Source organism: Halomonas sp. PAMB 3264, from assembly GCF_031954245.1.
In the GTDB taxonomy this organism is placed as follows: Bacteria; Pseudomonadota; Gammaproteobacteria; order Pseudomonadales; family Halomonadaceae; genus Vreelandella.
On the sequence record NZ_CP134866.1, the window covers coordinates 1,196,977 to 1,312,319 of the forward strand.

89 protein-coding genes and 3 tRNA genes (2 of these 92 only partly in view) are annotated in these 115,343 nt (G+C 60.8%); 62 read left to right on the forward strand and 30 right to left on the reverse strand.

From position 1 onward, the window contains the following. Positions 1 to 146, reverse strand: partial view of a hemerythrin domain-containing protein gene (locus RN347_RS05440; RefSeq protein ID WP_263584594.1) — the start only. It extends 295 nt beyond the left edge of the window; the window shows 146 of its 441 coding nt (coding positions 1-146); the start codon lies at positions 144 to 146; its stop codon lies beyond the left edge, outside the window. A 170-nt stretch (positions 147 to 316) separates the two neighbouring features. Here RN347_RS05440 and wrbA point away from each other — a divergent pair, with 170 nt between their 5' ends. Both wrbA and RN347_RS05450 read left to right on the forward strand, forming a co-directional pair. Beyond that, positions 317 to 916: an NAD(P)H:quinone oxidoreductase gene (gene wrbA / locus RN347_RS05445; RefSeq protein WP_311960461.1), complete on the forward strand. Its 600-nt coding sequence runs from the start codon at positions 317 to 319 to the stop codon at positions 914 to 916. Between the two features lie 135 nt (positions 917 to 1,051). Beyond that, positions 1,052 to 2,230, forward strand: coding sequence for an alpha-hydroxy acid oxidase (locus RN347_RS05450; RefSeq protein WP_311960462.1), 1,179 nt, complete (start codon positions 1,052 to 1,054; stop codon positions 2,228 to 2,230). Here RN347_RS05450 and RN347_RS05455 read toward each other — a convergent pair. Next, positions 2,227 to 3,300 carry a tartrate dehydrogenase gene (locus RN347_RS05455; protein WP_311960463.1) on the reverse strand — a complete coding sequence of 358 codons (1,074 nt, stop codon included), beginning with the start codon at positions 3,298 to 3,300 and terminating at the stop codon, positions 2,227 to 2,229. The genes RN347_RS05450 and RN347_RS05455 overlap by 4 nt on opposite strands. Positions 3,301 to 3,405: 105 nt before the next feature. Between RN347_RS05455 and RN347_RS05460 the strand changes: the two genes are divergently transcribed. Next, entirely contained in the window at positions 3,406 to 4,323 is a 918-nt protein-coding gene (locus RN347_RS05460; protein ID WP_311960464.1) for a LysR family transcriptional regulator, read from the forward strand. 11 nt (positions 4,324 to 4,334) lie between these two features. On the opposite strand, the gene RN347_RS05465 is transcribed toward RN347_RS05460, so the two are convergent. Beyond that, positions 4,335 to 5,114, reverse strand: a complete 780-nt coding sequence (locus tag RN347_RS05465) for a zinc-dependent peptidase (protein ID WP_311960465.1) — start codon at positions 5,112 to 5,114, stop codon at positions 4,335 to 4,337. A gap of 93 nt (positions 5,115 to 5,207) precedes the next feature. On the opposite strand from RN347_RS05465, the gene RN347_RS05470 reads away from it, so the two are divergent. Beyond that, positions 5,208 to 5,627 (forward strand): secondary thiamine-phosphate synthase enzyme YjbQ, encoded by a 420-nt coding sequence (locus RN347_RS05470; RefSeq protein WP_311960466.1) that lies wholly within the window; start codon positions 5,208 to 5,210, stop codon positions 5,625 to 5,627. 124 nt (positions 5,628 to 5,751) lie between these two features. Continuing rightward, positions 5,752 to 7,995: a glycosyltransferase gene (locus RN347_RS05475; protein WP_311960467.1), complete on the forward strand. Its 2,244-nt coding sequence runs from the start codon at positions 5,752 to 5,754 to the stop codon at positions 7,993 to 7,995. Here the strand turns inward: RN347_RS05475 and RN347_RS05480 are convergent. Both RN347_RS05480 and RN347_RS05485 read right to left on the reverse strand, forming a co-directional pair. Beyond that, positions 7,977 to 8,738, reverse strand: coding sequence for a TVP38/TMEM64 family protein (locus RN347_RS05480; RefSeq protein ID WP_263584586.1), 762 nt, complete (start codon positions 8,736 to 8,738; stop codon positions 7,977 to 7,979). The genes RN347_RS05475 and RN347_RS05480 overlap by 19 nt on opposite strands. A 68-nt stretch (positions 8,739 to 8,806) precedes the next feature. Continuing rightward, a complete protein-coding gene (locus RN347_RS05485) occupies positions 8,807 to 9,754 on the reverse strand; it encodes an ABC transporter substrate-binding protein (RefSeq protein ID WP_311960468.1) in 948 nt (315 codons plus the stop codon). A gap of 258 nt (positions 9,755 to 10,012) precedes the next feature. Between RN347_RS05485 and RN347_RS05490 the strand changes: the two genes are divergently transcribed. From RN347_RS05490 to RN347_RS05500, 3 genes are all read left to right on the forward strand, one after another. Beyond that, positions 10,013 to 11,464, forward strand: a complete 1,452-nt coding sequence (locus RN347_RS05490) for a sodium:alanine symporter family protein (RefSeq protein ID WP_311960469.1) — start codon at positions 10,013 to 10,015, stop codon at positions 11,462 to 11,464. A 157-nt stretch (positions 11,465 to 11,621) separates the two neighbouring features. Then, entirely contained in the window at positions 11,622 to 12,230 is a 609-nt protein-coding gene (locus RN347_RS05495) for an NAD(P)H-dependent oxidoreductase (RefSeq protein ID WP_311960470.1), read from the forward strand. A gap of 27 nt (positions 12,231 to 12,257) precedes the next feature. After that, the gene (locus RN347_RS05500; RefSeq protein WP_263584582.1) at positions 12,258 to 12,560 is read left to right on the forward strand and encodes an MGMT family protein; all 303 of its coding nucleotides are present in this window, start codon (positions 12,258 to 12,260) and stop codon (positions 12,558 to 12,560) included. Between the two features lie 88 nt (positions 12,561 to 12,648). Here the strand turns inward: RN347_RS05500 and RN347_RS05505 are convergent, their stop codons facing one another. Beyond that, entirely contained in the window at positions 12,649 to 14,217 is a 1,569-nt protein-coding gene (locus RN347_RS05505) for a bifunctional GNAT family N-acetyltransferase/carbon-nitrogen hydrolase family protein (protein WP_252107225.1), read from the reverse strand. 53 nt (positions 14,218 to 14,270) lie between these two features. After that, positions 14,271 to 15,185, reverse strand: a complete 915-nt coding sequence (locus tag RN347_RS05510; protein ID WP_263584581.1) for a DMT family transporter — start codon at positions 15,183 to 15,185, stop codon at positions 14,271 to 14,273. A gap of 236 nt (positions 15,186 to 15,421) precedes the next feature. On the opposite strand from RN347_RS05510, the gene RN347_RS05515 reads away from it, so the two are divergent. After that, the gene (locus RN347_RS05515; RefSeq protein ID WP_311960471.1) at positions 15,422 to 17,443 is read left to right on the forward strand and encodes an NADPH-dependent 2,4-dienoyl-CoA reductase; all 2,022 of its coding nucleotides are present in this window, start codon (positions 15,422 to 15,424) and stop codon (positions 17,441 to 17,443) included. 166 nt (positions 17,444 to 17,609) lie between these two features. Further along, entirely contained in the window at positions 17,610 to 18,659 is a 1,050-nt protein-coding gene (locus tag RN347_RS05520) for a low specificity L-threonine aldolase (protein ID WP_263584579.1), read from the forward strand. Positions 18,660 to 18,711: 52 nt separating this feature from the next. Here the strand turns inward: RN347_RS05520 and RN347_RS05525 are convergent, their stop codons facing one another. Then, entirely contained in the window at positions 18,712 to 19,230 is a 519-nt protein-coding gene (locus RN347_RS05525; protein WP_311960472.1) for an invasion associated locus B family protein, read from the reverse strand. Positions 19,231 to 19,587: 357 nt separating this feature from the next. Between RN347_RS05525 and RN347_RS05530 the strand changes: the two genes are divergently transcribed. The 3 genes from RN347_RS05530 to RN347_RS05540 are packed head-to-tail and all read left to right on the forward strand — an operon-like array spanning position 19,588 to position 24,459. Further along, positions 19,588 to 21,510: a PrkA family serine protein kinase gene (locus RN347_RS05530; protein WP_263584577.1), complete on the forward strand. Its 1,923-nt coding sequence runs from the start codon at positions 19,588 to 19,590 to the stop codon at positions 21,508 to 21,510. Positions 21,511 to 21,560: 50 nt separating this feature from the next. Beyond that, a complete protein-coding gene (locus RN347_RS05535; protein ID WP_311960473.1) occupies positions 21,561 to 22,850 on the forward strand; it encodes a YeaH/YhbH family protein in 1,290 nt (429 codons plus the stop codon). A 28-nt stretch (positions 22,851 to 22,878) separates the two neighbouring features. Then, positions 22,879 to 24,459 carry a SpoVR family protein gene (locus tag RN347_RS05540; protein WP_311960474.1) on the forward strand — a complete coding sequence of 527 codons (1,581 nt, stop codon included), beginning with the start codon at positions 22,879 to 22,881 and terminating at the stop codon, positions 24,457 to 24,459. A 25-nt stretch (positions 24,460 to 24,484) separates the two neighbouring features. Here RN347_RS05540 and RN347_RS05545 read toward each other — a convergent pair whose 3' ends face one another. Next, the gene (locus RN347_RS05545) at positions 24,485 to 24,799 is read right to left on the reverse strand and encodes a high-potential iron-sulfur protein (RefSeq protein WP_252107233.1); all 315 of its coding nucleotides are present in this window, start codon (positions 24,797 to 24,799) and stop codon (positions 24,485 to 24,487) included. Between the two features lie 273 nt (positions 24,800 to 25,072). On the opposite strand from RN347_RS05545, the gene RN347_RS05550 reads away from it, so the two are divergent. After that, positions 25,073 to 25,348: an Lrp/AsnC family transcriptional regulator gene (locus RN347_RS05550; protein WP_252107234.1), complete on the forward strand. Its 276-nt coding sequence runs from the start codon at positions 25,073 to 25,075 to the stop codon at positions 25,346 to 25,348. Between the two features lie 100 nt (positions 25,349 to 25,448). Continuing rightward, the gene (locus RN347_RS05555; protein WP_311960475.1) at positions 25,449 to 26,312 is read left to right on the forward strand and encodes a DNA/RNA non-specific endonuclease; all 864 of its coding nucleotides are present in this window, start codon (positions 25,449 to 25,451) and stop codon (positions 26,310 to 26,312) included. On the opposite strand, the gene RN347_RS05560 is transcribed toward RN347_RS05555, so the two are convergent. From RN347_RS05560 to RN347_RS05585, 6 genes are all read right to left on the reverse strand, one after another. Further along, on the reverse strand, positions 26,306 to 27,223 hold the full coding sequence (locus tag RN347_RS05560) for a LysR substrate-binding domain-containing protein (RefSeq protein ID WP_311960476.1): 918 nt from the start codon (positions 27,221 to 27,223) through the stop codon (positions 26,306 to 26,308). The genes RN347_RS05555 and RN347_RS05560 overlap by 7 nt on opposite strands. Positions 27,224 to 27,313: 90 nt before the next feature. Further along, the gene (locus tag RN347_RS05565) at positions 27,314 to 29,338 is read right to left on the reverse strand and encodes a CocE/NonD family hydrolase (protein WP_311960477.1); all 2,025 of its coding nucleotides are present in this window, start codon (positions 29,336 to 29,338) and stop codon (positions 27,314 to 27,316) included. Beyond that, a complete protein-coding gene (locus tag RN347_RS05570; RefSeq protein WP_311960478.1) occupies positions 29,335 to 30,885 on the reverse strand; it encodes a BCCT family transporter in 1,551 nt (516 codons plus the stop codon). The genes RN347_RS05565 and RN347_RS05570 overlap by 4 nt, the downstream gene beginning before the upstream one ends. Before the next feature lie 274 nt (positions 30,886 to 31,159). Then, positions 31,160 to 31,246 (reverse strand) — tRNA-Leu (locus tag RN347_RS05575). Positions 31,247 to 31,268: 22 nt separating this feature from the next. Continuing rightward, positions 31,269 to 31,355: transfer RNA gene (locus RN347_RS05580), tRNA-Leu, on the reverse strand. A gap of 62 nt (positions 31,356 to 31,417) precedes the next feature. Next, positions 31,418 to 31,504: transfer RNA gene (locus RN347_RS05585), tRNA-Leu, on the reverse strand. Positions 31,505 to 31,761: 257 nt separating this feature from the next. Here RN347_RS05585 and rnr point away from each other — a divergent pair. The 9 genes from rnr (at position 31,762) to RN347_RS05630 (ending at position 39,941) form a co-directional block, all read left to right on the forward strand. Beyond that, a complete protein-coding gene (gene rnr, locus RN347_RS05590) occupies positions 31,762 to 34,272 on the forward strand; it encodes a ribonuclease R (protein WP_311960479.1) in 2,511 nt (836 codons plus the stop codon). A gap of 2 nt (positions 34,273 to 34,274) precedes the next feature. Beyond that, on the forward strand, positions 34,275 to 35,087 hold the full coding sequence (rlmB, locus tag RN347_RS05595) for a 23S rRNA (guanosine(2251)-2'-O)-methyltransferase RlmB (protein WP_263584572.1): 813 nt from the start codon (positions 34,275 to 34,277) through the stop codon (positions 35,085 to 35,087). Between the two features lie 229 nt (positions 35,088 to 35,316). Next, on the forward strand, positions 35,317 to 35,724 hold the full coding sequence (gene rpsF / locus RN347_RS05600; protein WP_263584571.1) for a 30S ribosomal protein S6: 408 nt from the start codon (positions 35,317 to 35,319) through the stop codon (positions 35,722 to 35,724). A 34-nt stretch (positions 35,725 to 35,758) separates the two neighbouring features. Then, positions 35,759 to 35,986: a 30S ribosomal protein S18 gene (rpsR, locus tag RN347_RS05605; protein WP_009097135.1), complete on the forward strand. Its 228-nt coding sequence runs from the start codon at positions 35,759 to 35,761 to the stop codon at positions 35,984 to 35,986. A gap of 12 nt (positions 35,987 to 35,998) precedes the next feature. Continuing rightward, the gene (locus RN347_RS05610) at positions 35,999 to 36,850 is read left to right on the forward strand and encodes a hypothetical protein (protein WP_263584570.1); all 852 of its coding nucleotides are present in this window, start codon (positions 35,999 to 36,001) and stop codon (positions 36,848 to 36,850) included. 15 nt (positions 36,851 to 36,865) lie between these two features. Beyond that, positions 36,866 to 37,312, forward strand: a complete 447-nt coding sequence (gene rplI / locus RN347_RS05615) for a 50S ribosomal protein L9 (protein WP_263584569.1) — start codon at positions 36,866 to 36,868, stop codon at positions 37,310 to 37,312. Positions 37,313 to 37,622: 310 nt separating this feature from the next. Then, positions 37,623 to 39,008, forward strand: a complete 1,386-nt coding sequence (gene dnaB, locus RN347_RS05620; RefSeq protein WP_311960480.1) for a replicative DNA helicase — start codon at positions 37,623 to 37,625, stop codon at positions 39,006 to 39,008. A gap of 153 nt (positions 39,009 to 39,161) precedes the next feature. Then, positions 39,162 to 39,458, forward strand: coding sequence for a hypothetical protein (locus RN347_RS05625; RefSeq protein ID WP_252107667.1), 297 nt, complete (start codon positions 39,162 to 39,164; stop codon positions 39,456 to 39,458). Positions 39,459 to 39,638: 180 nt separating this feature from the next. Continuing rightward, positions 39,639 to 39,941, forward strand: coding sequence for a DUF6482 family protein (locus tag RN347_RS05630; protein WP_263584567.1), 303 nt, complete (start codon positions 39,639 to 39,641; stop codon positions 39,939 to 39,941). Between the two features lie 15 nt (positions 39,942 to 39,956). Here the strand turns inward: RN347_RS05630 and RN347_RS05635 are convergent, their stop codons facing one another. Together RN347_RS05635 and RN347_RS05640 are read right to left on the reverse strand one after the other, a co-directional pair. Continuing rightward, positions 39,957 to 40,364, reverse strand: a complete 408-nt coding sequence (locus RN347_RS05635) for a thiol-disulfide oxidoreductase DCC family protein (protein ID WP_263584566.1) — start codon at positions 40,362 to 40,364, stop codon at positions 39,957 to 39,959. Between the two features lies 1 nt (position 40,365). Then, positions 40,366 to 41,937, reverse strand: a complete 1,572-nt coding sequence (locus tag RN347_RS05640) for a cryptochrome/photolyase family protein (RefSeq protein ID WP_311960481.1) — start codon at positions 41,935 to 41,937, stop codon at positions 40,366 to 40,368. Positions 41,938 to 42,040: 103 nt separating this feature from the next. On the opposite strand from RN347_RS05640, the gene hemH reads away from it, so the two are divergent. The 11 genes from hemH to RN347_RS05695 all read left to right on the forward strand — a co-directional run bounded on the left by hemH (position 42,041) and on the right by RN347_RS05695 (position 53,100). Next, positions 42,041 to 43,123 (forward strand): ferrochelatase, encoded by a 1,083-nt coding sequence (gene hemH / locus RN347_RS05645; RefSeq protein ID WP_263584564.1) that lies wholly within the window; start codon positions 42,041 to 42,043, stop codon positions 43,121 to 43,123. Between the two features lie 206 nt (positions 43,124 to 43,329). Further along, positions 43,330 to 45,666 carry a putative monovalent cation/H+ antiporter subunit A gene (locus tag RN347_RS05650; RefSeq protein ID WP_311960482.1) on the forward strand — a complete coding sequence of 779 codons (2,337 nt, stop codon included), beginning with the start codon at positions 43,330 to 43,332 and terminating at the stop codon, positions 45,664 to 45,666. Then, positions 45,659 to 46,090 carry a Na+/H+ antiporter subunit B gene (locus RN347_RS05655; protein ID WP_263584562.1) on the forward strand — a complete coding sequence of 144 codons (432 nt, stop codon included), beginning with the start codon at positions 45,659 to 45,661 and terminating at the stop codon, positions 46,088 to 46,090. Before RN347_RS05650 ends, RN347_RS05655 begins: the two co-directional genes overlap by 8 nt. Positions 46,091 to 46,108: 18 nt before the next feature. Beyond that, positions 46,109 to 46,456, forward strand: coding sequence for a Na+/H+ antiporter subunit C (locus RN347_RS05660; RefSeq protein WP_263584561.1), 348 nt, complete (start codon positions 46,109 to 46,111; stop codon positions 46,454 to 46,456). Further along, entirely contained in the window at positions 46,453 to 48,054 is a 1,602-nt protein-coding gene (locus RN347_RS05665; protein ID WP_311960483.1) for a Na+/H+ antiporter subunit D, read from the forward strand. Before RN347_RS05660 ends, RN347_RS05665 begins: the two co-directional genes overlap by 4 nt. After that, complete coding sequence (locus RN347_RS05670) at positions 48,051 to 48,524, forward strand: Na+/H+ antiporter subunit E (protein ID WP_263584559.1); 474 nt, start codon at positions 48,051 to 48,053, stop codon at positions 48,522 to 48,524. The genes RN347_RS05665 and RN347_RS05670 overlap by 4 nt, the downstream gene beginning before the upstream one ends. Further along, positions 48,524 to 48,793, forward strand: coding sequence for a cation:proton antiporter (locus RN347_RS05675; RefSeq protein WP_263584558.1), 270 nt, complete (start codon positions 48,524 to 48,526; stop codon positions 48,791 to 48,793). The genes RN347_RS05670 and RN347_RS05675 overlap by 1 nt, the downstream gene beginning before the upstream one ends. Continuing rightward, positions 48,786 to 49,190: a monovalent cation/H(+) antiporter subunit G gene (gene mnhG, locus RN347_RS05680; RefSeq protein ID WP_263584557.1), complete on the forward strand. Its 405-nt coding sequence runs from the start codon at positions 48,786 to 48,788 to the stop codon at positions 49,188 to 49,190. The genes RN347_RS05675 and mnhG overlap by 8 nt, the downstream gene beginning before the upstream one ends. Positions 49,191 to 49,564: 374 nt before the next feature. Further along, positions 49,565 to 51,136 carry a DASH family cryptochrome gene (locus RN347_RS05685; RefSeq protein ID WP_311960484.1) on the forward strand — a complete coding sequence of 524 codons (1,572 nt, stop codon included), beginning with the start codon at positions 49,565 to 49,567 and terminating at the stop codon, positions 51,134 to 51,136. Positions 51,137 to 51,236: 100 nt separating this feature from the next. Beyond that, positions 51,237 to 52,490 (forward strand): lytic murein transglycosylase, encoded by a 1,254-nt coding sequence (locus RN347_RS05690; protein WP_263584555.1) that lies wholly within the window; start codon positions 51,237 to 51,239, stop codon positions 52,488 to 52,490. Positions 52,491 to 52,542: 52 nt separating this feature from the next. Continuing rightward, entirely contained in the window at positions 52,543 to 53,100 is a 558-nt protein-coding gene (locus tag RN347_RS05695) for an ATP-dependent zinc protease (protein WP_263584554.1), read from the forward strand. A gap of 57 nt (positions 53,101 to 53,157) precedes the next feature. On the opposite strand, the gene RN347_RS05700 is transcribed toward RN347_RS05695, so the two are convergent. Continuing rightward, positions 53,158 to 53,871 (reverse strand): 16S rRNA (uracil(1498)-N(3))-methyltransferase, encoded by a 714-nt coding sequence (locus RN347_RS05700; RefSeq protein ID WP_311960820.1) that lies wholly within the window; start codon positions 53,869 to 53,871, stop codon positions 53,158 to 53,160. A 131-nt stretch (positions 53,872 to 54,002) separates the two neighbouring features. Between RN347_RS05700 and phaR the strand changes: the two genes are divergently transcribed. From phaR to RN347_RS05730, 6 genes are all read left to right on the forward strand, one after another. Continuing rightward, a complete protein-coding gene (gene phaR, locus RN347_RS05705; protein ID WP_263584552.1) occupies positions 54,003 to 54,473 on the forward strand; it encodes a polyhydroxyalkanoate synthesis repressor PhaR in 471 nt (156 codons plus the stop codon). 85 nt (positions 54,474 to 54,558) lie between these two features. Next, on the forward strand, positions 54,559 to 55,851 hold the full coding sequence (gene purD / locus RN347_RS05710) for a phosphoribosylamine--glycine ligase (protein ID WP_311960485.1): 1,293 nt from the start codon (positions 54,559 to 54,561) through the stop codon (positions 55,849 to 55,851). Between the two features lie 56 nt (positions 55,852 to 55,907). Further along, positions 55,908 to 56,345: a thioesterase family protein gene (locus RN347_RS05715; RefSeq protein WP_311960486.1), complete on the forward strand. Its 438-nt coding sequence runs from the start codon at positions 55,908 to 55,910 to the stop codon at positions 56,343 to 56,345. Then, the gene (locus RN347_RS05720; RefSeq protein ID WP_263584549.1) at positions 56,345 to 57,217 is read left to right on the forward strand and encodes a phosphoribulokinase; all 873 of its coding nucleotides are present in this window, start codon (positions 56,345 to 56,347) and stop codon (positions 57,215 to 57,217) included. Before RN347_RS05715 ends, RN347_RS05720 begins: the two co-directional genes overlap by 1 nt. A 76-nt stretch (positions 57,218 to 57,293) precedes the next feature. Beyond that, positions 57,294 to 57,635, forward strand: a complete 342-nt coding sequence (locus tag RN347_RS05725) for a histidine triad nucleotide-binding protein (protein WP_263584548.1) — start codon at positions 57,294 to 57,296, stop codon at positions 57,633 to 57,635. A 31-nt stretch (positions 57,636 to 57,666) separates the two neighbouring features. Then, positions 57,667 to 58,311 (forward strand): demethoxyubiquinone hydroxylase family protein, encoded by a 645-nt coding sequence (locus RN347_RS05730; RefSeq protein WP_311960821.1) that lies wholly within the window; start codon positions 57,667 to 57,669, stop codon positions 58,309 to 58,311. Positions 58,312 to 58,439: 128 nt separating this feature from the next. On the opposite strand, the gene ettA is transcribed toward RN347_RS05730, so the two are convergent. The 4 genes from ettA to RN347_RS05750 form a co-directional block, all read right to left on the reverse strand. After that, on the reverse strand, positions 58,440 to 60,101 hold the full coding sequence (ettA, locus tag RN347_RS05735; RefSeq protein WP_263584546.1) for an energy-dependent translational throttle protein EttA: 1,662 nt from the start codon (positions 60,099 to 60,101) through the stop codon (positions 58,440 to 58,442). Between the two features lie 163 nt (positions 60,102 to 60,264). Then, positions 60,265 to 60,477, reverse strand: a complete 213-nt coding sequence (locus RN347_RS05740; protein ID WP_311960487.1) for a PA3496 family putative envelope integrity protein — start codon at positions 60,475 to 60,477, stop codon at positions 60,265 to 60,267. 148 nt (positions 60,478 to 60,625) lie between these two features. Continuing rightward, a complete protein-coding gene (locus tag RN347_RS05745; RefSeq protein ID WP_311960488.1) occupies positions 60,626 to 61,060 on the reverse strand; it encodes a PAS domain-containing protein in 435 nt (144 codons plus the stop codon). A gap of 156 nt (positions 61,061 to 61,216) precedes the next feature. Beyond that, the gene (locus RN347_RS05750; RefSeq protein ID WP_311960489.1) at positions 61,217 to 62,530 is read right to left on the reverse strand and encodes an MFS transporter; all 1,314 of its coding nucleotides are present in this window, start codon (positions 62,528 to 62,530) and stop codon (positions 61,217 to 61,219) included. Positions 62,531 to 62,611: 81 nt separating this feature from the next. Between RN347_RS05750 and RN347_RS05755 the strand changes: the two genes are divergently transcribed. The 8 genes from RN347_RS05755 to RN347_RS05795 all read left to right on the forward strand — a co-directional run bounded on the left by RN347_RS05755 (position 62,612) and on the right by RN347_RS05795 (position 81,774). Next, complete coding sequence (locus tag RN347_RS05755) at positions 62,612 to 62,881, forward strand: SelT/SelW/SelH family protein (protein ID WP_311960490.1); 270 nt, start codon at positions 62,612 to 62,614, stop codon at positions 62,879 to 62,881. Continuing rightward, positions 62,878 to 63,753: a DMT family transporter gene (locus tag RN347_RS05760; protein ID WP_311960491.1), complete on the forward strand. Its 876-nt coding sequence runs from the start codon at positions 62,878 to 62,880 to the stop codon at positions 63,751 to 63,753. Before RN347_RS05755 ends, RN347_RS05760 begins: the two co-directional genes overlap by 4 nt. Before the next feature lie 228 nt (positions 63,754 to 63,981). Then, positions 63,982 to 65,538, forward strand: a complete 1,557-nt coding sequence (locus RN347_RS05765; protein WP_263584540.1) for a TolC family outer membrane protein — start codon at positions 63,982 to 63,984, stop codon at positions 65,536 to 65,538. A 326-nt stretch (positions 65,539 to 65,864) separates the two neighbouring features. Beyond that, positions 65,865 to 68,033 carry a type I secretion system permease/ATPase gene (locus tag RN347_RS05770; RefSeq protein WP_311960492.1) on the forward strand — a complete coding sequence of 723 codons (2,169 nt, stop codon included), beginning with the start codon at positions 65,865 to 65,867 and terminating at the stop codon, positions 68,031 to 68,033. Further along, on the forward strand, positions 68,033 to 69,460 hold the full coding sequence (locus RN347_RS05775; RefSeq protein WP_263584538.1) for an HlyD family type I secretion periplasmic adaptor subunit: 1,428 nt from the start codon (positions 68,033 to 68,035) through the stop codon (positions 69,458 to 69,460). The genes RN347_RS05770 and RN347_RS05775 overlap by 1 nt, the downstream gene beginning before the upstream one ends. Beyond that, positions 69,460 to 70,089, forward strand: a complete 630-nt coding sequence (locus RN347_RS05780) for a LuxR C-terminal-related transcriptional regulator (protein ID WP_409365770.1) — start codon at positions 69,460 to 69,462, stop codon at positions 70,087 to 70,089. Before RN347_RS05775 ends, RN347_RS05780 begins: the two co-directional genes overlap by 1 nt. Positions 70,090 to 70,277: 188 nt before the next feature. Continuing rightward, positions 70,278 to 81,359 (forward strand): Ig-like domain-containing protein, encoded by an 11,082-nt coding sequence (locus tag RN347_RS17105; protein WP_409365771.1) that lies wholly within the window; start codon positions 70,278 to 70,280, stop codon positions 81,357 to 81,359. Positions 81,360 to 81,450: 91 nt separating this feature from the next. Further along, on the forward strand, positions 81,451 to 81,774 hold the full coding sequence (locus RN347_RS05795) for a tryptophan synthase subunit beta like protein (RefSeq protein ID WP_263584536.1): 324 nt from the start codon (positions 81,451 to 81,453) through the stop codon (positions 81,772 to 81,774). Between the two features lie 25 nt (positions 81,775 to 81,799). Here the strand turns inward: RN347_RS05795 and RN347_RS05800 are convergent, their stop codons facing one another. The 3 genes from RN347_RS05800 to RN347_RS05810 all read right to left on the reverse strand — a co-directional run bounded on the left by RN347_RS05800 (position 81,800) and on the right by RN347_RS05810 (position 85,284). Further along, positions 81,800 to 83,701, reverse strand: coding sequence for an EAL domain-containing protein (locus RN347_RS05800; protein WP_311960494.1), 1,902 nt, complete (start codon positions 83,699 to 83,701; stop codon positions 81,800 to 81,802). 80 nt (positions 83,702 to 83,781) lie between these two features. Beyond that, positions 83,782 to 84,486 carry a transglutaminase-like cysteine peptidase gene (locus RN347_RS05805; protein ID WP_263584534.1) on the reverse strand — a complete coding sequence of 235 codons (705 nt, stop codon included), beginning with the start codon at positions 84,484 to 84,486 and terminating at the stop codon, positions 83,782 to 83,784. 141 nt (positions 84,487 to 84,627) lie between these two features. Continuing rightward, the gene (locus RN347_RS05810) at positions 84,628 to 85,284 is read right to left on the reverse strand and encodes an arylesterase (RefSeq protein WP_311960495.1); all 657 of its coding nucleotides are present in this window, start codon (positions 85,282 to 85,284) and stop codon (positions 84,628 to 84,630) included. On the opposite strand from RN347_RS05810, the gene RN347_RS05815 reads away from it, so the two are divergent. The 3 genes from RN347_RS05815 to glyA all read left to right on the forward strand — a co-directional run bounded on the left by RN347_RS05815 (position 85,283) and on the right by glyA (position 90,066). Beyond that, entirely contained in the window at positions 85,283 to 86,098 is an 816-nt protein-coding gene (locus RN347_RS05815) for an ABC transporter ATP-binding protein (protein ID WP_311960496.1), read from the forward strand. The two genes, RN347_RS05810 and RN347_RS05815, sit on opposite strands and share 2 nt — an antisense overlap. Further along, positions 86,091 to 88,682 carry an FtsX-like permease family protein gene (locus RN347_RS05820; RefSeq protein ID WP_311960497.1) on the forward strand — a complete coding sequence of 864 codons (2,592 nt, stop codon included), beginning with the start codon at positions 86,091 to 86,093 and terminating at the stop codon, positions 88,680 to 88,682. The genes RN347_RS05815 and RN347_RS05820 overlap by 8 nt, the downstream gene beginning before the upstream one ends. A 118-nt stretch (positions 88,683 to 88,800) precedes the next feature. Next, a complete protein-coding gene (gene glyA, locus RN347_RS05825) occupies positions 88,801 to 90,066 on the forward strand; it encodes a serine hydroxymethyltransferase (RefSeq protein WP_311960498.1) in 1,266 nt (421 codons plus the stop codon). 89 nt (positions 90,067 to 90,155) lie between these two features. Here glyA and RN347_RS05830 read toward each other — a convergent pair whose 3' ends face one another. From RN347_RS05830 to RN347_RS05840, 3 genes are all read right to left on the reverse strand, one after another. Next, positions 90,156 to 91,325 carry a nucleotide sugar dehydrogenase gene (locus tag RN347_RS05830; protein ID WP_263584529.1) on the reverse strand — a complete coding sequence of 390 codons (1,170 nt, stop codon included), beginning with the start codon at positions 91,323 to 91,325 and terminating at the stop codon, positions 90,156 to 90,158. 74 nt (positions 91,326 to 91,399) lie between these two features. Then, complete coding sequence (locus RN347_RS05835) at positions 91,400 to 92,830, reverse strand: phosphomannomutase (protein WP_311960499.1); 1,431 nt, start codon at positions 92,828 to 92,830, stop codon at positions 91,400 to 91,402. Positions 92,831 to 92,969: 139 nt separating this feature from the next. Further along, positions 92,970 to 97,721, reverse strand: a complete 4,752-nt coding sequence (locus RN347_RS05840; RefSeq protein WP_311960500.1) for an ExeM/NucH family extracellular endonuclease — start codon at positions 97,719 to 97,721, stop codon at positions 92,970 to 92,972. A 320-nt stretch (positions 97,722 to 98,041) separates the two neighbouring features. On the opposite strand from RN347_RS05840, the gene RN347_RS05845 reads away from it, so the two are divergent. The 7 genes from RN347_RS05845 (at position 98,042) to RN347_RS05875 (ending at position 109,162) form a co-directional block, all read left to right on the forward strand. Then, entirely contained in the window at positions 98,042 to 100,378 is a 2,337-nt protein-coding gene (locus tag RN347_RS05845; RefSeq protein WP_311960501.1) for a DUF4214 domain-containing protein, read from the forward strand. Positions 100,379 to 100,498: 120 nt separating this feature from the next. Next, positions 100,499 to 102,253, forward strand: a complete 1,755-nt coding sequence (locus RN347_RS05850; RefSeq protein WP_311960502.1) for a type I secretion system permease/ATPase — start codon at positions 100,499 to 100,501, stop codon at positions 102,251 to 102,253. Then, the gene (locus tag RN347_RS05855; protein WP_311960503.1) at positions 102,254 to 103,633 is read left to right on the forward strand and encodes an HlyD family type I secretion periplasmic adaptor subunit; all 1,380 of its coding nucleotides are present in this window, start codon (positions 102,254 to 102,256) and stop codon (positions 103,631 to 103,633) included. After that, on the forward strand, positions 103,633 to 105,150 hold the full coding sequence (locus RN347_RS05860) for a TolC family outer membrane protein (protein ID WP_311960504.1): 1,518 nt from the start codon (positions 103,633 to 103,635) through the stop codon (positions 105,148 to 105,150). The genes RN347_RS05855 and RN347_RS05860 overlap by 1 nt, the downstream gene beginning before the upstream one ends. A gap of 57 nt (positions 105,151 to 105,207) precedes the next feature. Continuing rightward, positions 105,208 to 106,539 (forward strand): undecaprenyl-phosphate glucose phosphotransferase, encoded by a 1,332-nt coding sequence (locus tag RN347_RS05865; RefSeq protein WP_263584522.1) that lies wholly within the window; start codon positions 105,208 to 105,210, stop codon positions 106,537 to 106,539. A gap of 52 nt (positions 106,540 to 106,591) precedes the next feature. Beyond that, the gene (locus tag RN347_RS05870) at positions 106,592 to 108,040 is read left to right on the forward strand and encodes a mannose-1-phosphate guanylyltransferase/mannose-6-phosphate isomerase (RefSeq protein ID WP_409365772.1); all 1,449 of its coding nucleotides are present in this window, start codon (positions 106,592 to 106,594) and stop codon (positions 108,038 to 108,040) included. 6 nt (positions 108,041 to 108,046) lie between these two features. After that, on the forward strand, positions 108,047 to 109,162 hold the full coding sequence (locus tag RN347_RS05875; RefSeq protein ID WP_311960506.1) for a glycosyltransferase family 4 protein: 1,116 nt from the start codon (positions 108,047 to 108,049) through the stop codon (positions 109,160 to 109,162). A 6-nt stretch (positions 109,163 to 109,168) separates the two neighbouring features. On the opposite strand, the gene RN347_RS05880 is transcribed toward RN347_RS05875, so the two are convergent. Both RN347_RS05880 and RN347_RS05885 read right to left on the reverse strand, forming a co-directional pair. After that, positions 109,169 to 110,161: a hypothetical protein gene (locus RN347_RS05880; protein ID WP_311960507.1), complete on the reverse strand. Its 993-nt coding sequence runs from the start codon at positions 110,159 to 110,161 to the stop codon at positions 109,169 to 109,171. A gap of 78 nt (positions 110,162 to 110,239) precedes the next feature. Further along, positions 110,240 to 111,652 (reverse strand): MBOAT family protein, encoded by a 1,413-nt coding sequence (locus tag RN347_RS05885; protein WP_311960508.1) that lies wholly within the window; start codon positions 111,650 to 111,652, stop codon positions 110,240 to 110,242. 184 nt (positions 111,653 to 111,836) lie between these two features. Here RN347_RS05885 and RN347_RS05890 point away from each other — a divergent pair, with 184 nt between their 5' ends. The 3 genes in view from RN347_RS05890 to RN347_RS05900 are tightly spaced (each overlapping or abutting the next) and all read left to right on the forward strand, a layout consistent with a single transcriptional unit that may run on beyond the window. Then, positions 111,837 to 112,631 (forward strand): ABC transporter permease, encoded by a 795-nt coding sequence (locus tag RN347_RS05890; protein WP_311960509.1) that lies wholly within the window; start codon positions 111,837 to 111,839, stop codon positions 112,629 to 112,631. Then, positions 112,628 to 113,881 (forward strand): ABC transporter ATP-binding protein, encoded by a 1,254-nt coding sequence (locus RN347_RS05895; RefSeq protein WP_311960510.1) that lies wholly within the window; start codon positions 112,628 to 112,630, stop codon positions 113,879 to 113,881. Before RN347_RS05890 ends, RN347_RS05895 begins: the two co-directional genes overlap by 4 nt. Next, positions 113,881 to 115,343, forward strand: the 5' portion of a protein-coding gene (locus RN347_RS05900) for a glycosyltransferase (RefSeq protein ID WP_311960511.1). Its footprint extends 1,948 nt past the window's final position; 1,463 of the gene's 3,411 nt are visible here — the first part of the coding sequence; the start codon lies at positions 113,881 to 113,883; its stop codon lies off the right edge, out of view. The genes RN347_RS05895 and RN347_RS05900 overlap by 1 nt, the downstream gene beginning before the upstream one ends.

The following is a 115,343-nucleotide window of genomic DNA, read 5'->3' on the forward strand; positions in this document are numbered from 1 at the left end:
TCGGCGTTGGCGTGGTACTTGAGCTCGGCGCGGATCTGCTGATAGAGCGTATCGCGCTCGCTGCTATCACCGTGGGTTTCGACCAGTTTGGCCAGCAGGTCGCGCTGAATGTCGTGGTCCTTACGAAGCGCTTCGAAAATCGTCATGTAAAACTCCCTTTTTGCTGTGACGGTCGCATTGAAAACTAGTGCGGGATGGGCAAAAGCGCAAGATACAAACGCCGGCAATTCAAGCGACGCCACCGCGACCTTCACTTGGGTTAATTTTCCGCTAGGCTTAAAAGGCGGTTTATCTGTCGACTCAAACGGAGAGAGCAATGACCAAGGTACTGGTACTTTACTATTCCATGTACGGGCACGTGGATACCCTGGCCGCGGCCGTCGCCGAAGGTGCCAGGGAAGTGGACGGCGTCGAGGTCACGGTCAAGCGCGTGCCGGAAACCATGCCCGAGGAGGCCTACAAGAACGCCGGCGGCAAGCAGGACTTCGAAACGCCACAAGCCAAACCCGACGAACTCGCCGACTACGATGGCATCATCATCGGCACGCCCACCCGCTTTGGCAACATGGCCGGCCAAATGCGCACCTTCTTTGATCAAACCGGTGGCCTGTGGGCCAACGGCTCGCTGCGCGGCAAGGTGGCAAGCGTATTCACCTCCACCGGCACCGGCGGCGGCGAGGAGATGACCGTGACCTCCACCTGGACCACGCTTGCCCACCACGGCATGGTGATCGTGCCGATCGGTTACGGCATCGAAGAGCAGTTCGACATTTCCGAAGTCGCCGGCGGCAATCCCTACGGCGCGGCAACGCTGGCCGGCGGCGACGGCTCCCGCCAGCCAAGCGAGCGCGAACTGAAGCTTGCGCGCTTTCAGGGCAAACACGTGGCGGGCATTACCGCGAAGCTCGCCCGCTGAGACCATGGGCTAATTGTTTGGCAGCTGCCAAGCGCTACTATAGTGCCCGTTAGCCCCGCAAACCCCACGCCCGTGGGGTTTGCGCGTTTTAGGGCATCGACCTGAAATGGGGCGTCCACCTGAAAGGAATCTCGCGTGAGCCGACTCGACAAAGCCCGCAATCTGCACGACTTCGAAGCGCTGGGGCGCCGTTACCTTCCGCGCCCGCTATTTGGCTATATCGCCAACAGCGCCGAGGAGGGCCATACCCACGCGGCGAACCGCCGCTGCTTCGATCAATTCGGGCTGATGCCCCGGGCGCTGGTGGATGTCTCATACATTTCGCTGCAAACCGAGCTTTGGGGGGAGACCTACCGCGCGCCCTTTGGTATTGCGCCGATGGGCATTAGCGCGCTGTCCGCCTACCGCGGTGATATCGTTCAGGCCCGAGCGGCGGCCCGCGAAGGCGTGCCGATGATTCTCAGCGGAAGCTCGCTGATACCACTGGAGGAGGTGCTGCGGGTGGGGGAGACCGACTGGTTTCAAGCCTACCTGCCCGGCACGTTCGAGGAGATCGAGGCGCTGCTGGCGCGCGTCGAGCGTGCGGGGTACAAAAAGCTCGTGATCACCGTGGATTACCCGGTGCCGCCCAACAGCGACAACAACCGCAAGAGCGGATTTTCGTCGCCGCTGCGCCCGAGCCTACGCCTGGCGCTGGATGGCATCACGCGCCCGCGCTGGCTGTTCGGCACCTTTCTACGCACGATCTATCATCACGGCATGCCGCACTTCGAGAACAACTACGCCACGCGCGGCATCGCGGTGATGTCGAAAAACGTCAATCGCGACTTCTCCGGGCGCAGCCACCTGCAGTGGGAGTATCTCGAGCGGGTCAGGGCGCTGTGGCCGGGCAAGCTGATCGTCAAAGGCATTCTCAACCCGGCGGATGCAAAACGGGTCGAGGCGCTGGGCGGCGACGCGGTGATCGTCTCCAACCACGGTGGACGCCAGCTCGACTACAGCCCGGCCGCGCTCGAGGCGCTGCCGGGAGTGGTCGACGCGGTCGAGCACATCCCGGTCATGATCGACAGCGGCTTTCGCCGCGGCACCGACGTGATCAAGGCGCTCGCCCTGGGCGCCGCGTTCGTGTTCATCGGCCGGCCGATGAACTACGCCGCCGCCGTTGCGGGCGAGGCCGGGGTGCGCCACGCCCTGAACCTCGTCAAGGAGGAGCTCGCACGCGATTTGGCGCTCATGGGCGTGACCGATATCACTCACCTTGGCCGCGAGCACCTGATCGACCGGCGCACCGAGGCGTTTGCCAAGCCGTTCTAGCCCGCGATTTTCTCGGCGATCGCCCGGCCCAGGGTCTCGGTCGTGCCTTGCCCGCCGACGTCCCGCGTCAAGACCTGCGGATCCCCCGCTTCGAGCACCGCTTCGATGGCGTCGACCATCGCCTTGGCGGCGTCCAGGTGGCCCAGGTGTTCGAGCATCATCGCGCCGGACCAGATCTGTCCGATGGGGTTGGCGATGCCTTTACCCGCGATGTCCGGGGCGCTACCGTGGACCGGCTCGAACAGGCTCGGGAAGTGGCCTTCCGGGTTGATGTTGGCCGAGGGCGCGATGCCGATGGTCCCGGTACAGGCCGGGCCCAAATCCGAGAGGATATCGCCGAACAGGTTGCTGCCCACGACGACGTCGAACCAGTCCGGGTGGAGCACGAAGTTCGCGGTCAGGATGTCGATGTGGAACTTGTCGACGTCGATCTCCGGGTACTGTTTGGCCATTTCCAGCACGCGCTCGTCCCAGTAGGGCATGGTGATCGAGATACCGTTGGATTTGGTCGCCGAGGTGAGCTTTTTGCGCGGGCGTGTCTGGGCGAGATCGAAGGCGTATTTCAGCACGCGGTCGACGCCGGTGCGGCTCATCACGGTTTCCTGAATGACCACCTCGCGCTCGGTGCCTTCGAACATCCGCCCACCAATGCTCGAGTACTCGCCTTCGGTGTTTTCACGGACCACGTAGAAATCGATGTCGCCGGGCTCACGGCCGGCCAGCGGGCTCTTGATGCCCGGCATCAGCTTGCAGGGGCGCAGGTTGATGTACTGGTCGAACCGGCGGCGAAACTGCAGAAGCGAGCCCCACAGCGATATGTGGTCCGGCACTTTCGCCGGCCAGCCGACGGCACCATAAAACAGCGCATCGAAGCCCTTGAGCTGCTCGAACCAGTCGTCCGGCAGCATCTGGCCATGCTCAAGGTAGTAGTCGCAGCTGCCGAACTCGAAGGTGGTGAACGCCAGGTCGAGATTGAAGCGCTTCGCGGCGGCTTCAAGCGCGCGAATACCTTCGGGCATGACTTCGGTACCGATGCCGTCGCCGGCGATGACCGCAATGGTGTGGGCCATGAGTCGCTCCTTGAGTGGTGGAAGATCCAGCCGAGTGTAGCGGCTTTGGCGCGGGAAATAATCGGGCTATACTGCAAGGTATTGTTGCCTTTGAGTGGATAATGCGTGGCCGCCCTCGACGATCTTGCCTTTTTCCAGCACCTGGCCCGCGCCGGCAGCCTGACCGCCGCGGCGCGCGCGCTCGGGCTTTCGCTGTCGGCGGTGAGCAAGCGCCTAAAGCAGCTCGAAGCTCGCCTGGGCGTGAGCCTTGCCGCGCGCACCACGCGGCGGCTGACGCTGACGCCGGAAGGCGAGCGCTACCTTGCGCGCGGCGCGCTGATTCTCGAGGAGCTTGCCGAGCTCGAAGGCACGCTCAATGAGGAGAAGGGCCAGGCGCTCAGCGGCGCGCTGCGCATCAACGCCACTTTCGGCTTTGGCCGCGCCCACGTCGCACCACTGCTGTCGGCGTTCTGCCACGCTCACCCTGGCGTGAGCGGCTGGCTGGAGCTGACCAACTTTCCCCTGAGCCTGTTGGATCACGGCCTGGATATCGGCATTCGCGTTGGCGAGCCGCCGGATTCACGGCTGATTGCCCGACGGATTCTCGAAAGCCGTCGGGTGCTGTGCGCCGCACCGGGCTATATCGAGCGCATGCCGGCACTCGACACCCCGCAGGATTTGACCCGCCACGCGTGTCTGGTGGTGCAGGAGAATGATACGGACTTTCCGCTCTGGCGCTTCGAGCCCAGGGGCGGGCGCGGCCCGGCGCAGTCGGTGAAGGTGAGCGGGCGGCTTTCGAGCAATGATGCTGAGGTGATCACAAGACTCGCGCTGGATGGCCATGGGGTCATGCTGCGCTCCTGGTGGGACGTACATGCGCACCTGGAAAGCGGGGCGCTGGTCGCACTTTTACCCGAGTGGTTAGGGGTGCGCGCGGACTTCTACGCAGTGTACCAGGCCAGACGCCACGCGAGCGCCCGGGTGCACGCCTTCATCGATTTACTGGCCCGCGAAATGGCCGGGCGCGTGCCGCCGCTGCCATAAGCTAGCGTGAATCAGGCGGTTTTGATGCGCCCCAAAGGCGCCTGATTGAAGTAGTCGCACAGCAGCTCATAAAGTGCCGGGTAGGCGTTGACCAGATGATCCGGCGCGGTGAAGAAGTACTCGCAGCACACCGCGAAGCACTCGCCCGGGTGGCTGGCGGCGTAGTCGTCGATGGGCGGGGTGAGGCCCTTTTCGAGACAGGCGTTGAGATCTTCCCAAACGCTCGAGAATACCGCGTGCCAGCGCTTGGCCGAGAGCGAGCGGGGTAGCGGCGGAAAGCCGTCGATATCCATGGAGTTGCCCATGTCGAGCTTGTGGGCGAGCTCGTGGATGAGTACGTTGAAGCCGATGAAGTCGCCACTTTCGATCAGATCGGCATAGGCGATGACCACCGGGCCCTGGTAGGAGGTTTCGCCGACACGCTCGTCGACGCCCTCATGCACCACGCCGAACTCGTCCATCTCTTCCACCTCGCGGGTGAAACTCTCCGGCAGGATCACGATCTCGTGAACGTTGGCGAAAGCCTCGCGGTGCTCGGCGTCGCTCCAGCCAAGCGTGAGCAGGCACGCCTGGCCTGCGATGGCCAGCCGCTCGGCATCCTCAAACGGCGCGTTTGAAAGCTCGGCGTGACGGGTCAGGCGCTTGGTGCGAAGAAACTGCCAGGCACGCTCAGCCAGACGATCGGCCTCCGTCGGCGTAAGTGCGGCCAGAAGCGGCGTCTGCTGACGAGCCTTGCGCCAGATATCCGCCGGTGGCGAGGCGGGGTCGCGGGTGAACCAGCGTTTGAACATGGGTCTCTATCGTGGCGTGCAACTTGCGTATTGTGGCGGAATCGACCAGCTTTCACCAATTCGATGCCAGATACTTGACTCAGGAGGTTCGCCATGTGGCAACAGCGTGACATCACCCTGGCGGCGCACCCGCGCGGCTTCCATCTGATTACCGACGAGATCACCCGCGCGCTCGATGAAATGCCCCCGGTCGAGGCGGGGCTTTTGCACGTATTCATTCAGCACACCTCGGCCTCGCTCACGCTCAACGAAAATGCCGACCCCACGGTGCGTACGGATTTCGAAAGCCATTTCAACCGCGCGGTGCCGGAGAATGCGCCGTACTACCAGCACGTGTTCGAGGGCAGCGACGACATGCCCGCCCACCTCAAGGCGAGCCTTTTAGGGGCCAGCGTGCAGGTGCCGGTGACCCGCGGGCGATTGAACCTGGGCACCTGGCAGGGGATCTATCTGTGCGAACATCGCGACCACGGCGGGCGCCGCCGGCTGGTGCTGACGCTGCAGGGCGAGTGAGGCGCTGTTTTAGCGCGGTTTGAACCCGCGAGACGTCGGGGCTGTGCTACGCTTGGCCGTTTTCGCTTCGTTTCTCAAAGATCGCTTCTCAACGTCCACCTTCTTGTCGAACATCTCGAGCGCCATGGCCCCACGTTCTCTTCGTCTGTCTCGCAAGCGCTGGCTGCGCCTTGCCTTTACGCTCAACCTGGCGCTGGTGGCGGGGCTGGTGATCCACCAGGTATGGCTCTACGCCGGCGAGCCGGAGTTCGAATCGCTTCACACGCTGGAGGTGTCGAAGATCCGCACGGCGTTGACCGGGCGCGACAGCTACCGCTTTGCGGTGGTGGGCAACATCAATAATTCCGTGAACGTGTTTGGCAAGACGATCGTGCCGAGTCTCAACGAAAGCGGGCTCGATTTCATGGTCTCGGCGGGCAACGCCGTCGCGAGCGGTCAGCAGGAGAGCTACCGGGCGATTTACGAAAGCCTCTCTAAGCTTACGATGCCCTTCGTGCTCACCTACGGCGACAACGAAGACAGCGACTTCGGCAGCTACCTGTTCTACGAGTATTTCGGCCCGCACTTCTACGCCTTCGTGGCCGGTGACAGCCACTTCATCTTTCTCGACGGGACGGGCAAATCCTCGACCTCCTGGCAGCTCGATTGGCTCGAGCGCGAGCTCTCGGCCTCGACCGCCACGCACCGCTTCGTCTTCGTTGGGTTGCCGCTTCACAATGTGATCAGCGAAGCGCCACCGTTCGAGGCCGATAATTACCTGAACGATCCGCGTATGAGCGAAGGCATTCAAACGCTCGCCGAGCGCTATCAGGTGGACGCGGTATTCTCGGCCAACCTGTCGCTGTTCTCTCACCAGACCTTGAACGGCGTGGATTACGTCACTACCGGCGGCGCCGGCGGTATCCTGACGGACCTTCAGGACAGCTTTCACCACTACGTGGTGGTCGAGGTGGGCAAAGACGGCGTCAAGATCGCCCCGGTTCGCCTCAACGTCGATCAGCCCGGCTGGTGGCGTCTGATTGGCAGTATCGCCTCGACCATCTACGCGTTTTTCTACGTCAGCTACCCGCGCTTTCTCTTGATCGTCGGGCTGTTGACGCTGTTGGCGATGCGCCTTTACCGGCTGATTTTCGAAGAGCGCGACTACTACCCCAACTTCGATCTCGACCCGACCCCGTATCTTGGCAAGCCTCTGCGCGTGGCGATGGTGTCGAATAACTACTTTCCGTTCGTTTCCGGCGTGTCGATCTCCGTCGAGCGGCTGCGCAAAAGCCTGGCAGCGCTTGGCCACAGCGTCACTTTGCTGGTGCCGCGCTACGCCGAGCAGCGCCAGGACGATGACGGCGTGGAGCGCCTGCCCACGCTCATCGCCTTCGGTGAAAAGCGCGAGTTCCGCCTCACCAACCCGTTCAACCGCCGCTTTCGCCAGCGCCTTCGCGCCTATCAGCCGGATGTGATTCACGTGCACCACCCGTTCTGGCTGGGGTCGATGGGCCTCTGGATGGGGCGGCGTTTGAACGTGCCGGTGATCTACACCTATCACACTCGGCTCGAGCACTACGCCCACTTCGTGCCGCTGCCCGGGGCGCTGTTTCGCAACCTGATTTCGCACTACCTGATCAAGCGTTTCTCCAACCGCTGCGACGGCGTGATCGTGCCGACCTACTCGGCGGAGGAGTACCTGCGCATGATCGGGGTGAAAACGCCGACGCTGGTGCAGCCCACGGGAATCGATACCCGCCGCTACGCGAAAGCGAACGACGCGGAGGTCGAGGCGCTCAAAAAGCAGTGGAAGATCGATGAAAACGAACGGGTGTTGATCAGCGTCTCGCGGGTGAGCCGTGAGAAGAATATCGGCTTCATGCTCGACGCGCTGGCCCAGCTTCAAGGCCAGGGCGGCGAACGCCTACGGCTTTTGCTGATTGGCGACGGGCCGGACCGGGAGAGCCTGCAGGCACGCATCGACGAGCTTGCGCTGACGGATCGGGTGACGCTCACCGGCGCCGTCGCGCCGGAGGCGATGGCGAGCTACTACCACCTGGGTGATCTGTTCGTGTTCGCCTCGACCTCGGAGACCCAGGGCATGGTGATTCTGGAGGCGATGGCGGCGGGGCTACCGGTGGTGGCGGTGCGCTCGAGCGGCATCGACGACGTGGTGCGCGATGGCTATAACGGCTTCAAGACGCCGCAAAATCTGCGGGTGTGGGGCGAACGAGTGCTCGAGATCAGCGGGGACGCCGCGCTACGCCACACCCTGGGCGAGCAGGCCAGAACCTTTGCGAAAGACTACGACGTCGAGCGCTTCGCCGACGCCATCACCCACTTCTACGCGCAAACCCTGGCCCAGCATCACACGCCGTCGCGCTGATCCTTGCACGTTTGTTCACGCGCTTCTTCACCTTGGGCTTCGCGCTGCGCCTCACGCTGCGCCTTGCGTCGCGCCGAGCGCGCATCGGCGTAGCGCTTCAGGGCGTAAAGAAGCGCCGCACCCAGTGCCAGCCCACCGAGCGCAAAGGCGACTTCGCGGCGGCTGGCGGCGGTCAGGAGCGCCCCGAGCTGGCTGCCCAGCAGAATCACCGCCGCCAACCCCGGCACGATGCCGATCGTCGAGCCGATCATGTAGTCGCGAAAGCGCAGGTGAAAAGCGCCGGCCAGCATGTTGGTCAGCGGAAACGGTGCCAGCGGCAGCACGTTGATCACGATCATAGTGCGAATGCCGCGCTTGGAGAGATAGCCCGACAGCCCCCGCAGATGGCGCCCGCCATAGTCCATCAGCGCGTCGCGCCCCAGCCAGTGGCCGATCCAGTAGGAGAGCACCGAAAAACTCAGCGTGCCGATCGTGGCGTAGAAAAGCCCCCAAGCCGGGCCGAACAACAGCCCGGTGGCCACCACCAAAAGCGTCAGCGGAAACATCACCAGAAGCGTTCCGTTGTATACCACCAGCACCGCGGCGAACATCCAGGGGGCGTCGCGCCACCGGCTGACGTACTCGATGGCGTCGTTGAGTCCCTGGGCGCTCATGTACCCGGAGTGCTGCAGCCAGCGCCAACCGAAGGCGAGCGTAACAAGCAGGGCGACCAGGCCCAGGCCCTTTAAAAGCGTGCGTGACATTCCGTTCACCACCGGCCGTTTCAAAGGGCGCCAGCATACGCTAGCCGGCCGGTGGGTTGAAGATGGCGCTAACGATAAGCGGCCTCAATGACCGGCCAGGCCGGTTCGCCGTCTTTGGTGGTGACATCGGCCAGCATCGCCTCGACGCGTTCGGGATGCTCGGTGATCCACTGCCGCGCCACCTCGTCGAGTTCGCCTTCGTCGCGCCCGAAGGCCTGAATCATCCAGCTCTGCTCGTCGGCGCTGAAGGTGAACTGTTCGAAAAAGCCGACCAGGTTCGGATGAGCATTGGCGTAGTCGCCGCGCAGCACTGTGAGCACCTCGCTTTCACCGTTGTTCTCGCCGAAGAGGTCGTTCGGGTCGTCGAGATAGCGCATCGGAAGCTCGAGATTCATCCAGTGCGGCGTCCAGCCGACCCAGACCACGTCCTGCTCACGGGCGATCGCATCCTGCGCCGCGCTGAGCATGCCGACCTCGCTGGTATCACGCAGGCGCCAGTCGCCGAAGCCGCTCACGTCGTCATCGATCGCCGCCTGCAGTATTTCACTCGCCGCCGAGCCCGCGCCGAAGCCGAGAATTTCGCCGTTGAAGGCGTCGCGGTGCTCGGTCAGATCACTGAAGCTTTGAATGCCGCGCTCATACGTGTATTCGGGAACCGCCAGCGTCATCTGCGCGCCGTCGACGTTGTTGGCGACATCGACCAGCGTGCCGTCATCGCGCCGGGGGGTGAACATGGCGCGCTGGGCGGGCAGCCACACGCCCAAAAACGCGTCCACATCGCCGCTTTCGATACCCTGATACACCACCTGCAGGCCGAGCTCGTGCGCCTGGGTGTCGTAGCCGAGCCGGTTGAGAAGCTGCTCGGCGATCTCGGTTTTGACCGTGATACCGGGCCAGGCGGGCACGCCGAAATCGAGCGTATCGTCATCGGCCACTGCCTGGGGCGCCGTGCTCAAGGCGATGCCTGTCATCAGTAGCGGGGCGGCCAGGCGAGTGTTGGGCAACTTTTTTCTCATGGGGTCTCCTGTCGTTTTTTTAGGATTTAGCGCTTTTATTTTGGCGTAATTTCTGTGCCGCGCTTAAGGTGAGTGACGTTTCCAGGATAGACAGGGAAGCCGAATCGGTCGAGCCAGCCGTTTCACAACCGGCGCGATAAATAGTCAAAAGCGGCGCAGTATCGGCGAAAAGGCGCAAACTGCTTGCCATTTTGGTGCAGGCGTGAAGAATGAGCCGGCTAATTGCGTCATATCTCGTCATAACAAGGGTACAGGTTTATGGATTTTTCTCTTCCGTCACTTTTGACCGGCCTGGTCGATCGTGGCAACGGCCTACTGTGGGGCAGCGTGCTGATCTATCTGCTGATCGGTGCCGGTCTCTACTTCACCGTGCGCACCGGCGCGATCCAGGTGCGCTATTTTGGCCACATGTTCAAACTGCTGCGCGGCTCGCGTCAGGCCAACGGCGGCATTTCATCGTTTCAGGCGCTTTCGACCAGTCTGGCCGCCAGGGTCGGCACCGGTAATCTGGCCGGGGTGGCGGTGGCCATCTACTACGGCGGCCCCGGCGCGATCTTCTGGATGTGGATGACGGCGATCGTCGGCATGTCGACCAGCTTCATCGAGTCGACGCTAGCCCAGGCCTACAAGGTCGATCACGGCGACAACACCTTTCGCGGCGGCCCGGCGCGCTACATCGAGCGCGGCCTGGGGCTTCGCTGGCTGGCGGTGCTGTTCTCGATCTGTCTGATCATCGCCTTTGGCCTGGCCTTCAACAGCGTTCAGGCCAACTCCATCGCCCAGGCCATGGAGCAGGCCTTCGCCATCCCGACCTGGATCATGGGGCTGGTATTGATGGTGATCGTCGCGCCGATCATCTTTGGCGGTTTGAAGTCGATCGCGAAGGTGGCGGAGCTGGTCGTGCCGCTGATGGCGCTGCTCTACCTGATTCTGGCGCTGGTGGTGATCGCGCTGAACATTGCCGAGCTTCCGGCGGCGTTCATGACGATCATTCGCGGTGCTTTCGGCCTCGAGCAGGCCGCCGGGGGTGTCGCGGGCTATGCGATCTCCCAGGCGATCATGAACGGCATTCAGCGCGGGCTCTTCTCCAACGAAGCGGGCATGGGCTCGGCACCGAACGCCGCCGCCACCGCCAGCACCCGCCCGGATCACCCGGCAGCTCAGGGTTTCATTCAGATGCTCGGGGTGTTTTTGGATACGCTGGTGATCTGCACCGCGACCGCGGCGATCATCATCATGTCCGGCCCGGAGCTTCTCTCGGGTAGCGAAACCAACGGCATCCAGCTGACCCAGATGGCGCTTTCAAGCCATGTGGGTGACTGGGGCAGCATCTTCGTCGCCGTGGGCATTCTCCTGTTTGCGTTCACCTCGGTGATCGCCAACTACTCTTATGGCGAGTCGAACATCGAGTACCTGGCCGGCGGGCGCGCGCCGCTGGCGATCATGATTTACCGTTTGGCGGTGCTGGGCATGATCATGGTGGGCTCGGTCGCGAGTCTGGGGGCGATCTGGAACTTCGCCGATCTCTCCATGGGCACCATGGCGATCATCAACCTGATCGCGATTTTGATGCTTTCGCCCATCGCCTTTGCGCTGTTTCGCGATTACGAAACCCAGCTCAAGGCAGGGGTGGAGCCGGTGTTCAGACCCCGCGAGTTCCCCAAACTCGCGCATAAGGTCGACCCCAACGCTTGGCCGGACCGCGACTGATTCCCGGTCAAGCGCCATTAGCAAACCCCGCCCTTACCGGCGGGGTTTTTTGTTTCATTCGTTTTTATCGATTTAGTGCCGCGAAAGGATGCGCTTCACATTGCACAAATTCGATTTAAAATGGCGCGATTCATCATCCGCACAAGAGAGCTTTGTCATGAGCACCCGCGTTTTACTCGTTACCTCCTCCATTCTGGGCGAACATGGCCAGTCCAATGCGCTGGCCGAGCACTTCAAGACCCAGGCCGAGGCGCGCGAAGGCGTCGAGGTAAGCGTGCGCGACGTGGTGAAGTACCCGCTGCCGCACCTGGCGCTCGACGAGCTCAGTACCTGGCAGACCCCGGTGAATGAGCGCAGCGACGAGCAGATGCGCCTGGCGGCCATCTCCGACAAAATGCTTTTCGAGCTTCGTGAAAGCGATGTGATCGTGCTGGCGGTGCCGATGTACAATCTGGGTGTGCCAAGCCAGCTCAAGGCGTGGTTCGACCGCGTACTGCGTGCCGGAGAGACCTTCCGCTACACGGAAAACGGCCCGCAGGGGCTCATCGAAGGCAAGCGCGCGATCATTCTGGCCGCCCGCGGTGGTATGTACGCCGGCACCGAGATGGACAGTCAGACCCCGCACCTGAAAAGCATGCTGGGGCTGATGGGCCTCACGGATGTGAACGCGATCTACGCCGAAGGGCTCAACATGGGTGACGACCGGCGCGAAAGCGCGCTCAAGGAAGCGTGTCAGGCCATCGATCAGCAGGTGGCCGCGCTTTAAAACGATTTACCGACGACGGGGTGGCCCATGCGTGCAGCGCTTCTTGAGCAGATCTACACCATCGTGGCCCAGATTCCCGAAGGGCGAGTGACCACCTACGGGCGTATTGCGAAAATGACCGAAGGCGCCACGGCGCGCTCGGTCGGCTCCGCCATGCGCCATCTGCCTGAAGGCCACGAGCTGCCCTGGCACCGGGTGATCTCGGCAAGCCTTGCCTTGGCCGATCACGGCGGTGCGGCCCGCCAGCATGAAAAGCTGCGCGCCGAAGGGGTTGCCTTCGATGAAAAGGGGCGGGTGCCGCGTCATCTGGTGTGGCCGGACAATCCTTGAGCGCACCTCTTGAGCACACCATAAAAAACGCCGCCCAACCGGGCGGCGTTTTTTTATTCACCATTCACGAATCGCTATTGACCAATCCTCAGTCGTCCAGATTGGCGCCGGACTTCCAGGACCAGTCGCGCCAGCGCAGGTCGAACAGATCCTTGCGGCGGTCCTTGAGGTTGGTCACCGAGCCTTCGGCGCGCACCACCGTGAGCCGCGTCAAATCCAGATCCGAGAAGAAGATCATCTCGGTGTTGGGTGTGGTTTCCGCCAGCACCGCATCGTGAGGGAAGGCGAAGTCCGAGGGCGTGAACACCGCTGACTGGGCGTACTGAATGTCCAGATTCTCGATCGACGGCAGGTTGCCCACACTTCCGCACAGTACCACGTAGCACTCGTTCTCGATCGCCCGGGCTTGGCCGCAGTGGCGCACGCGCAGGTAGCCGTTCTTGGTATCGGTCCAGAATGGTACGAACAGAATGTCCATGTCCTGGTCGGCGAGTAGCCGGCCAAGCTCCGGAAACTCGACGTCGTAGCAGATCAGAATGCCCACGCGCCCGGCGTCGGTGTCGAACACCTGCAGGTCGTCGCCGCCTTCGATCACCCAGTCGCGGCGCTCTTGCGGGGTGATGTGCAGCTTCGCCTGCTTTTCGATCTCACCGTCGCGGTGGAAAAGGTAGGCGACGTTATAGAGACGGTCGTCCGCGCCCGCCTCGATCATCGACCCGCCAACGATATTGATGTTGTAAGACACCGCCATGCGGGAAAGCTCGCTTTTGAAGCGCTCGGTGAAGCCGGCCAGAAAACGCACCGCGGCCATCTGATCCTGCTGGGCGGCGCGGTCCTGTAGGCCCATCAGCGGCGCGTTGAAAAGCTCCGGAAAGACGGCAAAGTCGCTCTGATAATCCGACAGCGCGTCAACGAAGTACTCGATCTGCTGAAGGGCGGCTTCTACCGAGGAGAACTCACGCATCTGCCACTGCACCGCGCCGACGCGTACCTGGGTGGGGCGGGTATCGAGCACGCTGTCGGCGGGCTCGAACAGGATGTTGTTCCACTCCAAGAGCGTCGCGTAGCCGCGGGACTGGGCGTCCTCCGGCAGGTACTTGCGCAAAAGCCGCTTGACCTGAAAGTCGTTGGCCAGCTGGAACGACAGGATCGGGTCGTAGATCTCCTTGCGCGAGACCTTGTCGATGTACTGGGCCGGCGTCAGCTCGTCGGCGTACTGGTGATACTCCGGAATGCGCCCGCCGGCGAGAATCGCGCGCAGGTTGTGCGAGCGGCAGAGCTCCTTGCGCGCCTCGTAAAGGCGCCGGCCCAGCCGGTAGCCGCGATAATCCGGATGAATCAGCACGTCGAGGCCGTACATCGCGTCACCTTCCTCATCGTTGAGGATGACTTCGCGATGGCCGATCAAATCGTCGTAGCGGTGGGGGTTGGAGAATTCGTCGTAATCTACCTGAACGGTGAGCGCCACGCCCACCAGCACGCCGTCGTCCTCGATGGCGATCTGACCGTCGGGGAAGGCCTGGATCAGCTTGTCGATGGTGTGCTTGGGCCAGGCGCCGCCGATATCGTGATAAACCGCGTCCATCAGCGTTTTCAGCTGGTCGTAGTCGTCGCTCGTCAGGTTGCGAAGATTGAGATGCAGCTCTTCAAGGGACATAGTCGTGGGTACCCACCGTTGATAAAGACGTGGAAAAGAGTGTGACTAGTGTATCACTGCTGCGCGCTGCGGGCCTTTTTGCCGGCCATACCCACCAGCGGGCGGGTGAGCGTCTGCGCCATGATCACCCCGGCCAGAATCAGTAGACCGCCGTACAGGTGAAAGCCTGCAATCCGCTCGCCCAGAAACGCCATGGCGATCAGCGCGCTGAAAAGTGGCATCAGGTTGATGAAGATGCTCGCCTGGTTGGCGCCGATCTGGCGTACCGCGCGCATCCATAAAAAGGTGGTGATGATCGAGGCGGGAATGCCGGCGTAGAGAATCAGCCAGACGTTCTGACCGTCGATCGGCGTCATCGGCCCCAGAAGATAGGGCGGCAGCAAGAACAGCACCGCAAAGCAGACCTGAGCGTAAAGCATCACCCAGGGGGGCAGGTTCATCTGCCAGCGCTTGAGCATCACCCCGTAAAGGGCGTAGCAGATCGCGGCGATCACCATCAGCGCGTCGCCAAAGGCGACCTCGAGCTTCAAAAGCGACAGCGGGTTGCCCTGGCCGAGCAGAATGCTCACGCCGACAAACGCCAACAGCCCGCCGATCACCCCGCCAAGCGTGGGCGGCTCGCGCAGAATCAGCGCGCTCAAAAGCACCGTTAAAAGCGGCACCATGGCGGCGAGAATCCCCATGTTGGTGGCGGTGGTGGTTTCCGCCGCCACGTAGCCAAGGCCCTGCCAAAGCCCCATGCCGAGTAGCCCAAGCGTTGCCAGTTTCGGCCAGTGGCGACGAATTTCCGGCAGGTGCTTGAGCGTGGCCGGTAGCACCAGCGGCGTCATCACCAAAAGCGCCAGAAACCAGCGCAAAAAGGCGATGCTGCTCGGCGCGATGGTGCCAACGGTGAGCTGGTTGATGGTCATGTTGCCCGACCAGATCAACACCGTGGCCAGCGGGGCGAGGAAGTAAATCAACGGCATAGCGGGTTCCTTGTTCGTTAGCCGGTTAATGTGACGCGCTTTTAGCGTGTGGGCAAGGGGGTGTAAAACCAAACCCCTTGCGCCGCCACCGGGCGCTGGCGCTGTACGGCGGCCGGCCAATGTCATACGCTTGTTTGAATATCGCTTGAAAGGCGCAGCAAAATCCCTCGCTACGATTTCAACGACGATGTCAGCAACGATTCCAATAACGATTCCAGCAACGCCGAGAGACCGTGATGACAAAGCCGTCCGCCTATCCGCACCTGTTCACGCCCATAACGCTTGGCCCCTTGACGCTACCCAACCGCGTGCTGATGGGCTCGATGCACACCAATCTCGAGGAGACCCGCGGCGGCTTCGCCCGGTTGGCGGCGTTCTACGCCGAGCGGGCGAGGGCCGGGGTGAGCCTGATCGTGACCGGCGGCATCGCGCCCAACCCGGAAGGTGCGGTGTTCGAAGGCGCCAGTGCTCTGACCGACGAGGCGCAGCTTTCTGAGCATCGCCAGGTGGTAGAGGCCGTGCACGCCGAGGGCGGGCATCTGTGCATGCAGATTCTGCACGCCGGGCGCTACGCCTACTCGCCCGCGCTGGTCGCGCCCTCGGCGCTGCAGGCGCCGATCAACCCGCACGCTCCAAGAGCGCTGGAGACCCACGAGGTCGAGCAGCAGATCGACGACTACGTGCGCTGCGCACGGCTCGCGCAACAAGCGGGCTATGACGGCGTCGAGGTGATGGGCTCGGAAGGGTATCTGATCAATCAGTTCATCTGCCGGCGCACCAATCAGCGCGATGACGAGTGGGGCGGGGATTTTCAGGCGCGCATCCGCTTTCCGGTGGAGATCGTAACGCGCATTCGCGAGGCGGTGGGCGAGCGCTTTCTACTCATCTTCCGGCTTTCCATGATCGACCTGGTCGAAGAGGGCAGCAGCTGGGAGGAGGTCGTCGCACTTGGCCAGGCGATCGAGGCGGCCGGGGCCGATGTGATCAACACCGGCATCGGCTGGCATGAGGCGCGCGTACCCACTATCGTCACCAGCGTGCCGCGCGCCGCCTTCACCGAGGTGACCCGGCGGATCCGCTCGGCGGTTTCGATTCCGCTGATCACCACCAACCGCATCAACATGCCGGAAGTGGCCGAGCGCGTGCTGGCCGAGGGCCATGCCGACATGGTCTCGATGGCGCGCCCGTTTCTCGCCGACCCGGCCTGGGTGCAAAAGGCCGCCCGGGGCGCGAGCGATGAGATCAATACCTGCATCGCCTGCAACCAGGCGTGTCTGGATCACACCTTCGCCGGCAAGCTGACGTCGTGTCTGGTCAACCCGCGGGCGTGCCACGAAACAGAGTTCAGCCTCGCGCCCGCCGACACCTCCCGACGCGTGGCGGTGGTCGGCGGCGGCCCGGCGGGGCTTGCCACGGCGGTGGCGGCGGCCGGCCGTGGCCACGCGGTGACGCTGTTCGAGCGCCGGGGCGAGCTTGGCGGGCAGTTCAACTACGCGCGCAGGATTCCCGGCAAGGAGGAGTTCGATGAAACGCTGCGCTATTTCCACGTCATGCTGGATAAATACGCCGTGGAGGTGCGCCTGAACGTCGAGGCCACCGCCGAGGCGCTTACCGATTTCGACGTGGTGGTCATCGCCACCGGCGTGACGCCGCGCACGCTGGAGCTTCCCGGCGCAGATCATTCGAGCGTGCTGAGCTACGCCGATGCGATCGAGCACCCGGACCTGGTCGGGCCCGAGGTGGCGGTGATTGGCGCCGGCGGCATCGGCTTCGACGTCTCCGAGCTTCTGTCCCACGTCGGGCACCCGGCGCTCGATGTAGACGTTTGGTGCCAGGAGTGGGGTGTGGACCTGGCGGTCGGCGAGCGCGGCGGGCTCACGGCACCCAACCCGCCGGTGCCGGCCCGGCGTATCACCATGCTTCAGCGTAAACGCTCGAAGCCCGGCAAGGGCCTTGGCAAGACTACCGGCTGGGTGCACCGCGCCGCACTCAAGGCGCGTGGGGTGAAAACTCTCGTTGGCTGCGAGTATCTGCGTATCGACGATGAAGGGCTGCATATTCGCCAAAACGGCGAAGAACAGGTGCTGAAAGTGGACAGCATCGTGGTCTGCGCCGGGCAGGAGTCGGTGCGCGATCTCGTCACACCGCTTGAAAGCGCCGGGGGCGAGGTGTACGTGATCGGCGGCGCCGATGAGGCCTCCGAGCTCGATGCCAAGCGGGCGATCGACCAGGGCATGCGCCTGGCGGCGACGCTTTAGGCGGGCGTTTAGAGCCCGTATGACGCGTGTATCGAATTAGCGTTAGACTGAGACGCTCTTGCCCGCGGCGCATATCCCCCGCTGCGGGCGCTTTCGTAACGCATCCGGCGCGGGGCGAGTGGCACCCAGCTCGCCCCGCGTCCGTCAGCATAAGGACCCAACCGCCATGCCCTCGGAGTGCACCCCCCGGTTTCTCGCCAGCGACAACACCTCGGGTATCTGCCCGGAAGCGATGCAGTACCTGATGAAGGCCAACGATAGTGACGATCTGGCCTACGGCAACGACACCTGGACCGCGCGCGCGGCGGACCGCTTTCGCGAAATGTTCGATTTCGACTGCGACGTGTTCTTCGTGTTCAACGGAACCGCCGCCAATTCGCTGGCGCTTTCCGCCATGGGGCGCAGCTACCATAGCGTGATCTGTCACGAGCTCGCCCATATCGAAACCGACGAGTGCGGCGGCCCGGAGTTTTTCTCCAACGGCGCCAAGCTTTTGACCTCGCCCGGCGCCAACGGCAAGCTCACCCCGGAAGGCATCGAGGCGCTGGTCACCAAACGTTCCGATATTCATTACCCCAAGCCCAAGGTCGTCTCGCTCACCCAGGCCACCGAGGTAGGTACGGTGTATTCGCGCGAGGAGCTGTTGGCCATTCGCGCGGTAGCGGACAAGTATGATCTTCGCCTGCACATGGACGGTGCGCGCTTTGCCAACGCCTGTGCAAGCCTGGGTGCAAGCCCCGCGGAGCTGACCTGGCAGGTCGGCGTGGACGCGCTCTGCTTTTCCGGCACCAAAAACGGGCTGGCCTTCGGCGAGGCGATTTTGTTCTTCAACCGCGAACTCGCTGAAGACTTCTCCTATCGCTGCAAGCAGGCCGGCCAGCTCGCCTCCAAGATGCGCTACGTCTCCGCCCCCTGGCTTGGGCTCTTGGAAAGCGGCGCCTGGCTGACCAACGCCCAGCACGCCAACGCCATGGCGCGCTATCTCTCGGAGGGCTTGCAGCAGCTTCCCGACGTATCGTTGATGTTTCCCACCCAGGCCAACAGCGTGTTCGTCGAGCTTCCCGCCCACGTGGTCGAGACATTAAGAGCCCGCGGCTGGACGTTCTATACCTTCATCGGCGCCGGCGGGGCGCGCTTTGTGTGCGCCTGGAATACCACCGTCGAGCTTCTGGACCAGCTTCTGGCCGATGTCAGCGAGGCAATGGGCTCACGCTAGAAACGCGCGCGCCGCACGTGAGAGTGCGGCGCGCGGTGCAGGCAAGGCGGGATCAGGGCGAGATTTGCTGGCTCGCGCTGGTAAAGCCCATGAGCGACAGATTCAGATCCAGCCGCTGGCCGTCCGGTGCGATGGCGCTGACGGTCGCAGTGGAGCCGCTGCGAAGCTGCTGCAGAAGGCTTGCTTCCAGCGGCAGATCCGCCCGGCAACCCTGCTCCTGGCAGAACTGGTAGGGAAAGCCCACCGGCTCGTTGCTATCGACCTGAAGCTGCATGCCCGGCGCCAGGTTGACGCCCAGCGGCATGACGAAGGCCATGACCGCCATGCCCTGGGCCTGGGGCGGGTAGCCCACCATGGCGCGCATCAGCGGCTCGTTGCTGTCCGGATTGTTGACGATCTGGTTCATGGTGCAGCTTTGCTGGCCGGTGTTGCCGGCGGGGCAGCGCACTTCCCAATCCTGAAAGCGTTGGGTGTCGACGTTCGGGGCGCTCTGTTGCGCCTGAACCGTTGAAGCGGCGGTGACCGCCATCAGGGGGAGTAAAGCGGTAATCAGCGCGCGACGAATCGGCATACGTTCATATCTCCGGGTATTGGAAAAGTGAGTGTTGGAAAAGCAGATGTTGGGAAAGCCAGTGTTGTAAAAGCCTGGGTGGAAAGCAAGCGTGTCAACGCTCAAATAGCCGCCTGCCGCCAGATCCTTTGTTTGTGCTCCCCATTCGAACATGAGCCGCGCCCTGGGTTCCAGTACCGCGTTCGAGGGGCTTGCGAAACATCCTGTTTCCAACCCGAAATTCACGCTAGCGTTGAAGTTTTTATCACTCTTTTTCGATTAATGCTGTCTACGCTAATAGAGCGATACCTCGTTTGGTGCACCGCGTTGACAGGGTGGTTGAGCGGTATACCTGAGGCTGGGCCACAGGAGAGTTCAATGAGCATCTTTGATCACGTTCAAGACCGATTCGCCCGTATTCAGCAAGAAGAGTTGACCCTCGAGGAGTATCTCGCCCTTTGTAAACGTGACCCGAAGGTCTACGCCAGCGCCGCCGAGCGGATGCTCGAGGCGATCGGCGAGCCCGAGGTGATCGATACCGCCAAGGACCCGCGTCTTTCGCGCATTTTTTCCAACAAGGTGATTCGCCGCTACCCGGCATTTGCCGAATTTCACGGTATGGAAGATGCCATCGAGCAAATCGTGGCCTACTTCCGTCACGCCGCCCAGGGCCTTGAAGAGCGCAAACAGATTCTCTATTTGCTGGGCCCGGTCGGCGGCGGCAAGTCGTCGCTTGCCGAGCGTTTGAAGCTCTTGATGGAGCGCATTCCCTTTTACGCGATCAAGGATTCGCCGGTGCAGGAGTCGCCGCTGGGGCTTTTCTCGCCGGAAGAGGATGGCGAGCTTCTGGAGCAGGAGTACGGTATCCCAAGGCGCTATCTAAAAAGCGTGATGTCGCCCTGGGCGGCCAAACGGTTAAAGGAGAACGGCGGCGATATCTCGCAATTTCGCGTAGTGCGCCTGTATCCGTCGCGACTCAATCAGATCGCGATCTCCAAGACCGAACCGGGCGACGAGAATAACCAGGACATTTCATCGCTGGTGGGCAAGGTCGATATTCGTAAACTCGAGCTCTTCTCCCAGGACGACCCGGACGCCTACAGCTTCTCCGGCGGGCTTTGCCGCGCCAACCAGGGGCTGATGGAGTTCGTCGAGATGTTCAAGGCGCCGATCAAGGTGCTCCACCCGCTTTTGACCGCGACCCAGGAGGGCAACTACAACCCCACCGAAGGCATGGGCGCGATCCCTTTCGATGGCGTGATTCTTGCCCACTCGAACGAGTCCGAGTGGCAGGCATTTCGCAACAACCGTAACAACGAGGCGTTTCTCGACCGCGTCTACATCGTCAAGGTGCCGTACTGCCTACGCGTTTCCGAAGAGATCAGCATCTATCAAAAACTTCTCGAGGAGTCCTCGCTCAACCAGGCACCCTGCGCGCCGGATACGCTGCGCATGCTGGCGCAGTTCACCACGCTTTCACGGCTCAAGGTGCCGGAAAACTCCAGCGTCTACTCCAAGATGCGCGTCTACGACGGCGAAAACCTGAAGGATACCGACCCGAGGGCGAAGTCGATCCAGGAGTATCGCGATGCCGCCGGGGTGGACGAGGGCATGCAGGGGCTTTCGACCCGCTTCGCCTTCAAGATCCTGTCGAAAGTGTTCAACTTCGACAGCACCGAGGTCGCCGCCAACCCGGTGCACCTTCTGTACGTGCTGGAGCAGGCGCTGGAGCGTGAACAGCTTCCCGCCGAGGTGTTCGAGCGCTATATCGGGTTCATCAAGGAGTTTCTGGCGCCGCGCTACGTCGAGTTCATCGGCAAGGAGATCCAGACCGCTTATCTGGAGTCCTACAGCGAATACGGCCAGAACATTTTCGACCGCTACGTGACCTACGCCGACTTCTGGATTCAGGACCAGGAGTACCGCGACCCGGAAACCGGCGAGCTCTTGAATCGCCAGTCGCTCAACGAGGAGCTCGAAAAGATCGAGAAGCCTGCGGGTATCTCCAACCCGAAGGATTTTCGCCACGAGGTGGTCAACTTCGTGCTGCGCGCGCGCGCCCAGAACAACGGCATGAACCCAAGCTGGCAGTCCTACGAAAAGCTTCGAGGCGTGATCGAGCACAAGATGTTCGCCAACACCGAGGAGCTTTTGCCGGTGATCTCCTTCAACGCCAAGGCGTCGAAATCGGATCAGAAAAAGCACGAGGACTTCGTCGAGCGCATGGTCGAACGCGGCTATACCGAGAAACAGGTGCGCCTGCTGTCGGAGTGGTACCTGCGCGTACGTAAATCCCAGTAGCGCTGGTTTTACTGGCTCGGGTTTCAGTCGCCCTTGTTCAAGGAGGTCGCATGACCTACTTCATTGATCGCCGGCCCAACGCGAAGCACAAAAGCGCGGTCAATCGGCAGCGTTTTCTCGAGCGTTATCGCCACCACATCAAGCGCTCGGTGGAGGAGGCGGTCAACCGCCGCTCGATCACCGACATGCAGCGCGGCGAGAGCGTGTCCATTCCGACTCGCGATATTTCCGAGCCGGTTTTTCAGCACGGCCCGGGCGGGAAGCGAAGCATCGTCTCGCCCGGCAACAAGGAGTTTCTCGAAGGCGACCGAATCCGCCGTCCGCCCGGCGGCGGTGGAGGCGGTGGGGCGGGTGAAGGCAAGGCGAGCAATCAGGGCCAGGGCGACGATGAGTTCGCCTTTACCCTGAGCCGCGAGGAGTTTCTGGAGTTCGTGTTCGACGGGCTGGAGCTTCCGCACCTGCAGCGCAAACCGCTCAAGACCATGGAGGAAATTAAAATGGTGCGCGCCGGGCTTGCCCGTGACGGCGTGCCGTCGCGCATGAGCGTTACCCGCTCGATGCGTGAGGCTTACGCCCGGCGCATTGCCATGCGCGCGCCGATCAAGCGCGCGCTGATGGAGGCGCAGCTGGCGCTGGCCGAGGAGCTCGGCAAGGATTCGATTTTGCGAAACCCGGCGCGCATCGCTGAGCTCGAGGCGGAAATCAAGCGTCTTGAAAAGCGCATCGAGTTGGTGCCGTTCATCGATACCGTGGATCTTCGCTATCATCAGCTCGCCCCGGAGCCCCAGCCCTCGAGTCAGGCGGTGATTTTCTGCGTCATGGACGTCTCCGGCTCGATGACCCAGAACCACAAGGATATCGCCAAGCGCTTTTTTTTGCTGTTGTACCTGTTTTTGGATAAGCACTACGAGAAAGTGGAGCTCGTTTTCGTGCGCCACCACACCGCTGCCCGCGAGGTCAGCGAGGAGGAGTTCTTTTACTCCAGGGAAACCGGCGGTACGATCGTTTCGAGCGCGTTGAAACTCGTTCACGGTATCGTCGAGAAGCGCTACCCGGCGAGTCAATGGAATCTCTACGTCGCCCAGGCCTCTGACGGCGACAACTGGGACGACGACTCCTCGATCTGCCGCGATCTCTTGATCAAGGAGCTGATGCCGAATCTTCAATACTTCGCCTACGTGGAGATTACCCCGCACGAGCACCAGTCGCTCTGGCACGAGTATGAAACCGTGGCCAAACGGTTTTCCGAGCGTTTCGCGATGCGCCAGATTTTCGAAGCCGGCGATATCTACCCGGTGTTTCGTGAACTGTTCAAACGCCGGCTGACCACGTCGCCCTGACCCGATCCTGTTTTTCGAGGAGTACGCGATGCGAGTCTCTTCCGATGCTACCGCTCAGAGCCCCATTGCCACGGGCTCTGATTGGAATTTCGCCATACTCGAGCGCTTCGACGAGGTGTTGGCGGTGCTCGCCGACGAGTACCGGCTCGATACCTACCCCAATCAGATCGAAGTGATCACCACCGAACAGATGATGGATGCCTACGCCAGCGTCGGGATGCCGGTAGGCTATCACCACTGGTCGTTCGGCAAGCAATTTCTCGCCGTACAGCAGGCCTACAAGCGCGGCCAGATGGGGCTGGCTTATGAGCTCGTCATCAACTCCGATCCCTGCATCGCGTACCTGATGGAGGAGAATACGCTGATGATGCAGGTGCTGGTCATGGCCCACGCCTGCTACGGCCATAACTCCTTTTTCAAGGGTAACTACCTGTTTCGTACCTGGACCGAGGCCGACTCCATCGTCGACTACCTGGTGTTTGCGCGAAAATACATTGCCCGGTGCGAGGAACGCCACGGTACCCACGCCGTCGAGCAGCTGCTCGACGCCTGCCATGCGCTGCAAAACTACGGCGTGGACCGCTACAAACGCCCCTCGAAAATCTCCGCCGCCCAGGAGGCCGCCCGTCAGCAGGAGCGTGAGGCCTACCTGCAAACCCAGGTCAACATGCTCTGGCGCACCATCCCCAAACCTTTCGAGAAGAGCGAGGCGCTACCGGGCGGGCTTCATGACGAGGACGACCCGCTGGGCCTGCACGAAGGCGGGCGCTACCCGTCGGAGTCTCAGGAGAACCTGCTCTACTTCATCGAGAAAAACGCGCCGCTGCTCGTGCCCTGGCAGCGCGAAATCGTGCGTATCGTGCGCAAGCTCGCCCAGTACTTCTACCCTCAGCGCCAGACTCAAGTGATGAACGAGGGGTGGGCCTGTTTCTGGCACTACACGCTGATGAACCGGCTCTATGACGATGGCCACGTGGATGAAGGGCTGATGCTCGAGTTCTTGCAATCCCACGCGGCGGTCATCAATCAGCCGGATTTTGACAGCCCCTACTACAGCGGTATCAACCCCTACGCGCTGGGCTTTGCGATCTTTCGCGACATCGAGCGCATCTGTATTGCGCCGACGGACGAGGACCGCGCCTGGTTTCCGGATATCGCGGGCTCGCCCTGGCGGGAGACACTCGAGTTCGCCATGCGCAACTTCAAGGACGAGTCGTTCATCCAACAGTTTCTTTCGCCGAAGGTGATTCGCGATCTCAAGCTGTTCGTGATGGTGGACGACGATCAGAGCGATACCCTGGCCGTGGGCGCGATCCACAACGAGCAAGGCTACCGCCGGGTGCGCAACGCGCTCTCCGCCCAGTACGCGCTATCGCTTCGCGAACCCAACATCCAGGTGTTCGAGGCGGCCATTCGCGGCGACCGGTCGCTGACGCTGCACCACGTGCAGGAGAGTCGTCGGCCGTTGGAGCGCAGCGTCTATCCGGTCATGCGCCACCTGCAAAAGCTGTGGGGCTTCCCGGTGCATCTGGTATCGATGGACGAGGGGCGTGTCACGCACCGCTATCGCTGGCCGGTAGAGGAGGGCAGTGCTGAAGGTGCGTCGTAACGCTTGAAGGGGGTAGGGCCTGGCCTTACCCCTTCGAAGTCCAGGACTGGCACCAGCCGTTCGGGGCGACGCTGTTTTCCGGGAAAAGCTGGCAGCCTTCGTTGGACTCGGTGAAGAACATGCAGTTGGAGCAGAGCTCGCCTTCGCTAAAGGCGGGGTGGTCGCTGGCGCTTTGCGCCTCTTCCACGTAGTTGAGTGCCTGGGCGGCGGGGGCGCTCGGGTCGAGCCGGGGCAGCGACTGAGCGAACGCGGTTTTCGATAAAACGCCGGCGCCCAGCGGTAGGGCAGCCAGGCCCAGTACACTGTTGCGCATGAACGTGCGGCGGCTTTGATCGGCCATGGTATCTCCTGATCTTGCAAACGAAGCGCCCGTCATCCGGGCGAGCTGTCACGAGTAGGTAGCGGGCGAGGCGCTCGAGCGCTCTAAGTATCGCCTCATGATAAAACATTCACCGACCAGGCATCTTAACCCATGAGGACAGGTGCCTCTAATGGGTTTTGGGCTGCGCGGCAATAGACCGCGTCAATCGCGGCGTTTGGCCCGCCGAGTGGGGCTGGTATACTCGCAGGCTTGAAGACGCAGACTTTCATTACGTTGACCTACGAGGGCGCCATGCAAAACGCTGTCATTTTGATTAATACCGAAAAGGGCCAGGTAAAAGGCGTGGCCGAGCGGTTGGCGGAGGTCGAGGGTATCAGTGAGGTGTACTCGACCTGTGGGCGCTACGATCTGGTCGCCATCGCTCGCACTCGGGATTTCGAAAGCCTTGCCGAGCTCGTCACCGAGCGCTTGAACGCGGTGGAAGGCATCAGCGACACCGAAACGCTGAACGCCATGCAGGTGCACTCGCGCCACGATCTGGAAACCATGTTTTCGCTGGGCTGGTAACCGCACCGCGTAGACAACTGGATAACGACAGAACTGAATAATTAAAGAACCATCAGCGTCGCGCGGGCAGCGGCTACAAGGGAACGTGGGGAGAGAGTCGTTGGGTAAATCGCTTGTGCGCTGGCGTCGTCAGGGGCGGCGCTTTGGCATTGCGCTGCTGTTCGTGGTGGTGGGAGGCGGGCTTTGGGAGTATCAGGAGCGCCACGCGCTGCAAAACGTCGTCTGGATGGGCGCGCCGACCTGGGACGAGCTTGGCTTCACCAACTTTCATCGCGTGCTGCGAAACGATGGCTTCGTCGTTGGCTGGTCGGACGTACGCGTCAACCCGCTCTGGGTCAGCTACCAGGTCGCCGCGGTCGCCGACGATACCCGCATTGGCTCGCGGCCAGGCTTTCGCCCGGACTGGCGAACGCTTTGGCCAATCGGCACCGACAGCTACTCCGGCAGCGGCTATGACCGCGGCCACATGGCACCCAACTACGCGATCGCCGCGGTTCATGGCCGAAGCGCCCAGCTCGATACCTTCCTGATGAGCAACATGAGCCCTCAGAAGCCCAACCTGAACCGCCAGCTCTGGCAGCGCCTGGAGGAGTCGGTGATGGATCACTTCGCCCCGCGCTTTGACGTCCTGCAAGTGATTACCGGCCCCATCTTTCCCGAGCGCTTTACAGACAACGTCATGAACCGTGTGGGTCTGGTCGAGGTGCCTGAGGCGTTTTACAAGATCATCGTCGCCCCCCACGCCGACGCGCCGCTGGCGCTGGCCTTCATCATGCCCCAGGACGTGCGCGGCAACGAGCCGCTCGCGGACTACCTGGTCACCATCGATGACGTAGAGGCGCGCACCGGGCTTAATTTCTTCCCGCGGCTGTCGCCAGCGGTGGAATCGGTACTGGAAGGCGAGGTCAACACCCAGGGCTGGGCGCTCGAGGATGTTTCGAAACGTCCGGGCCGTTTTCAGTGATCAATGGGTTCGCCGCTGAGCGCCCACTTCTTGAACGCTTTCATCGGCTCGGTCATGTGGCGGTGCTGTGGGGTGAATAGCGATAGCTTCCCACGGCTTGGCAGGCGGTGCTCGAGTGCCGGGACCAGGTTGCCTTGGCGAATTTCCGCCTCCAGCAGGCGCATCCAGCCGAGCGTGACGCCTTGGCCTGCCAAGGTCGCGTTCATCAAAAGCTGAAAACTGTTGGCGCGAAGCGTGTGGGTCGGTGCCTGCCAGGGAAGTCCAAGCTCGGTGAACCAGTGCTGCCATGTGAGCCAGTCGTTGTAGTGATCCTCCACTACCATCAGCGTGTGTTCGGTCAGTAGCGTTTGAGGGGTAATACGTTTGCCGTAGCGATCCAGATAAATCGGACTGCACACGGCAGCCACGTCTTCATCGGAAAAGATGGGGTGGGCGGTGAGCCCCGGCGGGTCTACTTCAAGCGGTACATGATAGTAAATCCCCAGATCGAATTCGCTCAGATCCAGCCGATGCGGATCTTCGACGGTAAGAATGCGGATTTCGATATGCGGGTGGGCGCGTTGAAAGGCCGGTAGCTGGCGAGCTAGCCAGATCGAGGCGATGGTTGGGCTGGATGCGAGCGTGAGTTGGCGGCTATCGGCGCGCCGCCGAAGACGGGCTGTTTCATCGCCCAGATCTCGCAAAAGCCGCTGGACCACGCGGAAGTAGCGCTCGCCGCTGGGCGTCAGGCGAAGACCCTCGACGTGGCGCTCGAAAAGTGGTCTCCCCAGGTCGTCCTCTAGCCGTTTGATCTGACGGCTGACCGCACTTTGAGAAAGGTGGAGCTCGTGTCCGGCTTGGGTAAAGCTGCAGTAGCGGGCCGCGGCCTCGAAAGCTCTCAGGCACGATAGGGGGGGGAGGGCATCACGCATGAAGAAACTCATTGGCTGGTTCGCTTGATGCAAGCCAGCATATCACTGCCGGACGGCCGCTGCCGTCCGGCGCCGAACGAGAAAGGCAGTTTATATGGCCGTTCTCGGGATGTCGCGCTGCCAGGCGTTGTCGCTGACGAGCGTTTCATCCTCGAAAGCACGCTGCTGGGCGGTGAGGTAGAAGGTGCTTTCGTCGCAGTTGAGCTGGTAGCGGCTGATCACCGAGACGGCGAAGCGCCCCTCGCCTTGACGGCGCGTCGCGCGGTAGACCCATTCGATCTCGGCGCGCGTGCGGGTCGCATCAAATGGGTGGCTGGTGTAGACCTCTCTGGCGAACTGCTCGACTTCGAGTCCGTGGTCGAGAAACTCAATGTTGCCCATGTCATCCTCGACGGTAACGGTGACTTCGCCACTACCCACGTCTTCACTGATGGTGCGCCTTGGCTCGCCCGCCCTATGCGTCTTGATAGCGCAAGGCGTGGCGCTTTCCGGCGATTCAAAGGGCGTGTCGACGTAGGGCGCCGTCGACACCGGAAGCGATAGCGTCGGTGTGCCGGCCAGCAAGGTGAGATCGGCGCGTTTTTGCGGTGACCACACCAGCGGAAAGCTCGCGCTCGAAAGCGCCAGGCGCAGGTGGTGTCCCTTTGGCAGCCGGTAGCCGATCAGGTCCATTGCCAATGTAATCGTCATCGGCTCACCCGGCACGGGTGGACTGAGCGCGCCCAGGTCGTCGCGCAGGTTCAGGTTTAGCGTCGCGTAAGTGATCAGCGCGCTTTCGCCACTCGGGGCGACGTCGCACAGGCGCGCGTGGAACTGACCACACGCCTGGCTGCTCGTCAGCGTCACGTTCACGCTGGGCTGGCCCAGAAGATCAAGGCCCGCATCGTAGGGCGCGGAGTCGAAGGTGAGCGATAGCCCATCATCGCGGCGCTGATCCGGCGGAAAGTCGGCGCCGAACCAGAGCGGTATATACTCGCCTTGAAAGCTACCCGCGGTCAGCGGCGAAGCGATTCGCTGGTCCCGGTAAAGCTCGCCTTTCTCGCCCAGCCCCTGCTCGGTGAGATATAGCGTGCGGGTGTCGATATCGCATTGAGCGGCGGGCCAGCGGTCGGTGTGCACCCACTGCCCCGGACGCTCGGCGTACTTGGGCGCCGGGGGCAGGCCATCCTGCAGGTAAAACGTGCAGGCGGGTTCACTCATGATGCCGGTATCGATATCCTTGAGCCAGTAGTCCCACCAGCGAAGCGCTTCCTGGAGAAAGCCAATCGCCGGCTCCGGCAGCGCAAAGTGGGGGTACTTGTGCATCCAGGGCCCCAGTAGCGCTTTTTTCGGACAGTTCAGATGCTCCATCATGCGGGGGATGGTATTGACGTAGGAGTCGCCCCAGCCGCTGATCATGTACACCGCCGCGTCAATGTCGGCGTAGTTTTCGTTGATGGAGCCGTGCTTCCAGTAGTCGTCGCGGTACTGATGATCGAGCCACTTCTCGGCCAGTAGTGGCATGTTCTCAAGCCGAGAGCGCCACAGGTCGCGCCAACGCTCGCCCACCAGCAGCGGGTCGGGCGGTGCGGCGGAGAAGCTGAGCATGGTCGCCGCCCATCCCAGGTTTTCCAGCAGCATGTTGCCGCCCTTGTAGTGAATGTCATCGGCGTAGCGATCATCGGTGGAGCAAAGTGTAATGATTGCCTTGAGCGGTGACGGCCGCAGCGCGGCCACCTGTAGGCCGTTGAAGCCGCCCCAGGAGATGCCCATCATGCCCAGAGTGCCATCGCACCAGGGCTGCGCGGCGATCCACGTGATCACTTCCAGCGCGTCAGCCTGCTCCTGAGGAGCGTACTCATCCTCCATCAGACCGTCGGATTCACCGTTGCCCCGCATGTCCACGCGCACGCTGGCATAGCCGTGACCGGCGAAATAAGGGTGAGTCAGCTCATCGCGAATCGCGGTCCCATCACGTTTGCGATAGGGAAGGTACTCTAGAATCGCGGGAACGGGGTTTGACTCGGCGTTATCCGGTAGCCAGATACGCGCAGCCAAGCGGGTGCCGTCTGCCAGCGGTATCCATACGTTTTCCAGTTCGCGAACGCGGTGGGGAAAATTCTGCTTGATATTCATGAAGCACGCTTATGGCTGGTGGATTGCGAAGGATGGGTAAGAGACTCCGGGTGCTTGAGCCAGACCCAGAGCGAGCCAGTCGCGACCAGTACGATTGCCAGTGCCGGCAGCCCGCCGAGATTGGACAGCATTTTCACCCCGTCGATACCAATGAAGCTCACCATGACCCAAGCGACGAGGCCGACGATCACGCCCCAAACCACTTTCATGGTTAGCCCCGCGTTCAGATCGGAATCCGCGGTCAGCCCACGAGTACACAGGTTGCCGATGGCATCGGTCTGAGAGTCGGCGGCGGTCACGTAAGATATAAATGCGATGAATAGCAGTACCGGGATCAAGAACGTCGACAAGGGCAGCTCCCGGAACAGGGTATAAAGCACATTCTCGACCCCTTGATCGTTGAGCACTGCGTAAAGACCTATGTCCGTGTGGGCCTGGTAGTAAAGCGCGGTGCCCGAGAAAATGACGATCCATACGCAAGCGAACAGCGCCGGATAAAGCAGGTTGATGCGCAGAAACTCGCGTACGGTGTAGCCACGGGAGATCTTGCCCAGGAACAGCGCCGCCACCGGCGCCCAGGCAAACCATACGGCCCAATAGAAAATCGACCACCACTGCGGCCACTGGTCGTCGCCCGCCGTGCCTGTAAAGAGGCTTTTGGTCATGAAGTTATCGAGAAATACACCGAAGGATTCGACACCGAGTCCCAGGCTGAAGATGGTGGGGCCAACGACGAATGAAAATATACCCAGTGCCAACAGCAACAGGGCGTTGAGACTGGAAAGTCGCGCGATTCCCTTTTGTAAACCGCTCGCCGCCGACAGCACGAAGGTCGTCACGATGATGGCGACGACGACCCCGAGACGCAGCGGCGTGGTTTCGCCCCCCAGATACTGGTTGACGCCGCCGGTCAGCGTCAGCGCGCCGGTACCCAGCGAAGAGGCCATGCCGGCGACCAGCGCATAGAGTGAAATGGCGTCGATCAATCCGGAGTAACGCTTGATGCGCGGGCCGAACATCGGCTCGAGCATGCTTGAAATCGAAAAGCGCAGGCGTAGGTTGTAGAAGGACAGCGCGAAGATCAACGCCGGCACTGCGTAGATCGCGTAGGGCGTGAAGCTCCAGTGAAGAAACATGGTCGACATGGAGAAGATCATGGCCTCACTCGACCCGGCTTCAAGCGCGCTGGACGATGGCGGGCTCATGAAGTGATAGAGTGGCTCGGCGGTGGTCCAGAACAGCACACCGACCGCAAGCGTTGTACACAGCGTGATCGAAAACCAGCGAAACGGCGACAGTAGTGGTGTGGCCGAGGCGCCGCCAATGCGAATACGCCCGATAGGTGAGAAATAGACGATAACGGCCATGCCCAGTAGATACAGGCTGCCCAGACTGAAAAGCCAGGAAAAGTTTTCCAGAATGGCGTCGTTGAGATGGCCCGCAGCGGCGAGAAAGGCCTCCATATCGACATAACTTGCGATGACGGCGCCGAGAAGAATGAAGAATGTTGGCCAGAATACCAAGGGGCGTAACGACTGGTGCGACATAGCGCTCTCCTGTTATTTTATAATCCATGCGTCGGATGCATGGAAAACAGGCTAACGCGTTATCATTTACCAAACGAAGCGCTGGTTAGGAATAGGGGTATGCGCTGAATGCATGACCAGAACTGAAAGCGCTAGGGTGTTGCAATGGATTGAAACCTTGGGATACGAGTAGTAAATACCAGAGTGCTTCAGGGAGTCGAAGAATCAACGAAGCTTGAGAAATGCATAAAATAGGTGATCATGAAGCATGATAATGATGCGGACGACACCTTGATGGTGCCCAGGAGAGGACTTGAACCTCCACGTCCATACGGACACTAGCACCTGAAGCTAGCGCGTCTACCAATTCCGCCACCTGGGCGCATCATATGCTCGTATTCGATTGGTGCCCGGGAGAGGACTTGAACCTCCACGACCATACAGTCACTAGCACCTGAAGCTAGCGCGTCTACCAATTCCGCCACCCGGGCGAATACGAACCGCTTGTTTTACACCGCTCAATATCGTGAAAAGGGGATAACACGATGTCGATTGGTGCCCAGAAGAGGACTTGAACCTCCACGTCCATACGGACACTAGCACCTGAAGCTAGCGCGTCTACCAATTCCGCCATCTGGGCAAGTGGCGCGTATGATACCAGGCCCAAACCTAAATGCAAGTGTTCAGGCGCATTTTTGAATCAAAAATCGATCGAATGCGAGCGCGGACGGTTGGGTGATTGAAGCGGCGGCGCTATACTGCACCGATGACCAAAGACACCATGACTATTTTTGGCGCGTTTTGCCTAGTCAAAGCGCCTGCCTCCTTATCGAAGGCGTGCTTTCGCACGGCCTTTTTTTCCTGCCTTTCGCACACGCCATCAGGGACGACGAACGCATGAAGTACTGGACGTTAAGTGATGACCCGCACGCTGAGCGTGAGGCGCACAAATACGACAACCCCGCGCCCAGCCGTGAGTATCTGCTGGCCGCGCTAGAAAGCTACGGCAAGCCAATCACTCACGAAAACATGAGCCGGATGCTGGGCATCGAGGACGAGGATCATCTCGAAGCCGTGCGCCGGCGCATGGCGGCCATGGAGCGCGACGGCCAGGTGCTGCGCGACCGCCGCGGCGCCTACGCGCTGATCGACAAGCTCGATTTGATCAAGGGCAAGGTGCAGGGCCACCGCGACGGCTTCGGCTTCTTGCTGCGCGACGACGGCAAAAAGCCGGATATCGTGCTGCCCGCGCGCCAGATGCGCCGCGTCTTCCACGGCGATCACGTGCTGGTGCGCGTCAGCGGGCGCGACCGGCGCGGGCGCGACGAGGGCACCATCGCCGAGGTGATCGGGCGCAACACCCAAACCCTGGTGGGCGTTTATCGCAGCAATACGCCGGAGTTCGGCATTCTGATCCCGGAAAACCCGCGTATCACCCAGGAAGTGTTGATTCCGCATACCGCCAGCGAAGGTGCGAAGGATGGCCAGGTGATCTCGGCCCGCATCACTCAGCAGCCCGCGACCCGCGTGCAGCCGATGGGCGAGGTGATCGAGGTGCTGGGCGAGCGCATGGACCCGGGCATGGAAATCGACATCGCCATTCGCAGCTACGAGATTCCCGCCGAGTTTCCGCCGGAAGTGCTCGACCAGATCAGCGGTATTTCCGCCGAAGTACTGGAAGAGGACAAGAATCACCGGGTGGATCTGCGCGACATGCCGCTGGTCACCATCGACGATGAGTCCGCCAAGGATTTCGACGACGCGGTGTATGCCTGGAAGACCAAGTCCGGCAGCTGGAAGCTGATCGTTGCGATCGCCGACGTGTCCCACTACGTGCGTCCGGGCACTGCGCTCGACGACGAGGCGCGCACCCGCGGCAACTCGGTCTATTTCCCCGGCCAGGTCGTCCCCATGCTGCCGGAGCTTCTCTCCAACGGGCTCTGCTCGCTGAACCCGCACGTCGACCGCCTCGTAATGGTCTGCGAGATGAACATCTCCAAAACCGGTGCGATTAGCCGCTACTCGTTCTACGAGGCGGTGATGAACTCCCACGCGCGACTGACCTACAACAAGGTCGCCGCGATGCTGGAGCCGGAAAGTGAGCAGGGACAAAAGCTTCGCGAAGAGCACAAGGAGCTCGTCAAGCCGATCGAAGACCTGCACGCGCTCTACAAGCTTCTGCGCGAGGCGCGCGAGGAGCGCGGGGCGATCGACTTCGATACGACCGAAACCGCGATCGTGTTCAACGAAGAGCGCAAGATCCAGGAGATCGTGCCTAGAAGTCGCAACGACGCGCACAAGATGATCGAAGAGTGCATGCTGGCGGCGAACGTGGCGACCGCACGCTTTCTGGACAAACACGACCTGCCGGCGCTTTACCGCATCCACGAGCGCCCGACGCCGGAGCGTCTGGACAAGCTGCGTCTGTTTTTGAGCGAGCTGGGTCTGTCCGTTGGCGGCGGCGACGAGCCCACGCCCCAGGACTATCAGGCGCTCAGGGAAGCGATCAGCGACCGCCCGGATGCGGACATCATCCAAACGGTCATGCTGCGCTCGATGAACCAGGCGGTCTATTCGCCGCAAAACGAAGGTCACTTCGGCTTGGCCTACCAGGCCTATGCCCACTTCACCTCGCCGATTCGCCGCTATCCGGATTTGCTCGTGCACCGCGCGATTCGCTCGGTGATTCGCGGGCCGCGCCAGACCAATACCGTGGTGCGCGTCGAGGGTGCGCCGGTCGAGCCGCCGAGTAAGTGGTGCCCCTACACCTTCGAGCAGATGGTCGAGCTTGGCGAGCACTGCTCGATGACCGAGCGCCGCGCCGACGAAGCGACCCGCGACGTCGAAAGCTGGCTCAAGTGCGAGTTCATGTCCGATAAGCTCGGCGAAACGTTTGAGGGCACCATCGCCTCGGTCACGCAGTTCGGTCTGTTCGTGCGCCTGGACACCTTCTTCGTCGAAGGCCTCGTGCATGTGACCTCGCTACCCTCGGACTACTACCATTACGAGGCCGAGAAGCATCGCTTGAAGGGCGAGCGTACCGGCACCACCTACCGCCTGGGCGATGGCCTGACGGTACAGGTGGCACGAGTCGACATGGACGATCGCAAGATCGACTTTGAGCTCGGCGACGAAAAGCCGCGTCCGCGCCGCCAGCCGCGCAAGCGCCCCGGTGGCGGTGATGCGTCCGAGAAGCCGCGCCGCTCGCCGTCCAAGCGCGGCGGTGGCAAGGCAGCGGAAGGTAAGACCGCGGAAGCAAAGGCCGAGCCTAAAAGCGGTGAGCGCTCGCAAGCCCCTTCGAGTAACGCCGATGCCAAGCCTGAACCGGTGGGCGAGACCACGGCCACGAAAAGCGGCCCGCAGCGCAGTCGCCGCGCCCCTAAAAAACCACCGCTAAATAAGGGATAAGGATGAAGTCATCGTCCAGGCGCGGTACGCGCGGCGGCCAGCGCAGCGCGCCGCCGGTGCCAGTGCCGGAAGGCCTCGACCAGGTGTACGGTGTTCACGCCCTCGAAAGTCTGCTGGAGCGGGGCGAGGCGCCTCGCGAGCTTTGGATTCAGCAGGGCGCGGGCAAGCGCTTGAACCTTTTGATCGAGCGCGCCCGTACCCAGGGCGCTCGACTCAAGGAGCAGCCGCGAGAGCTTCTCGACCAGCTCACTGCCGGCGCCGCCCATCAGGGCGTGGTGGCGTTTTGCGCGCCGCTGACGGCGGAAGGGGAGGAGTCGCTCTGGCTCAAGCTGCGCGCCTGGAATCAGGCCGCGCCACCGCTTCTGCTCGTGCTCGATGGCGTGACTGACGTGCACAACTTCGGCGCGTGCCTGCGTAGCGCCGATGCCGCTGGCGCCCACGGCGTGATCGTGGCGAAAGACAACGCCGCACCGCTGAACGCCACGGTACGCAAGGTTGCCTGCGGTGCGGCGGAGGTCGTGCCGGTCTATCAGGTCACCAATCTTTCCCGCACGCTTGAAAAGCTCAAGGAGTTCAACGTCTGGATCACCGGCACCGCCGGGGAGGCCGACGCTTCGCTTTATGAGCTCGACTTCAAGGGCCCCACGGCGCTGGTTATGGGCGCCGAAGGCAAGGGCATGCGAAGGCTGACTCGCGAAGGCTGCGATCATCTGGCGAAACTGCCCATGGCCGGCCAGGTGTCCAGCCTGAACGTCTCGGTCGCCGCAGGGATTTGTCTGTTCGAGGCGGTTCGCCAGCGCCAGCTTGCAAGTTGACCTCAACGCTTCTAAAATGCGCTCGCCCGTTTATTCGTTGCGGGCGCCTTGAGGGTTTTGCCCTCACACCAATGAAAGTTCTGCTTGATGCCCAGGCGACTAATCGGCGCTTCATCGTGGCCCCCACGATATTAGAAGCGCGTTGGCGAAAGGCATTCAGTTAACTCCTTGCTTCCCTGCCAAGCCCGAGCGGCGCGCACCGGAAGCTGTCAAACCGCAAGGAGATTCCATGCGTCATTATGAAATCGTGTTTATGGTCCACCCGGATCAGAGCGAGCAAGTGCCGGCTATGGTCGAGCGCTACACCAGCATCGTGACCGAAAATTCGGGCACCGTGCATCGCCTTGAAGATTGGGGCCGTCGTCACCTGGCTTACCCGATCAACAAGATCCACAAGGCTCACTACGTGCTGATGAACGTCGAGTGCACCGGTGAAACTCTGGAAGAGATCGAAAACATCTTCCGTTTCAACGATGCCATCATCCGTAGCCTCGTGGTCCGCTGCAAGGAAGCGGTCACCGAAGCCTCGCCGATGATGAAGCCGGCAGAAGAGAAGCGTCCGCGTCGCGAAGACAAGCCGCGCAACGATTCTGACGTCGATGCCGACTCCGAAGCAGAAACCGAAGAAACTGCCTAAGTTTATTCACCGCACGTATTAAAGGAGCTACTCCATGGCACGTTTTTTCCGTCGCCGTAAGTTTTGCCGCTTCACCGCTGAAGGCGTCAAGCAGATCGACTACAAGGATCTGGACACGCTGAAGGCTTACATCACCGAAACCGGCAAGATCGTTCCAAGCCGTATCACCGGTACTAAAGCACGCTACCAGCGCCAGCTGGCGACCGCGATCAAGCGTTCGCGCTACCTGGCACTACTGCCCTATTCCGATAGCCACCAGTAAGCACTTGACGTGATGCTGGCACTAGCACGATGGCTGATGCAAAAAACGCCCTACGCCGTTGGCGTGGCGTCGCTTGCAACGCTGGTGCCCTGGCTTTTTTGGTTGGGAGCCGCCATTGCCGCCTTGGTGACACTGCGTCGCGGGTTCGCCCCGGCGCTGCCGGTGATTCTCGCCGCCGCCATCCCCGCCGGTTTTTGGTGGGTGCAGGGCGACGTGATTCCGCTGGCAAGTGTGTTGCTGGTCACGCTCATGGCCGTCATTCTGCGCGAGCGGATGCGTTGGAGCGAAGCGCTGATCGTCGGCACGCTGGCGTCGGCCTTCATGATCCAGCTCGGGATTTTCAGCCTGCCCGGTGGGTCGGAGCTGATGCTCGAGCAGCTCAGGCAGAGCTCGGTAGAGGTGGACAACATGCTCACCGAGTTCGCCCGCCAGGGCTACGACACCGAGGCGCTGGCCGCGCTGGTCGTCGGTGGGGTCACCGGTCTGATCGTGCTGCTGGCATCGATCGCCTGTCTGGCCCTGGGGCGCAGCTGGCAGGCCGGGCTCTATAACCCGGGCGGCTTTCGTGAAGAGTTTCACGCGCTGCGCTTGAGCCCTAAAGAGTTCGCGCTGTTGGCGATTCTTGGCGTGGTGGGGCTTTTGCTGGGCGGCGAGGCGCTTTTGATCGTTGGCTGGGTGCCGCTGTTGGTGGCTGGCATTGCGTTAGTGCACGGATTTATTGGACTAAAGGGGATGAACGGGCTGTGGCTGGCGGTATTTTATGTGCTGCTGATCACAACCTTGCCCACGATTCTCATTGTGCTGCTGTTGGGGCTGATTGATACTTTCGCGAACGTTCGCGCACGCCTTACCCGCAGCAATTGACTAGAGGTTTACGAGATGGAAGTCATTCTGCTCGACAAGATTGGTAAGCTGGGCGGCCTGGGTGACAAGGTCACTGTGAAGCCCGGTTACGGTCGTAACTACCTGGTACCGTACGGCCTGGCCGTACCGGCGACCAAAGAGAACGTTGAAGCGTTCGAAGCGCAGCGTGCCGAGCTCGAAGCTCAAGCCGCCGAGCGTAAATCAGAAGCCGAAGCGCGCGCCGAGCAGCTCAACGACATCGAACTGTCGCTGGTCTCCAAAGCGGGCGACGAAGGCAAGCTGTTTGGCTCGATCGGTCCGCGCGATCTGGCCGATGCGATCTCCTCTGCCGGCATCGAAGTGGCCAAGAGCGAAGTTCGCATGCCCGAGGGCCCGATTCGTCAAACCGGCGAATACGACATTGCCCTGCACCTGCATGCCGAAGTGGATGCAACCGTACGCGTAGTGGTGGTTGCAGAGTAATCCCGACGGATGCTTTGCCACCTCCGGTGACGCCGAAAAGGGCGCGGGTTATCCCGCGCCCTTTGTTTTTGAATAACGTTTTTGATTCATGTTTTTGACTCGTATTGAGCCTCGTGTTTGTGCCGCTTAAGGCACGCAAGGGAGTCGATTTTGCAAGGCCTTGCCTTGCAAAATCGTTTTCAGCACCGCCGGGCGTAAACGCCCAGGCGGGCTCATGAGTCACATGGGGCCACGTATCAGTGGCTCCGCGTAGTACGATTGCACGCGTAGTACGATTGCCCGCGTAAGACGCTATTGAAAGGAGCCCGGGATGGATGAGTCCCCAGCGGATCAGGAAACGGCGGCGCTGAAGCTTCCGCCGCACTCGCTCGAGGCCGAGCAGTCGGTGCTTGGCGGGCTGATGCTCGACAATCAGGCCTGGGACAACGTCGCCGAGCGCCTGGCCGCGGATGACTTCTACCGCTACGAGCACCGGCTGGTGTTCAACGTCATGATTCATCTGGCCGAGTCTGGCCAGCCACTGGACGTGGTGACGCTCTCCGAGGCGCTGGAAGCGCGCGACCAGCTCGACAGCGTTGGCGGGCTCGGGTTTCTGGCCGAGCTTGCGCGCAACACGCCGTCAGCGAGCAATATTCGCGCCTACGCCGATATCGTGCGCGAGCGGGCGACGCTCAGAAAGCTGATTCGCGCGGCCAACCAGATCGCCGATGGCGCTTTTTCGCCCCAGGGCCGGCCCGCCGACGAGCTGTTGAACGAAGCCGAGCGGCTGGTATTTCAGATTGCCGAGGAGCGCCCCAAGACCGGCGGTCCGATCGGCATGAGCGAGCTTTTGACCAAGGCCGTCGACCGTATCGACGAGCTCTTCAACATGAAAGGCGAGATGACCGGGCTCTCATCCGGGTTTCGTGATCTCGACGAGATGACCTCGGGCTGGCAGCCTTCGGACCTTGTGATCATCGCCGGGCGCCCGTCGATGGGCAAGACCACCTTCGCCATGAACCTGGTCGAGCACGCGGTGATCTCGAGCGACAAGCCGGTGATTGTGTTCTCCATGGAGATGCCCGCGGAGTCGCTGATGCTCAGGATGCTGTCGTCGCTTGGGCGCATCGATCAGACCCGCGTGCGCTCGGGGCAGCTCGAGGACGAAGACTGGCCGCGGCTGACCTCGGCGGTGAATCTTCTAAAGGACAAGCAGCTTTTCATCGATGACACTGCCGCGCTTTCGCCCAACGAGATGCGCTCGCGGATTCGCCGCGTCGTGCGCGAACACGGCAACATGGCGCTGATCATGATCGATTACCTTCAGCTGATGCAGATCCCCGGCTTTTCGGAAAATCGCACCGGCGAGATCTCCGAAATCTCGCGCTCGCTCAAGGGATTGGCAAAAGAGTTCGGCTGCCCGGTGGTCGCGCTTTCCCAGCTCAACCGCTCGCTGGAGCAGCGACCCAACAAGCGCCCGGTGATGTCGGATCTGCGTGAGTCCGGCGCCATCGAGCAGGACGCCGACGTCATCGCCTTCGTCTACCGCGACGAGGTCTACAATCCGGACAACCCTGATAATCAGGGGCTCGCCGAGCTGATCATCGGCAAGCAGCGTAACGGTCCGATCGGTACGGTCCATATGGCGTTCATCGGCAAATATACCCGCTTCGAGGATCTGGCCCCGGACAGCTACGGCCAGGCCTTCGGCGAATGACTTGAGCCGCGGGGCGCAGCCCGTATAATGCCGCCCCTTTAAAGTGAAAACCGACTTTGTAAAGTGACGTCGGCGTGGCCAGCACGACCGAGAACATTCATTGATCCCGGTGTGGCCACGTTCGATCAAACGTTCAATCGACAGGAGCAGCGCATGGCTGGTGGTGGTTTTAAGCGAGGCAACAAGAAGCGTCTTCCCAAGCTCGAAGGCCGGGGTGAACTCGAATCGCTCGAGCGCGAAGGGCCGTTCAAGGAGTGGCTGGGCATGCCGGATCTTTACCGCTACCACCTGGTGGTCAACGGCGAGGCCTTTAGCTATCAAACCGAAGACGGCGAGCTGCCCGTGGAAATCGGCGACAAGGTGGTATTTCGCTACAAGGAGACCAAGGGCGGCAACTGGATCGACCGCAACTCTCTGGGCAAGGCGATCGACCCCTCCCAGTATCAGTAGGCCGGCCCTGGGGCTCTTCAGCAAGCCAGGTTCCTGATAAAACACTCTTTTGTTACGTTAGCGCTCGAGCGCCTTAGTGAAGCGGCACGATTTGCGCTACTGTTATCCTGATAGGGTAATAAAAATGTCATGGGGAAGCGTCAGGCTGTGCCCCATGACCACTAATAACAGGAGAGATTCATGGATTTGAACGAACTGAAAACCTTTGTCGAAGGCTCCAGCAATTTCGAAATACGGGTGATTACCCACTCGGGCAGCCGTTTTTATCAGGTCGAGCTCGAGGATGTCGAGGGCAGCCGCCATATGCTGACCCAACGGGGCAAGCCGATGCTGTTTCGCTCGCTCGACGACGTCTATCTCGAACTCAAGCGGGCCGACATCCACCGCGCGTATCTGGTCCAGCACGTGCCCCACGACGAGATGATCGGCCGCGACGCGCACTACAGCGAACCCTTGACCTCGCGCATGCCGCTCGTTTTCTAACGCGGCGCTGGTCTTTCACCGCGAGCGCGTCTTACGTCTTTCAACCCACCGCCCCAGCCGTACACGGTAGCGGGCAAACAAACGGTAGCCTGCATTCATCACTCCGCGCAGGCCCGGTAGGCAGGAAACCCACACCATCCGCCGGTAGCCCAGCACCGCATACAGGGCCCGGCTTGCCTCCATGCCGATGTACCACTTCCCGTTTTGATCCCTGACGTGCAGTTTCCCCATCAGATCCTCGAAAGGGCGCCCCAGGGCGACGGCGTCGAACGTGCTGGCCTGAATGTCCACCAGTTCGATACGCGCTCGGCGCGGGTGCTTTTCAAGCCAGGCCACCTCCTTCAAGCAAAACGGGCAGTGGCCGTCGTAGTAGAGCGTCACCGGGGCGCGGGCGTCGAGGCTTTCAAAGCGTTGGCTGTTCACGTTAATGGCTCTTATATCCCTGGGTGTGATGTTTTTGACCGTAGCCCTGGCGGGTCGAGAGCTTGCGCAGAAAGCTTTCGGCCTGCTGGCGAATCGCATCGCGCTTGTCGTCGCCCATTTTATTGAGAGAACCGTAAATCAGCTTCATGCGCGGGTTCTGGCTCAGGCGCTTCGCGTTTTGCTCGAGAAAGTGCCAATAGAGACTATTGAATGGGCAGGCGTGGGTGCCGGTCACCTGTTTGGGCGAGTAGCGGCAGTTGGCGCAGTGATCCGACATGCGGTCAATATACTTGCCCGACGCGCAGTAGGGTTTGGAGCCCATCAGGCCGCCGTCGGCGTGCAACACCATACCAAGCGTATTGGGAAGCTCCACCCATTCGCTGGCATCGGCGTAAACCGCCAGGTACCAGTCACACAGCGCCTCCGGTTTGACCCCGCACAGAAGCGCGAAGTTGCCCGTCACCATTAGCCGCTGAATGTGGTGGGCATAGGCGTTGTCGATGGTCATTTGAATGGCGCGGTTCATGCAGCGCATATCCGTTTGCGCATCCCAGTAGAAATCCGGCAGCTCGCGGCGAAAGTTGAGCCGGTTCTCGCGCTTGTAGCCTGGCATCTGCGTCCAGTAGAGCCCGCGCACGTACTCTCGCCAGCCCAGTATCTGGCGGATGAATCCCTCCACGGCGTTGATCGGCGCCTCACCCTCGGCGTAGCTTTTTTCAGCGGCCTTGCACACTTCCAAAGGCGACAGCAGGCCGATGTTCATGGCCGCAGAGAGCCGTGAGTGGTAGAGCAGCGGATCACTGTCGCTGATCGCATCCTGATAGCGGCCGAAATCCGGCAGCGCTTCAGCGATGAAGTGTTTGAGATCCGCCAGTGCCTGGCGGCGCGTGACCGGCAGGTTGAAGTTATCGATGCTGCCCATGTGATCACCGAAGTGACGCTCGGCGTCGGCAAGCGCCGCCTGGGTGATCTCATCCTGGCGGTGATGGGGCAGGGTGGGAAAGCTTTTCTGCCCCTTCAACGGCTCGCGGTTGTCGTGATCGAAATTCCACTGGCCCCCGGCGGGCTCGCCGTCTTTCATCAAAAGCCCGGTGCGTTTTCGCTGCTCGCGGTAGAAGTACTCCATGCGCGGCTGCTTGCGCCCGCGGATCCACTCGGCGAATTCGTCCGGCGTGGTGAAAAAGCGCGTGTCCTCACCGAGAAGCCAGGGAATCTTAGCGTTCTGGCGATCCTGCATCGCCTCCCAAAGACGCCACTCGCCGGGGCGCGTGGCGTGGATCTCGTTGCAGCCGTGAGCGCGCGCGAGCCGCTCGGCTTCCTCGAGCAGCGAGTGGGTATTCTGCTCATCGTCGAGATGGCTGTAGGCGACTTGAAAGCCTTTCTCCTCGAGCGCTTTGGCGAAGTGGCGCATCGCCGCCAGAAACAGGCCGATCTTATGGATATGATGGGGGACGTAGCGCGCTTCTTCCTTGACCTCGCAAAGCGCCACGACGGCGTTTTCCGGGGCGTTTTGCAATAGCGGAAGCGATAGCGACAGCTGGTCGCCAAGGACCAGCAGCATCGGCTTGGACATAAATTGATCCATAGTTATACGAATAGTGTTCATAGTATAACTTCATGCCGCGACTTTGCTGAAAAGTGATAAGCTTTGGCGACTCAATCTGCAGGAGATGGCCATGAGCGACACCGTTTCGAAAGATGCACCCGGCGAAGGACGCTTGACCCACGCGCCGGCCTCGCACCCGCCGGTGGCCCGTAAGCGGGTCGGCGTAGTGCTGGCCAACCTGGGGACGCCGGACAATACCGACTACTGGTCCATGCGGCGCTATCTCAATGAGTTTCTCTCGGACAAGCGGGTCGTGGACTACGCTGACTGGAAGTGGCAGCCGCTTTTACAAACCATCATCCTGACCAAACGGCCGTTCTCGTCGGGCAAGGCGTATAAAAGCATCTGGAACACCGAGCGTGACGAAAGCCCGCTTCGCACCATCACCCGCGCCCAGACCGAGAAAGTCACTGACCGCTTGAAAGCGCTGTTCGGCGATGACGTGGAAGTGGATTACTGCATGCGCTACGGTAACCCCTCCACGTCCAGCGTGCTCGAGCGGATGCAGCAAAAGGGCTGCGAGCGGATCGTCTTTTTTCCGCTCTACCCGCAGTACGGCTCGCCCACCACGGCGACCGCCAACGACCAGGCGTTTCGCAGCCTGATGAAGATGAAGTGGCAGCCGGCGATTCGCACCGTGCCGGCCTATTTCGACCACCCGAGCTACTTGAGGGCGCTGGCCAACTCCGTCGAGGAGGCTTACGCCGGGTTCGAGACGCGCCCCAGCAAGCTGGTCGCAAGCTATCACGGCGTGCCCGAGCGCTATCTGCTCGAAGGCGACCCCTACCACTGCCACTGCCAGAAAACCACGCGGCTTCTGCGCGAGACCCTGGGGTTCGATGCAAGCGATATCGATACCGCCTTTCAATCCCAGTTCGGTCCGGAGAAGTGGGTCGGGCCTGCGACCGTCGATCACGTGGCAGAACTCGCCCGGCAAGGACACACCCATATCGCCGTGATGTCGCCGGCGTTCTCGGCAGACTGCGTCGAAACGCTGGAGGAGATTCAGGAGGAGATTCGCGAAAGCTTCCTCCACGCCGGTGGTGAAACCTTTAGCTATATCCCGTGTTTGAACGACCGCGAGGATCACATGGAGGCGCTGGTCGAGATTATCAAAAACGAGCTGGGTGGCTGGCTTTCAACGCGTGAGTAACGAAATAATGTGAATGATTTCAATCGCTAAAATAGCAGGCTAAGTAAAATAGCGGTCCTGTTCGCAGGCGGGTTTTGTGGAAACGGCGCCGCGGCTGCTATAAGGTGAGGCATACTCAATCACAGTTATTCAACGCAGTGAACATGGATGTGTCGCCGCGTCGAGCCCATTATTTGGGCGGTTATCAGTCAGGGAGATCGTGTCAGATGCAGCTCGCCATCCTGTTGGGTTTTCTACTAGCGGCCTCGGCGCCGTTGATCAATCGCTGGTTCGGTGAGCAGGCGAGTTTCATACTGGCGCTATTTCCCGCCACTATCGCCGCCTGGCTTCTGAGCCAGGCCGGTACCGTGGTGGCCGGCGAGCCCTTGCTGCTCGAATGGGCCTGGGTTCCCTCCCTTGGCATTAGTCTTAGCTTCATGATCGACGGGCTATCGCTGCTTTTTGGCCTCTTGATCACCATCATCGGCACCTTCGTACTGGTCTATGCCGGGGGCTATTTGAGAGGCAGCCCGGATATCGCCCGCTTTCACGTCGCCATGCTCGGCTTCATGATGTCGATGCTTGGGTTGGTCATGGCCGACGGGCTTTTGACGCTGTTCGTGTTTTGGGAGCTCACCAGCGTTACTTCGTATCTGCTCATCGGCTTCAACCATACCGATCTAAAAGCGCGTAACTCCGCCCGCCAGGGGTTGTTCGTTACCGTGGCCGGCGGACTTGCGCTAATGGGGGGGCTGGTGCTGCTGGGCATCACAAGCGGTAGTTGGTCGTTTTCCGAGGTGTTGGCCGGGGGCGAGGACCTTCGCGAGCATCCGCTCTACACACCGATGGTGATCTGCCTGCTGCTCGGCGCTTTCACCAAGTCGGCGCAGTTTCCGTTTCACTTCTGGCTCCCCAACGCCATGGCCGCACCGTCACCGGTGTCGGCCTACCTGCACTCCGCCACCATGGTCAAGGCGGGCATCTACCTGATGGCCAGGCTACAGCCAGAGCTGGGCGGCACCGAGCTTTGGGTCTGGACACTGTCGCTGGTGGGCGCGACCACCATGTTCACCGGCGCCTTTTTGGCTATTCATCACACCAATATCAAAAAGCTTCTTGCGTACTCCACCATCATGGCGCTGGGCACCTTGACCATGCTGCTGGGCATCGGCAGTGACTACGCCATGACCGCCTTCGTTACCTTCATGCTGGCCCACTCGCTCTACAAGGGGGCGCTGTTCATGGTGGCGGGCATTCTCGATCACGAAACCGGTACCCAGGACGTGACCGAAATGGGCGGGCTGCGCCGGGTCATGCCGGTCACCGCGGTCATCGCTTTCGTCACGGCGCTGTCGCTTTCCGGCGTGCCGCCGCTGTTTGGCTTCATCGGCAAGGAGCTAATGCTCGAGGCGGTACTCGGCGCCGAGGGTTTCCAGGCGGTGCTATTGGGGCTTGCCTTCGCCTCGGCGATTCTGACGATTGCGGTGGCGGCCATCGTGGCCATACGCCCGTTTTTTGGCAAGCGCCGGCAAACGCCCACCGAGGCTCACGAGGCGCCGTTCAGCATGCTCGTGGGCCCCGGACTTCTGGCGTTCGGCTCGCTGTTTTTTGGTCTGGCGCCGGCGTTTTTCGGCATCGATGCGCTACTCACGGCGGCGGCCAGCGCCATCGTGGGCCAGACGCTGGAGGTAACGCTGTCGCTCTGGTACGGCGTCAACGCCGCGCTGATTTTATCAATTGTGAGTCTGGCGCTCGGATTTTTACTCTTCAAACGCTGGGACAGCGTGCGCAGCAAGCTCTCCGTGCTGGCGCCGATCCAGCGCCACGGGCCGGAAGCGGGCTACGATAGGGCCCTGAATGCCATTGTGCGCGTCGCAGAGTGGCAAACCCGGCTTTTGCAAAACGGCTACATGCGTAACTACATTCTCGTCATGCTGGTGGTACTCATCGCGCTGGCGGGCTATTCGCTTTTGGTGCGCCACGCGCCGGTGTTGCGTTTGGAGCTCGATGCGCGTTTTCACGAGATCATCGTGGTCACCACCATGGCGATGGGGGCGCTGTTCGCTACCATCTCACGCTCGCGATTGGGGGCGGTGGTGTCAGTGGGCATCATGGGGTTTTCGATCGCGCTGATCTTCATTCTCTTTAGCGCGCCGGATTTGGGCATCACCCAGCTGTTGGTCGAAACACTGACGGTCATTTTGCTCGTTTTGGTGCTGTTTCGTCTGCCGCGTTTTTCCAATCTCTCCACTAGCCTCGAGCGCTTTCGCGACGGCGTCGTCGCCGCGGCCATGGGCGTTTTGATCTTTTTGCTGGTGATGACGGCCTGGAGTATCGACCAGTTCGAACCGATTTCCGCCTACATGGTGGAAAACAGCGCGCCGCTGGCGTTTGGGCGCAACATCGTCAACGTCATTCTGGTTGATTACCGGGCGCTGGATACGTTGGGCGAAATGTTCGTGCTGGCGCTGGCCGCGATCGGCGTGATCGCCATGCTCAAGTTCAACCACGCCGCCGCCAGTGCAAAGCGCAAGGACGCGCCAAGGGAGCCTTACGATGGTTAAATCCGGCACGATCATCCTCAATACCGCGGCGCGCTTTTTGATGCCACTGCAGCTGATGTTCTCGGTGTTCTTGCTGCTGCGCGGCCACGACGAGCCCGGTGGTGGCTTCATCGCCGGGCTCGTGGCGGCGGGCGGCTTTACGCTTTATCTTTTCGCCTTCGGGGTCAGCGCCACGCGCGAAGTGCTGCGCATGCTCGACCCGCGAGACCTGATCGGCATTGGACTTCTGCTCGGCATGATCTCGGTGGTGCCCGCCTGGTTCATGGATCAGCCCTTTTTGACCGCCCAGTGGTGGACCATTCCGGTGATCGAGTTCAAGGCGTCGACCCCCTTGATCTTCGATATCGGCGTGTATCTGGCGGTGCTGGGCTCGGTGATCGGTATGGTCATGGCGCTGATGGAGGTGGACAAGGATGAACCCTAAAGGACAGGGAGGTTACCCATGGAGCCGATAATGGCCCTGGCGATCGGGCTTTTGTACGCCACCGCCATTTTCATGATGCTTAGACGCTCGATCGTCAAGCTCGTCATCGGTTTGCTGCTGCTTTCCAATGCCGCAAATCTTTTGATCTTCACCGCGGCCGGGATGACCCGCGGTGCGCCGCCGCTGATTCCCGAGGGCATGTCCCAGCCGCTTGGCGAAGTGGCCGACCCGCTGCCTCAGGCGGTAGTGTTGACCGCCATCGTCATTGCGTTTGGCGTGCTGGCCTTCGCCGTGGTGCTGATCCGCCGCGCCTATGAGATCGTCAAGGCAGACGATCTGGACAAGATGAAGGATACCGATACGTGAGGCCCGAAGTCGCTCTGCCCGTTCTGCTGCCGCTGCTCTGTGGGGCGCTTTCGCTGCTGTTCTGGCGCTCGCGGCCGATGCAGCGCTTTTTGGCCGTGGCCGGTAACGCCGCGCTTTTGCTCGTCAGCCTGTGGCTGTTCGTGTCCGTACTGGAAGATGGCTACGTCACCATTCAGATGGGCAGCTGGCCGGCGCCGTTTGGCATTACATTGATTGCGGATATGCTGAGCGCGGTCATGATCCTCATGACCGGACTCATCGGTTTGGCTATGGGAATCTACTCGCTGGCCGCCACCGGCCACGGCCACGAGAAGTTCGGCTACTACCCGCTTATGCACCTGCTGCTGGCAGGGGTGGCCGGGGCGTTTCTGACCGGCGATATCTTCAATCTGTATGTCTGGTTCGAGGTCATGCTGGTGGCCTCTTTCGCGCTGTTGATTCTGGGCGGCGAACGCGCGCAGATGGAAGGGGCGATCAAGTACGTCACCCTTAACCTGTTGGCGTCGGTAATTTTCCTCACCGCGATCGGGCTTTTATACGGCAGCGTCGGCACGCTCAACATGGCGGATATCGCCGTACGTATGGAGCAGATGGAGCACACCGGCATGGTCGAGGTGCTGGCGGTGATGTTCATGGTTGCTTTCGGCATCAAGGCCGCCGCGTTTCCGCTCTTTTTCTGGCTGCCCGCCTCTTACCATACGCCGCCGGTAGCGGTCTCGGCGCTGTTTGCCGGCCTTCTGACCAAGGTGGGGGTGTATTCGCTTTTCCGCGTGTTCACGCTGATTTTCGATCAAACCATGGGGTATCTGCAGGATATCCTGATGTGGGGCGCGGTGTTCACCATGGTGACCGGCGTACTCGGCGCGGCGGCGCAGTACGAGTTTCGCCGTATTCTGTCGTTTCATATCGTCAGCCAGATCGGCTACATGATTCTGGGGTTGGCGATCTTCACTCCGCTGGCGATTGCCGGCGGGGTGTTGGCGATCGTGCATAACATCGTGGTGAAGACGAATCTCTTTTTGATCAGCGGTATTACCCATCGGCTGCAGGGCACCTATCAGCTCAAGAAGATGGGCGGTCTTTATCGCCAGTCGCCGGGGCTTGCCATCGCGTTTTTCGTCTCGGCGTTTTCGCTGGCCGGAGTGCCGCCGCTGTCCGGGTTTTTCGCCAAGTTCGTGCTCATTCGCGCGGGTTTCGAGGCCGAGGCCTACGTGGCCACGGGCATTGCGCTGGCGGTCGGGCTGATGACGCTCTACTCGATGGTGAAAATCTGGAACGAGGTGTTCTGGAAGGCGCTGCCCGAGGACAATCGGGTGCCCGAAGCGCCTACACCGGTGGGCGATGACGGGCGCCTCTTGAAGCCAGGTCTGTGGCTGATGTATCTGCCCGTGGTGGCGCTGGCGGCGGTGACCCTTTTGATTGGCGTGTTCGCCGAGCCGATCATGCGCGTAATGACGCTGATTGGCGAGCAGCTTTTCAACCCGGCGGGCTACGTAGAAGCAGTGCTGGGAAGTCCTGACGGCGCCGAGGCGAGCATCAATGAGCCGCTGGAGTCTGACGCCGAGCCTTCCGGCACCCTCGGGGAGGAGCTGCCATGACCGGTGCTATCTGGAACCTGCTGCTGGGTCTTGCCTGGGTGCTATTGAGCGGCGATTTTACCGGGCTGAACCTGTTGGTGGGGATGATCTTTGGCTATATCGCGCTGGTACTGATCGAGCACCAGGTGGACGCGCTCAAGGGCTACCCGGCGCGCATTCCGCGTATCCTTCGCTTTCTTGGCTTTTTCATCAAGGAGCTGATTCAGGCGAATCTCCGCGTTGCTTTCGACATCCTGACGCCGCCCTGGCACATGAAACCCGGCGTCATCGCCATGCCGCTGTCGGCGCGTACCGAAATGGAGATCACACTGGTGGCCAATCTGATCTCGCTGACGCCGGGGACGCTGAGTCTGGACGTCTCTGACGATCGCCGGGTGCTCTACATTCACGCCATGTTTCTGGATGACGAGGACGAGCTGCGGCGCAACCTCAAGGAAATGGAGCATCGCGCACTGGAGCTGTTTCGCTAATGAGTACCGTCATTTTAATTTGCCAGATCATCATGGGCCTGGCGCTGATGCTGACGTTCGTGCGGGTGGTGAGAGGCCCAAGCCTTCCCGACCGCGTGGTGGCGCTGGAGCTTTTTTCCACCACCGTCGTCGGGCTCGTCGGGGTGTACGCCGTGCAGTCGGGTGTCGCCAGCTTTCTGGACGCTGCCATCGTCATCGCACTGATGGGGTTTCTGGCCGCGATCGGCTTTGCCCGGTTTTTGGAACGAGGAGGGCCGCGGGATGATTGAGTTCATCAAGGGGGCGCTACTGCTCAGCGGCTCGCTGTTCATTTTGCTGGCCGCCATTGGCCTTTTGCGCCTGCCGGATTTGCTGACGCGCATGCACGCTACCACCAAGGCCGCCGCGCTTGGCGTCATACTGATCATGCTGGCCTCGGCCATGCACTTTGCCGAGGTGGGCGTGGTAGCGCGCTCCTTTGCCATCATCCTGTTCATTCTCATGACCGCGCCGGTCGCAGCTCACGTCATTGGGCGGGCAGGGTACTTCGTTGGGTCCAGACTTTGGAGCGGTACGGTCAAGGATGAGTTAAAGCCCAATTACGACCCGCTGACTCACGAGCTCAAAAGCGGCCTTGAAACCGAAGAGAACGCCAAACGACCGGCAAAGAGTGGGGATTCCGAGTAGTCAGGGTCAACCATCAAAAATTGTACCACTCGATTTTTAACGGTTTTAAAACAGTATTTTAATAACCTATGTTATTAAATAAGCCGCCTTCAACAGGGCGGCTTTTTTGTTTATAGCTGAAATGGCTTGCAAAAAAGGTGGTTGTTTAATGTACAATAATTGTATTGTATAAGATAATCTGTTCAGTAATTACGCTGTAAACGTTTTGAAACCCGTTACTGCTGCGCCCTGGAGTTGGTGAAAAGCCTACGAGGACCGCGTTCTATACTCGCGTTCATATCGTATCGAGGATGGACGCACAGCTGATGTGGAGCGCTAAAGCGGTTACTCCGCCCATGCACACCCAGCCAGCAAGGTACGCCAGGAGACTCTTGATGCAAGCGACTACCGATATTGTCTTGATAAACAATAGCCTAAGGGTATCAGACAATCCGTTATTGAGATTCGACTCCCGTCCCGATCAGCTTATTTGCCTTTTCGTACTCGACCAGCGCCTACTCGAGCCTGCTTTACCCGGAGAAGCGACGCCGCGACTGGGGCCTGCGAGGCTGCGGTTTTTATGGCAAAGCCTGATGGCGCTTCGTGGTGAGCTTCTACAGCGCGGTAGCGATTTGCTGGTGCGCATCGGCGAGCCCGCACAAATAGTTGTACAGCTTGCTAATCAATACAGAGCGCGTCGCGTGCGGACGATGGAACACGCGGGCGTCGAAGAGTCTCGCTTGCTCGACCAAATCGATAACACGCTGCCCGACGAGACAGCGCTCGAGCGCATCGAAAGCGGCTATCTTTTTGATCGCGAGGAGCTTCCATTCGAGCTCGACGACATGCCCGGTAGTTTCTCGGCGTTTCGCCAGCGGATCGAAAAGCAGTGGTCGTTTGGCGAAGCGCTCGCCGCTCCCTATACGTTGCCTGGCTGGCCGGAAAACGCCTCGCGTGGTTTTCCACCGCTTAAAAAAGTGAGCGAAGAGAGCGCCTTCTGGCAGCCCGATGACCGCCAGGGGTTCAACTTCATTGGCGGCGAGGCCGCCGCGCGTGATCGCCTTCATGACTACTTCTGGCATATCAACGGTGCCGGGTCCTACAAAAAGACCCGCAATGGTCTTTTGGGTGACACCTTTTCAACGCGGTTTTCGCCCTGGCTTGCCTGTGGCTGTCTTTCCGCGCGACAGGTCTATGAAGAGGTCAAGGCCTGGGAGGCGGTCAACGGTGCCTGTGAGTCGAGCAAGTGGATCGTGTTCGAGCTGATGTGGCGCGACTATTTTCACCGCAATGCCCAAGTGGAAGGCCCCAAACTGTTCGGGGAACAAGCGCTATCGAGGCCGTGTGAAAATTTCGACCGCTGGCGCGAAGCCAGAACCGGTGTGCCGTTCGTCGACGCTGCCATGCACGAGCTTAGCCATACTGGCTGGATTTCGAGCCGGTCGCGTCAGAACGTGGCAAGTTTTTTGGTCAGAGATCTGGGGGTCGACTGGCGCCTCGGGGCTCAGTGGTTCGAACACTGCCTGATCGATTATGACGCTGCCAACAACTGGGGTAACTGGAGTCATATTGCCGGTACTGGTCGCGATGGGCGCAAGGATCGTTATTTCAACGTTTTGAAGCAGGCCAAACAGTACGATCCGAAAGGCCTCTACGTAGCTCACTGGCTTCCCGAGCTCGATAACCTCGATTTTGGTGTCGATCGTCATCAGCCTTGGCGTAGCGATCCGCAAAGCTTCGACCCGCCTTGTGTCGAGCCGGAAGAGTGGGATCGCTGGCTTATGGATAGGCCATCATCGAGCAGCGCCGATAAGGGTGATACTTCCGATAAGGGTGATACTTCCATTCGGGTTAAAAGTCCGCTGGAGCGCCAAATTGCGCGCAACGATTCGAAAGTGTCGGCATCCGAGAGTGCGCGCCAGGCTTCCAGTCTACCGATCGAGGAGATCGAAGAGGCCGAAGAGTAGCGGCGGAGTGGCGTTGATGGATTCTAGCGGCCACGCTGGCAAGCCGTGCGTTTCCAGGCCATTATCAGTCTCTGCCAGGGATAGCCAAGAGATTGAAACCATGTCGTTGAAAACCAGTATGTTTGCAGGCTATCGGGGCGTTCAGCTCGGTGCCTTGAGTCTTGCGGCGGGCTTGGCGCTCGCTAGCCCCGCCTACGCCAATCTCGAGCTAATGAGCGAAGTGGACGCCCGCGGCGCCGAAGAGCTTCGCTATGCCAACTTCGAACAGTGGCGCGATGAGTTTCGCCGCTACGCGCGAAGCCAGGGGATCAGCGAAGCGACGCTGGCCTCGGCGTTCGACAACGTTCGCTATCGCGAGCGCGTCATCGAGCTCGACCGCTATCAGCCGGAGTTCGTGCGCCCGATCTGGCAGTATCTCGACTCTGCCGTGTCCGATACGCGTGTCAGCAATGGCCGCGAAAAGCTTTCAGCGCACCGTCAAACCGCCGCCGAGATGCAGAGCCGCTTCGGCGTTCCGGCCGAAATCATTGTGGCGATCTGGGGGATCGAGAGTAACTACGGCAGTAACTTCGGCGATTTCTCGACGCTCGAGTCGCTCGCCACGCTGGCCTTCGACGGGCGGCGCCGCGATTTCGCCCGAGGCGAGCTTCTGGCCGCGCTTCGAATCATCGATGAAGGTGACATCACCGCCGAGCGTATGAAAGGCTCCTGGGCCGGGGCCATGGGCCACACCCAGTTCATTCCTTCGAGCTTCGAAGCCTACGCCGTCGATGGCGACAACGACGGCCACCGCGATATCTGGGGCAGTATTCCCGACGTCATGGCCTCTACCGCCAACTATCTTGCGAAGGCCAACTGGCAGCCGGGCCAGCCCTGGGGTCGTGAAGTCATGCTGCCCAATGATTTCGACTACGCCCAGACCGAGCGCCGGTCGACCCGCGAGTGGGCAAGCCAGGGCGTGCGCGCGGTCAGCGGGGAGCTTCCCGACTTTGATAGCGCAGCGATCATCGTGCCCGCCGGCGCCCAGGGGCCCGCCTTTCTGGTCGGCCCCAACTTTCGCTCCATTCTTCGTTATAACAACGCCACCAGCTACGCCCTCGCGGTGGGCACACTAGGCGACGCCATCGCCGGACGACCGGGCATTTCACAGGCCTGGCCGCGCGACGAGGCACCATTGACGCGCGACGATGTCAGAAGCCTTCAGCAGCGGCTCAACGCTGCCGGCTACGCCGTGGGCACGCCGGACGGCATCATGGGGCCCAACACGCAAAGCGGGCTGCGCGCCTTCCAGCGCGACCAGGGGCTGACGCCGGACGGCTTCGCCACGCAGTCGCTGCTCGAGCGCCTTCGTTAGCGCTCGATCCATCAACGAACGCCACTGTTTTTTTCATCAGGGATGACTGTCAATGAGCAAGGCTTTTTCACACGTACTGGGGCTATGCGCGCTTTCCGGGGCACTCATTGCGAGTAGCGCCGTTTCGGCTGACGAGCGCAAGGTCTACGGCTGGGTCGAGAACGCGGTGATCGATCACTGGGATATCATGGTGAAGGCGAAGCTCGATAGCGGTGCGCTCACCTCATCGCTCGACGCCCGCGATATCGAAACCTTCGAAAAAGAGGGCGAGGAGTGGGTGCGCTTTCGCCTGCAGCTCGAAGACCAGGGCAGCGGCGACACCTTCAGCGATGAAATCGAGCGCCCGTTGCACCGCGAGCAGACCGTTCGCGGCGCCGGCGGCCGCGACGAGCGCCCGGTCGTGCTGCTCGACGTCTGCATGGGCGACACGGTCTACGAAGAGCAGTTTAGCCTTCGCGACCGCGAAGAGATGATCTACCCGATGCTCTTGGGTCGGCGCACCATCAGTCATTTGGGCCTGCTCGACGTGGAAAACACCTTCTTACAAGAACCCGAGTGCTCGGACGATTCCAACTACGTTGCCTTCGACCCCGAAGACGATCAGGACTAACAACCGCGTAGAGGCGCATCAAAAGCGCTTTGAGCAGATCAGAATAGCTTGAAGAAGTTAAAATAGCTTCGATAGCAGCGCCGTCACCGCGGTTTCGACCCGTAAAATGCGAGGGCCCAGATGAATGCCCTCGCAGCCCGCCTCCAGCAGCTTTTCCACTTCCCAGGGAATGAATCCGCCTTCGGGGCCGACCAGTAAAAGTGTGGGCTCGTCGACCTCGCGCGGGCAGGCGTTAGGCATGCCCGGGTGGGCCAACAGCCCGCGCCGGTCTTTTAGCAGTGCAGGAAGCTGATCTTCCAGAAAAGGCCTGAACCCCCGGCAGAGGGTGATCTCGGGCAGGATCGTGTCCTGGGTTTGCTCCAGCCCCAAAATGAAATGTTGGCGTATTTTATCCGGGTGAAGCTCCGGCGACTGCCAGTAGCTTTTCTCGACGCGGCTGGTATGCAGCAGCGTCAGCGCTTTGACCCCCAGCGCGGTCACGTGCTCGAGAGTGCGCGCGAGCATACGCGGGCGTGGCAATGCCAGCACCAGGTGCACGGGAAGTGCCGGGGGCGGTGGCTGGGTCAATACGGGTACTTCGAACACCGCGCGCTGATCATCCAGCGCGGCCAGGCGTGCCCTGCCGACGCCTTCACCCAGCACGCCCACGGTAAAGGTGTCGTCGACCTTCGCACGATGAACGCGGATCAGATGCTCGAGACGCCGGGCGTCGGTCAGGGTGGCGCGGCGGTCGGCATCGAGCTCGTCGGGGGCCAGTAGTATCAGGTTCATGAGGTTCGCTAAATACTCGTCAATGAAAGGGCTGGAGGCGGAGTTGACCGACTCGGCTTGCATGCGTGCGCGTTGCAGGCACAATACGGGCAACGGCTACCAGGCCTTTACCGCGTTTAAGGAGATGCGCTGTGCGCGTGATTCGCAAATATGCCAACCGGCGGCTGTACGATACGCAGCAAAGCCGCTATGTAACGCTTGAAGACCTGCGGCGGTTGATTATCGACGAAGCGCCTTTTCGCGTCGAGGATGCCAAAAGCGGTGAGGACTTAACGCGTACGATCCTGCTGTCGATCATCATCGAGCAGGAGCAGGCCGACAGCGATGCCGAAGTGTTCTCCAACGATCTGTTGGCTCAGCTCATTCGTGTCTACGATATGTCGTCGCCGCTGCCGCTGGCGCGCTACCTGGAGCAGGGCACGCAGCTGATGCTGCAACAGCAAAAGCGTATGCAGAACCAGTGGCAGCAGGCGCTCAAGAACTCGCCCATGGAGCTGATGCGCGAGCTGGCCGAAGAGAACATGCGTTTTTGGCAAAGCGCGCTCAACAAGCCCCACCCGACCGAGCCCTCAAAAGAAGACGACGATAGCAAGCCCTCGTGAGCAAAGGCGCTGCCGGGTCCGCCCACCGGGTGAACAGGTGTGGCATAATGCGCCCAGGTAACGCACCCGTTTGAGAAGGAAAGACATGAACGTTTTGATGATAGGTGGCGGCGGGCGCGAGCACGCCCTGGCGTGGAAGTTGGCGCAGTCGAGTCTGGTCGAGAAGGTGTTCGTCGCGCCGGGCAATGCAGGCACCGCCATTGAGCCTTCGCTTGAAAACGTGGCCATCGATGCCACCGATATCGACGCGCTTGTAGCCTTTGCCCAGCGCGAGAACATCGGGCTGACCGTCGTTGGCCCCGAGGCGCCGCTGGTGCTGGGCGTGGTCGACCGCTTTCAGGCGGCGGGGCTTGCCATCTTTGGGCCCACCCAGGCGGCGGCTCAGCTCGAGGGCTCCAAATCCTTTACCAAGGATTTTCTTGCCCGCCATCAGATCCCCACGGCGGCCTATCAGACCTTCACTCGGGTAGACGCAGCGCTTGAGTATTTGGACGAGGTCGGCGCGCCCATCGTGATCAAGGCCGACGGCCTGGCCGCGGGCAAGGGCGTGATCGTTGCGATGAGCGAGGCCGAGGCCGAGGCCGCCATTCGCGATATGCTCGAAGCCAACGCCTTTGGCGATGCCGGGGCGCGGGTGGTCATCGAGGAGTTCCTCGAAGGCGAGGAGGCGAGCTTCATCGTCATGGTCGACGGCGACAATGTCGTGCCCATGGCGACCAGCCAGGATCACAAGCGCGCCTTTGATGGCGACACCGGCCCCAATACCGGCGGTATGGGCGCCTACTCGCCGGCGCCGGTAGTGACCCCAGAGGTCGATGCCAGGATCATGGAGCAGGTGATACTGCCCACGGTGCGCGGCATGCGCGACGAAGGCAACGCCTATACCGGCTTTTTGTACGCGGGGCTGATGATCGACGAGGCGGGCAACCCCAAAGTGATCGAGTACAACTGTCGTTTTGGTGACCCGGAAACCCAGCCGATCATGATGCGCCTGACCTCCGATTTCGCCGCGCTCTGCCTGGCCGGCGCCCAGGGCGAGCTTGCCGACCTTACCTGCGAGTGGGATTCCCGCGCTGCGGTCGGTGTGGTCATGGCCGCCGGCGGCTATCCCGGTAGCTATTCAAAGGGCGATACCATCGAGGGCCTGACGGCAGCCGAAGCGCAGCGCTGTAAGGTGTTTCACGCCGGTACCGCGCAAGACGATGAGGGGAATACCGTGACCGCCGGTGGGCGCGTGCTGTGCGTGACCGCGCTTGGCGACAGCGTGCTGGAGGCCCAGGCCCAGGCGTATCTGGGCGTAGAGAAAATACGCTGGGCCGGCGCAGAGTACCGGCGCGATATTGCGCACCGGGCGATTGCGCGCGAGCAGTCACTTTAACCAAAGGCTTTTTCCATTACAGGTTTGTTCATTAAAGGCTTGGCCGGGAGGCGGGTATGGAGCGCGTAACGCTGGAATTCCCTGAGGCGATGATCGTTCATCGCCACCCCCTGTCGGTGCGCATCACGGACATGAACTATGGGCGCCACCTGGCTCATGACGCCGTGGTGACGCTGCTGGCGGAAGCGCGGGCGCAGGCCTTTGCCGCGCTCTCCTGCCCGGAGTGGGACATGGGCGGCTATCCAAGCGTGGTCGCGGATTTGAGCGTGACGTTTCAGCGTGAAGCCCGCTTTCCCGACGCGCTCGTCATCGAGACCGCGGTGCCCGACCCCGAGGGCAAGGCGCTGGTCGTTTATCATCGAATACTGAACCACCGTCAGGAACCGGTGGCGACGGCGCGGGTCACGCTGCTATTGATCGATACGACGGCGCGCAAGCCCGTGGCCATCCCTTCCGAGCTTACCCGCGCGCTTGACGCCGTTCGAGGTGATTGATGTCGCGTGAATATCCCATCATTGCCGTGACCGGCTCGTCCGGGGCGGGCACTACCACGGTGCGGCGAAGCTTCGAGCGCATGTTTCTGCGCGAGGACGTGCACGCCGCGGTCGTGGATGGCGACGCCTTTCACCGCTATACCCGCGAGGATCTGCAGCGCATCTTTCGCGAAGAACCGGAGCGCAAGGATGAGCTTTCCCACTTCGCCGTCGAGGCCAACCTGCTCGACCGGCTCGAAGGGCTTTTTGCCGAGTACGGCGAGCACGGTTCGGGCACGTTTCGCCACTATATCCACGCCGAGGACAAGCAGAAGATCGAAGCCGGCTACCGCGTGGGTACCTTCACCGAGTGGCAATCGCTGCCCTGCGGCACGGATCTGCTCTTTTATGAGGGCCTGCACGGCGGACTGGTAACGCCGGAGTACGACATCGCCCGCCACGCGGATCTTTTGATCGGCGTGGCCCCCACCATGAATCTTGAGTGGATTCAAAAGATCGACCGCGACACCAAGCTTCGAGGCTACTCCCAGGAAGCGGTGATCGATACGATTCTCGGGCGCATGGACGACTACGTGCGCTATATTCAGCCGCAGTTCTCACGTACGCACATCAACTTTCAGCGCGTGCCCACCGTGGATACCTCCAACCCCTTCGAGGTGCAGGACATTCCGACGGACGCGGAGTCTTTTGTCGTGATTCGCTTTCGCGACCCCTCCACGGTGGATTTTCCCTGGCTTCTGGCCATGATCAAGGATGCGTTCATGACGCGTCCGCACACGCTGGTCGTTCCCGGGGCGAGGCTTTCGCTGGCCATGGAGCTGATTCTGGCGCCGCTGGTGCGCCATTTGCTCGCCCAGCGCCGCTTTCGCTAGAGTAGAGGCCAAACGCCGCTCGCCGTGGCCTTTCACTGACCGTTTAGAGTCGCCGTTTCACCGACAGGAGCCTGCCATGGAGTGTCTTTTCTGCAAGATCATCAACCGCGAGATTCCCGCCGATATCGTTTATGAGGACGAGCACGTCCTGGCGTTCAACGATATCGACCCCAAGGCGCCGACGCACCAGCTCATCATTCCCAAGCAGCACATCGCTACGCTCAACGATATCGAGCCCGAGCACCTGGCCGTCGTCGGCCGGCTGCAGTACACCGCCGCGCGCCTGGCCAAAGAGCAGGGCTTTGCCGAGGACGGCTATCGCGTGGTGATGAACTGTAACGGCATGGGCGGACAAACGGTCTATCATATCCACATGCATTTGATGGGCGGTCGCCAGTTCACCTGGCCGGCCGGCTGAGTCTGACTGTCGGACAATCGAGGTTAACGTGATGCGCGAACGCCACTTGAGCCGCTCGGATCGCTTTATTTCGCACATCGATAGCGCTTTGCGCACGCTGATCCCCAATACCCGGGGTGCGCAGCGGGTCAATCCCAGCGCGAGCATGGCGGAGTCCGAGCTCGGTGAGCTCGAGCGCCGTCACGCGGCGAGCACCCTGCGCGTGCTGCATGTGGCCACCGCCGGCGTGCAGGGGCTTTGCCAGGGGCAGGTGGGGCTGGTCATGCTGCCCCGTGCGCGTCAGCAGATCGACCACTCCCAGCGCGAAGCCACCGATCATCTGGCCTGGTGCCAGCAGCGCCTGGAGCAGCTCGAAAGCCGTACCAGCTACTTCACGCCGGTTTATTACGGGGCCGGGGTAGGGCTTGGCATCGTGACCGGGCTGATCAACGACCGCTTCGGGCTGGGCGTGGTCGCGGCGACCAAGGAGCTCATCGGGCGTCAGGTGAGTGAGCAGATGAACTATCTACCCGCGGATGACCAGCGTTCGCGCACGCTGCTGCGCCAGGTCGTCTCGGATAATACGCACCACGCGCAGCTGGCGCTGGAAGCGGGCGGCATGCGCTTTCCCGCGCCGATCAAGTGGGGGATGGAGCTGCTGGGCGGGGCGTCGTTGAAAAAGGCGCGCTATACCTGAACCCGATTACTGGGCGTTCGTGCCTGCGCCCGCACCATGAAAAGGTGTGGTCGGTAATATTGTTCGACCGCGCATAAAAAAGCCCCTCGCGAGGGGCTTTTTTGCGTCGGGCTTTTGTATTTTCAGCCTTAAGCGTCGATGCGCTTGTACTTCATGCGCTTGGGCGTGTCGTTGCCCACCCGTTTTTTGTGATCCTCCTCGTAGTCGGTGTAGTTACCATCGAAGAAGACCACTTCCGACTCGCCTTCGAACGCGAGAATGTGGGTGGCGATCCGGTCCAAAAACCAGCGGTCGTGAGAGATCACGATCGCGCAGCCCGGAAACGCAAGGAGCGCTTCTTCCAGCGCGCGCAGGGTCTCGATATCCAGGTCGTTCGACGGCTCATCGAGCAGCAGCACGTTGGCACCCTGTTTGAGCGTTTGCGCCAGCTGCAGGCGACCGCGCTCACCACCAGACAGTTCATCCAGGCGTTTCTGCTGGTCGTTGCCCTTGAAGTTGAAGCGGCCCACGTAGGCGCGCGACGACACTTCGTAGCCGTTGATGTTGAGAATGTCCTGACCGCCGGACACCGCTTCCCAGACGGTCTGCTTGTCGTCCAGGGCGTCACGCAGCTGCTCGACGTAGGCGATATCGACGGTGTCGCCAGTGACGACTTCGCCCTCGTCCGGCTGCTCCTGGCCTGTGATCAGCTTGAACAGCGTCGACTTACCCGCACCGTTGCCGCCCACGATGCCGATGATGGCGCCGGGCGGTACGCTAAAGGAGAGATCCTGATAAAGCAGCTTGTCGTCGAAGCGCTTGGTCACGTTGTGGAATTCGATGACCTTGTCGCCCAGGCGCGGCCCCGGCGGAATGTAGATCTCGTTGGTCTCGTTGCGCTTTTGGAAATCGCCGGACTGCATCTCCTCGAAGCGATTGAGGCGCGCCTTGCTCTTGGCCTGGCGGCCCTTGGTGTTGCTGCGTACCCACTCGAGCTCCTGCTTGATCGCCTTTTGACGCGAGGCTTCCTGCTTGGCTTCCTGGGTCAGGCGCTGCTCTTTTTGCTCGAGCCACTGCGAGTAGTTGCCCTCGAAGGGGATTCCCTGGCCGCGGTCGAGCTCGAGAATCCAGCCGGCGACGTTGTCGAGGAAGTAGCGGTCGTGGGTGATCGCCACCACGGTGCCGCTGTAGTCGTGCAAAAAGCGTTCGAGCCACGCCACGGACTCGGCGTCCAGGTGGTTGGTCGGTTCGTCGAGCAGCAGCATGTCCGGGTTGGAGAGCAGCAGCCGGCAAAGCGCGACGCGGCGACGCTCGCCCCCGGAAAGGTGCCCGACCCGGGCGTCCCAGGGCGGCAGGCGCAGCGCGTCGGCGGCGACCTCGAGCTTGCGCTCGATATTGTGGGCATCGGCGGCCTCGATGATGTTCTCAAGGCGCGCCTGCTCGCTTGCCAGCGCGTCGAAATCCGCATCGGGCTCGGCGTAGGCGGCGTAGACCGCGTCGAGCTTCTCCTGGGCGGCTTTTAGCTCGCCCAGCGCCTCTTCGACGGTCTCGCGAACGTTTTTCTCATCGTCCAGCTGCGGTTCCTGGGGCAAGTAGCCCACGTTGATGCCGGGCATCGGGCGAGCTTCACCTTCAAACTCCGTATCGACACCGGCCATAATGCGCAGCAGTGTGGACTTACCCGCGCCGTTGAGACCCAGTACGCCAATCTTGGCGCCGGGGAAGAACGACAGGGAAATATCCTTGAGAATTTGCTTTTTGGGCGGCACGACCTTGCCAACCCGGTTCATGGTGAATACGTATTGCGCCATGGAAATCCGTTAGGTTGTTGAGAGTGGTGTCAGAAGCGACGTGGGCCTAGATGATAGTGCCCAGAACGCGCAAAGGCCAGAAAGCGAGGCGATGAGTGGAGGCGGCAGAACCGCCAGGGCCGAGCCTGGTGATAAGGCGCGTCAAGAGAGGCGTCGTTGAGCGCTACTCTTCTTCATCCCAATCGTCCTCGATGGCGCGTTTGAGGCTACGCTCCTCGAGCCACGCTTCCACCTGACGGCGGGCGCGCAGGGTGTCGGACTTGCTCGCTTTTTGCTTGCCGTAGGCATCGTCATTGACGGCGTCGAGACTTTCGAACTCATCGGCTTCGAGCGTCGAGGCGGAGAAGGAATCGCGATTCAGGGGGTCACGGCTCATGAGAGGCCCTCCAACCCAAGCCGGCGCACCGGCATTGTAACGGCCTGGCCTGCTCATTCGGCCAAGCGCCCAAGCGCGACGTTTGCGCTTAGGCGCTATATAGCGCCGCTTGGGTCGAAGTTCAAGCTTTAAATGTCGGTTGGCGTGCTCAGGCGCTTTCGTGTTTTTTTTGAAGCTCCGTCAGGGCGATCTGTGCCTCGACGCGCTCGGTCACATCCTTTTGTACCCCGACGCAGTACATCAGGTTATCGCTTTCATCGTACACCGGTGTGATGGATAGCTCGTTCCAGAACATGGTGCCGTCCTTGCGATAGTTTCGAAGCACTTCGCGGGAAGGGCGGCCGCTACTGATCGCTTCGCGAATATTATCGAGCGCGTCCTGGTCGCGATCATCGTTTTGGAGAAAGCGGCAGTCGCGATAAAGGATTTCGTCGGCAGTGTAGCCGGTCAAGCGTTCAAACCCTTTGTTGACGTAGATGAGAATGTTTTCATCGCCTTCCTGTTCCGAGACGACGATACCGTCGTCCGAGGCGTCGACGATCCGTTCGAGGAGCTCGGGGTTGATGAGAGGAGATCGTTTCATAAAAGGGTTCCTGTTGCTTGTCGCTCATCCGCTGCCATGGCGCTGTGCATCAGCACGGACAACAACGGTGTATAAACACTTCAACCAGCATTAACATAGGCAGCTACGTACGCGCTGGCAAATTATCTCGCTCGATCCACGTACTTGCACGCCTTACTACTCCACTTCAGGCAGCCGATAGGCGCTGAGGAGCGCAAGAAAGGCCGTCACCGCCAGTATCAGCAATAGCCAGGCACTGCCCAGCCACTGCGATAGCGCGCCTACCAGACCGCCCACGGCCAGCATCAGGATACCCGTCAGCGTGTTGGAAAGCGCGACATAAAGCGCCCGGTTATCCTGAGTGGCGATATCGACCAGGTAGGTCTTGCGACCAAGTCGCACGCCGTGGTGAACGATCGTCAACAGGGCGTACACCAGAGCGTAGGGCACGACGCTTTGCGCCCACTGGTCGGGAAGCTGGATCAAACTTGCGCCCAATACACAGCAAGCCGTGGTGCCCAGCGCGGCGTAGCACATGACGCGGCGGCTGGACTGGTCGGCCAGTTTACCCCAAATCGGGCTTGCGACCATGGCGGCAAGCCCCGACACCACCACCAATAGCCCAAGATTGCTCAGATCATCGCCACTTTGCTGCTGGCCAAGTAGCGCAAGGTAGGGAAGCGCCAGGGCGCTCGATAGAAGGAGTGCGCGCGACACGTTGAAGTGTAAAAAGGCGCGATCGCTTTTGAGAAGCGATACACCCGTCTTGATGCTGCTCCAAGCGTTTTCCCCGCCTTCGACCGCGCCGGGTTCTTCCTTGATGCGTGCCACGCAAAACGCGTTGAGCAGCCAGCCGAGCGCGGCCACGCCTAAAAGCGCCGCCAGTGCCCACTCGCCCGGGCGATTCCCCATCAGTACGAGCACGCCGCCCGCCACCAGCGTGGCCGCGCCGGCGATGCTGCCGCTGTAGCCCATTAGCGTTCCGCGGCGGCGCTTGGCGATGGTCTTGCCCATCACGTCCTTGGTGGCGATGGAAGAGACGCCCCGCGAAAGCGAAAGCAGCACAAGAGCCGCCAGTACCAACGCACCGCCAAACGTGCTTTCACCCCAAAGTGCGAGCAATGCCAAACAGCCGGCACAGACTGCTTGCAGCAGGGCGCCGGCGACCCACACCCATTTGCGCTGGGGTTTGGGGCGAATGAAACCGGCCACGAAAATCTGGGGCAGCAGGGCGCCGGCTTCGCGAATCGGTACCAGCAAACCTACCATCCAGACCGGCGCACCGATCAGCCCCATCAGCCAGGGCAGCACCAGGCGAGCGCTGGAAAGCTCATCGGCGAGCTTATTGCCCAGCGCGGCAAACAGATGCAAGAAGAAGTTACGCGGCTGCTCCTTGCACGCCTGCTCCGGAATGTCCTCGCACATCCGGCTGTCGTCATCGCCGGTCAGCCGTTCGAACAAGCGGGTCTGGGAAATGGGCGACTCGGCCATCTCGATTCCTTGGAAGTTGTTGAATCAGGGTGACAGAATGGCGGTTAATCGCATTTTGTCAAAGCTCAAAAGGATAGCTTCATGTCTCGCATCAACATTCGTTATTGCACCCAGTGTCAGTGGCTTTTACGCAGCGCCTGGTATGCCCAGGAGCTGCTGTCGACCTTCGGCGAACAGCTGGATGAAGTCGCGCTTTCGCCTTCGCACGGCGGCACGTTCGAAATCTGGTGCAACGATACGCTGCTTTGGGAGCGAAAGCGCGACGGCGGCTTTCCGGACAGCAAGGAGCTCAAAAAGCGCGTGCGCGACATCGTAAGCCCGGATCAGAACCTTGGGCATATCGACCGATGAGTCAGGATCGGTTGGCCATAACGTGCGGGCTGGGGGCGGTGGCGCTCTGGTCTACCGTCGCGACGGCGTTCAAGGTGGCGCTTTCGTTCATGAGCCCGCTGGAGCTTATGTGGATCGCCTCGCTGGTCTCCTGGCTATTGATGGGCGCGCTGGTCATCAAACGCGGGCTTTTGCGTCAGGCGGCAAGCGGGTGGAAAACGGCGGCCTGGGCGGGGCTGATGAACCCGGTGGCGTATTATCTCGTGCTGTTCGCCGCGTATGATCGCCTGCCGGGTCAGGAAGCCATGGCGCTCAACTATACCTGGGGGCTGACCATGGCGCTGCTTGCCGTTCCCCTTCTGGGTCAGCGATTGTCCATATCTGATTTTGCCGCCGGGTGCGTCGCCTACGCTGGCGTGTGGGTGATCGCCACGCGAGGGCAGGTGTTCGATGTCGCCTTCGAGGATCCAGTGGGCGTGACGCTGGCGCTGGGGTCGACGCTTATCTGGGCACTCTATTGGCTGCTCAACACGCGCGATGCGCGCGAGCCGCTGGTCGGGCAGTGGCAAAATTTCTCCATCGGCTTGCCAATACTGACATTACTACTACTTTTAGGGCCGGGGATCACAGGGCACGGCCTTGCTGCGCTAGGCGCTGGCGTTTACGTCGGACTCTTCGAGATGGGCATCGCATTCATCTTGTGGCAGCTGGCGATCCATCGTGTATCGCGCACTGCGCGCGTCACCAACCTGATTTTTCTATCGCCGCCGGTCTCGCTTTTTCTACTGCATGTGGTGGTGGGTGAGCCGCTTTTGGCGTCTACCTTCGCTGGGCTCGCGTTGATTTTGACGGGGTTGGCGCTGCAGCAACTAACCAGCCACAAAAAAGCATGAAAAAAGCTGCAGAGGTTTTGTAGTTCTTAATTGTAAATATTTGTGACTTTTGTTTTGATGGCTTGTGCCTGACGCTTATTTACTTAAATTGAGTAGTGTGGGGGAAATAATCCTTGACACTTGGCTTTTGAAAAGCGCGCTCAGCGTTTCGGCCGGTGCGGGAAGCAAGCGGCAAGGGGTGTCGTGGTTTCAACGTTCGAGTGGAACGCTCATTGGGGATTCATGGATATGAAAGACAACGTTACAAACAAGCTGAAGCATTTCTTCTCTGCGCGGGCGATTCGCCCCTTGACCATGACGACCATGGCCTGTCTGCCGCTCTCCGCGTTGGCGCAGTCTCTACCGGCCACTCTCTACTCGCCGGGCTCGACCGACCTGCCAAGCGCCATTCAGCAAACCATCATTACCAACCCTGAAGTCAATGCTGCATGGGCAAATTTCGAGGCCTCGGGAAGCGACATCCGCGCCGCGCAGGGCGGTTATTTGCCCACCATCGATGTGCGCGCCGGCGTGGGAATTCAGGATCAAAGCAACGACGGTCGGGGAAGCTATGATTCCGACTTTGCCGAGCTAACGCTGAGTCAAATGGTGTTCGATGGTTTCGCAACCCGCAGCGACGTCGAGCGTTTGGATCGCGCTCGTCTGGTTGCCTATTTCCAGCTTTTAGGGGCGAGTGAAGAAGTCGCGCTGGAAGCGTTTCGTACCTACCTCGATGTGCTTCGCTACCGTGAAATGGTGCGCTTGGCCCAGGACAATTACGCCCAGCATCAGCGCGTATTCAGCCAAATCGAAGAGCGCACGCTTTCCGGCGCCGGTCGCGGGGTCGATCTCGAACAAATCAGCGGCCGCCTGGCTTTGGCTGAATCGAACCTGATGACCGAGGCATCGAATCTTCACGATGTGACGGCGCGCTATCAGCGCATCGTGGGCCAGTTGCCTGCGCAAAACATGGCGCCTGCGCCGTCGCTCGAAGCCAACGTGCCCGCTGACGTTGCTCAGGCCGTGAGAATGGCGTTCGAAGGCAACCCGGATTTCCAGGCCGCGATCGAAAACATCGCCGTGGCCCGTGCCGAGCAGGAGAGCGCCCGCGCCGGTTTCATGCCGCGTCTGGATATTCAGGGCCGTACGGGCACCAACAACGAGGATAGTGTCGTACGCGGACGTACCGACGAACACAGTATTCAGCTTGTAGCGAGCATGAATCTGTACCGCGGAGGCTCTGATCTGGCAAGCTTCAACGCGGCCGCTTCGCGTATCGAGCAGGCGCAAAGCCAGCGCGAGCTGGCCTGTACCAACGTGCGCCAGACCACCCAAATCGCCTATAACGATACCCAGCGTATTCGCGAACAGCTCAACTACCTCAACGAGCACCGCCAGTCCATCGATCGCGTACGCGGTGCCTATCAGCAGCAGTTCGACATTGGCCAGCGCACCCTGCTGGACGTGCTTGACAGTGAAAACGAGTACTTCGAGGCGAGCCGTGCCTATGCCAATGCCGAGTTCGACCTGACGCTCGCACAGGCGCGTACCCTGGCGTCCATGGGCCAACTGATGCCAGCGCTCAACGTAACGCGAGAAGATATCCCGAGTCTGGACGAGCTGGGTTATGACGGTGCTACCTTGAGTTCCGCCGATACCTGCGCCCTTGACGGCCCGCGTGGGTTTACGCTGGAGGACTTTACCCGCGGTATCTCGATACCCCCGGCGCCCGAGGCTTCTCTTGACGCAGCCGCCTACCCCGACCCGGCTATCTCTGACGACCCAATGACCACTCCCGAGTATTGAGCCCGGACTCGGATTAGGCGCTCTTTTCGAGTGCCCGTACGTGCCTTTCGCTCCGCCTGCCGTTGTTGGTGGCGGGGCGTGGGTAAAAGGTCCGGCGCTTACAGGCGCGATGCTTACGAGGGCCAGCCTTTCGTTTAATCAAATACGTATCTTATACCGCTGTATTAAGCTTATTGCCCAGCGGCCGATGGTATCAAATATACCGAAATTTTCGGCTTGAATGCGTCGCGGCGAAGGTTTTGCAACGGTCGGTTGGGTCCATCGGCACCGAACGATTCAACGCTTTCGATGCTTGCGGCAGCCGACGGACAGGAGATCAGGTTTTAGTGGCTCAAGATAAACAGGTCGTCTCTACCCCTACCCGCGAACGCTCGGACGACGAGCTTCTCGAATGCCTAAAAGCGATTGCTTCTTACCACCAGCATGAGGTGTCGTCCGAGGCGCTCAAGGCGGGGTTGCCGCTTGAAAAGGGCAACTTGACCCCGTCGGTGTTTGGCCGTGCGGCGCATCGTGCAGGTCTCACCGCGCGTATCGTCAAAAGCCCGCTGTTGGGCCTCAATCCGTCGCTCTTTCCGGCGGTACTGTTACTGGAACCGGGGCGAGCCTGCGTGCTGCTGGCGCTGGATACCAGGCAGCAAAAAGCGCGCGTCATTTTTCCCGAGCTTTCCGAGTCCGCCGTCGACGTAGCGCTCGATGAGCTCAACGGAGGCTATAGCGGTGAAGCGATCTACGTTCGCCCCCGGTTTCAGGCCGACAACACCTCCGAACCCGGCGTCGAGAAAAAGCGCGGTCAGCACTGGTTCTGGGGCGTCATCAAGGAGAATCGCCGGCTTTACCGCGATATCATCAGCGGGTCGATTGCGATCAACATCTTTGCGCTGGCCATGCCACTGTTCGTGCTCAACGTTTATGACCGCGTCGTGCCCAACCAGGCGACCGAAACGCTTTGGGTCATGGCGGCCGGGGTTTTCATCGTACTCTGTTTCGATCTGGTTCTTCGTTTGATGCGTAGTGGTTTCGTGGACCTCGCCGCCAGCCGTGCGGACGTCAAGCTGTCGTCCTCCATCATGAGCAAGGTGCTGGGCATGCGGATGGAAGAGCGTCCGGCCTCCACGGGGTCGTTCACCTCGACGCTGCAATCCTTCGAGTCGGTGCGTGCCTTCATTGGGTCGGCCACCATCATCGGGATCGTCGATCTGCCGTTCGTGCTGCTGTTCGCGGGTATCATTGCGCTGATCAATCCGTGGCTGGTTTTGCCGGTCATCGTGGGGATTCTTTTCGTATTGCTCTACGCACTCGCCGCCCAGGGCAAGCTGCATGAGCTTTCCGAAACCACCTGGGAGGTTGGCGCTCAGCGTAATGCGCTACTGGTCGAGTCGGTTTCTCAACTCGAAAACGTCAAGGCGCTGCGTGCGGAGAGCCGTATTCAGCGCCATTGGGAAAAAGCCACGGCGTTTCTTTCGCGTACCAGCGCACAGCTCAAGTTAGTGAGCTCCTCGGTGTCGAGCGTTGCACTCTGGGCGCAAAACAGCGTGGCGGTCTGCGTCATCATCGTGGGGGTTTACCAAATCGTTCAGGGCAATCTGACCCAGGGCGGGCTGATCGCCTGCTATATGCTTTCGTCACGCGCGATGGCGCCGGTCAGCCAGGCTGCGGCCCTGCTGGCGCAGTATCACCAGTCTTCTACGGCGCTCGAGGGGCTCAATCGCGTCATGGAGAAAAAAGAGGAGCGCCACGAAGGCAAAGCCTACGTGGAGAAGCCCAGCGTGACCGGCCGTTTGGAACTCGACAAAGTCACGCTTCGCTACCCCAATGAGGAGCGTGATGCGCTGCGCGACGTCTCCATTGCCATCAAGGAAGGCGAGAAAGTCGCGCTATTGGGGCGCGTCGGCTGTGGCAAATCCTCGCTCAACAAGCTGCTATTGGGTTTTTATCAGCCCAGCGCCGGCGCTGTGATGCTCGACGGCGTGGATATTCGTCAGTTGGATCCGCTTCAACTGCGGCGCCATTTGGGTTACGTGCCTCAGGAGGTCAGCCTGTTTTCCGGCTCGCTTCGCGACAATATCGTGGCCGGCGGTGGAAGCGACCATGTCGATGACCACGCGCTGCTGCGAGCGATCAAGATCGCCGGGCTGGAAGCGCTGGTGAATAGTCATCCCAAGGGAGTCGATCTGCAGGTAGGTGAGCGCGGGCAGGCGCTATCCGGTGGTCAGAAGCAGGCGGTCGCCATTGCTCGGGCGGTGGTACAGGACCCGCAGGTACTGCTGCTCGATGAGCCGACCAGCGCGATGGATAACGCCAGCGAAGAGGCATTCAAGGCGAACCTGACCCGTATTGGTGAAGGTAAAACCATGCTGATCGTCACTCACCGCACGTCACTTCTGTCGCTCGTCGATCGCATCATCGTTATGGATGCGGGCAAGGTTGTCGCTGATGGCCCGCGTGATAGCGTGGTTGAAGCGCTGCGTAACGGCCAGATCGGGAGGGCATCGTAATGGCGAAGAACTCCTCCACCAGTGAACAAAAAGGGTTCGAGGCGATTGGTCGGTTCTCCGAAAAAGGGCAAAAGCCGTTTCGCCCGTTCATGGACCGACTGTTTGCGCGCCGGGTAAGTTCGGCTCACCTCAACCGCGACTGGGCAAGCGACACCGACTGGGCGCGCATGCAGCAGGAGCCCATCCGCGCACGGCTGTTTTTGTACGTGACATTGCTGGCCTTCATTGCCGTCCTCGTATGGGCCTATTTCGCACCCATCGATGAGGTGACTCGCGGTAGTGGGCGCGTGATTCCAGCAAGCCACCTTCAGCGCATTCAGTCCTTCGATGGCGGCGTGATCGAAGAGATCAATGTGCGCGAGGGTCAGGTCGTAAGCCAGGGCGAAGTGCTGATGCAGATCGACCCCACGCGTTTCGTCTCCGATTTCCGCGAAAACCGTGCTCAGCGCTACGCGCTGGAAGCGCGTGCCGAGCGGCTGCGGGCGCTGGCGACCGGCACCGAGTTCGAACCCTCGGAAGAGCTTCGCCAGGAAGTTCCGCATATCGTCATGCAGGAGCGCGAGGCCTACGAGAGCAGTCTTGTGGAGCTTCGCGAGCAGGAGAACGTGCTCGAGGATCGCGTTCGCCAGCGTCAGGAAGAGCTCAGAGAAGCTCAGGCGCGTCGCGATACGGCGGGGCGTGAAGCCAGTATGGCCAGCCAGGAGTTGAATCTGACTCGACCGCTGCTGGCGTCCGGCGCCGTATCCGAGGTCGAGGTGCTGCGCCTTCAGCGCGAAGTGTCCCGTGCGACTGGCGAGCGCAACCAGGCCGATGCCTCGGTATCCCGTCTGCAAGCCGCCGTTGAAGAGTCGCAGACTCAGCTGCGCGAGCAAAGCGCCGAGCGGCGCAGCCAGTGGCGCAGTGACCTGGCTCAAGCGGTGGGTGATTTGAACGCACTTCAGCAGTCCGGCACCGGGCTACAGGATCGGGTGCGTTTGACCGAGATTCGCTCGCCGGTCGATGGCGTCATCCAGCGCATTCATATCAATACCATCGGCGGGGTAGCGCAGCCCGGCCAGGAGGTCATCGAGATCATCCCGAGCGACGACCAGCTGTTGGTCGAGGCCCGTATTGCGCCCCAGGACATCGCTTTTCTGCATCCGGGGCAGGCCTCTACTATCAAGCTCACCGCCTACGATTACGCTATTTACGGTGGCCTGCAGGCGGAGCTTGAGCATATCAGCGCCGATACGATTACCGACGACGACGGCAATACCTTTTACCTGGTACGCGTACGCAGCCTGCAGGACGAGAACGCTACTGAAGGGCTTCAGGTCATTCCAGGCATGACAGCGCAGGTCGATATCGTGACAGGTAAACGAACGGTGATGCAGTTTTTGCTGAAGCCCGTTTTAAGAGCGTGGCGTGACTCAATGGGAGAGCGCTAATGAAACATGTTTTTATCACAAGTGATGGAAGTCTCAAGTCGCGTTGGCAAGGCGCTCTACCCGACGCGATAGCCGCTACCTCTGACCAGGCGATCACATGTTCAGAGTCTGGGGATGTGGTTTGGATCACCACGACCGTCGAGGACTGGCGCGCGCAAACCACGGCGATTAGCCGCCAGGGCGCAAGCGTGGTGGTCATGAGCTACGCCCCTAACGACCGCGAGGCGCTGCTGGCGCTTGAGCTGGGGGCTCGTGGCTATACCCATACGCTTTCTGCACCCGAAGTGCTCAAACAGGTCGCGCTGGTCGTTACCCATCAGGGTGTCTGGGTGGGCCAATCGCTTTTATCGCGTGTGCTCACAGGCTCTGTCCAGGCGCTGCAGCAGCGAACCGGTGACGATATCACCCATCAGGGCCAGCAGTTTCTTGCCACGCTGACAGAGCGTGAACGAGCGGTAGCGCTAGCCGTTGCCCGCGGGGGCGCTAACAAGGAAGTCGCTCGAGAGCTTGCGATTACCGAGCGCACGGTAAAGGCCCACTTGAGCGCCATCTTCAAGAAACTGGCGGTACGCGATCGCCTGCAGCTCATTTTGAAGCTTTCTTCGGACGCCGAAAAACGCATTTCTTGAGCTAACGCCCAAGCGCCTACCCGCAGAGCATGGATGCCCCTCTGCGGGCAGCAAGTTACATTACTTTACTGTCCTTCAGTACAATAGGGAGGGGGCGCCGAATCCCTTACTATTGCGCTATAAGCCGTTTTTTCACTCGCACGACGGGTGAGCGGGCGGCCACTAATACTCATCGGGGATTTACCTAAATGGCAACAGCAACGGTCATCGCTATCACCGGGGACGCTTGGGTCACGGATGGAAAGGGTAACCGGCACGAGGTCAAAATCGGCGATACGCTTATCGAAGGCGAAACACTGATTACCTCGGACGGTGGACGAGTCGAACTCGATTTTGGCGATGGCGCAGGGGCAGACGTGGTGGAAGGCGGGCAGTCCATGGAGCTGACTCCGGACCTTGATCGTGAAACCGTTGTCTCTTCCGATGAAGCCAGCGTGCTGGATGACGATATCGATGCCTTGTTGGCCGCTCTTGAAGACGACGATATCGATCTTCTTGATCTTCTCGACCCCACCGCTGCCGGCGGTGCCGGTGGCGGCGGCGGCGGGGGCAATAGCTTCGTTCGCGTGGCGCGTATCTCCGAAGAGGTAAGCCCCCTAAGCTTTACTACCGCTGGCCCCACGGCAGGTACACCGCCCGTCTTTTTTACGCTAAATCCCCCCGGCCCCGATGACACAGCCCCCGATACCGATATCCCGCTAAGCCCGGACGACCCCCTGATCCCCGGCGATGATGACGGTGATGCCGATGCGGACGCGGACGCAGACGCTGATGCAGATGCTGACGCCGATGCGGACGCAGACGCTGATGCAGATGCAGATGCAGATGCAGATGCAGATGCAGATGCTGACGCCGATACGGACGCAGACGCTGACGCAGATGCGGATGCAGATGCTGACGCCGATACTGACGCTGACGCAGATGCGGATGCCGACAGTGATTCGGACTCTGACAGTGACTCTGATTCGGACTCTGATAGCGATTCGGATTCCGATAGCGATTCGGACTCCGATAGTGACTCCGACTCTGATTCGGATAGCGATTCGGACTCTGACAGTGACTCCGATTCCGACAGCGACTCGGATTCAGATAGCGACTCCGACAGCGACTCGGACTCAGACAGCGACTCTGATTCCGATAGTGACTCGGACTCGGATAGCGACTCCGACTCGGATAGCGACTCCGACTCTGACAGCGATTCAGACTCTGATAGCGATTCGGACTCCGATAGCGATTCAGATTCCGATAGCGATTCAGATTCCGACAGCGACTCGGATTCCGATAGTGACTCGGACTCCGATAGTGACTCGGATTCCGATAGTGACTCGGACTCCGATGGTGACTCGGACTCTGACAGCGACTCTGATTCCGACAGCGATTCAGACTCTGATAGCGATTCGGACTCCGATAGCGACTCCGACTCTGATAGCGATTCGGATTCCGATAGCGACTCGGATTCCGACAGCGACTCCGACTCCGACAGCGACTCGGATTCAGATAGCGACTCCGACAGTGACTCCGATTCCGACAGTGATTCGGATTCCGATAGCGATTCAGATTCCGACAGCGACTCGGATTCTGACAGTGACTCCGATTCCGACAGCGATTCGGACTCCGACAGTGATTCCGACTCTGACAGCGATTCGGACTCAGACAGCGACTCTGATTCCGATAGTGACTCGGACTCGGATAGCGATTCGGACTCTGACAGCGATTCAGATTCCGACAGCGACTCGGATTCCGATAGCGACTCGGATTCAGATAGCGACTCGGATTCAGATAGCGACTCGGACTCTGATAGCGACTCCGATTCCGACAGTGACTCCGATTCGGACAGCGATTCAGACTCGGATTCAGATAGCGACTCGGACTCTGATAGTGACTCCGATTCCGACAGTGATTCGGACTCCGACAGTGACTCGGATTCTGACAGTGACTCCGATTCGGATAGCGATTCGGACTCTGATAGCGATTCGGACTCTGATAGTGACTCGGACTCCGACAGCGACTCGGATTCCGATAGTGACTCCGATTCCGACAGTGATTCGGACTCAGACAGCGATTCTGATTCCGATAGTGACTCGGACTCCGATAGCGATTCAGACTCCGACAGCGACTCGGACTCGGATAGCGACTCGGACTCCGACAGCGATTCGGACTCTGATAGCGATTCGGACAGTGATTCCGACTCTGACAGCGACTCTGATTCCGATAGTGACTCGGACTCCGATAGCGATTCAGATTCCGACAGCGACTCGGATTCTGACAGTGATTCCGATTCCGACAGCGATTCGGACTCCGACAGTGATTCCGACTCTGACAGCGATTCGGACTCTGACAGCGATTCGGACTCTGATAGTGACGCGGACTCCGACAGCGACTCGGATTCCGATAGTGACTCGGACTCTGATAGCGATTCAGATTCCGACAGCGACTCGGATTCAGATAGCGACTCGGACTCGGATAGCGACTCCGACTCCGACAGCGATTCGGACTCCGACAGCGATTCGGACTCTGATAGCGATTCGGACAGTGATTCCGACTCTGACAGCGACTCTGATTCCGATAGTGACTCGGACTCCGATAGCGATTCAGATTCCGACAGCGACTCGGATTCTGAAAGTGATTCCGATTCCGACAGCGATTCGGACTCCGACAGTGATTCCGACTCTGACAGCGATTCGGACTCTGATAGTGACGCGGACTCCGACAGCGACTCGGACTCTGACAGCGACTCTGATTCCGATAGTGACTCTGATTCCGATAGTGACTCGGACTCCGACAGTGATTCAGACTCCGATAGCGATTCAGATTCCGATAGCGACTCGGACTCTGACAGCGATTCGGATTCCGACTCCGACAGCGACTCCGATTCGGATAGCGATTCGGACTCCGATAGCGATTCAGATTCCGACAGCGACTCGGATTCCGATAGCGACTCCGACAGTGACTCCGATTCCGACAGCGACTCCGACTCTGACAGCGATTCGGACTCCGATAGCGATTCGGATTCCGACAGTGATTCCGACTCTGACAGTGATTCGGATTCCGACAGCGACTCTGACTCAGACAGCGACTCCGATTCGGACAGTGATTCGGATTCCGACAGTGACTCCGACTCCGATAGCGACTCAGATTCCGACAGCGATTCAGACTCCGACAGCGACTCTGACTCTGACAGCGACTCGGATTCCGATAGCGACTCGGACTCCGACAGTGATTCGGATTCTGACAGTGACTCCGATTCAGACTCTGACAGTGACTCGGATTCAGATAGCGACTCGGACTCTGATAGTGACTCCGATTCCGACAGTGACTCCGACAGCGACTCCGATTCGGATAGCGATTCGGACTCTGACAGCGATTCAGATTCCGACAGCGACTCGGATTCCGATAGCGACTCGGATTCAGATAGCGACTCGGATTCAGATAGCGACTCGGACTCTGATAGTGACTCCGATTCCGACAGTGATTCGGACTCCGACAGTGACTCGGATTCTGACAGTGACTCCGATTCCGACAGCGACTCCGATTCGGATAGCGATTCGGACTCTGATAGCGATTCGGACTCTGATAGTGACTCGGACTCCGACAGCGACTCGGATTCCGACAGCGACTCGGATTCCGACAGCGACTCGGATTCCGACAGCGACTCGGATTCCGACAGCGACTCCGACTCTGACAGCGATTCGGACTCCGATAGCGACTCGGATTCAGATAGCGACTCGGATTCAGATAGCGACTCCGACAGTGACTCCGATTCCGACAGCGACTCGGATTCAGATAGCGACTCCGACAGCGACTCGGACTCCGACAGCGACTCTGACTCTGACAGCGATTCGGACTCTGACAGCGATTCGGATTCCGACAGCGATTCGGATTCCGACAGTGATTCGGATTCCGACAGTGATTCAGACTCCGATAGCGATTCAGATTCCGACAGCGACTCGGATTCCGATAGCGATTCAGATTCCGACAGCGACTCGGATTCTGACAGTGACTCCGATTCCGACAGCGATTCGGACTCCGACAGTGATTCCGACTCTGACAGCGATTCGGACTCAGACAGCGACTCTGATTCCGATAGTGACTCGGACTCGGATAGCGACTCCGACTCTGACAGCGATTCGGACTCTGATAGTGACTCGGACTCCGACAGCGACTCCGATTCCGACAGTGATTCGGATTCTGACAGTGACTCCGATTCAGACTCTGACAGTGACTCGGATTCAGATAGCGACTCGGATTCAGATAGCGACTCGGACTCTGATAGTGACTCCGATTCCGACAGTGATTCGGACTCCGACAGTGACTCGGATTCTGACAGTGACTCCGATTCCGACAGCGACTCCGATTCGGATAGCGATTCGGACTCTGATAGCGATTCGGACTCTGATAGTGACTCGGACTCCGACAGCGACTCGGATTCCGACAGCGACTCCGACTCTGACAGCGATTCGGACTCCGATAGCGATTCGGATTCCGACAGTGATTCCGACTCTGACAGTGATTCGGATTCCGACAGCGACTCTGACTCAGACAGCGACTCCGATTCGGACAGTGATTCGGACTCCGATAGCGACTCAGATTCCGACAGCGATTCAGACTCCGACAGCGACTCTGACTCTGACTCTGACAGCGACTCGGATTCCGATAGCGACTCGGACTCCGACAGTGATTCGGATTCTGACAGTGACTCCGATTCAGACTCCGACAGCGACTCGGACTCTGACAGCGATTCGGATTCCGACAGCGATTCAGACTCCGACAGCGACTCGGACTCGGATAGCGATTCGGACTCTGATAGTGACTCGGACTCCGATAGTGACTCGGACTCCGATAGCGATTCAGATTCCGACAGCGACTCCGATTCGGATAGCGATTCGGACTCTGATAGCGATTCAGATTCTGACAGTGACTCCGATTCCGACAGCGATTCAGACTCCGACAGCGATTCAGACTCGGACAGTGACTCTGATTCCGACAGCGACTCGGACTCGGACGGTGATCACGATCCGGACTCGGATAACGAGTCCGATGGTCCCGAGGAGGAGGAAGAGGAGGAAGAGATAAAAGCCACGATCACCATTGATAACGTAACCAAGGACAATGTTGTTAATGGGGAAGAGGCGAAGGGGCCTGTCAAAATTACCGGCACCGTGGGCGGCGACGCCAAGGCCGGCGACACGGTCACCCTGACCGTGGGCGAGAATACCTACGGCGGCGAGGTCGTGGCCGACGTCGAGGGCAACCTCACCTACGCCATCGACGTGCCCGGATCGGTTCTGGCCGACAACAACACGATTCGTGCCGACGTGACCGGCACCGACGCGGACGGCAACGCCTATACGGGCGAAACGGACAAGACCTACACCGTCAATCTCGACGCCAGCGCCACGATCACCATCGACCAGATCGCCGGTGACGGCGTGGTCAACGGCGACGAAGCGAAGGGCGATATCACCATCACCGGCACCGTGGGCGGCGACGCGAAAGCAGGCGACACCGTCACGCTGAGCGTGGGCGACAGCACCCACACCGGCACCGTCGGTGAGGATCTGACCTACGCCATCGACGTGCCCGGATCGGAGCTGGCCGAGCACACCGCGATTACCGCGGAAGTGACCGGCACCGACGCGGACGGCAACGCCTATACCGGCGAAACGGACAAGACCTACACCGTCAACCTGGACGCCAGCGCCACGATCACCATCGACACCATTGCCGGTGACGACGTGGTCAACGGCGAGGAAGCGAAGGGCGACGTGACCGTCACCGGTACCGTGGGCGGCGACGCCAAGGCAGGCGACACCGTCACCCTGACCGTGGGCGAGAATACCTACGGCGGCGAGGTCGTGGCCGACGGTGAAGGTAACCTCACCTACGCTATCGACGTACCCGGATCGGTTCTGGCCGACAACGACACGATTCGTGCCGACGTGACCGGCACCGACGCGGACGGCAACGCCTATACGGGCGAAACGGACAAGACCTACACCGTCAATCTCGACGCCAGCGCCACGATCACCATCGACACCATTGCCGGTGACGGCGTGGTCAACGGCGACGAAGCGAAGGGCGATATCACCATCACCGGCACCGTGGGCGGCGACGCGAAAGCAGGCGACACCGTCACGCTGAGCGTGGGCGACAACACCCACACCGGCACCGTCGGTGAGGATCTGACCTACGCCATCGACGTGCCCGGATCGGAGCTGGCCGAGCACACCGCGATTACCGCGGAAGTGACCGGCACCGACGCGGACGGCAACGCCTATACCGGCGAAACGGACAAGACCTACACCGTCAACCTGGACGCCAGCGCCACGATCACCATTGACCAGATCGCCGGTGACGGCGTGGTCAACGGCGACGAAGCGAAGGGCGACGTGACCGTGACCGGCACCGTGGGCGGCGACGCGAAAGCGGGCGACACCGTCACCCTGACCGTGGGCGAGAATACCTACGGCGGCGAGGTTGTGGCCGATGGTGAAGGCAACCTCACCTACGCCATCGACGTGCCGGGAGCGATGCTGGCCGACAACGACAGCATCACGGCCGAAGTCACCGGCACCGACGACGCGGGCAACAGCTACCGTCAGGACGCCGAGCGCGGTTACGAGGTCAACTTGGACGCCAGCGCCACGATCACCATCGACGTGATCGCCGGTGACGGCGTAGTCAACGGCGAGGAAGCGAAGGGCGACGTGACCATCACCGGTACCGTGGGCGACGACGCCAAGGCCGGCGACACCGTCACCCTGACGGTGGGCGACAACACCCACACCGGCACCGTCGGTGAGGATCTGACCTACGCCATCGACGTGCCCGGATCGGAGCTGGCCGAGCACACCGCGATTACCGCAAAAGTGACCGGCACCGACACGGACGGCAACGGCTACAGCGCCGACGCCGAGCGCGACTACAGCGTGAACCTGGACGCCAGCGCCACGATCACTATCGACGATATCGCCGGTGACGACGTGGTCAACGGCGAGGAAGCGAAGGGCGACGTGACCGTCACCGGTACCGTGGGCGGCGACGCCAAGGCCGGCGACACGGTCACCCTGACCGTGGGCGAGAATACCTACGGCGGCGAGGTCGTGGCCGATGGTGAAGGCAACCTCACCTACGCCATCGACGTGCCGGGAGCGATGCTGGCCGACAACGACAGCATCACGGCCGAAGTCACCGGCACCGACGACGCGGGCAACAGCTACCGTCAGGACGCCGAGCGCGGTTACGAGGTCAACTTGGACGCCAGCGCCACGATCACCATCGACGTGATCGCCGGTGACGGCGTGGTCAACGGCGAGGAAGCGAAGGGCGACGTGACCATCACCGGTACCGTCGGCGGCGACGCCAAGGCAGGCGACACCGTCACGCTGACCGTGGGCGACAATACCCACACCGGCACCGTCGGTGAGGATCTGACCTACGCCATCGACGTGCCCGGATCGGAGCTGGCCGACAACGACACGATCCGTGCCGACGTGACCGGCACCGACGCGGACGGCAACGGCTACGAAGCCAACGCCGAGCGCGACTACAGCGTGAACCTGGACGCCAGCGCCACGATCACCATCGACACCATTGCTGGTGACGACGTGGTCAACGGCGAGGAAGCGAAGGGCGACGTGACCGTCACCGGTACCGTGGGCGGCGACGCCAAGGCCGGCGACACCGTCACCCTGACCGTGGGCGAGAATACCTACGGCGGCGAGGTCGTGGCCGACGGTGAAGGCAACCTCACCTACGCCATCGACGTGCCCGGATCGGAGCTGGCCGAGCACACCGCGATTACCGCAAAAGTGACCGGCACCGACGCGGACGGCAACGCCTATACCGGCGAAACGGACAAGACCTACACCGTCAACCTGGACGCCAGCGCCACGATCACCATCGACACCATTGCCGGTGACGACGTGGTCAACGGCGAGGAAGCGAAGGGCGACGTGACCGTGACGGGCACCGTGGGTGGCGACGCCCAGGCGAACGACATCGTGACCCTGACCGTGGGCGAGCAGACCTACACCGGTAACGTGGTGGCCGATAGCGAGGGCAATCTCACCTACGCCATCGACGTGCCGGGGTCGGTGCTGGCCGGCAACGACAGTATCACGGCCGAAGTCACCGGTACTGATGCGGCAGGTAATACTTACGATGCCAATACGAGCCGTGGATATGAGGTCGATACTACGGCGCCTGAAGTCAAGGTAACGCTTGGCGACGATAGCGACCTGCTCGTCACCGGTGAAGAAACCTCTATTCGTATCGACTTTAGCGAGCGGGCGTATGGTTCGAACGGTGAGCCGCTAAATGCTGCTCAGGTTGGTAAGCTTCTTGAACTCAAAGGGCTCACGCTTGTAGGTGAGCTGCAGCAGGACGCATCCGATGCAACGGTTTGGACGGGCACCGTTGGCACATTGGATGACGCGTATGGCGACTCAAGTGCCAATATTCCTGCACAAAGCTATGCAGATGAAGCGGGTAATCTCGGTAGCGCGGGTAACGATTCACTAATTGTGATCGCTATTCCTGAGGTTGGCCTGACGGTTGATACAGTTTTCAGTAAGGACACTGTAACAAGAGACGGTATTAAGGACCTGGGGGTAGGTGGCTCCGGCGACCGTGTTATCGATAACCCTAATCCGCCAGCAGATACTGTCAAGATCGAGACATTGGATTTTGGTAAACAGCACGCTGGTGAAACCTTTACGCTGAGCTGGACTGAGCAGTTCAAGGGGGGCTGGGAGGACGGAACGACGGGCCGAGAAGGAACGCGTGATACCTTCAAGGTCTTGGTCAACGGCAAGGAGGAGTACGAAAACTCCTGGTATGCAGAATATAACGTGCCCTCTGCCAAGTCTGAGGCAACGCCGAGGTCTATCTCTGTCACGCTGGATGAAAACGGTAAGGCTGACGTATCGTTTGAGGTGCGCTCAACCGACCCAGATGAAGTCGTCGATGTCAGTAACATCAAGGCCATGCTCGATATTGAAAGTACGATCTATAAGGTCAATCTTTCCGGCAGCATTGCCAGTGGTGAAATCGACCTCTATGAAGTAGAAGTCGATGGTGGCCAGCTTCTGTACATGGGCGTCGAATTGCCAAGCGACAATGGCATTTATCGCGTTGAACCGAGTCAACTGGACTTCTTGACGGTTCGGCCGGATGACGTTAGCACCGAGGTCTTTGACGTCAGTGCTATTTCAATCAGCGAGTACGGTATTCCCAGTACGCAGGCCAGTGTCAACATTGAGATCGAACAGTTGCCGGATCCAATCCCCGAAGTTCTTCTCGAAGTTGAGACGAGTCATGGCCTGGAAACGGTCACCAAAGACGGCTTTTCCGATCTGGGAGTGGGTGGTTCCGGTTACGGTTGGATCAACGATCCGCGTCCGCCGGAGGACACCGAAACGGTACGCTTCGACTTCGGTAAGGCGCATGCCGGTGAAACCTTCACTCTGAGCTGGACTCAGCAGGCGAAAGGCGGTTGGGAAGATGGTCGCTCCGGCTGGGGGCTTCGCGGCGGTACACGCGATACCTTCAAGGTGATCGTGGATGATGTCGAGCGATACGAAACGTCCTGGTACGACCCGAAAAATAGTAACTCGACGCGGTTCGATGCCGAACACAAGACGCTGACCCTGACGCTGGATAAAAACGGTCAGGCGGTAGTCGACTTCGAGGTACGCTCGACCGAAGCCAACGAAGTGGTCGATGTCAGTAACATCAAGGGCACGCTTAACGTTGGGAGCACGATCTATAAGGTCGATCTGTCCGGCAGCGTGGCGAGTGGCGAGATTGACTACTACGAAGTGGAAGTCGACGGTGGACAACTGCTTTATGACGGCAACGTACTGAGCAAGGAAAACGGTGTATACCGTGTCGAGCCTAGCCAGTTGGGCGGCTTGACTGTGCGCCCTGATGCCGGTGTCGAGGACTTCGATGTGCGCGCCAAGTCGATCAGCGACAAGGGCATCTCGAGCAACGAGGAGCTTGCAAATGTGGATGTTGAGGCACTGCCAGAGCCGCCACAAGTGAGTATCGATAGTGTCGAAACTGGTCAGGAAGTGGGTGTCGATGTGCTTTCAAAAATTTGGGGGCAGCTGGATGACAGAGCGTTTGGCACTGTTAGCAAAGCAGTTAATACGTCGTACACCTCAGAAAAATTTGCTGGTTCTTCTCTGAATACATATAGAACTGCTTCTTTGAAGATCTCTTCTAAGGAAGGCAGTAATGAAACTGCCTATCTTCAAGTGGGAGACGTCTATTCCCTTCAGTGGTGGGAGTACGACGGCTATCGTTGGAACAGCCGCTCCATGGACGGAAAGGTGACTCGCTCTGACAAGACCGACGTAAACGGATCTGGTGATGCAATTGTTGTCTTCTCTGGAAGCATCAATGGCCATGCTCAGACGTTGATCATCGAAAACGGCAAGTATGGTATTCGTGACGTCAGCTACTTCACGAATGATCAAGATACCAGCACCGTCGGTGTTCGCGAGATGCAAATTAGCGGCTCGGCGACACCTGGTGCGGACGTTAAAATTACCGATGACCATGGGAAGGTGATCGATACTATTAAAGCGGGTGCTGACGGCCAGTGGACAACAGCTTTGAAGGGAGTCGATGGCACGAAGGGCGAACTTAAGGCCATTGCCACCGATACTAGCGGCAATGTATCGACTGATAGCAAGCACTTTGAGCTTGGTGATAAGGGTAACAACCTTCTTGAGGGCACTGAAGGTAACGATGTCCTTTATGGCGGCGCCGGCAACGATAGACTGGAGGGTGGTAATGGCGATGACGTACTGATCGGCGGTAAAGGTATGGACACGCTCAAAGGAGGAGCCGGTGATGACATCCTGATTGGTGGCCAAGGCGACGATATACTCTACGGTGGCGCCGGTGCTGATACCTTCAAGTGGGAGTTCGGTGACCGGGGAACCAGCGGTAGAGCGGCTGAGGACACCGTTAAGGACTTCAATAAAGGCGTGTTCGGCCAGGATGCTCAGGCGGATCGTCTTGACCTCTCCGATCTACTGAAGGGAGAAAGTGACGAGAGCATCGATCAGTACATTCACGCTGAACAGAAGGGCAGCGATACCATTCTGCACATCAAGTCAGAAGGTGGTTTGTCGGCAGATAACAGTAACGCGGATCAGCGTGTGGTACTGAAAGACGTCACCATGCCCCAGGGCGAAAGCTCGTCGGACTTCCTGCAAAGCATGCTGCAGGATCATCAGCTGAAGATCGACCAGTAAGACATCACGTTACGCATCGTGTAACACCAAGGCCGCCTCCGGGCGGCCTTTTTTAACCTTGAACCCTGTTTAACGAGAGAAGGGGGTTGCCATGTTCTATATCAAACGCAATGCCGACGGCGACATCGTGACGCTGAGCAAGGAGGCGACCAGCGAATCTTCCGAGCAGGTGAGCGCAGACGACCCGCAGGTGTTGGCGTTTCTGGCCAATGAGCCGGGCTCGAAAGCGAACTTTCTCGCCTCGGACTTGGCCTTCGTGCGCGTGGTGGAGGACTTGATGGAGGTGCTGCTGGACAAGGGGGTGATTTCGTTCACCGACCTGCCACAGGCGGCGCAGAACAAGGTGATGCAGCGTAAATCGCTGCGCGCCAAGAACAACGTCAATTTGATTGGCGAGGACGGCGGTATCATCTGATACCGCCGCCATGGCGGCGGCCGGGTCAGTTTGGCGTGCGTATCGCCGGGCCGGTCACGCCGTCGATGCCCATGCGGAACAGCTGGGCCAGCTCCTCTTCGGATTTCACGCCTTCGGCGATGACCAATAGCCCCAGCGAGTGGCAGAGCGTGGTCAGCCCGCGCAGTATGCTTTGCTGCTCGACGGAGGCGTGAATGTCGCGCACCAGGCTGGCATCCACCTTCAGGTAGGTCAGCCCAACGTCGTGCAGCTCGGCCAGCTTGGTGAACTCGGCCCCCACGTGCTCGATACCGAACTGGCAGTCGAGATGTCTGAGCGCCGCGCAGAAACCGCGCATGCTCGCCAGCGCCCGGGAATCGAGGGTCGCCGGAATTTCGAAGCAGAGCCTGGACGCCAGCGCGGCGTTTTGCTCCAGCAGGGTGCGCAGCCCGGTGACGAAACGGGCGTCGCTGATGGCCGCGATCGACAGGTTGATGCCCAGCCACTGCTCCGGGTTTTGGCGAAGCTGCTCCAGCGCCTGTTTGATGACGGCCATATCCAGCGCGGGCTCCAGGTTAAAACGCGCAAGCCAGGGAATGAAAACTCCCGCGCTTTGCCACTGCTCGGCCAGCTGCAGCCGGGCCGGGCTTTCGTAATGTAGAACGTGCTGCTGGGCGTTCAGTACCGGAAAGCGTCCAAGCTCCGGGCCCTGCAATAGCGCCGTATCCAGCGCCGTACGCCACGCCGCGTGCGTGGCAAAAAGCGGCTGACGCTCGCGTTCGCGCACCACAACTGGCAAGCTGCCCTGAGCGCTTTCTGCCTCTGCCAGGGCCGTGTCGAGCGTGGCCATCAGGTCGCTGCGCTCATCTCCCGGCGCGTAGCTGGTAATCGCCGTGGGCAGTCGCAGCTCGCTCGCCGGGGCGAGCGTTGCAAGCGCATGTTTCAAGCGAGCGCTGAACTCCTCGATGTCGGTTTCAAGCGGTACCACCAGCATGAAATCGCTGCCGTTGAGCCGGCCGATCAGCGTCTCTTCCGAGGTGGTATCGAGTGTAGTCAGCTGCTCCACCAACCCCTTCAGCAGGTTATCCGTGGCGTCGTGGCCGAGGCGGTCGTTCAGCCCCACCAGATCCTCCACGCGAACGATCGCCATGAGCCCCGTCGCCCGTGCATCGTCGCTGTCCAGAAGCGCCGCCAGTCGGGTCATGAAGGCACCGCGATTGAGCGCGCCGGTCAACGCGTCATGCTGCAGGTCGCGGCGCAGCTCATCGAGTTTCTGACTTTCGTGGGTCAACATCTGGCGCACGTTGTGAGAGAGCACGTTCATGGCCCGGGCTACCTCGCGAAGCTCCCGGGTGCGCGGCTCCTTGATGGTGGTAAAGCGCCGCGCGCTGATATTACGCGCTTGCTCCACCACGCGATTGAGCGGGCGCTTGATGGTACTGACGATCACCGCTGCCAGCGCGAGGCTTGCGATCCCTGCCGCGATGAACCAGGCCGTCAGCTCCATGAAGCTTCGCCACAGGGCCCGGTAAGCAAAGCTGTACTGACTCTGAAGGGTCAGCGTACCGAACTGCTGCCAGCCTTCCTGAATGGTGGCCGTGCCCGGCGGAATGTCGAAGTCGATCAGGTGGCGAAACCAGCCGGGCACGTGGCCCTGGTACTCACTCGCCACGCGCTCGACCAGTACGCTGCCATCGGTGTCGCGCAGTACGATCTGCTGATAGTAGCCGGTGTCGAACTGCGCCGAGATCAAAAGCTCGAGAATGACCAGGTCCTTGTCGAGCTGCGTCATGGAGAGCGCCAGCGCCGTGGCGTTATCCTCGTTCTTGATGCTGATTTCCTGCTCGATGTAAGCGCGACTGGTGGTGATGCTGATCACAAGGCTTCCAACAAAGGAGAGCAGCAACAGCCCGATGATGGCCAGCCAAAGCTGTTTGATAAGCGACATAACGGCACGTCCTTTTGTTGAAAACTTTTTGTTAAAAGCTCTTTATTAAAAGCGCTTGTAAAAACCTTTCTGCGAGGTCTCTAGAGAAAGCCTTGAGATTGCATACGTTCCAGTACGCTGCGCCAGCGCGACAGGCGCGCCAATGGATCCGCGCGCGACTGCGATGAGCCGCCGGCCCAAAGCCCTTCGCTATTGAAACTGAACACCGGATCGAGATCGGTACGCTGCGAGGCGGGCGAAATCGAGGGCGCCATGTTATCGAGCACCAGCGGCACGGCGCTCGGGGTATCATAGTAACCCAGCACCATGTGCGCCTGGGTAATACTGCTGCGGCCAATGCGGGCGCGTACGTAAATCATGCGCAGGCGCTCGCCGGGAACTCCAAGCTGCTTGAGCGTGATGTACTTGGCGATCGCATAGTCTTCGCAGTCGCCCTGGCCCTTGCCCATGGCCTCGAGCGGCGTGGCCCAGTAATCCTCCTGCCCCCACACGACGATATCGTCGACCCAGCGAACGTTGCGGTTGAAGAAGTCGTTCACCTCACGAAGCTGGGTTTGAATATCCTGCCCCGCAGCGCGCTGTAAAAGCGCGAACCACCCCTCGAGCACGTTGAGCCCTGCCTGGCCGTACATCGAGCTCATGCGCTCACGCAGTCGTGTCGGGTCGAACGCCGAAGCCTGAAAGGGGTACAGACCAAGCCCCGCGCCCAGCGCCAGAAGCCCGGCGGACGCGAGAAACGTTCGCCGGGTGAGACCCGCAGGGGTAGAGGAAGAGCACCGAGGCATAGACGTCCAGCCATGGCCAAATGAAGCTTAAGACTACAAGCTGGCGTGCGTCAGTGCTATATAACTCATCATAAAAATGACGAAAAGCGGCAGGTTTTTAATAGGGAATGGTGGGTTACATCCAAAGCGCTAGGGCGCTTGCTAATGCGCCTGCTCCAGCAGCGGCTCGACCATTGGCCATACGTTCTCCAGAATGAGCGGCTGGGCCTCGGCGGTCGGGTGAATGCCGTCGCTTTGCATCAACGCGCGATCCAGCGCAATGCCCTCCAGCAAGAAGGGGAGTAGCGCCACGTCGTACTCGTCGGCAAGCGTGCGATACACGCCGGTGAAGGCATCGCGATAGGCCTGGCCGTAATTGGGCGGAATATCGATGCCCAGTAGCAGCACCTCGGCATCAGCGGACTGGCTTTGCTCGATCATGCCGGCCAGGTTTTCGCGCATCTGCGCCGGGGGAAGCCCGCGCAGGCCGTCGTTGCCGCCCAGTTCCAGCAGCACGATATCCGGGGCATGCTGATCAAGAACGCTTTCGAAACGCTCAAGGCCTCCACCGGTGGTCTCACCGCTAATACTGGCGTTCACGACCTGCGCCTGATCGTCAAGGCGGCGCTCGAGGAGGCGCACCCAGCCCTGGTCCTGCTCGATGCCGTAGGCCGCGCTCAGGCTATCTCCCATCACCAGCAGCGTCGGGCGCGCCTCGGCATTGGCAAGGCCTGGTTGAAAGAGCACTATCAGTGCGACCAGCCCGGCGGTTACCATGCAGGCAAGCCGATGCCACATAAAAGGGATGCCACGCTTCATGTCCTACTCCTCTGACAAGGATTCGACTAACGCCGCTCAACCGGACGTCGAGCGTTCAAGCTTAACCGATGAGACGGCCAAGGCACACGCCCGTGATACGCATCAGGGGCCGCCGGTGCTGCTCGCCGAGAACCTTTGCAAACAGGTGAAAAGCGGCGAGCGGGCGCTGACCATTCTAAAGGATCTTTCGCTGTGCGTGGCACAGGGCGAAACGGTGGCGATTCTGGGTAAAAGCGGTGCCGGAAAATCGACGCTTCTTGGGATTCTGGCTGGGCTCGACACGCCCAGCGACGGCGAACTGAATCTGTTCGGCCACCCCTTGAGCCGTTTGGACGAGGATGGCCGTGCATCGCTTCGCGCCGGGCGCGTGGGCTTCGTATTTCAAAACTTTCAGCTTCTGCCCACGCTCAGCGCCCTTGAAAACGTGCTGCTGCCGCTGGAGCTATCGATTCGCGCGGGAGAAACCCAGGCAGCGCACACCTGGCTTGAACGGGTAGGGCTGACCGAGCGCGTCGCGCACCTGCCCAAGCAGCTCTCCGGCGGCGAGCAGCAGCGCGTGGCCATTGCGCGCGCGTTCGTCACCGACCCGGAGCTGGTCTTCGCCGACGAGCCCACCGGCAACCTGGACCCGGAGACCGGCGCCCAAGTGATCGATCTGCTGTTCAGCTTGAATCGCCAGGCGCATACCACGCTGATTCTCGTCACCCACGACTACGCCCTGGCGCGGCGCTGCGACCGCTGCCTGCGCCTGGAAGGCGGGCGGCTCACGGCGTTCGAGCCCGAGCCGGCCTTGTCAGGCGGTGGCGATGAGTAGCGTCAACTGGCGTCTGGCCGCGCGCAGTCTCAAACGCGATCTGCGCGCCTCGGACGTGCGCGCGCTCTTTATCGCGCTGGTACTGGCCGTCGCGGCGTCCACCATGATCGCGTTTTTCCTGGATCGACTGGAGCGCGGCCTGGAGCGCCAGGCGGGCCAGATGATGGGCGGTGATCTGGTGCTCGAGCAGCGCGAACCCTTCGATGATGCGCTGCGCGAAACCCTCGAACGAGCGGGCTTTTCGCTCAGCGATCAGGTCGATCTGGTGTCGATGATCAGCCAGGGCGAGCGGTTTCAGCCCGCAAGCCTCAAGGCGGTCGACGAAATCTACCCGCACTACGGCGCCACGCGGGTGGACCGCGGCAACGGCACCGAAGAAGTACCGGCCGGCCCCGCCGCCGGCGAGGCCTGGGTCGACCCGCGGCTCTTTGAGCTGCTCGCGCTTGAATTGGGCGATCGTGTTCAGGTCGGTGAGCTTTCGCTTGCCGTGACCGGTATCGTCGAGCGCGAGGCTGACCAGTCCGCCGGCTTTAGCAGCTTCAACCCGCGGCTGATGCTCAACACCCAGGATCTCGAGGCGACCAACCTGCTCCAGCCGGGCTCGCGCATCGAGTTCGAACTGCTGGCCGCAGGCCCGCCCGCCGCGCTCGAACGCGTTCAGCCGCTGCTGGACGAGCTTCGAGAAGCGGGGGTCGAAGTACGCGATGTGCGAGTCGACCGCCCGCAGCTGGGCAACGCGCTTTCTCGGGCAGAAAGCTATCTGGGGCTGGCGGGGCTGGTCGCCGTACTGTTGGCCGGGGTCGCGGTCGCCATGTCGACCCGGCGCTACGTCGAGCGCCACCTGGATACCGCCGCGCTTCTGCGCTGCTTCGGCGCAAGCCAGGCACAGCTGGTCACCATTTTCGCGCTTCAGCTAGTGGGCCTTGCGCTGATCGCCTCACTGCTCGGAGCGCTGCTCGGGCTGTTGGGGCAGGCGGTGCTTCTGTGGCTATTGGCGCAGTTTCTCCCGCTGACGCTGCCGCCGCCCGGCATAATGCCGCTGGGCCTTGGCGTGCTGACCGCGCTGGCCGTGCTAGTCGGATTTGCCGGGCCGGCGCTTTTACGCATCAAACAGGTCAGCGCCCTGAAAGTGCTGCGCCGCGAGCTCGACCCGCTGCCGCCAGCGGCCTGGCTCGTGGTGGGTGTGGCCGGTGCGGTGTTTGGCGGGCTTTTGTGGCTTTATTCCGGAAGTCTGCCGCTGGCGGCCGGGTTGCTGCTCGGCGGTGGGGCGCTGCTGGGCGTGCTGTGGGCGGCCAGCGCCCTGGTGCTCAGCCTGGTATTGAAAACAGTCGCGAAACTCTCCGGCGCCACGCCCTGGAGCCAGGCGTTTCGCCTTGGCGGCCGCCAGCTCGCTCGGCGTAAACAGGCGGGCATGGGCCAGCTGCTGGCGTTTTCCGTCACGTTTTTTGCCATGGCGATGATTGCTCTGGTGCGTGGCGACCTGCTCACGACTTGGCAGGATCAGCTGCCGGATGAAACGCCCAACTACTTTGCGATCAACATTCAACCGAGCGAGCGAGACGCCTTCGACGCCGCCATCACGCCCCGGGTGGATACCCAAAGCGCGCTTTACCCCATGGTGCGCGGGCGTATCACGGCGATCAATGGCGCTCCCCCACGGGAGTTTGTGCCCGTCGAGGCCCGCGGCGATGGCGCGCTGCGCCGCGAACTCAATTTGACCTGGCAGGCAACGCTTCCCGAAGGCAACGAGGTAGTCGCCGGCCAGTGGTTCGACGGCCAAACAAGCGAACCCCAGGGATTCATGAACGAAGTGGACGCCAGGCCAGCCAGCGCCGCCGTGCCGGACACCGCCGTGCCGGGCACCGCCGTGCCGATTTCCGTCGAGCAGGGCCTGGCCGAGCGGCTAGGGCTTACGCTTGGCGATACGCTGGCCTTCTCCATTGGCGGCGAGACGATCGACACCCGCATCGAAAGCCTTCGAAGCCTCAACTGGGATAGCTTCAAGCCCAACTTCTTCGTCATCTTTCCGCCCGGCGTGCTGGAGAGCTTTGGCCACAGCTACATCACCGCGTTTTATCTTCCTGAGCGCGAGCAGGATCTGATCACGCAGCTGGTGCGTGACTTCCCCGGCGTTTCGCTTCTAAACGTCGATGCGATTCTGGGGCAGGTGCGCGAAGTGTTGGGGCAGGTCACCCGCGCGGTCGAGCTGATTCTTCTATTGGTGCTGCTGGCCGGCGTCAGCGTGCTGTACGCCGCGCTCACCGCCAGCCGCCCGGTGCGGGCCCACGAAAGCGGGCTTTTGCGCGTGTTCGGCGCGGGCAACGCGATGATTTCCCGCGTACAGGGCGCCGAGTACGCGCTGCTGGGGCTGGCAAGCGGGCTCATGGGCGCCTTTTTGGCCGAGATAGCCAGCGCGGCGCTCTATCTTTTCTGGCTCGATTTGACCCCGCGGCTGCACCTGACGCTGTGGCTGGTTCTGCCGCTGGGCGGTGCCGCCCTGATTGGCCTGATCGGCCACGCGCTGTCGCATAGCCTGCGTCGTCAGGCGCCGGCGGCAAGTCTGGGCCTGATCGGGGAGGCCTAGCACGCTTGATGAATCCGGCTCATGGTGCGGCTGAGCCGGATGCGATGAAAGTCGCCTCCGGCTGAGGTATCATGGCCGCCTTGCTTTTTTCGATGCCCTAGCCTACGAGGTTTGCTCCATGTTCAGCCGCGATATGACCATTGCCGGATTCGATGATGCGCTATTTGACGCCATGCAAAAGGAAGTGGCGCGTCAGGAAGATCACATCGAACTGATCGCCTCCGAAAATTACGCCAGCCCGCGCGTGCTCGAGGCCCAGGGCAGCCAGTTGACCAACAAGTACGCGGAAGGCTACCCGGGCAAACGCTACTACGGCGGCTGTGAGTTCGTGGATATCGCGGAAAACATGGCGATCGACTACGCCAAGGAGCTGTTCGGCGCCACCTACGTTAACGTACAGCCTCACTCCGGCTCCCAGGCCAACAGCGCCGTCTTTCAGGCGCTGGTCACCCCCGGCGACACCATCCTCGGCATGAGCCTGGATGCCGGGGGCCACCTGACCCACGGCGCCAAGCCCAACTTCTCCGGCAAGCACTACAACGCCGTTCAGTACGGCCTGAACGACCAAGGCCTGATCGACTATGATCAGGTCGCCGAGCTTGCCCGTGAGCACCAGCCGAAAATGATCATCGCCGGTTTCTCCGCCTACTCGCAGATCATCGACTGGGCGAAATTCCGTGAAATCGCCGACGAAGTGGGCGCCTATTTGCTGGTCGATATGGCCCATGTCGCCGGTTTGGTCGCCGCCGGCGTCTACCCAAGCCCGCTGCCCCACGCCCACGTGGTGACGTCCACCACGCACAAAACCCTTCGCGGCCCGCGCAGCGGCGTGATTCTCTCTGCCGAAAACGACGCCGAGATCGAGAAGAAGCTGCAGTCCGCCGTCTTCCCCGGCGGTCAGGGTGGCCCGCTCATGCACGTCATCGCCGCCAAGGCGATCTGCTTCAAGGAAGCGATGGCGCCGGAGTTCAAGACCTACCAGCAGCAGGTGGTCAAGAACGCCCAGGCCATGGCCAAGGTGTTCATCGACCGTGGCTTCGATATCGTCTCCGGCGGCACCGAAGATCACCTGTTCTTGCTCTCGCTGGTCAAGCAGGGCGTGACCGGCAAGGACGCCGACGCCGCGCTGGGCCGCGCGCACATTACCGTCAACAAGAACGCCGTGCCCAACGACCCGCAAAGCCCGTTCGTTACCTCGGGCCTGCGCATCGGCACTCCCGCGGTGACTACCCGCGGCTTCGGCGAAGAGGAGTGCACCGAGCTTGCCGGCTGGATCTGTGATCTGCTCGACGTCCTCGCTAGCGGCGACGACACTACCGCCGTCGAGCAAGAGATCGCCGGGAAAGTGGCGAAGGTCTGCGCGAAGCTTCCGGTTTATAAATAAGCGCCTGCAACACCAGACCGGTCAAACAGTGGGCGCCTTCGGGCGCCCATTTTGTTGTGAAGTGTAAAAGACCTACAGGAAGGAAGCGTTCATGAATCGCTGCCGAAAAGGTCGCGCGTAAACACCTTCTCTTCGATGTCGCGCAGCTCCTCGGTCATGCGGTTGGCGACCACCACATCGCACAGCGATTTAAAGGCCGCCAGGTCGCGAATGACCGCCGAGTTGAAAAAGGCGCTTTCCTCCAGAATCGGCTCGTACACCACCACCTTGATGCCTCGGGCCTTGATCCGTTTCATCACACCCTGCATGGCGCTGGCGCGAAAGTTGTCGGAGCCGGCTTTCATGATCAGCCGGTAGATGCCCACGACCTGGGGCTTTCGCTTGAAGATGCACTCGGCGATGAAGTCCTTGCGGGTACGGTTGGCATCCACGATCGCCTGCATCATGTTGCTGGGCACGTTTTGATAGTTCGCCAGCAGCTGCTGGGTATCCTTGGGCAGGCAGTAGCCGCCGTAGCCGAAACTCGGGTTGTTGTAGTGCTTGCCGATACGCGGGTCCAGCCCCACACCCTCGATGATTTGGCGCGTGTCGAGCTCGTGGGTTTCGGCGTAGGTATCCAGCTCGTTGAAATAGGCAACGCGCATGGCCAGGTAGGTATTGGCGAAGAGCTTGATCGCTTCGGCTTCGGTGCTGTTGGTGAAAAGCGTGGGAATATCCCGCTTGATGGCCCCTTGCGATAGCAGCTCGGCAAACGCGTGGGCGCGGGGGGTGCGCTCACCGACCACGATGCGCGAGGGGTGAAGGTTGTCGTAAAGCGCCTTGCCTTCACGCAGAAATTCCGGTGAAAAAATCAGGTTGTCGGTGTTGAAACGTTCGCGCGCGTTGGCGGTATAGCCCACGGGAACCGTCGATTTGATCACCATCACCGCGTGCGGGTTGATCTTGATCACCTGTCGAATCACGGACTCGACGCTCGTCGTATCGAAGGTGTTGGTGTGAGGGTCATAGTCGGTCGGCGTGGCGATAATGACATAGTCGGCGTCTTGATAGGCGACTTCCGGCGCCAGTGTCGCGCTGAACTGAAGGTCATCGCGGGCGAGAAACGCCGTAATATCGGCGTCCTCGATCGGGGAGATGCGCTGGTTCAACAGCTCGACTTTATCGGGTCGAATATCGAGCGCCGTGACAGCGTGATGCTGAGCCAACAGCATCGCGTTGGATAGCCCGACATACCCCGTTCCCGCCACCGCGATTTTCATACCCAAACTCCCCGAACCCTGCCCATGGTAGGGGCTACTTTAACAGCCGTTTCTTGCAAAGCCATTAATGAGCGCTACAGCGTGCCCAGCGCTTTTAAACTCTGCTGAACCAACTGCTCGGCCCGGGCGGCCGAGCCCGCCTCACCGTAGCAGCGAAGCTCCGGCGCGTTGCCGGAAGGGCGCAAATGGACGATCTCGTCGTTTGTAAACGTCACCCTCAAGCCATCGGTCGTATCTATAGCGGCAATGTCCTCTATAAGCCCGAGCGCGCTTTGAAGCTTTTGCGGCGAGTCAGACCACTGCTCCAATAGCGCCCGGCTTTTTTCCACGGGAAACGCCTTGAGCCGGTCGCTGGCGGTATAGCGCTCGGGTAGCGCTTTATTGAGCGCCGACAGTGTTTGGCCTTTCCGGGCGGCTTCCACCATCAGCGTAAGCGCCGGTAGCAGCGCGTCGCGAGTGGGTAGGGCGGCCAGCGTACGCCCCTCTTTTTGCAGCGGGGTGTGAAGCAAAAAGCCGCCGTTGGCTTCGAACCCGGCAACGCTTGAAAACGTGCTCGAAAGCGATGCCATGCCTTCGAGCACGAACGGCGAGCCAATGCGCGTGCGGACCACTTTTTTGAACGCCCCACACGCCTCGATGGCGGTATTGCAACTGATCGGTACCGCCAGCGCCTCGATACCCAACGCTCTTGCGCACAAAAGCCCCACGATATCGCCTCGAAGCCAGGTGCCGGTTTCATCGCCCAAAAGCGGGCGGTCGGCGTCACCGTCGGTGGATAGCAGCGCGTTGAGGCCGTGCCGCTGCGTCCAGGCGCGCCCCCTGGCCTGGTCATCGGCACTGACGGCTTCGGTATCGACCGGCACGAACGCATCGGTGCGACCCAGTACGACCACATCGGCGCCCAGGGCATCGAGAATATAGGCGCTCAAATCGCGCCCGGCAGCGGAGTGCTGATAAAGCCCCACCCGCCACCCCTTGAGCGGCTGATCGACGAACCAGCGGGTATAGCGCTCGGCGTAGGCTTCGTTCGCCGCGTCAGAAAACGCTTCGCGGGCAGGCGCCGAAAAAGAGGGCAGTTCAGCCTTCGCCGATAAAATAGCGGCCTCGTCGGCCTTGGTGATTTCGCCGTCCGGGCGATAGAACTTGATGCCGTTGCGATCAAACGGAATATGGCTGCCGGAAATCATGAGGCAAGGCACGCCGTGTTTCATCGCCTGCAGCGCCAACGCCGGGGTTGGCAGTATGCCGTAGTCGTCGACGCCAAGGCCCATTGCCCTGGCCGCACTCGTACAGGCGGCGGCCATGGCCGGGCTACTGGGTCGGCGGTCCATGCCGATGGCGATACGCTCGAACGTGAACGACTGGCGCATGGCGAAAACGAAGGCCGTCGTAAACGCGGCACAGACGTCATCGGTGAACTGCTCGACCAAGCCCCGGGCGCCGCTCGTACCGAAGCCAATGCCGCTTTGCGCGATGATGTCCGATGTGAGGGGGCGCGTGGTCAATGTAGGACTCCCGGGAAGGTAGAGGATGGTGCCTTGCGTGTGCGAGCGAGTTTAGCATTACCTTGACCGGTTACCGCTAGAGGGTACCCACGAAAAAGCCCCCGCGGGTGCGGGGGCTAATGGTGGAGTCAATGAGGGGTTAGAACTCTCCGCCGCCCAGATTCAGGCCGACCAAAATGGGGTCGTGGTCGGAGCTTCTAAACGCATCCGGCGCGTACAGGTTTTCATCCTGGCGCTCGCTGGTGAAATCGGTGTTGTAATCCAGTGCACTCGCTTCATCCGCGTTGATGTGCCAGGTAGTGGTGCCCGTGACCTGGCCGGCGAGAGATTCGCTTGCCAGAGCGTGATCGAGCGAGCCCCAGAAACCATCGAACACGTAGCTGTAGTCATCGTCGAGCAGCTCGAACCCGCCCTCGACCAGCGCCATGATGGGATCTTCCATCGCATAAGCGTTCAAGTCGCCCAGAATCAGCACGTCCTGATCGCTGCTGCCGGTGGGGTTGGTTTCAAGCCACGCCATGAGCTCCTTCGCCGCCTCGACACGGGTCGGGTTGTTGTTGCCCTGGCCGTCGCCAATGGCGTCCTCGCCGTTGATCACGCTGCCCTTGGATTTGAAGTGGTTCACCACCACCGAGAACTGTTCACCGTTTTCATCGCTGAACGTCTGCATCACCGGCGGGCGGTTGCCATAACCAAACGCGCCCTCGGTCGTGGTCGCGGCGGCGCCTTCGGGGGTGACCGCCTGGCTGTTATAAATGACGCCCACGGTGATGGCATCATCGCCGGCGCTGACGATATTACCGTCGCCGTCACGCGGAATGCTGTACGCCCAGGTGATCCCTTCGATGCCTTTGGCGGCGATGTCGGCATTGAGCGCGTTGACCAGGCTTGCCAGCGCGCTGTCCTCGCCATAACCGTTGTTCTCGATCTCCATCAGTCCCAGCACATCAGCGCCGCTGGTATTGATGGCTTCGACGATCTTGGCTTCCTGGCGGGCGAACTCTTCGGCGTTGTCAGCGCCACGCGGTGAATGCGTAGTGCCATCCAGCGTGCGTGTGGGTTGGCCGCTATCGCCCAGCGTATTGAAGTAGTTGAGTACGTTGAACGAGGCTACCTTGATGGTCGCATCGCCCAGAGCCTCAACGTCCGGCGCGGTCGGGCGATCAGAACCCTGGAAGTCCAGGCCTTCGACATTTTGAACTTTCCACTCGCCAAAGTTGAAGTCCAGCACCCCGTCCAGCGTCTCGAGCGTATCGCCCCCACGCAGCGGGTTGGAGGCGGAAAGCTCTTCTCCGCCACGCCCATGAATGATCGGGTCCGGATTCTGGGACGAGTTGGCGTCATCGAGCTTGATGGTGCGCGCCTCGGCGTCTTCAAGCCACGCCTGGTAGCCCTCGACACTCGGCGCATTGACCTCGGTGAACTGCTCCAGGCGCCCACCTGCGGAAAGCGTTACCTCGCCATAACGACCCAGTTCGTAAAGCTCGGTGACGACCAGCGGCTGGCCGTCCATCGCTTCGATGGCAACTCGCATGCCTTCAAACGCTTCCAAGCCTTGCTTGTTGGCGAACGGCAGCTTGATGACCTTGCTTTGCGGCAGCGGCTGATCGTGTTGGAGAATCTTCAGGCTCGAACGCTCGGCGGTCAGCTGGGTTTTATCGTAATACTCCGACACCGTGCCGCCGATACGAATTTGATCGCCGGCCGAAAGCGTGGCCAGCCATTCGGCACTGCCGCTACCGGCGTAAACGAAGATGCCCTCCGAGGTATTCGGGTTATCGTCGTTGTCGGCGTCTTCCTCCTGCAGGAAGAAGCCGTCAAGACCGGGTGTCACCATGGTGACGATCGCTTTCAGCGTAACGCTTTCGCCATCCAGTGCGCTGGTGCCGCCTTCGCCTTGTACCGCCGAGATCAGGGTCAGCGCGATCTCGGGCTCGACCGCCACGCCCGGCGAGGCGAGGGCGGGCACATCGCTGCCGTCCCCTCCAAACGCGCTGGAGGCGAGCGCGCCTTCTTCATCCGGCTGCGTAAAGGCCTGGCGGTCCACGTTCCAGGACGCCGCATCGTGATCAGACGTGTCCGGGTAGGCTTCGAAACCAATGCGGTTGCCGTCCAGTCGCGGGTCACCCTGCCAAAGCGTGACCGCATCACCGCCGCTGCCAAGGCCTGCGGCATCATCAGCAAAACCGATCTTGAGCGACTCGATACCGTTCAGGTTACTCCAGGCGGCACGGAACTCAGCGACCGCGTCGGCACCGCCGTCGACGATGACGATGGCAGATTCGCCCGGGGCGAGCGTGGTCAGTCCTTCGATGCGCACGGCGTCCTGGGGCGAGGCGCTGTCATCGTCGTAGTAAAGCGGCGAGCTTGTGAAATCCAGCGTCTCATCGGAGCGGTTGGTAATCTCGAACCAGTCTTCGGTGATGTCCGAGCCGGACTGGCCGGGCCAGATTTCGGTGATCGCAAGCCCGATATCGGCCTCGCCCGGAACGTAGGGCGCCTCCATGGTGCCGATGCGAAAAGCCTGGGTCAGCCCGTCGGGCATGGCGCTACTGGCGAATTCCCAGTTATCGGGGTTAGCGATGGCGCTTAACAGTGCATCGACGGTGCCATAACCTTCACCGGTGAATGCAGCATTTTTGGCGCTACCTACCGCAACCGCCGTCAACCCTTCCTCAAGCCCCGGCGGCAGGGCTGAATCGTTGGAGCTCGACGCCGTCGCTTGCCACTCTCCACTATTGGTTTGTACCGCGTAGATAAACGATGGGGCAGTATCCTCGCCGACGAAAGCGATGACTTGATCACCACCGGTCGATAGGTTAAAGCCGTTATTGCCCACGGCGGGGCTATTGGCATTGATAAACTGATCGGCGTTGTTGACCGAAGAGATTACCGTGCCCGGCGCTACGCCGCCTTCCGGAGCGGTCCATTTCACGGCGCCTTCGTTGGCGCGAAAGCCGTCTTCCTGCCAGCCGGAGTCGGTGAAAGTGATCTCGGCGCCTTCCGAGATGCCCTTGAGCGCCACGAACTGGAACTCCTTGTCGCTGCCGCTGACCGCGATCACAGCGATATCGCCGGGGCGAGGAGTTGTGTCCGGCAGCGCCTCAAAAGCGATGTCGAGACCGATGAACTGCTGCTGAGCGTCCGGTAGATCCTTGGATTCGCGGCCGTCCTCGAACCAGTCCACGGTGCCGCTATCGAACAGCACGCTTGCCGATACGCCGTCATCGCTGATCGCGATATCAAAAATCGCTTCGGGCTTGGCGCCAATCGCTTGGGGTATGGTGTTGAGATCGACGCCTTCGATTTCACGCACCGCGTGATCGCCGTCCCAGAAATAGAGGCCAAACCCCGTTTCCAGGCTGTCGTCTTCAGGGCCGGCCAGAATCAGGTAGCCCTGATCGCCGGCGGGCTCGATGGCGCGCACCGCACGGCCGTCCAGGTCCAGTCGAAGCGGGGTGCCGAAGTCGGCTTCAAGCGCCGAACCGTTCACGAGCTCGACGGCGTTCTCGACCGGGATGAGCTGTGCAAAGCCATCGTCCAGCGGCGCGCGCAGCCCAAGATAGAGCGCATCGTCGATGAACACCGCGCCTTCGATGTTAATGCCCAAGTCGAGCTTCAGCGCACTTTCGCCAAGCCCATGGCCATTACCTCTGTCCCAGCTCAAGAGCTGCTCATTGAGATTCGTGAACTGGCCGACCACATTGATCTCGAGATCGTCGCCGCTGCCGGTGACGTCTGTTGCGAACACCATCGAGCGCTGACCGCTCTGGTGCGAGCCCAGCCAGTATTGAACCCCTTGATGAGTCGCTACGGCTTCGAGGTCCGCTTCCTGACCCTCGCTTAGCCCCAGTGCCTGGTTGAGATCGAAGGATTTGACAGGCTCGCCGCCGTCCTCGCGGTCATAAAGGCGCAGCGTCTGGTCTTCATCGTCGGCGACCAGCATGAGCGTCTCGCTAATGGCAACGGCGGCGGAAGCGTCGGACGCGCCCTTGAAGTAGCGTTCGCCGAATTGAAAATCGGGCTGTGGCGTCTGCTCGGGTTCTTCGATCGGCTCCTCGGGCTCCTCGACCGGCTCTTCTGGTTCTTCGACAGGCTCCTCAGGCTCCTCGATGGGCTCTTCTGGTTCTTCGACCGGCTCCTCGGGCTCCTCGATGGGCTCTTCTGGTTCTTCAACAGGCTCATCGGGTTCTTCGATCGGTGCTTCAGGCTCCTCGACCGGCTCCTCGGGTTCCTCGATTGGTTCATCAGGCTCTTCGACCGGCGCTTCGGGCTCTTCGACCGGTTGGTCAGGCTGTTCGATGGGCGTTGTGGCTTCATCTTCGATACGGCGAGTGATATCGCCCAATATTGCTTCGAAGTCGGCACTGGCGGTATCGGTGTTGCTCAAGGTTGAAAGCGTTTGGGCAGACTTTAACTGCTGGCTTTCATAGCTTTGTGCCAGGGTCTGCGCAACGTCTGATCTGGAAACGCCCGAGGCGAGCTGGGCAAGCCAAAAGTCGGTGCTTTCGGCATCCGGCGAGCGCCCTAAAAAGGCTGAGTAAGCCTGGTTCAACCAGACCGCCGACTCCTGATTGGCGATCGCTTCAAACTCTGCCGAGCTTTGCAGGCTGGCTGTAATGTCGTCGATGCTCAACCCCTGGCGATGCATTTCGACCCAGTAAGCGAGGCCGTCGATATCGGCCGGGCGTAGCAAGTACGTTTGGTAAAGATCGACGATTGGCTGAATAGCGGTATCGAATTCGTTGCCCATCATTAAATTCTGCGCGACACCGCCGGTATCGAGCGTGCCGTTCTCCAGCTGCTCGACCCAATAACTCAACCCGTCTTCATCGGGTTGGCGTAGCAGAAGTGTTTGATAAAGCGAAGTGACGATCGTTTGGTAGTCCATCGAGAAAGCCCCAAGAGCAGTTACGCAATAGTTATAAAAAATAGAGAGAAAATAACAATTTCAGTTTTTGTTGCTTAAGGTTTCTGGTTGTTACGAATGAGTGAAACAACGTATCGGTTAAATGTGTCGTTACCGTGACGTGATGGTTGGGCTTTTATTTCAAATAAATGAATTTCGGCGTCTTTTTCCTCGATTGGTCAGGTCCGTATCGAGTGAGATTTATCGAAAGTGTCATCTTTTCGTCATTGTTAGCTCGCTAGTATCTCTTCGCTTTGTAAGTTCGCTTGGCCAACCGCTACTAAAAATTGAAGGGATCGAACATGAGCAACTTTCAGCTACAGCTTCTGCACGCCTCGGATATGGAAGGGGGCGGAGGCGACCTGCTCAACGCGCCAAACTTCGTTTCAATCGTCGATTATCTTGAAGATCAGTACGCCAACAGCCTGTTCGTAAGCTCTGGCGATTTGGTGCTGCCTGGTCCGTATCTGAACGCCGCGGCGGAGGCGAGTTTACAATCCGCTTTTCAAGCGGCGGTCGAAAACGTCTACGGTTTAGAGGCCGGTTCCATGAGCGGCATTACGGCGGCCTCAGGGCGTGTTGAAGTGCTGCTAATGGATTTGCTTGATGCCGCTGCAATAACGCTTGGCAACCATGAGTTCGATCTTGGCACCGGCTTGATCGCCGGCATGATCGCCCCGTCGGTCAACGGTGACACTGCCGCAGACGTTGAATGGCTAGGCGCCCAGTTCCCCTACCTTTCGGCGAACCTGGATTTCTCGAACGATTCGAATCTCAGCGGTCTGGCCACCAGGGAAATCTTCTCTAACGAAGCGTTTCAATCCACCTTGCAGGACGTGCTGGCAGGTGCCGACAAGCCCAAGCTGGCGCCGGCAGTCATCGCTGAGGCTGGCGGCGAGCAAATCGGCATTATCGGTATCACCACCCAGATTCTGGAAAGCATCTCTTCTACCGGCGATGTCGATGTCATTACCGGCGGTAGCAACGATATGCAGGCGCTGGCCGGCGTTATTCAGCCCGTGATCGACGAGCTCGAAGGCCGTGGTGTCAATAAGATCATTCTGAGCTCGCACCTGCAGCAGATTCAGTTCGAGGAAGAGCTTGCCACGCTGCTCGACGGTGTCGATATCGTCATCGCCGGCGGCTCGGATTCACTGCTTGCCGACCAGGAAGATATCGACCGCGGCCTTTTCCCCGGCGCGGCCGAGCCTTACAAGTCCTACCCCATCCTGACCCAGGACGCTTCGGGTCGTGATGTGGCCATCGTCAACACCGACGCTGGCTGGCGCTACGTGGCGCAGCTCGTGGTCGAATTCGACGAGAACGGTCATCTTCTTCCCGAATCGATCGACCCGGCGACCTCCGGCATCTTTGCCTCGACCGATGCACAGGTCGAAGCGCTGTGGGGGAGCCTGGAAGCCGCATTCGCTGACGGCACCAAGGGCCAGGTCGCTCAGGAACTGGTAGGCGCCGTTGGTGAATTCGTCGCTGAACAGGACGGCAATATTCTGGGCCTGACCGATGTGTATCTGGTGGGCGAGCGCGGCTCGGTGCGCACCGAAGAGACGAACCTGGGAAATCTTACCGCCGATGCCAACCTTTGGTATGCGCGTCAGCTGGATAGCGACGTCATGGTCTCGTTCAAAAACGGCGGCGGCATTCGCGAGCCGATTGGAGAAGTCGTCGTTCAGGGCGGCGACAGCGAGCAAAGCTACCAGCCGCCCGGCGCCAACCCGGTTATCGGTAAGCCCGAAGGCGGGGTATCGCAGCTCGACGCCGCGTCATCGCTTCGCTTTAACAACGATCTGACTATTTTGACCGTTTCGCGCAGCACGCTGTTGGAGGTGCTCGAGCACGCCGTGGCGGCCTCGGCGCCCAACGTCACGGCGGGCCAGTTTGCCCAGGTCGGCGGTATTCAATACAGCTTCGATTGGGACCAGCCTGCCGGCGAGCGTATCCAGAGCGCTGCGGTTCTCAAGGAAAATGGCGAAATTCACGATGTACTGGTAGCTAACGGCCGTTTGGTAGGGAACGCCGAGGACACCATCAAGGTCGTGACGCTGGGTTTCATGGCCGACGGCGGCGACGGCTATCCGCTGGGCGAGGGGGTCTATATCGACCGCGTCGACCTGGTGGATGCCTACACGTTGGAGGGCAAGTTCGATTTCGCCGATAACGGCACCGAGCAGGACGCCTTCGCCGAATACATGGGTGCCACGTACAGCGAAACGCCCTTTAGCGAGGTCGAGACGCCGGCAAGTGAGGACATGCGCATTCAGAATCTGGCGGTGCGCGACGACGCCGTATTGTCTGACGCCGTCGATCCGCTGCTGCGTCTTTACGATGCCGCTTTCGATCGCGATGCCGATGGCCAAGGGCTTGGCTATTGGCTGGATATCAGCGAAGAGTTCGAGCTGATCGATATCGCCCACGGCTTCCTCGCATCAGAAGAGTTTCAGCAGCAAAACGGCAGCCTCCAGAACGATGCTTTCATCGATTTGATGTACGCCAACGTATTCGAGCGAGAGGCCGATGCGGCGGGCAAGCAGTACTGGCTCGATGAAATGGCCGGTGGCGTCGATCAGGCAACTGTCATGCTGGGCTTCGTGGAGTCTCAGGAAAGCATGCTGTTGGCATGATGTGTTCTTCAGAGTAAGGCAGCAGGCTGAACCCGCGCCCCTACCCCTGGCAGGGGCGCTTCTGTTATGCTTTCGCGATTCTGCCTCGCACGATTTTCTCGAAATTACGGTGATCCTTCCATGTCAAAGCAACAGGAAGCAACGGACCTGCAGCGGGCGTTGAAAGCCTGCAAGGGTTCGTTCATGTCGGTCGGTTTTTTCAGCATGTTCGTCAACCTGCTGATGCTCGTACCGCCGATGTACATGCTTCAGGTATACGATCGTGTTTTGACTACTCAAAGCTTCGATACCCTTTTGATGCTCACCCTGGTGGTCGTGTTTCTTTTCATGGTCATGGGCGGGCTCGAACTCGTACGCTCGCGGATGCTGGTACGCGTAGGTAATCGGCTGGATACGTCGATCAACGAGCGCCTCTACAGCGCCATGTTCCGCAGAAGCCTGTTTGCCCAGGGCAGCCAAAGCGCGCAGCCCTTGAACGACTTGACCAGCCTGCGCCAGTTTCTGACCGGCAACGGGCTGTTTGCCTTTTTCGATGCTCCCTGGGTGCCGGTGTACCTGGGCGTACTGTTTCTGTTTCACCCGTGGCTTGGCATTTTCGCCACCTGCGCGGGCATCATTTTGCTCACACTGGCGGTGGCGAACGAAAAGTCCACCAAAACGCTGATGGCGGATGCCAACAGCGAACATATCCAGGCGCAGAATCTCGCCAACTCCAACCTGCGCAACGCCGAAGTGCTTCACGCCATGGGCATGCTGCCCGGTATCATGGGGCGCTGGTCGAAGCGCCACCACGAATTTTTGGCCAAGCAGTCCAAGGCAAGCGACCGGGCCGGTGCCTTGACCAACGTGTCGAAAGTGATGCGGCTGATGTTTCAGTCGCTCATTCTGGGGCTCGGGGCGCTTTTGGTGCTGGAAGGCGAAATGAGCCCGGGCATGATGATTGCCGGCTCCATTTTGATGGGACGTGCACTGGCACCGATCGACCAAATGATCGGCGGCTGGAAAAGCTTCGTCAGCGCCCGCGGCGCCTACGGGCGTTTGAATGAGCTGCTAACGCAAATTCCCAGCGAGCAGCGCAAGATGTCGCTGCCTGCACCCAAGGGCGATATCGCGTTGGAAAACGTGGCAGCGGCGCCGCCTGGCGTGCGCATGGCCACCATTCGCGGGATCAATTTCAGCGTGCCCAGCGGCGAGCATGTTGGCATCATCGGCCCGAGTGCCGCGGGTAAATCGACGCTGGCCCGTGTGCTGTTAGGCATCTGGCCCTCCCAGGTGGGCGACGTTCGTTTGGATGGCGGGGTCATCACCCAGTACAACCGCGACGAGATCGGCCCCTACATTGGCTATCTGCCCCAGGACATCGAGCTTTTCGACGGCACCATCAGCGAAAACATCGCCCGCTTTGGCGACATCGATTCCAAAAAGGTCGTCGAGGCTGCGCGCAAGGCAGGCGTGCACGAAATGATTCTCGAGCTGCCCAACGGTTACGATACCGTCATTTCATCTACCAGCGGCGCGCTCTCCGGCGGCCAGCGCCAGCGCGTGGGGCTGGCCCGAGCGCTGTATGGCGACCCGGTCTTCGTCGTGCTGGACGAACCCAACGCCAACCTGGACGACGCCGGCGAGCGGGCGCTCGGCCAGACCATTGCGCTGCTCAAAAGCGAAGGCGTGACGCTGTTCGTCATCAGCCACCGCACCAACGTCCTCAAGAACATGGACAAGCTTCTGGTGATGAAAGAAGGGCAGGTCAGCATGTTCGGCCCGCGCGATCAGGTGCTGGCGCAATTCGCCAAAAAACCGAACAAGCAGGTCGGTCAGCAGAGTTCAGCCCGCTTGTCCGCCATTTCCGGCGGGCGTCAGGGCGAGGAGTCGTAAATGAGTAACGATAAGCGCGGTCTCACCTCTCAGGGCGAGATCGACGTCACCCCCAAGGGCCCCGCTACCATCGATGGCGAGGCTACCGAGAAGCTGCCCACCAGCGACAAGGGCTACCGTCGGCTCGGCTACGCGATCCTCGGCATCGCGTTAGGTGGCTTCATTCTTTGGTCGGTCACGGCGTCGCTGGCGATTGCCGTGGTCGCGCCGGGCAGCGTATCGATCGAATCGTTCAAGCGCACCGTGCAGCATCTCGAAGGCGGCATCGTGCGCGAGATTCGCGTCGACGATGGCGATACCGTCGAGGCCGGCGATACGCTGGTGGTGTTAAGCGACACCCAGGCGCGCTCGCAGCTCGAAATCGCGCGTTCGCAGTTTTTGATCAACCGTGCGATGGAAGCGCGCCTGCTCGCCGAGCAGGAAGGCGCTGAAACGATGCAAATTCCTGAAGATATCCAGGATGCGGATAACCCTCGCGTTCAGCAGGTCATTGCCGTTCAGCAGAGCCTGTTCGCCGCGCGCAAACAGTCGTTGGAAAGTACGCTACAGTCGCTTGATGAGCAGATCGTGCAGATGCAGGAGCAAATCGAAGGTCTGCGAGAGCGCTCCAGTGTCAATACACGCCGTATTTCGTCGCTGCGCTCTGAGGCGGATGATTTCCGCTCGCTCTACCGGGAAGGGTTGGGCGACAACCAGCGCTTGCGTGAGCTCGAGCGCCAGGTTCTTCAATACGAAGGCGAAAACGCCGAGTTCCAGGCCAATATCGCCCAGCTGCGCTCGCAGATCAGCGAAAATCGCATGCAGCGCGAAATTCAGCAGCAGGAGTTTCAAAAGGAAGTCGGCGAGCAGCTGCGTCAGGCCCAGGCGCAAATCGCCCAGGCCGAAGAGCAGATCATTTCGCTCGGCGATCAGGTCGAGCGCACCGTCGTCACGGCGCCTGTCTCCGGCACCGTGGTGGGTCGTCAAATTCACACCGTCGGCGCGGTCATTCGCCCGGGCGATGCAATCATGGATATCGTGCCCAACAATGACGGCTTCGTCGTGGAGGCACGTATTCCCACGCGCGATATCGACAATATCTACATCGGCCAGTTTGCCGAAATCCGCTTTAGCGCCTTCAACCAGCGCCTGACCGATGAAATCGACGGTGAGGTCATCTACGTCAGCGCCGACAGCTTCGAAGACGAGGCGACCGGTCAGCGCTACTACCGCGCCCGCGTTCGCGTTACCGAAGCCGGCCACGAACAGATGAGCGAACAGATGCAGCTTCTTTCCGGCATGCCGGCAGAAGTCATGCTGCGCACCGGCGAGCGCACGTTCGCAAGCTATATCGCCAAGCCTGTCACTGACATGCTGGCCCGCGCCATGCAGGAGGACTAATGCGTTTTTCGCCGATTCGAAAGAGCATTACCCGCAGGCAAGGCGTACTGGTGGGATTGATGTTGGGCGTGACCAGCGTGTCGGTCTACGCCCAGCAGGGCGGGCCAGCGGGCGATTCGATGGCCGCCCCTCTGGCCGAGCAAAGCGCGCTGGACGAGCTGGCGGCGCTGGACGCGCGTCCGGGCCAAGCCGATGCACATCAGGCCCCGACGCTGCCTTCGCTGCCGGGGCTGTTCGCAAGCGCTTTGGAGCACGATGCGGATCTTTCCCGTCAGCGTTTCGAGCTTGCGGCCACGCAGGAAGAAGTGCCCATGGCGCGCTCGCAGCTGCTGCCCCAGGTCTCGGCGTCGGGTTCTTATCTTTGGCAGGATTCCACCAACATTCAAACCTCGCCGGACGACTTCGGCCTCGACCAGCCCGCCCAGCGCCCCGGTGAAATCGAGGAGAACGTCTGGGGGGTTCAGCTCCAGCAGCCGCTTTTCAGTCTCGAACGCTGGCGCGGCGTGAATGTCGCTCAGGCACAGGTCAGCGCCGCCGAGCTTCAGCTTGCGGTGGTCGAGCGCGATTTAGCGCTGCAGGTAGCCGAGGCCTACATTCAGGCGTACCTTGCCACCCAGCGCCTGGGGCTTTTGAAATCGCAGCAGGAGTCTCTCGAGCTTCAGGTGCGCCAGGCGCAGCGCGCTTACGACCTGGGCATTGGTGATCGCATCAATCTTTATGAGGCGCAGTCGCGCCTCGACCAGGCCGTGTCCGATGCGGTTCAGGCCGAAAACGAGCTGAACAACGCACTCAGTACGCTCGAGCGTTTGACCGGCACTTTCCCCGAGTTCAGCTCGTTGGGCGTGGGTGAGCTTTCAAGCGCCACCCTCAACCAGGAGTGGGGCGATCCGCAGGCGTGGATCGCGCGCGCAGGGCAAAATCTGGATGTGCAGCTGGCCGCTGAACAGGCGCGCATCGCGACCGCCGATGCCAGCACCCGGCGAGCGGGCTATTTCCCGGAACTCAACCTGAACCTCTCCTATTCGGATCGCCAAAGCGACGACGCGCTGCGCGAAAGCGAGGACTACCGGGCAAGCGTCGAGGTCAGCGTGCCCATCTACCGCGGCGGCTATACCACGGCCAACGTGCGCCAGGGCGAGCGACGCATCGATGCAAGCCAGGCCGATCTGGACAACCAGCTCAACCTGGCGGTTCAGGAAGTTCGCCAGCGGCTTCGCTCATTGAACGGCCACGTGCGCCGCGTTCAGGCCCTCAGCCAAGCCATCGAATCCAGCCAGCTGTTTCTCGACGCCGCCGAGCGCGGCGAGCAGTTGGGCCTTCGCGATCTGGTCGACGTGCTGGACGCCAGGGCAAGCTTGTACGATCAGCGCATTCAGTACGTTGACACCATCGGTGAATACGCGCTCGATAGCCTGGCACTGCAGTCCGCAGTCGGTGATCTCTCGAGCCAGGATTTGAGCGATATCATGACGCTCTTGCTGTCTTTCACGGATCTAACGGTCACCAGTCAGGGATAACGCCGTTGCATGAGTGGGTTGAAGGGGGCTCCGCATAACGATTGGCTAAGACGCGCCATGCGCTGCTTCGATGCAGGCATCGCGCTGGTCGTGTCGTGGATCGCGCTGTGGGTGATGCCCAATATCACCTACCACGGCGAAGAGTATATGTTCATCATGGTGATCGGCAGCCTGCTGCTGCCTGCCGTAGGTGAGCTTTTGGGGCTTTATCAGCCCTGGCGCGGCCGTAGCCTTTACTCGATGCTGGGCGCCTACGCGCTGAGCTGGTGCATCACGATCGTATTGATCAGCCTTCTGCTGGTCGCCACTCAAACGACCCAAAACTTCTCCCGGCTTTGGATGGGCGTGTCGTCGTTGACGGTGCTGGGGTTTGGCAGCGTCATGCGAGGCGCGCTCTATATTTATCTGCGGCGTCTGCGCGCTCAGGGCAAGAACTGCAAGCGTATCGTCATCATCGGCCGCGAAGAGAACCTGCTGCGCCTCAAGGATCATCTGCTGGCGATGCTCAATGCGGGCTATATGCTGCATAGTGCCAAGGTCGATGACGACTCGGACCGCTTTCATCAAACGCTCAAGGAGCTGGTCGATGACAGCGCCTTCAACCGCGATTTCGATGAAATCTGGTTGAGCTACCCGCTAAGCGACGGCGACAAGGTGCGGCTGGTTTCGACCAGTTTGATCGACATTCCCATTAGCGTTCGCTACTTTCCCGATCTTTCCGACATTCGCCTGCTCAATCATCGTATGGTGCAGGTCGTTGGGCTGTACTCGCTCGAACTCAACTACAGTCCGCTGGACAGCACGCCGCTGCGGCTGGTCAAAAATATCGAGGACCGCTTGATAGGCGGTGTGCTGTTCATCGCCTTTTTACCCGTCATGCTGGTGATCGCCGCGCTGGTTAAATGGAAAATGGGCGGGCCGGTGCTGTTCAAGCAGCACCGCCACGGCATCGACGGCAAGCGCTTTCGCATCTACAAGTTTCGCAGCATGAGTGTGCATCAGGCGCGCACCACCGTGGCGGCCACCAGGGAAGACCCCCGCATCACACCGCTCGGCGCGTTTTTACGCCGCACGAGCCTGGATGAGTTGCCACAGCTTTATAACGTGCTCCAGGGGCGCATGTCGCTGGTCGGGCCGCGCCCCCATGCGCTGGATCACAACCAGTACTACCAGGGCGTCATTCAAAACTACATGCAGCGCCACCGGGTCAAGCCCGGCATGACCGGATGGGCCCAGGTCAATGGTCACCGGGGCACTACCGATACCCTGGAGCAGATGCAAAAGCGTGTCGAGTTCGACCTTTACTACATCGATAACTGGTCGCTGGGGCTCGATTTGAAGATCTTGATCATGACGCTAACCCGGGGCTTTGCCAACAGCCAGCCGTGATACGGCGGATCGCTGCAACGCCAACAGATCCAACAGCTTTTCGGGATGAATGATGATTTTACCGGTTATTTTGTCCGGTGGGAGCGGCTCGAGGCTGTGGCCGGTTTCCCGCGAGCATTACCCCAAACAGTTTTTGAACCTCAACCAGGACGATGTCAGCCTGCTGCAGGAGACGGCGCTGCGTGCGCAAGGCCTCGCCTCAAGCGAGGCGCCGCTGATCGTGTGCAACGAGGAGCATCGTTTTCTGATCGCCGAGCAGATGCAGGCGCTGGGCTTCAAACAAAGCCGTATCCTTCTCGAGCCCTGTGGGCGTAATACCGCACCAGCGCTTGCCCTGGCGGCGCTGCTGGCAAGCGAACAAAATCCTGACGCCGACCTTCTGGTAATGCCGGCGGATCACGTCATTCAGGATAACCAGGCGTTCGCCGACGCCATCGAAAAAGGGCTGGAGCTTAGCCACCAGGGGCAGCTGGTGACCTTTGGCATCACGCCTTCGAGCGCGCATACGGGCTACGGCTATATCAAGCGCGGCCAGGCGCTTTTGCAGGGCTTTGCCGTGGAGGCTTTCGTCGAAAAGCCATCCCAGCAGATCGCCCAGCAGTATCTGGAAAGCGGCGATTACGTCTGGAACAGCGGCATCTTCCTGTGTAAGGCCGAGCGTTTTTTACAAGCGCTGGCGCAGCACGCGCCGGATATTCTCGAAAGCTGCCAGGCCGCGTTTCAGACGCGCACCCAGGATATGGATTTTCTGCGCATCGACGAGGCCGTTTTCGGCCAGTGTCGCAGCGAATCGATCGACTACGCGGTAATGGAGCATACCCGTCAGGCGGCGGTGGTGCCCATGTCGCCGGGCTGGAGTGATATCGGCGCCTGGGATGCGCTTCACGCGCTACGTGGTGAAAAAGACCCCGAGCACCACAACGCCGTGCGCGGCGACGTTTTGCTTCGCGATACTCGCAACAGCCTGGTCTACAGCGAATCGCGGCTGGTCGCCACCCTGGGCGTTAGCGATTTAGTGGTCGTGGAAACCGATGACGCCGTGCTGGTCGCCCACCGCGACCACGCTCAGGACACCAAGCAGATCGTCAGCGCGCTCAAAGAGGCCGGCCGGCCAGAATGCCAGCTCCACCGAACGGTCTATCGCCCCTGGGGGCATTACCGTAGCATGGAGATCACCGAAAGCTTTCAGGTCAAGGAGATCGTGGTTAAACCCGGGGCGGCGCTGTCGCTTCAAATGCACCACCACCGTGCCGAGCACTGGGTCGTGGTCGAAGGTACCGCGAAGGTGACCCAGGGTGAAACGCCCGGCATCGACGCCGCATTGAGAAGCTTTCTGCTCTCGGAAGACCAGTCTACCTACATACCGCTGGGCACCGTACACCGGTTGGAGAACCCCGGCGTCATTGCGCTCAAGCTGATCGAAGTGCAAACCGGGTCTTATTTGGGCGAAGACGATATCGTGCGCTTTGATGACAAGTACGGTCGTGACCAGGAGCCCTGACGCGCCATGAAGGTCGCGATCGTTCATGACTGGCTGACCACTTGGGCCGGCGCCGAGAAAGCGCTGGCCGAGCTTGCAAGCTGTTTTCCCCAAGCGGAAATTTTTACCACCGTCAATTTCCTGGCCTCTGATGAGCTGCCCGCGCTCAAAGGGCGGGTCATCCATACCAGCCTCATTCAGCGCCTGCCCTTTGCGCGAAAGCACTATCGGCGCTATCTGCCGCTGATGCCGCTGGCCATCGAACAGTTCGATTTAAAAGGCTTCGACCTGATTCTTTCGAGCAGCCACGCCGTGGCCAAGGGGGTGCTCTGCGACCCGGGCGCCGTACATATCTGCTACTGCTACAGCCCGATGCGCTACGCCTGGGATATGCAGCACCAGTATCTTCGACAAACTGGTAAGGCGCGGGGCGTGGCGAGCTGGCTAATGCGCTGGCAGCTTCACCGGCTTCGGCAATGGGATTTCATCAGCGCGCAGCGAGTCGATCACTTCGTTGCGATCTCGCACTATATCAAGCGGCGTATCGCCCGCTGCTATCGCCGCGATGCCGAAGTGATCTATCCGCCGGTACAGGTCGAGCGGTTTCGCCACGACCGGCCCCGCGACGAGTTTTATTTCACCGCCTCGCGCATGGTGCCGTACAAGCGTATCGACCTGATCATCGATGCGTTCAACCGTATGCCCGATAAACGCCTGGTCGTCATCGGTGACGGGCCGGATCGCGCCCGACTGAGCGCCATGGCCGGGCCCAACGTGAGCGTGCTGGGCTACCAGCCGGACGACGTACTGGTGGATTATCTGGAGCGGGCCCGCGCGTTTTTGTTCATGGCCGAGGAGGATTTCGGCATTCTGCCCGTGGAAGCCCAGGCCGCCGGCGCGCCGGTCATTGGCTACGGGGTAGGAGGGCTTTCCGAAACCACGCTCGATGGTATCACCGGGCTGTGGGTCGCCGAGCAAACCAGCGCCGGTTTGATCGAGCGGGTTCGTCAGTTCGAACAGCGCCGCCGATCCGAGCCGGACGCTTTCTCACCCACCGCGTGCCGGCAAAGCGCCGAGCGCTTCGCTACAGCCAACTTTCGCCGCGCGATTCTCTCGCTGGTGGAGCAGCACCTGAACCGCTAGCGCCGATTACTCCCCCAGAGGCTTCCCAACGTCGCCGGCGCCTGGCGGCACGGCAGTTTGGTAATAGTGCCGACACTGTTCGAAGGGCTGGTCGTCAAGCCACTCGATCAAGCGCTGCGTGTGCCGCGTGCGCGCTTCATCGACCAGGTGATAGTTGGTATCGAAAAAGTCGTCCGTCCCGTACATCGCGGCTTCCGGCTTGCCTACCCACTTGAGCCCTGCACGGCGTATCTGAGCCGGAAGATTGGCATAGAAGTTCGCCTCGATAGGGGAGTCGGCGTAGTACGGCTTGTACAGTAAAGGCGCCGGCAGGAATATCGGGCAGGCGCCTCTGGCCAGTACGTTGTCGCGAAAGGCGCGCAGCGTCTGGCCATCGAAGCGGCCGCGGCGCGCCGTTTCACCGTAGGTTTCGGCGTTCAGCGAATTTAAAAAACGCCAGTGGCGCGGCTCGCGTTGTGCGCGGGCGGTGCCGGTCTGGTCGCCGCGCAGGTCCAGATGATGCGCACCGTAGTCGCCGTTGACCGTAAAGCCTTCGGGCACGCCTCGGTAGCCTTCCAGAAGGTGGCGCAGCGAGGTCTGCGCAATGACCCCGAGCGCGCGCTTTAGCGGTAGCGCCCAAAGGGCCTCGGGGTGGCTGTTCGCCCAGTGCACCAGCGACGCCGAGACGGCCTCGTTGCGGTTATAAAGCGAATACTCGAGCGGTAAAAGCACAAGGTCACCTGCCTCGATGACCGGCTCGGCGCTTGCCAATATCACCGGTAGTGACAGCCCTGCGTTGACGCCCAGGTTGACGGCGGGGCGCCCGAAGGCGGTTTCCAGAGCGCCGCTGTCGATACCGAACATCGCCGACGATCCGGCCACGATCAGGATTTTGGGTGAGGGCAGTGCCTCGGCCCTAGCCAGTTTGTAACTCAGCGCGCCTTCGATCCACGCGTTATTGGGGTGAGCGCGCCCCAGCTGGCCCGCCCACAACAAAAGCCAGAGGCACAGTGCGCCCAAAGCACCCGCCAAAAGCCCGGCCCAAAAGCGCTTTGTGGTTGGTTGTGTGCGTATCGCTAAACGTCGTGTGATCAGCATTCAAAAGTTGAAATACAAAAAGGCCTGGCCTGGCAGATCGACCATCGCCTTCGCCGCGGCCATGAAAAAAGCGCCGGCTACCGCGCCTTGCCACCAGGCGCGTTTGGGCTTGGCCAGCCACCTTGCCCACACCGCGCTTCGCGGCGTGAAAAAGGCGATGAACGAGCCGAGCAGCAAAAGCGCACTGCTGGTGCCCAGCGCCATAACGCCCTGGGTCAGATCGCGATAAAGATCGCCAAGCGCCCCCCACTGCCACTGTCCAAGGCCTGCGTAGAGCGCGACGGTATGCGAAAGGCTCTCGGCTCGAAAGGGCACCCAAGCCAGCATGACCAGCGAAAGCGTCAAGAGCCAACTCAAGGGGCGCGGCAGTCGCACGCAGGCAACGCGCTGCCACATCAATAGCGCGGTCAGCATCAGCCCGTGTAGCCCGCCCCAGAGTAAAAACTGCCAGCCGGCACCGTGCCAAAGCCCGCCCAGCAGCATTGTCACCATCAGCGCCACGATGTGGCGGGGCAGGCCGCGGCGGCTGCCGCCCAGGGGAATATAAAGATAGTCGCGCAAAAAGCGCGAAAGCGTGATGTGCCAGCGCCGCCAGAATGCCTGAATGTCCGCCGCGCGGTAGGGCGAGGCGAAGTTTTGCGGCAGCCGAACGCCAAACAAGAGCGCAAGCCCCAGCGCCATGTCCGCATAGCCGGAAAAATCGAAATAGAGCTGTAGCCCAAAGGCCCAGCCCGCCACCAGCGTATCGCCGGCCACGATGGCGTGCGCGGGCAGCGAAAAAAGCCGCTCGACCAGCGGTGCCAGGTTGTCGGCCAGCAGCAGCTTTTTGCAAAGCCCGAAAGCCAACAGCACCAGGCCCAAGCGCACCTGGGCAGACGAAGGGCGGCCAAGGCGTGAAAGCTGCGGTGCCAGGGCACGATAGTGAACGATTGGCCCGGCGATCAGCTGCGGAAAAAAGCTCACGAATACCCCGTACAGCGAGGCTTCGTACAGCGAACCGGTTTCTCGCCGGGCGTGGCCCCGGCGAACGTCCACCAGATACGCGATCTGCTGAAAGGTGAAAAACGAAATGCCCAGGGGAAGCACCAGTGGGCTCAGCGGGTGGGGGGCTAAATGCAGCACCGACAACAGAAACACCGAGTACTTGAACCCGCCAAGCAGGCCAAGATTAAAAGCGACCCCCACCCAGAGCCACCCGCGCTGCCTGACCCGCCCGGTCAGCCAGTAGTTGACGCCAATGCTTGCAAGCAAAAGCGCCAGCAAGCGGATGTCCCACACCGCGTAGAAGAGAAGCGATGCCGCGCCGAGCCAGGCCAGCAGCAGCCTCGGCAGCGCACAGCGCGCCAGTAGCAGATAGATCAGCCAAACGGTGGGCAGATACAGCAGTAGAAACGAAGGTGTGCTAAAAACCATGCGCGAGCGCCAAAACGTTGACCGGCCAAAGCGCTAGAGCACAGCGCGAGCGTGAGCATACCATAGCGATGTGCGGCGAATATGACAGCGCGGTGTGATTAGGCCGGCGGTGGTGTGACCACAGCACTTGGCTTAACATTGCGCGCAGATGCCGCCTGACCAGCACGGGAAAAAAGGGAAAACCATGCTTGCATCCCTCAAGGGAGCCTGGCGTTATCGCCAGTTCATCGCCACCTCGATTCGCCATGAGTTGGTGGCGCGCTTTGCCCGAAGCCGCATCGGCGGTGCCTGGATGATTATCCACCCGCTGGCCATGGTGCTCATCTACGCGCTGGTGCTATCAAAGGTGCTGTCGGCGAAACTGCCCGGTATCGAAAGCCAGTACGCCTACGCCATTTACCTCACCGCGGGCATGCTGGGGTGGAGTCTTTTCAGTGAACTGCTCACTCGCTGTCTGGGGATTTTCATCGACAACGCCAATCTGATGAAAAAACTGGTCTTTCCCAAGGTGGCGCTGCCGCTGATCGTGACCGGTTCGTGTTTGATCAATAACCTGGCGCTGTTTCTGGTCACGCTGGTGGTGTTCGCGGCGCTTGGCCATTTCAACGCTGCCACCCTGGCCTGGGTGATGGTGCTCACCGGTATCACGGTGCTTCTGGGCCTGGGGCTTGGCATGACGCTGGGCATACTCAACGTGTTTCTTCGCGATATCGGCCAGCTCATGCCCATCGTGCTGCAGTTTCTGTTCTGGTTCACGCCGGTGGTTTATCCCGCCGAGATCGTCCCCCAGGCGCTGCAAACGCTGATCGCCTTCAACCCCTTGTATCACCTGGTAGGCGCCTACCACGACGTGCTCGCCTACGGGCAGGCACCCTCGCTTGTGGCCCTGGCGACTTTGACGGCGCTGGGCTTGGGCCTTGTGCTCTTTAGCGCGCTGCTGTTTGAGCGGGCGAGCCCGGAAATGGTGGACGCCCTATGAGCGCGCTTTTGGAAGTACGCGAGCTTGGCAAGGTGTACCGCCGGTTTCCCAACGAGCTGTGGCGCATCGTGAGCTGGTTTAGCCCGGTCGCGCCCGTTGCCGAAACCTGGGTGCTGCGCGATATCGGCTTCGACATCGCCGCCGGCGAAGCGGTGGGGATCGTCGGGCAAAACGGCGCGGGCAAAAGCACGCTGCTCAAGATGATCACCGGCACGCTCGTCCCCAGTGAAGGCTATGTGCGCACCCGCGGGCGCATCGCGGCGATTCTGGAGCTTGGTATGGGCTTCAACGGCGAGCTGACCGGGCGCCAGAACGTGCTGCACTCGGCGGGGCTGATGGGCTTTGGCCGAGCCGATATCAGCGCGGCAATGGACGACATCGAAGCCTTTGCCGAAATCGGCGACTATTTCGACAAGCCCATGCGCGTTTACTCCAGCGGTATGCAGATGCGCGTCGCCTTTTCGGTGGCCACCGCCTTTCGCCCCGACATTTTGATCGTCGATGAAGCGCTTTCGGTCGGCGACGCCTACTTTCAGCACAAAAGTTTCGACCGCATTCGCGAGTTCCAGCGGTTGGGCACGTCGCTTCTGATCGTCTCCCACGACAAGGCCGCGATTCAGAGCCTTTGCGACCGTGCCATCCTGCTGGAAAAGGGGCGGGTGCTCCAGGACGGCCCGCCCCAGGACGTCATGGATTACTACAACGCGCTGATCGCGCAAAAAGAAAACGATAACGTCGAGATCAAACCGCTCGAGACCGGCCAGATCCAGACCCGCTCTGGCAGCGGCGAAGCCCGCATCGAACGCGTCAGCCTGCACGGTGAAAACGGAGCGGCCATCGACGTGGCCGATGTCGGCCAGCCGGTCGAGCTGCAGGTAGCGGTCAGCATTCACGCACCGCTTGCCGAGCTTGTGCTGGGGTACAAGCTCAAGGACCGGGTGGGCCAGGACGTGTTCGGCACCAACACCTGGCACACCCACCAGGTCGAGCGAGACGTGGCAGCGGGCGAGCGCTTGATCTACCGGCTGCGTTTTGACGCCAACCTTGGCCCCGGCAGCTACTCGGTGTCGCTGTCACTTCACAGTGGCGACACCCATTTGAGCCACAACTACCAGTGGGTCGACCACGCGCTGGTGTTTCAAATGATCAACGCCGAAAAGGACTTTTTCCTCGGCAGCAGCTGGGTCATGCCGGTGATCCAGTGTCAGCGTCACGGCGCGCCCTATCCAGCCTCCAACGAGTCAGCGTAATGGATTTCTATACCCGTTTTACCCACCACTTTCGCGGCGATGAAAGCGTCATCAAGGCCCGGCTGGAGGTTTACCTGCCCGTGCTGGCGCCGGTTCTGGCGCGCTATCCCACCGCGCCGGTGGTCGACCTGGGCGCCGGGCGGGGTGAGTGGCTCGAGCTGATGCGCGACAACGGCTGGCCCGCCAGCGGGATCGATACCAACGAAAGCATGGCCGGCGAGTGCAACGCGCGCGGGCTGAGAGTCGATACACGTGACGCCCTGACCGGGCTTCAGGCCCTGGAGGACGACAGCCTCTCGGCGGTAACCGGCTTTCACATCGCCGAGCATCTGCCGTTCGACGATCTGGTGGCGCTGGTGCAGCAGGCGCACCGGGTGCTACTGCCCGGTGGCGTGTTGATACTGGAAACGCCCAACCCGGAAAACCTCACCGTGGGGCTTTGGAGCTTTCATCTCGACCCGACCCACCAGCGCCCACTGCCACCGCCGCTTCTGCACTTTCTCGCCACCGATACGGGCTTTGCCAATGCCCGCATTTGGCGACTCAACGGCCCCACGCCGCCAAAGGATAGCGCCCCGGTGCGCGACTATCTGGACTGGGTCGTTTCCGCCTACCCGGACTACGCGCTGATCGCCCATAAACACACCGATGACGAAAGCGCGCCCTGGTTCGAGTACTTGGAAACCCAAGCCCAAACGCAGCAGGGCAGTCTCGACACGCTAGCGGCCAAAATCGAGGCTCAGGCCGAGGCGCTGGCGGATGAAACCGACAGGCGCCAGCGTTACCAGGCGCGGGTCGAACAGCTCGGTGAGGAGCTGGAGGGCGTTTATCGAAGCCGCTCCTGGCGGCTGACAAAGCCGCTGCGCGGCGTCATGCACACCCGGCGTCAACTCGCTGGCGCTCAGGGCCGACTGATACGCAAAACCGCGCAAGTGCCCTGGCTCAAGCGGCCGGCGCTGGCCGTTCTCAACCGCTTTCCGGCGTTGAAAATGCGCGTGCTTAAGCAGATGGCCGGGAGCAGCGAGCTTTTTAGTCGTAAGGGGCAGTTTCGCCCGGAGGATTTCGTCGATCTGGACACGCCCGTGCGCGCTCGGGTGCGCGTTGAGGCGCTGACACTGCGCGATACCACCGCCAGCGTATCGGCCCTTCGCGGCCTGCGCCTGGAAGGGCACGTCAACGGAAGCTACAGCCTGGCCGCGGTCAACCGCCACCTGCTCACACGGCTCGCCCAGAGCGACAACCCCCCGGCGCTGTGGCTTGCCCCCCACGAGGCCTCGCCGGAAAAGCGCGTCAACTCAACGCCTGGTGGCGAGGCGGAAGTCGCCCGGCTCAACGGCCTGCTCGACCCCAACCCCTGGCAGGCGTTAGCCCCCAATGAGCGCATAGCGCTTTATCACCGCTACCCGCTCATAACACCCGACCCTGCCTTTGGAACGGCCGTGGCGCTGTTTTTCTGGGAGGA

What these genes read in the sequence shown, in the direction of transcription:
- wrbA (WP_311960461.1), top strand. Translation starts at nt 317, where the DNA reads ATGACCAAGGTACTGGTACTTTACTATTCCATGTACGGGCACGTGGAT.
- RN347_RS05455 (WP_311960463.1), bottom strand. Translation starts at nt 3,300, where the DNA reads ATGGCCCACACCATTGCGGTCATCGCCGGCGACGGCATCGGTACCGAA.
- RN347_RS05465 (WP_311960465.1), bottom strand. Translation starts at nt 5,114, where the DNA reads ATGTTCAAACGCTGGTTCACCCGCGACCCCGCCTCGCCACCGGCGGAT.
- RN347_RS05470 (WP_311960466.1), top strand. Translation starts at nt 5,208, where the DNA reads ATGTGGCAACAGCGTGACATCACCCTGGCGGCGCACCCGCGCGGCTTC.
- RN347_RS05475 (WP_311960467.1), top strand. Translation starts at nt 5,752, where the DNA reads ATGGCCCCACGTTCTCTTCGTCTGTCTCGCAAGCGCTGGCTGCGCCTT.
- RN347_RS05480 (WP_263584586.1), bottom strand. Translation starts at nt 8,738, where the DNA reads ATGTCACGCACGCTTTTAAAGGGCCTGGGCCTGGTCGCCCTGCTTGTT.
- RN347_RS05485 (WP_311960468.1), bottom strand. Translation starts at nt 9,754, where the DNA reads ATGAGAAAAAAGTTGCCCAACACTCGCCTGGCCGCCCCGCTACTGATG.
- RN347_RS05490 (WP_311960469.1), top strand. Translation starts at nt 10,013, where the DNA reads ATGGATTTTTCTCTTCCGTCACTTTTGACCGGCCTGGTCGATCGTGGC.
- RN347_RS05495 (WP_311960470.1), top strand. Translation starts at nt 11,622, where the DNA reads ATGAGCACCCGCGTTTTACTCGTTACCTCCTCCATTCTGGGCGAACAT.
- RN347_RS05500 (WP_263584582.1), top strand. Translation starts at nt 12,258, where the DNA reads ATGCGTGCAGCGCTTCTTGAGCAGATCTACACCATCGTGGCCCAGATT.
- RN347_RS05505 (WP_252107225.1), bottom strand. Translation starts at nt 14,217, where the DNA reads ATGTCCCTTGAAGAGCTGCATCTCAATCTTCGCAACCTGACGAGCGAC.
- RN347_RS05510 (WP_263584581.1), bottom strand. Translation starts at nt 15,185, where the DNA reads ATGCCGTTGATTTACTTCCTCGCCCCGCTGGCCACGGTGTTGATCTGG.
- RN347_RS05515 (WP_311960471.1), top strand. Translation starts at nt 15,422, where the DNA reads ATGACAAAGCCGTCCGCCTATCCGCACCTGTTCACGCCCATAACGCTT.
- RN347_RS05520 (WP_263584579.1), top strand. Translation starts at nt 17,610, where the DNA reads ATGCCCTCGGAGTGCACCCCCCGGTTTCTCGCCAGCGACAACACCTCG.
- RN347_RS05525 (WP_311960472.1), bottom strand. Translation starts at nt 19,230, where the DNA reads ATGCCGATTCGTCGCGCGCTGATTACCGCTTTACTCCCCCTGATGGCG.
- RN347_RS05530 (WP_263584577.1), top strand. Translation starts at nt 19,588, where the DNA reads ATGAGCATCTTTGATCACGTTCAAGACCGATTCGCCCGTATTCAGCAA.
- RN347_RS05535 (WP_311960473.1), top strand. Translation starts at nt 21,561, where the DNA reads ATGACCTACTTCATTGATCGCCGGCCCAACGCGAAGCACAAAAGCGCG.
- RN347_RS05540 (WP_311960474.1), top strand. Translation starts at nt 22,879, where the DNA reads ATGCGAGTCTCTTCCGATGCTACCGCTCAGAGCCCCATTGCCACGGGC.
- RN347_RS05545 (WP_252107233.1), bottom strand. Translation starts at nt 24,799, where the DNA reads ATGGCCGATCAAAGCCGCCGCACGTTCATGCGCAACAGTGTACTGGGC.
- RN347_RS05550 (WP_252107234.1), top strand. Translation starts at nt 25,073, where the DNA reads ATGCAAAACGCTGTCATTTTGATTAATACCGAAAAGGGCCAGGTAAAA.
- RN347_RS05560 (WP_311960476.1), bottom strand. Translation starts at nt 27,223, where the DNA reads ATGCGTGATGCCCTCCCCCCCCTATCGTGCCTGAGAGCTTTCGAGGCC.
- RN347_RS05565 (WP_311960477.1), bottom strand. Translation starts at nt 29,338, where the DNA reads ATGAATATCAAGCAGAATTTTCCCCACCGCGTTCGCGAACTGGAAAAC.
- RN347_RS05570 (WP_311960478.1), bottom strand. Translation starts at nt 30,885, where the DNA reads ATGTCGCACCAGTCGTTACGCCCCTTGGTATTCTGGCCAACATTCTTC.
- rnr (WP_311960479.1), top strand. Translation starts at nt 31,762, where the DNA reads ATGAAGTACTGGACGTTAAGTGATGACCCGCACGCTGAGCGTGAGGCG.
- rlmB (WP_263584572.1), top strand. Translation starts at nt 34,275, where the DNA reads ATGAAGTCATCGTCCAGGCGCGGTACGCGCGGCGGCCAGCGCAGCGCG.
- rpsF (WP_263584571.1), top strand. Translation starts at nt 35,317, where the DNA reads ATGCGTCATTATGAAATCGTGTTTATGGTCCACCCGGATCAGAGCGAG.
- rpsR (WP_009097135.1), top strand. Translation starts at nt 35,759, where the DNA reads ATGGCACGTTTTTTCCGTCGCCGTAAGTTTTGCCGCTTCACCGCTGAA.
- RN347_RS05610 (WP_263584570.1), top strand. Translation starts at nt 35,999, where the DNA reads ATGCTGGCACTAGCACGATGGCTGATGCAAAAAACGCCCTACGCCGTT.
- rplI (WP_263584569.1), top strand. Translation starts at nt 36,866, where the DNA reads ATGGAAGTCATTCTGCTCGACAAGATTGGTAAGCTGGGCGGCCTGGGT.
- dnaB (WP_311960480.1), top strand. Translation starts at nt 37,623, where the DNA reads ATGGATGAGTCCCCAGCGGATCAGGAAACGGCGGCGCTGAAGCTTCCG.
- RN347_RS05625 (WP_252107667.1), top strand. Translation starts at nt 39,162, where the DNA reads ATGGCTGGTGGTGGTTTTAAGCGAGGCAACAAGAAGCGTCTTCCCAAG.
- RN347_RS05630 (WP_263584567.1), top strand. Translation starts at nt 39,639, where the DNA reads ATGGATTTGAACGAACTGAAAACCTTTGTCGAAGGCTCCAGCAATTTC.
- RN347_RS05640 (WP_311960481.1), bottom strand. Translation starts at nt 41,937, where the DNA reads ATGTCCAAGCCGATGCTGCTGGTCCTTGGCGACCAGCTGTCGCTATCG.
- hemH (WP_263584564.1), top strand. Translation starts at nt 42,041, where the DNA reads ATGAGCGACACCGTTTCGAAAGATGCACCCGGCGAAGGACGCTTGACC.
- RN347_RS05650 (WP_311960482.1), top strand. Translation starts at nt 43,330, where the DNA reads ATGCAGCTCGCCATCCTGTTGGGTTTTCTACTAGCGGCCTCGGCGCCG.
- RN347_RS05655 (WP_263584562.1), top strand. Translation starts at nt 45,659, where the DNA reads ATGGTTAAATCCGGCACGATCATCCTCAATACCGCGGCGCGCTTTTTG.
- RN347_RS05660 (WP_263584561.1), top strand. Translation starts at nt 46,109, where the DNA reads ATGGAGCCGATAATGGCCCTGGCGATCGGGCTTTTGTACGCCACCGCC.
- RN347_RS05670 (WP_263584559.1), top strand. Translation starts at nt 48,051, where the DNA reads ATGACCGGTGCTATCTGGAACCTGCTGCTGGGTCTTGCCTGGGTGCTA.
- RN347_RS05675 (WP_263584558.1), top strand. Translation starts at nt 48,524, where the DNA reads ATGAGTACCGTCATTTTAATTTGCCAGATCATCATGGGCCTGGCGCTG.
- mnhG (WP_263584557.1), top strand. Translation starts at nt 48,786, where the DNA reads ATGATTGAGTTCATCAAGGGGGCGCTACTGCTCAGCGGCTCGCTGTTC.
- RN347_RS05685 (WP_311960484.1), top strand. Translation starts at nt 49,565, where the DNA reads ATGCAAGCGACTACCGATATTGTCTTGATAAACAATAGCCTAAGGGTA.
- RN347_RS05690 (WP_263584555.1), top strand. Translation starts at nt 51,237, where the DNA reads ATGTCGTTGAAAACCAGTATGTTTGCAGGCTATCGGGGCGTTCAGCTC.
- RN347_RS05695 (WP_263584554.1), top strand. Translation starts at nt 52,543, where the DNA reads ATGAGCAAGGCTTTTTCACACGTACTGGGGCTATGCGCGCTTTCCGGG.
- RN347_RS05700 (WP_311960820.1), bottom strand. Translation starts at nt 53,871, where the DNA reads ATGAACCTGATACTACTGGCCCCCGACGAGCTCGATGCCGACCGCCGC.
- purD (WP_311960485.1), top strand. Translation starts at nt 54,559, where the DNA reads ATGAACGTTTTGATGATAGGTGGCGGCGGGCGCGAGCACGCCCTGGCG.
- RN347_RS05715 (WP_311960486.1), top strand. Translation starts at nt 55,908, where the DNA reads ATGGAGCGCGTAACGCTGGAATTCCCTGAGGCGATGATCGTTCATCGC.
- RN347_RS05720 (WP_263584549.1), top strand. Translation starts at nt 56,345, where the DNA reads ATGTCGCGTGAATATCCCATCATTGCCGTGACCGGCTCGTCCGGGGCG.
- RN347_RS05725 (WP_263584548.1), top strand. Translation starts at nt 57,294, where the DNA reads ATGGAGTGTCTTTTCTGCAAGATCATCAACCGCGAGATTCCCGCCGAT.
- RN347_RS05730 (WP_311960821.1), top strand. Translation starts at nt 57,667, where the DNA reads ATGCGCGAACGCCACTTGAGCCGCTCGGATCGCTTTATTTCGCACATC.
- ettA (WP_263584546.1), bottom strand. Translation starts at nt 60,101, where the DNA reads ATGGCGCAATACGTATTCACCATGAACCGGGTTGGCAAGGTCGTGCCG.
- RN347_RS05740 (WP_311960487.1), bottom strand. Translation starts at nt 60,477, where the DNA reads ATGAGCCGTGACCCCCTGAATCGCGATTCCTTCTCCGCCTCGACGCTC.
- RN347_RS05745 (WP_311960488.1), bottom strand. Translation starts at nt 61,060, where the DNA reads ATGAAACGATCTCCTCTCATCAACCCCGAGCTCCTCGAACGGATCGTC.
- RN347_RS05750 (WP_311960489.1), bottom strand. Translation starts at nt 62,530, where the DNA reads ATGGCCGAGTCGCCCATTTCCCAGACCCGCTTGTTCGAACGGCTGACC.
- RN347_RS05755 (WP_311960490.1), top strand. Translation starts at nt 62,612, where the DNA reads ATGTCTCGCATCAACATTCGTTATTGCACCCAGTGTCAGTGGCTTTTA.
- RN347_RS05760 (WP_311960491.1), top strand. Translation starts at nt 62,878, where the DNA reads ATGAGTCAGGATCGGTTGGCCATAACGTGCGGGCTGGGGGCGGTGGCG.
- RN347_RS05765 (WP_263584540.1), top strand. Translation starts at nt 63,982, where the DNA reads ATGAAAGACAACGTTACAAACAAGCTGAAGCATTTCTTCTCTGCGCGG.
- RN347_RS05775 (WP_263584538.1), top strand. Translation starts at nt 68,033, where the DNA reads ATGGCGAAGAACTCCTCCACCAGTGAACAAAAAGGGTTCGAGGCGATT.
- RN347_RS05780 (WP_409365770.1), top strand. Translation starts at nt 69,460, where the DNA reads ATGAAACATGTTTTTATCACAAGTGATGGAAGTCTCAAGTCGCGTTGG.
- RN347_RS17105 (WP_409365771.1), top strand. Translation starts at nt 70,278, where the DNA reads ATGGCAACAGCAACGGTCATCGCTATCACCGGGGACGCTTGGGTCACG.
- RN347_RS05795 (WP_263584536.1), top strand. Translation starts at nt 81,451, where the DNA reads ATGTTCTATATCAAACGCAATGCCGACGGCGACATCGTGACGCTGAGC.
- RN347_RS05800 (WP_311960494.1), bottom strand. Translation starts at nt 83,701, where the DNA reads ATGTCGCTTATCAAACAGCTTTGGCTGGCCATCATCGGGCTGTTGCTG.
- RN347_RS05805 (WP_263584534.1), bottom strand. Translation starts at nt 84,486, where the DNA reads ATGCCTCGGTGCTCTTCCTCTACCCCTGCGGGTCTCACCCGGCGAACG.
- RN347_RS05815 (WP_311960496.1), top strand. Translation starts at nt 85,283, where the DNA reads ATGTCCTACTCCTCTGACAAGGATTCGACTAACGCCGCTCAACCGGAC.
- RN347_RS05810 (WP_311960495.1), bottom strand. Translation starts at nt 85,284, where the DNA reads ATGAAGCGTGGCATCCCTTTTATGTGGCATCGGCTTGCCTGCATGGTA.
- RN347_RS05820 (WP_311960497.1), top strand. Translation starts at nt 86,091, where the DNA reads ATGAGTAGCGTCAACTGGCGTCTGGCCGCGCGCAGTCTCAAACGCGAT.
- glyA (WP_311960498.1), top strand. Translation starts at nt 88,801, where the DNA reads ATGTTCAGCCGCGATATGACCATTGCCGGATTCGATGATGCGCTATTT.
- RN347_RS05830 (WP_263584529.1), bottom strand. Translation starts at nt 91,325, where the DNA reads ATGAAAATCGCGGTGGCGGGAACGGGGTATGTCGGGCTATCCAACGCG.
- RN347_RS05840 (WP_311960500.1), bottom strand. Translation starts at nt 97,721, where the DNA reads ATGGACTACCAAACGATCGTCACTTCGCTTTATCAAACACTTCTGCTA.
- RN347_RS05845 (WP_311960501.1), top strand. Translation starts at nt 98,042, where the DNA reads ATGAGCAACTTTCAGCTACAGCTTCTGCACGCCTCGGATATGGAAGGG.
- RN347_RS05850 (WP_311960502.1), top strand. Translation starts at nt 100,499, where the DNA reads ATGTCAAAGCAACAGGAAGCAACGGACCTGCAGCGGGCGTTGAAAGCC.
- RN347_RS05855 (WP_311960503.1), top strand. Translation starts at nt 102,254, where the DNA reads ATGAGTAACGATAAGCGCGGTCTCACCTCTCAGGGCGAGATCGACGTC.
- RN347_RS05860 (WP_311960504.1), top strand. Translation starts at nt 103,633, where the DNA reads ATGCGTTTTTCGCCGATTCGAAAGAGCATTACCCGCAGGCAAGGCGTA.
- RN347_RS05865 (WP_263584522.1), top strand. Translation starts at nt 105,208, where the DNA reads ATGCGCTGCTTCGATGCAGGCATCGCGCTGGTCGTGTCGTGGATCGCG.
- RN347_RS05870 (WP_409365772.1), top strand. Translation starts at nt 106,592, where the DNA reads ATGATTTTACCGGTTATTTTGTCCGGTGGGAGCGGCTCGAGGCTGTGG.
- RN347_RS05875 (WP_311960506.1), top strand. Translation starts at nt 108,047, where the DNA reads ATGAAGGTCGCGATCGTTCATGACTGGCTGACCACTTGGGCCGGCGCC.
- RN347_RS05885 (WP_311960508.1), bottom strand. Translation starts at nt 111,652, where the DNA reads ATGGTTTTTAGCACACCTTCGTTTCTACTGCTGTATCTGCCCACCGTT.
- RN347_RS05890 (WP_311960509.1), top strand. Translation starts at nt 111,837, where the DNA reads ATGCTTGCATCCCTCAAGGGAGCCTGGCGTTATCGCCAGTTCATCGCC.
- RN347_RS05895 (WP_311960510.1), top strand. Translation starts at nt 112,628, where the DNA reads ATGAGCGCGCTTTTGGAAGTACGCGAGCTTGGCAAGGTGTACCGCCGG.